Source organism: Armatimonadota bacterium, from assembly GCA_022563855.1.
Classification (GTDB): Bacteria; Armatimonadota; Fimbriimonadia; order Fimbriimonadales; family Fimbriimonadaceae; genus JADFMN01.
Genome location: JADFMN010000008.1, coordinates 1 through 115,343, shown reverse-complemented (window position 1 = coordinate 115,343; position 115,343 = coordinate 1). Strand labels below are relative to the sequence as shown.

The following is a 115,343-nucleotide window of genomic DNA, read 5'->3' as shown; positions in this document are numbered from 1 at the left end:
CAGAGTGCAATGATACCAAATTCAGCCCCGATCTTGAGGTCTGATGGCCGCTTTGCCACGCCGAAACTCCAAGAACACGCTGCCTAGCCCGCGCACACCCCTTCTGTAGGTTCTTTTGAACCTAATCCTGGCCCGGGAACTGTCGCCATGCCTCAGGACGCGCAATCTACAGGCTTTATGAACCGCAACGACACGTCCTGAGGCTGCTACGGCAGGCTCGCGGTGAGAGCCTCAGGACGTAACCCCCTGTAGACCAAGTCGCGTGATCGCCGCGTCCTGAGGCATGGCAAACTCCGGCGTTGGGTGGCATGGTTGTGCCAATGATCGTGTGGCACAGCCATGATTGCCATCTACAGACTATCGTCAATTCTCAAGGGCCGAGCGGCACTGACTGATAATTCGGATTGATGGCACGATTCCGACGTATACTGTCAGTGGAGTCTTGGCTAGGCGGGCAGTAAATGAACCTGGAGGCAAGGAATCAATCAGTCGTTTGGCAGGCAGTAGATCATGGCTGCCCAGCACGTTCATCCGGACAACCATGCCACCCGTCGCCTAGTAGTTGCCTAGTAGTCGCCTTGGGCCAGCTCAGCGGCGACGACCAGGCGACCATCAGGCGACAGCGAAGCGGACGACGGCGAAGCGGGTGACGCCTCCTGAGAGAAGCGGACGACGTCCCTCGCTACTCAGCTTCGGAGACGAATACGAAATCTGCCAGGCCTCGGCTGACGGATCGGGTTTCGGAAGCCGTGATGCAGGTGATGTTCAGCGATTCCGCGCCGGATCTAAGCTTGATCCTGTAGTTGATGCCCCGGTCGTACATCATGTGGCCCGAGCCAGCGACTACAACCATCACGGCGTTCCTGTTGTGCCTTGTGTCCATGTAGTCTATGGCGCTGCGGGCCATCCCCTCGTCCCAGGTGACCATAGCCGCGTATATATTCTCGCCCTGCGTGCCTGTGACCGGGTGGCCGCCCATCATCGAGGCGAAGATCGCCCGGTGGGTCTCGTCTTCCAGGAACAGGTCGGGCACCCATTCGCGCTGCTCGCTGTTCAGCGCTCCCGGCCCCTCTCGGCCGACCGAGCGCACCCATTCGCGGGGGACGTTCAGCGCGACCATCGGCAGACGATGGATCCGGATCGCGTCGAAGATCGGCGCGTACAGCTTGTAGTCGAATCCCCACTGAGTTTCCCAGCCGGACTTCTCGATGAACTGATCTTGCGACCAGTACCCGACGGACCAGGGCGCGAGGTTGCGCTGATTGTCCCGCGTGAACATCTCGAAACCGACGATCACATCCCGGCCACGCTTCAGAAGCGCGTCGATGATGGCGGTCTGTGCCAGATGGTGGGCAAGCTGGTCGTGGCTCTCGCCGACGAACACGTACTGCAGCCCGTCGGCGGCTGCGGCGATGTCATCGGGAGTCGCTGCTTGGCCAGTAGCCGTCCGAGTGTAGCCCGACCGGACTTCCACAGTCCCAGGGGCACCGATGTCGAGGGTGTACGGGTCGTCTTGAAGAACGGCGGCGGCCAGTAGAGCGATCACGATGAGTAGTTTCGACCATTCTTTGAGGGCGTGTCAAGGCGGCCTAGCCGTGTCGCTGCCGAAAATCAGCCATGAACGCGGTCAGCGCATCGACGCCCTCAGGCGGAAACGCGTTGTAGATGCTGGCTCGGCAGCCGCCGACCGAGCGGTGCCCTTTCATCTCGACAAACCCGTGGTCGGCCGCTTCGGCGAGGAATCCATCCGTTAGGTCAGCATCGGTCAGCACAAAAGGAACGTTCATTCGAGAGCGCGACTGCTTGACCGCGTGGCCCCGATAGAAGCCGTCCGAGCCGTCGATCGCCGAGTACAGCACCGACGCCTTCGTTTCATTCCTCTTCTCGACAGCCTCGATCCCCCCGTGGTCGAGCCAGTGGCGGTATACGAGGCCGCAGATGTAGATCGCCCAGCAGGGCGGCGTGTTGTGCATGTATCCGCTTTCGACCTGCTCGCGGTAGCTGAACATAGGCGGCAGGTCGGTGTTCATCCGCTCCAGCAGCTCGTCTTTCAGGATCACGATCGTGACCCCGGCGGGGCCGCAGTTCTTCTGCGCGCCTGCGTAGATGAGGTCGTACTTGGACACGTCCATCTTGCGGCTGATGATGTTCGACGACATGTCGCACACGACGGTCCCTTCGATTTCAGGATCGCTGAGGTAGTCGACCCCCTGAATCGTCTCGTTCAGCGTCAGGTGAAAATACGATTCGTTCGTCGGTCGATCGAGGCTTGCGAGGTCCGGCGTGCGGTCGTACTTGGTCTCCGCGCCGTCGAACGCCGTGCTGACGTCTGCAACCATCTTTGCCGCCGAGACCGCCTTCTTCCCCCACGCGCCCGTCACCGCGTACGTCGCGGTCTCGCCCCCGCGCATCAGGTTCATCGGCACGAGCGAGAACTGTTGGCTCGCTCCCCCCTGCAAGAAGAGGATGCGATAGCCCGCCGGAATCGACATTAGCTCTCGAAGGTCCGACTCTGCCCGCTCGGCGATCCCGCGAAACCACTTTCCCCGGTGGCTCATCTCCATCACGCCCATGCCGGAGCCCTGCCAGTTGAGCATGTCGTCGCGGGCCTGCTCCATCACCTCGACAGGTAAGACACCTGGTCCGGCTGAGAAGTTGAACACACGCTCGTACGACTGTGGCATGAGCCCATTTTAACTTGTGCGGTTCCGAGATTCTCCGAGTACCTAAGCGAATTCAGGCGATCCAGGCCCGCGAACTGCCAAACTCTATCGGTCCGTCTCTTAGGTCAAATGCGATCGACTTTACTAACCGTCGCCGTTGCTTGTCTCGCCCTGGTCGGGTGCGGTTCGTCACGGCCAGCGAGTTCACCCGCCGACGAGGGCGAGGCCGTCGCCTTCGTCGGCTCGTACGACGGCGTGCGCGTTGTCGCCGAGGGCGCCCAGGAGCCGTTACTGCCACCCTCGATTACTGAGGTCGCTGGCCTAGCCAGCTTGTCGTTGGCCGCTGATATGAGCTTTGAGATGAAGCACGGGGGGCTGGCGGTCGAGGGGCGGTGGTCAGTGCGCGACAGGGTAGCCAGGTTGGAGCCAATGCTCGTCATGGGCGAGACGAAGCTACAGATCGAGCAGGACGAGGAACTCAGCGAAGAGGCGATGGCCGGGATGCTCGAAGTGTTTGAAACTGAGTGGAGATTTCAGATCGAGGAAGACGGCACGTTGCGGATGCTGGACTCACAAGGCATCGCTGGGTTCTATGAGTTCAAGCCGCAAGGTCGGCGGTAACTGAAGTTTTCCACACGTTTTCAAGAGAACTGTCGTACCCTGTTACTTGTAACAGGAACGGTGGTCATGGACTCCAGGGGCTTGATTTCGCTGAGCTACGACGGCTCTCTCCCGTGTCACACGGACGTTGTGATGCGGCATTTGAGCAGTCGTGGGCTCCGCGCGACGTTCTACGTCGAGCCGGCGCTGATGCTAGAGTCCATTTCCGACTGGCAGGCGGCGAGCGCCGCAGGGCACGAGGTAGGGAACGGATGCCTGCATTCGATTGCGGCGACCGACGGCTCGATCTCGTCGTGGTTCGTCGGCTCGCTTGCAGAGGAGGTCCAGGAGGCCAAGGAGTTGATCGAAGAGGCTTTTCCTGGGCAAGCCGAGCACAGCTTTGGCTACCCGTGGGGCCAGCCGGTGCCAGGTCACGAAGGTTATGCGCCCGCCATCAGTCGGAGCTACTCGGTCGCGCGATCGGGCGTGGCCGGTTTCAACGAGCCGGGCGCTGTCAATCGGCAGCAGATCAGGTGCATTCCGTGCGACGGCATGAGTGCAGAAGAGATGACGGAGTACGCCATGGCAGCTCGCACCCGCGAATGCTGGGCCGTGTTCTCATTCGAAGGGCTCGGAGTTGGCCGGAGAACGGTGGACGTCGAGCAGCACGCCAGGTTCTGCGACTGGCTCGCTTCGGCGAACGACATCAAGGTTGCGCCGGTCGTCGAGCACGCTGCGTCTCTAGAGCCCAGCATGCCTGGGACCGCGCACTTGCGGTAGCAATCCGTCGCGGCGTACCGTACACTGATCCCTCGTGGAGCCGACTCGCGACGAATTCCTGCACATGCCGTGGCCGTGGGTCAAGCCGCTCTTTTACATTCTGACTTTCGGCAGCTTGGCGATCTGCGTCTACCGGTTCTGGCGCCAGTCCTCGTTTTGGAAGCAAGGAGCAGAGTCGCCAGCCGGCAAGGACTGGCTCGCGAACGTACTGAAGCACGTCATCGGGCAGAAGAAGGTCCAGGGCAGCAGGCCGAAGAGCGGCGCTCCGATGCACCTCTTGATGTTCTGGGGGTTCCTGGCATTGCTTCTCGCGACGACGCTGTTGGCTATCGCAACGTACGCACCTCTTATCGGCGTCGCCAACTTTCACGAAGGGCTGTACTTCTTGATCTTTGAGACGACGTTCGACCTGCTCGGGCTTGCGTTCGTGGTCGGCGTCGTCTGGGCGATTTCGCGGCGGCTCAAAATCTTGAGCAAGGACGGACCGTTGAACAGTGTGCTCAGCTTCGAGCGGCAAGACTGGGAGGGGCTTGTTATCCTATTGATGCTCGGCGTGACCGGCTTCTTGGTGGAAGCCGCTCGCATAGCCACAGCCCCGCAGCCTGCGGACGCCTTTTCGGTCGTGGGGTACGGGCTCTCCTTCCTGATGCCTACGCTGAAACCGATTGGCTATGTGGCGATCTGGTGGTTCCACATGGCCTGGGTTTGGGCGTTCTTTATCCGCCTGCCCGATATGCGATTGCGGCACATGGTCACGGTGACGATGGCGACGGCTCGCATGAGCGACAAAACGCCGGGCCGGCTCGAACCTGTAACGGTGGAACAGGTCGAGGCGACTGGGAAAGTTGGCGCGGCGGTCGCGTCTGACTACTCCCAGTGGCATCTCCTTTCGATCGACGCTTGCATGTCCTGCGGCCGGTGTACGGAGGTGTGTCCAGCTCATGCCGTCGGCAAAATACTGGATCCCAAGCAGGTCGTTGCGGACATTCACAGGGCTGCGGTGAACGGTGAGCCGATCGCGGACGCCGTGTCCGCAGAGGCGCTTTGGGACTGCACGACGTGTTACGCGTGCGAGGAGGTCTGCCCGGCGCACATACCGCACGTCGAGATGATCGTCGATGCTCGGCGTCACTTGGTCGCAGAGGGCGCGCTGGCCGGATCAGCGGGGGTCATGCTGCGTCAGGTCGCGAGCGCAGGCCATGCGTGGGGCCAGGACACCTCGACGCGAGAGGGGTGGATGAAGGGGCTCGACGTGCCGCTTTGCAGGGACGGCAAGCCGTTCGAGTACCTGTTCTGGGTCGGCTGTGCGGGCGCTACCGATCCAGGCGCGATCAAGACGACTCGCGCGGTAGTCGAGTTGCTCCAGCGCGCCGGAGTCAGCTTCGCCTGCCTCGGCAAGGAGGAGTCGTGTACCGGCGATCCGGCCAGGCGCACCGGCGATGAGTTCGTGTTTCAGGAGCAGGTCTCGAAGAACAAGACGTTCTTTGAGAAGTACGCCGTGACGAAGATCGTCACGGCATGCCCACACTGCTTGAACACGCTGCGCAACGAGTACCCGGATTTCATGGCGCGAGTAGAAGTGTTCCATCACTCTGAGATTCTCGCGGAGTTGGTCGAGCGCGGCGATCTTTCGCCTGTGAACTCACCGGACGGTCAGACGACGCTGCACGATCCGTGCTACTTGGCGCGGGTCAACGGCCAAGTAGACGCGCCGCGAGCGATCTTCGGCGACGAGACTCACTTCAACACGGACAAGTCGGCGATCGTGCACGCTCTGGAGAAGCAGTCTGACGGTCCAAGGTCGCTGGTCGAGCCAGAGCACTTCGGCGTCAAGACTAGGTGCTGCGGAGCGGGCGGAGGCCGCATGTGGATGGACGAGGGCCAGGAAAAACGCCCAAGCTCCAAGCGGGTTCGGGAGCTTCTGCAGACCGGCGCTGAGCAGATCGCAGTCGCGTGTCCGTTCTGCCGCATCATGCTGGAGCCAGAGGTTCAACAGCAGACAGACGGGCAGGTGCGAATCGTCGATCTGGCCGTGCTGCTGCAGGAGTCGAATCAAGACTCATGATCAGGGCCGTCGGCGTCGATATAGTCGAAATCGGTCGCATTGAGCGAGCGATGCGCAAGCCACGCTTCGTCGAGCGCATTTTCACCGAGCGGGAGCGGAAGTTCCTGAACTCCCCGAAAGCCGTCGCCGGTCGGTGGGCTTGCAAGGAGGCCGTGGCCAAGTGCCTTCCGAAACGCATCAGGTGGCACGAAGTCGAGGTGCTGACAGGCGAGCGCGGCGAACCGATCGTGCACTTCGCTGGACTGGAAGCGATCGTGTCTGGCGGCAGATTCCACGTCTCGATCTCCCACGAGCGCAGCCACGCCGTGGCCGTCGCGGTTCTTGAGGTCGATTGATTTTGCGTGGGGCCAAAGCTAAGATTCAGGAGACTGGCGAATGAACTCTAGCTTCGACGCGCTCGCACCGCTCTACGATCGCCTGATGTCGAACGTGCCGTACATCTCGTGGCTGAGTTACTACCGACTGCTGCTGGCGAAGCACGAGCTGCAGCCACAGTCGTTCCTTGACGTTTGCTGCGGCACAGGAACGTTGGCGGAGAAGCTGGCCGCAGACGGATTTGCGGTCACCGGGTTCGACGTGAGCGAGCCGATGATCCGCGAAGCCAAACGGAAGATCGCTGCTTCAGGGTTCAACGTTGATTACGTTGTGGCTGATGCGGCGAGTCTAGACCTGGGAAGGAAGTTCGACGCGGCGTACTCGTTCTTCGACAGCCTGAACTACATCACCGAACACGAGCAGCTGCGGCGCGCGATCAAGCGGGTTGCCGAACACCTTGAGCCGGGCGGTTCCTTCATCTTCGACGTCAACACCGCTTACGCGTTTGAGAAGCGCATGTTCGATCAAGAGGATCTCAGAAAGCAGACGGAGCCGAAGTACAGTTGGAAGGGGGCGTACGATCCGGAATCTCGCTTGATCCAAATCCACATGAAGTTCTGGGATGGCGAGGACGCCATCAGCGTGGATCATGTTCAACGCGCGTACTCCGACGACGAGTTGCGCGCGTACTTGAGAGAAGCCGGGTTTTTCGACGTGAGTGTGTTCGACAGTTACACGTTGAACCCAGCTAGAGAAAGGAGCGACCGACTGCACTACGTTGCGACGTTGCAGAGCGGCTAAACTGGCAGAATGACTTTCGCGCTAGTCGCGGTGGCGTTGATCGCGCAGAGCGGAGTTGACCACACGTTCGCCGTGGATACGTTCATCGACCGGCAGCGGCCGGACGGCAACTTCGGTCGAGATCCGACGCTGCTGGCGGGGAATGGACGCGTCATCCTGCTGCGATTTCCAGAGTTGAACGTCTCCGGGCGCTTGGGCGTCGCAAGCGCAACGGTGAGCTTGACGTTCGTTCAGACGGCTGATGTACGGCTCAAACGGGTGTCGATCATCAGGCACCCGTGGGGCGAAGGCGGCGGCTACCAGGTGGACTACCAGCCGAACTCCAAGGCGAAGGAAGGAGAGGCCACGTGGCGGTCGGCGCAAGCCGACCGAGTTCGATGGGACGACGCCGGCGCGGGCTCGCAGACCGACGCGCGTGACATCGAAGGAGCGTTTGCGCAGTCGAACGACAGCCACCTGTTGATCGGCGGGATAGAGGCAGCCGTGCAGGAGATGATCTCCGACCCGGCACACAGCTTCGGTCTACGGATCGAGCTCGACGGTGCCGCGAACTTTTGGAGCTCGGAAACGCGGCGTTTGGCGCCGAAACTGACGGTCGTGTACGGCGATGCACCGGCGGGCGAGGTAGATATCGCCGTCAGTTACGTCGAGCCGCGCGGTTTCGACGGTAAGGCATGGCCTGCGGACGGCGCTGAATTGACGTGGATAGCTCGGGTAGTCAACAACGGAAAAGTCCCGGCCACCGTATCGCCAGCTTGGTACTTCATGGATCAAGAAGTTGGCCGGCAATCGCAGAGCGCGACGATCCAGCCGGGGGAAGCTTCCGATTTTGAAATCCAACTCCGTTGGCAGTCTAATCACGCCGATCACAGTGCGCTGCCGATCAGGTTTGCGGCAAAAACCGACAAGCAGGACTCGAACCCTGTCGACAACTCGCTGGTCGTACACATGAACGCGCTGCCGATCTACGTTATGCCGGAGTCGTCCGTAGCCACTCAGGCCGCAGTCCGCTGGCTGAACGAAGTGGTCTTCCCGCAGAGCAAAGGCGCCGCTGCGCAAACGGGGTGTTTGGAAAGGGTGAGGCTGGTCTCTACTCAGCAAGCGAGTGCCGGCGCGATCGGCCGCGCTGACACGTCAACCCCCGCCGTTGCTAGAGCGATCATTGCGGCGATGACCCAGCTGCCGTCGATGTTTTCTAAGCCGTTCGAGGGCGTACCGTACTCCTTCGCGGGTGAGACCGTTCCGAGCCCGTTTCAGTTGGAGGCATCTGGGGCTGTCTGGGATACGCGCGACGACGGTTACTGGCTGCAAGGCTTTGCATTGCCCGACCCAACCGGCCCGAGCCGGTACGGAGCTAGCGGCGAGTTGCCAGTACGGCAGCTTCTGAGCAAGACCGAAGTCAGAATCTTGAACGCGAATCTCGGCAAGTTGCAAGGCAGGACAGTGCCGACGGACCAGGTTTCGTCGAGCGTGATGATCCGTGTTTACGGCCCGGACGGTATCGTGATTCCGAGCGCGGAGGTCTCCGCTTATCAGACGCGCCGAGGCGTTTTGCAGAACGACCCGACGTTCGTCGGCGCAACGAACGCGACCGGTTCCGTGTTCCTGTCGCCGAAGCCGTCGGAAACGAGAGCCAACCCGTTTGGAGACATAGAGGCGGATGGTTCAAATTCCTGGATGCTGTTGCGGTTTTCTGCGAACGGTGTCACGAAGTCTCGTTGGCTGCCGGTTTGGGCGCTCATCGACGAGTACGCGCGCGGGAATAAGGCCATCGCTCTCATCGAGTACCGCATCCAGCTTCCTTCGGGGGCGCTCGACTACAGCAAGGACCTCGCCTTGAATCGCATTGTCACCGACTCGGCAGGGCGCTTCCCGGCGCAGCTCAATGCGCTCGTCGATGGGAACGCGGCCACGGCACTTGAGCTCGAAGAGCTAGAGGACGGGTATTGGATTGAAATCGACCTCGGGCGGGACCGTCTCTTGGGCGAAATCTCCCTGGTCTTCGACGGTGACCCGTGGGCCGAGTTTCGGATCGAGACGTACAAGACCGCGCAGTCTCCGGGCTCTGCCGCCGTATGGGCCGTAGAGACGAACGGGCTGACGGTAGCCGCAACCTTGCGGCGCGACGAGGGCGGGCGCGTGAGGCTACGGTACACGGCGACCAGCGTCAGGTCGCGCTACGTGCGGGTGATACCGCTCAGCAGGGAGCCTGTCAAACTGGTCGGCGTTCACGTCACGCCCGTTCGCGGATGAGCCTATATCGGCTTCAGCTGCAACCAGTTCGGCCCGCGTTTGGCGTCCACCCTGACCGGAACTGACAGCGGAAGAGCCTCTACCATCGCCGATCGGATCGGTTCGATCATCGAGCCGTCGCCCTTCGGCACCTCGAACACCAGTTCGTCGTGTACCTGCAACAGCATTTGCGTCTCCCCCGACTCCAGCAACGGTCGAATCCTGATCATCGCAAGCTTGATCATGTCCGCCGCCGTGCCCTGAATCGGAGCGTTCATCGCCTGCCGCTCAGAGTAGCTGCGCCGGTTGAAGTTCAGCGAGTGGATCTCGGCGAAGTGGCGCCTTCGTCCGAACAGAGTCGTTGTGAAACCGGTCTTCCGCGCGCCTGCGACGATCGAGTCCGTGAACTCCTTGACCGCTGAAAACCTCTTGCTGTACTGGTCGATGAGCTCGCGCGCATCCCCCCGCGAAAACCCTTTGCCGAGCTGGCGGGCGAGGCCGTGGTCCGTGACGCCGTACAGCACAGCAAAGTTGAGAAGCTTGGCCTGGCCGCGCTGCTCGCGAGTAACATCCTCTGGCTGGACGTGGAACATCAGCGCAGCCGACGTGCGGTGAATGTCCTCGTCGTTCTTGAACGCCTCGACGAGCGCGGAGTCGCCGCACATGTGAGCGAGGATTCGGAGTTCGACCTGCGAGTAATCGAAGGAGAGCAGCTCTCTGCCCTTCGGGGCTACGAACGCTTCGCGTATGCGCCGCCCAAGATCCGTGCGAACCGGGATGTTCTGCAGGTTTGGATCGTTGCTGCTAAGCCGTCCGGTCGCGGCGACGGCTTGATTGAACGTCGTATGCACGCGGCCGTCGTCGCCAATCAGTTTGGACAGCGCGTCCGCGTAGGTGCTCTTGAGCTTGGCCACCTCGCGATAGTTCAGAATCTCACCTGCGATTTCGTGGCTGTCGGCTAGGTCTTCCAGGATCTCTGCGCCTGTCGCCCAGCCGGTCTTGGTCTTCTTTCCGCCAGGAATTTCCATTTTGCCAAAGAGAATCTCACCGATCTGCTTCGGTGAGCCGACGTTGAACTCCTCGCCCGCCAACTCGTAAATCTTGGCCTGGATGCCCTCGACTTTAACGGCAAGCTCCTTCGAGAACTCGCTCAGCACGTCGCTGTCCAGGCAGATGCCCTCTAGCTCCATGTCCGAGAGAATCGGACACAGCGGGAGCTCGATGTCGTTCAGAACCGCAGTCTGACCCTCCTTTTCGAGCTTCGCGCGCATCTCGTCGGCGAGCATGGCGAGGGCAGCTGCCCGAACCTGTGGCTTCGCCGGCGGATCTTCGTCGAGGTATCCGGAGAACAGGTCGGAGAGGTCGTAGCCCGAGCGATCTGACTGAAGCACGTAACCGGCTAGCATCGTGTCGAACTGGGGCGCTTGCAGCGACCGACCGGCCAAGTTGAAGAGCGGCTTCAGGTCGTGGCCGGTGACCTGTCCGGAGTGGTCCGCAAGAATCCGCACCGCATCCCGCCTTGCCGTGCGACGGACCTCCCGGTCGATCTCCAGGTACGCGAACTCGTCGCCGTCCTCCTCGAACATAGACCCCTGATCCGTTTCCTCGTGGTGCAGATAGAGCCCGAAGTTCCGTTTGCCGACCCAGCCTTGCAGCTCCTCGTAGGAGGCTGGAGTCTCATCGAAGCGCACCTCGATCGACTCCTGGACGACCTCAGCCTTCCGCCCTGTGGCATCGCCTTCGATGTACGCCGACAGTACGCCTTCGAAGCGCTTCGCTTGTGTCTTGAACTCGAGCGACAGAAGCATTTTGCGGATGTCTTCGAGGTCTTCGCCGTCGAGCTTGTACGGCTCAAAGTCGTACTCGATCGGAACGTTCCTGTCGATGGTCGCCAGCCACTTGGACAGTTTCATAACCTCCTCGTTCGGCTCGATCTTTCTCCTGTACTTGGGCTCCATCTCCTCTAGGTTCTCCAGGATTTGCTCGATAGAGCCGAACCGCTTGATCAGCAGTGTTGCCGTCTTGTCGCCGACTCCCGGGACTCCCGGGATGTTGTCGCTGCTGTCGCCGGCCATCGCTTTGTAGTCGACGACGTGCTCGGGTCCAAAGCCGTACCGCTCGTGGACGTCTTCAGGCTTGTATGTCCTTGGTGGCTTTCCGAAGCTCTGCGGGGTCAGCACGCTTACGGCGTCGTCGACGAGCTGCAGGGCGTCGAGGTCGCCCGTGACGATGGTCGTTTCGTACCCGTTCTCCTCTGCCAGCTTCGAGATCGTGCCGATGATGTCGTCCGCCTCGTACCCCGTCAGTTCGAGCACCGGCAGCTTGAACGCCGAAATCAGCTCACGGGAAGCTTCGAGCTGCTCGATCAGCTCAGGAGGGGTCTCCCGGCGCGTTCCTTTGTACTCCGGGTATTCCGCGTGCCGAAACGTCTTTCCAGGGGCGTCGAGCGCGACGACGACCGCGTCTGGCTCGATCGACTGGAAGAACGCGAACAGCATGTTGATGAACCCAAATAGGGCGTTCGTCGGCCTGCCAGAGCTGGTGCTGAGGTACCGAGTTCCGTAAAATGCCCGGAACAGCAGGCTGTACCCGTCGATGATCACGAGGCGCTTCTGGGCCATCGGTTCACCTTACCTTTCGGCGGGACGCCGAGCCACCCGTGCGGCCACCCCTAGGTTCGGGTATCATAGGACGGTATTTTGTACTTATTTGGCGGGGTCTGCTGACGGTCAGGCCCAACTTTATGAGGGTAATTATGGTTTATCGACCAATACGCTATGAGCAGATGATGAAAGCCGCCGAGGGCATGGACGTGCGCGCTCGACGTATGTTTGACGGCATGGCGATCTACTCGGGAGAGCGGATGTTCGCCTATCTAGTCGGTGATGACATCGGCCTGAAGCTGTCCCCAACCGATCGCGAGACCGCATTGGGATTCGATGGTGCCGAGCTACTGCGGGCCAGCCCCGATTCAGAGCCGATGAAAGAGTACGTTCGCATGCCGCAGAACATCCTCGACAACTACGAAACGTTCGTCGATTGGGTTCAGAAGAGTGCGGAGTACGCCACCAATCGCGTAGTGAACTAACCGGGCGGTTTGTCGCTTTCGGTCGGTATGATTCAGGCGAGGTTAGAATGGTCTGCGGAGCGCTGTGCGCTTTCTCATGACCGGCCCTGATCCTGCTATGGACCAACAACCCCAACTCGAGCGCATCGCTGTGATCACGAGCGGTGGCGACGCGCCCGGTATGAACGCTGCTGTTCGAGCCGTCGTCCGAACGGCCATCAGCCGAGGAGTCGAGGTCGTCGGATTCCTGAGCGGATACCGGGGTCTGATCGGCAGCGAATCCGTTGAGCTGAATTCGAAATCGGTCGGGGGCATCATCAGCCAAGGCGGGACGATCCTGCGAACTGCCCGGTCCATGGAGTTTCGAGAGCCCGAGGGACGCTCGAAAGCAATGGGCGCTCTTCGGGAAAGCGGCGCGCAGGGGATCGTGATCATCGGCGGCGACGGCTCTATGGTGGGCGCCGGCCATATTTTCGACGAGTTCGATTTCCCGACGATAGGCGTCCCGGCTTCGATCGACAACGACATCGCAGGCACCGATTTTTCAGTCGGCTTTGACACCGCCGTCAACACCGCGCTCGAGGCGATCGACAAGATCCGCGACACCGCTTACTCGCACGAGCGCGTGTTCGTGATCGAGGTGATGGGGCGAGCGAACGGCTTCATCGCCATCGAGGTCGCGCTGGCCAGCGGCGCGGAGGCGTGCTTGATCCCAGAAGTGAGATACTCGCTTGTTGACATATCCGAAAACCTGATGGCGATGCGGAAGAAGGGCAAGCGCAGTTCGATCGTGGTGGTCGCTGAAGGGGCCGCCAAGGCAGCCGACGTCCAGGCGTTCTTTCAGCGTCGGACGGGGTTCGAGGCCCGATACAGTGTGCTCGGACACGTGCAGCGCGGCGGGCGCCCGACGGCGTTCGACCGCGTGCTAGCCTTGCGGCTAGGCTCTTTTGCAGTCGAGAAGCTGTTGGCGGGCGTTACGGGAGAGATGGTCGGCGTCGATGGGAAAAACCTGGTCTCGCACCCGCTGGGCTACGTCGCTGCCATGAAAAAGACGATCGACACTGATAAGCTGAAGCTAGTAGAGGTCATGGCGCAGTGATTCTCACCGTAACGCTCAATCCGTGCGTAGACCAAACGCTGCACGTGGACGGTCTGAAGCCGTTTGACACGAACAGGGTGCTGCGGCTGGAGACCGACGCCGGCGGGAAGGGGACGAACCTCGCCCGGGTGCTGGCCGAGTTGGGGACCCACGCTGTGACGACGGGGTTTATCGGTGGGGCGCCAGGCGCCACGGTTCTTCAGGTGCTCGATGAGCAGGGCGTCGAGCGAGACTTCGTGCACATACGCAAAGACACTCGCACCAACTACAACATCGAGGACGGCAGCGACAGTCCGCCGACTACGTTCAACGCGATGGGCCCGGCGATCGAGCCCGAACAGTGGGAGGAGCTTCTGACCACGATTAGGAGGCAGTGCGAGAAGGCTGCCTGGGTAACGCTGGGCGGTTCGCTTCCGCAGGGCTTGCCGGTCGACGCCCACAAGCTGATCGGCATCATCGCCAAGAGCGCGGGAGCAAAGTTGGCGCTCGACGCAGACGGAGAGGTGATGCGCAGAGGCCTGGAGGCGAAGCCGCACCTGATCAAGCCCAACGCGAAGGAGGCCGGTCGTCTGCTCAACCGAAAGGTCGAGAGCATCGACGACGCGATCTTTGCTGCGGAGCAGTTGATGCAGTACTTGGAGGACGACGGGATTTGCATCGTCTCCTTGGGCGCCGACGGCGCGGTCATGGCCGCCGGTTCAGGGACGTTCATCGGCAAGAAGATCGAAGTCGAGGCGGTCAGCTCGATCGGGAGCGGCGACTCGTTGGTCGCAGGTTTCTTGCACGCGCTGGAACAGGGACTGGACCTGCCAGACGCGCTGCGAACCGGCCTGGCAGCAGGGGCGGCGACCGCGATGACCTCCGGAGTCGAGATCGCCAGGAAGCCGATCGTGGACGATCTCCTGAAGCGCGCGACGGTCGAGCGGGTTCATTAGCACCGCCGGGTCACCTGGTAAAGTCTGGTGGGGGTTGCCGGGGTGGCGGAATGGTAGACGCGGTGGTCTCAAACACCATTGAGGTTAAACTCGTGAGGGTTCGAATCCCTCCCCCGGCACCAGTCCAAAGAAAAGCGAGAGATTCCAGTAATCCCAACTGGCGCAAGGCGTCGAACCAGGTAGGAGCATCAACATCATGCGGTGGTATTTCACTCTAGCAGCGCTGGGCGTCGCGGCAGTCGGTTCAGCTCAGTACGTCAACATCAGCGGCAACGTCAACGGCGACGTCAACATCAGTTTCGGCGTGCAGCAGCAGCGGATTCCGTGGCAGACGGTTTACACAGGCCAGAACTGCAGGATAACTCAGCAGATGACGCGCTTTATCGGTTCTCAGCGCGAGTGGGAGTACTACTGGCGCCAGGCGAACGGGATCCATCCGGCGCGACGCACCCATGTGCCGGGCGGTTTTGACTGGAGGAACGAGTACCTCGTCGCGATCCACATGGGCACTCAGCGATCTGGCGGTTTCGGCGTGTGGGTCGAGTCGGTGTACCAGTCGACGGCTGGCTTTTTCGACATCAACTTTGTGATTCAGCAACCGCGAAGATCGGGCTACAGCTTTGGGTTCAGCTACCAGTCGTGGACCAGCCCGTTCACCATCATCCGCGTTCGAAGAGGGGCGTATCAGCCTCGCTACAACCCGCGCTACTACGCCCCGCACCGCTACACGCCTCCACTGGCGTGCGGCTGCGGTGATTGCCATTCCCACAAGCCCGTTTACATGATGATGCCGGACGGCTCCCTGGCGCAGTACGAGCCTCCGCATTACACGCCGCATAGGTAGACGATCGACAGCAGCGCAGGCCTCTGGGTCACAATCTCGGCATGAACGCCGAGATCGTCGTGGTCGGGACTGAGATCCTCCTCGGGCAGATCGTCGATACGAACAGCGCCGAACTTGGCAAGGTGCTTGCGAAGTTCGGCGTTTTTCATACTCACCGGCAGACGGTGGGCGACAACCTTGGGCGCCTGGCTGATGCGTTGCGGCTCGCGCTGTCGCGATCTGACATCGTGTTCACCATCGGCGGGCTCGGTCCAACTCAGGATGACCTCACCCGCGATGGGATCGTCGAGGCGCTGGGGGACAAGCTGGTTTACGACGATTCGATCGAGCAGGGGATTCGCGAGAGGCTCAGCGCTCGTGGCGTGCAGTTTGTGCCGAGCATGAGGAACCAGGCGTACCGGCCCTCTTCTGCGACAGTTCTTGACAACCCGAACGGCACCGCGCCTGGGCTCCTTTGCCGGGTGGACGGGAAGACCTTGATCGCAATGCCGGGGCCGCGTGCGGAGTTCATGCCGATGCTCGAAGGGCCCGTCTCGGAGTTCTTGCGGAGCGTCAGCGAGGGCGTGATCCACTCCCGCGTGCTGCGCGTCGCGGGTATGGGCGAGAGCATGATCGAGAGCAAGATCTTTGAGCTGATGAAGATGGATAACCCGACGGTTGCGCCGTATGCGAAGGTCGGCGAGGTTCACCTTCGTGTGTCTGCGCGCGCAGCTACGGTCGAAGAGGCGGAGGCGATGATCGCTCCGGTCGAAGAAGAGATCCGCAATCGCTTGGGCGACGCAGTTTTCTCTGTCGATGAGCGCCCCTTGCAGGAGGTCGTACTCGCGATGCTCCGAGAGAGGGGGGAGACTTTGGCTGTCGCAGAGAGCTGCACCGGCGGCGGTCTCGGCGCACAGATCACCTCGGTCGCGGGTTCGTCTGCCGCGTTCCTCGGCGGCGTCATCAGCTACTCGAACGAGACGAAGAGCGAGATGCTCGGTGTGTCTGCTGAGACCCTTGAGACCCACGGAGCTGTGAGTTCGCAGGCCGCTTGCGAAATGGCCGAGGGCGTGCGCGAGCGGACCGGCGCGGACTGGGGCGTGAGCATCACAGGCATCGCAGGTCCGGGCGGTGGGAGCGAAGAGAAGCCGGTGGGCCTCGTGTACATCGGAGTCGCTGAGGCGGGCGGAACAACCGTCGAAAAGAACGTCTTCCCGGGTCAACGCGATGCGATCCGAGCCCGCACGATCCAGCAGGCCTTGGTTGCATTGCGAAAGAGAGTCGCAGCGACTGAAAACTGACCCCGCTTCGGCGGCTCACGGGCTATCGCGCCGTTCGCCCTCCATGGGGAGTCCCGAGGCAGCCATTCTGGTGCGCGTCTCCGAAGTTTCACCGAGTTAGCCCCAGGCCCGTCATCCTGAGCGGATCGACTGAGCACGGAGCCAGCCCCAGGCCCGTCATCCTGAGCGGATCGACTGAGCACGGAGCCAGCCCCAGGCCCGTCATCCTGAGCGGATCGACTGAGCACGGAGCCAGCCCCAGACCCGTCATCCTGAGCGGATCGAAGGAGCGCGGGTCTGGGGCGGTCGCACAGAGGTAGAGTTCCCACCAAGGTGAAGTACCCTGCCGTCTACATCCTAGAGTGCCGAACGGGCAAGTTCTACATCGGAGTCACCTCCGATCTCGAATACAGGCTGTCAGAACACGAGCACGGAGTAATTGAAGGGTTCACGAAGAGGAACGGACCGTGCCAGCTAGTCTGGAGCTCCAACTTCCCAGATATGGACCAGGCGATCAGTTTCGAGAAGAGAGTAAAGGGTTGGCGGCGAGAGAAGAAAATCGCCCTGATCGAAGGGCGGATTGAGGACTTGCCGGGGCTGGCGCTGCCTTACAACGAGCGAGAACGCGAGGACGAGGACAAACCAAGTTCGTCATCTTGAGCGAGCCTGTCCTGGGCTTGACGAAGGCAAAGACGGCGGGTTTGGGACGGTGGCTTGCCAGCGAACTCGTGGAAGAATACGTAATCCCCCACCGCGCTCCTTCGATCCGCTCAGGATGACGGTGGGGGATTACTGACCCTGTTCTGCCAATCCTTCGATCCGCTCAGGATGACGGTGGGGGATTACTGACCCTGTTCTGCCAATCCTTCGATCCGCTCAGGATGACGGACGACGCGTGGCATGGTTGTCCCGATGGCCGTGCGGGGCAGGCATGAGTCTTTAGTGGTGACGGCGGAAGACGTCCCTTCGGTCCTTAATGGCGTTGACGGAGCAACGCCCTCCATCTTGGCCACCAAGTCCGCCACGGTCAGGCCCGGAGGGTTTGTCCGTGTCCGGCTGCAAAGGAGGATCATGCGACTCAAATCCGCTCAACCTTCGGCGCCGTCTTTTCGTCGTCTTCCACGTCGCCTGTGTTCCTGACTCCAGCAGGCTCGAACAGCAGGACCTCGACTTCTGAATTGGCGACGGGGCGGTGCTCGACGCCGCGCGGGACGACGATCATCTGGCCCTCCTTCAATGGAACGACCCGATCCCGAAACTCAACGGACATCGAACCGCGCCAGACGAGGAACATCTCGTCAGCGTCGTCATGCTTGTGCCACACGAACGGTCCCTGGAACTTTGCGAGCTTGACCTCCTGGCCGTTCAGCTCCGCGACCAGCTTCGGCCTCCAATGTTCGGAGAACTTGGCGAACTTCTCGGCCAGGTCGATGACTTCCATCACCCGCGCGGCCCGGTGATCAGCAGCCGCTCGACGAAGAACTCCATCGAGCGGTTGAAGTTGATGCCGGAGTGCCCTCGGTCGGGGCCGACCTGCACCTCGAAGTACTTGCCCGCGCGTTGCAGCGCCTGGATCAGCTCGTAACTGTTCGCCTGGTGGACGTTGTTGTCGCTCGTGCCGTAGAACAGCAGGAGCCAGCCCTTGAGATCCTTGGCGTAGGTCATCGCGGAGCCCGCCTTATATCCTTCCGGGTTCGCTTGCGGCGTTCGCATGTACCGCTCGGTGTAGATCGTGTCGTAGTGGTCCCACTTGGTGACGGAGCTCGAGGCGACCGCCGCGTGGAACAGTTCAGGGTAGCGGAGCAGGCACATGGTCGACGAATACCCGCCGTACGACGTGCCGGTAATGCCGATGCGAGATGCGTCCACATAAGGCAGCTCGCCGATCGCCTTCACCGCCTCCGCGTGGTCGTCGATCTCGGTCACTCCGAGCTTTTGGTACGCCGCGTCCATGAACTTCTTGCCCCGCCCGCTGTTGCCCCGGACGGCGAACCGCGCGACTATGAAGCCGTAGTCGGTCTTGCGGTCGAACGAGGCGAACCGCTCGTTGTGCCCGCTGCTCTCCGGGCCTGCGTAGATGTTCACGATCACTGGGTACTTTCTGCTAGGGTCGAAGTCGGCGGGGAACTGGAGCGTGCCGTAGCAGTGGGTCAAACCGTCGGCCGCTAGGAAGATCACGCGCTCCATCGGTCGGAAGCCTAGCTCGACAGCGCCGCGGATGTCGCTCTTGGAAATCGTGTGGCCGTCTCCTCCGCTGACCATGCGTAGAGTCGTGGTAGGCGGCGTGCCAACCGTCTCCCACGTGTCTACGAACGAACTTCCGTTGGGCGAGAGGCTGACCGAGTGGTGGTAGTTCGGGTTTGTCAGCATTTCATCGAGCGAGCCGTCCAACTGTGCCCGGTGCAGCTGCATCTTGTAAGGGTTGAACGGCCCCGCGGCCATGTAGAACATCTCGCCCTTGACGAGGTCGACGCGCAGGATCGTCGTTGCGTCCAGCTCGTTGTTGGTGATCGCAGTCGTCTCGCCGCTGTCCATGTCCACCAGATAGAAGTTTCGGAAGCCCGTGCGCGAGCTGCGCCAGATCATCTTGCCCCGGTACTGCGTTGCCTTCTCGATGTCGGCGTGCTGGTCGAGGTACTGGCGCTGCGGTCGGTTGTCGGTCCAGCCGTTCGGCCACTCTTCGCGCACGATCACGCGCACTGCGCCGGTTTCGGGGTTTGCGGCGCAGAACTCCATGACGTTCTGCCAACGGTTTGTGCGATGGAACAGCAGCTCCGTCCTGTCTGGAGACCACGTGATAGCGTAGACGTAGTGTCCGACATCCTCGCTGAACTCGCCAGCTCGAACGTCGATCAGCTGACTCCCACCGCCATCGACGTGGTAGATGTAGAGCTCGCACTCCGGGTTGGCGGTGCCCGCCTTCGGGTACGCCTCGGTGTCGAGCGTGGTCTGGATCTTCGTTTGAGCCATGGCGATGTAGTAGTCCTGCACCATGCTGTCGTCGAACCTGTAGTACCACACCATCTTGCCGTCGGGCGACCAGCCCATCGCGTCGCGCTGGCCGAGTTCTTCGCCGTAGACCCAGCTCGCGCTGCCGAACTTGATCCTCTTGCTGAGGTCGCCCTCGGTCGTCACGGCTTTGCGGTTGGTCCCGTCGGCTTTCTCGACGTAGAGGTTGCCGCCCTCGTAGAACGCTCGCATCGAGCCGTCGGGGCTGAACTCTTCGGTGTACTGCCTGCCGCGCGCCGGGCGGCTGCGCTTGCTGTTCGGGTGGTCGCTGCGCTGCGGACGGGTGCGCTCAGGGGCCTCCTCCAGCTTGGTCTTCGCACCGGTTCGTGCATCGACCGAGTACCAATCGCCATCGAGCTGCACCGCCACGGTGGCGCCATCGATCCACCGCGCCTGTGGGCGGACGATCTTCATCGCCTTTTGGATCTCGGACTTCTTGGCCGTCCGGTCCGAGATGTCGATCATCCCGGCGAGCCGGTCTTGGGTCAGGGCGAACGATGCAAGGGCGATTGCGGCGACAGTGAACAGAGGGCGCGCGTGGATCATGCGCCTATTGTGGCGTGATTCCTTGGGGCGTCGCCCTCTTCGCTGTCGCCCGCTGCGCCGTCGCTCGCTGCGCTGTCGCCTAATGGTCGGAAAGTCGACCAGGCGAACGCGCCTAACGGCGGCTCGCGGTACCTCAAGAATCTTCGCGCCTTGTGCTCTCGGGCTTTCGCGCCGTTCGCCTCCTCCGGTGACGGGTGCCACGGTCTGGCCCGAAGGGCAGGCCGTGCGCCAGCGACTGGCGAGAGGCGACACGCGTCACTCGTCGCCCGTAACAGAGCAGCGCGTCTCAGCGCAGCTTGGACGCATCGTCGCTCCCGCTGGCGAAGACGATCCTGCGAGTCGGGAAGGCGAACTCGACGCCCGTCTCTTTCGCGATCACCAATACCTCGCGCAAGATTTCGTCGCGGTACTCGAGCTCCAGCTGCCACGTCTCGGCGATGATGAAGCAGTACAGCATGATGTTGATTGTGCTCTCTCCGAAGTCCTTGACATAGACGTACCGCTTGTCGTTCCAGATGCGATCGTCATCGAGCAGCATCTGTCGGACGCGCTCACAGAACTCGCCTAATTTCTCGGGCGTTGTACTGTACGAGAGCCCGAGCGTCGTCTTGATCCGGCGCCTGCGGCGCATCCCGAAGTTCTCGACGTGCGACGTGATCATGCGGCTGTTCGGGAGCGTGATGAGCGAGTCTTGGAACGTCCTGATCCGGGTGCTTCGCAGGTTGATCGACTCGACGTCGCCGTCGATGTCGCCGATCTTCACCCAGTCGCCCACCCCGAACGGCATCTCCATCAAGATTGTAATGGAGCCGAACAGGTTCTCGACGCTGTCCTTCGCCGCAAGAGCGAACACCAGGCCGCCGATGCCGAGCCCAGCCATCAGCGCGCCGACGTTGTAACCGAGCTGCGAGACGAAGAACACGACGACGCCGATGAAGATGAAGAACCGCCCGAACTTGCTGGCGATCGGAACGATGACTTTCTTAGCCGCCCTCGCCTTTTCGCCCGCACGGCTCGCGACGACTGCCACGAAGATGTCCCAGACGATGTAGAACACCCACAGCCATCCGATAGCGTTGGCGATCTTGAGGGCGAAGAGGATCGGGGTCAGCATGAACGGCGGAAGGTCGAGGAACGGCAGGCCGATCCCGATCAGCGCGACGTTGGCGACCAAGCTGATGCCGCGCCCTAGCGAGCCGATTTTCTTCTTGTCGGCAATGTCCTCTTTGACTTGGAGCGACGAGCGCACGAGCCACCGGGTGATCAACCTGATGATCGCGCCGGCGAGAAAGGCGACAGCGATGAGGATCAGGCCAGAGACGATCTGCCAGAGGCCTGCTCCCAGGATATGCCTCTCCGGCCAGCCAGCCGGGAACTTGTGTTTCAACCACGTCGGCTTGTCGGTCAGAAAGAGGTCGATCTCCGAGAGGCCGTCGATGACGTCCAGATCCTTGACCGATTGCCAGATGTCGTTGATGCTCGCGACCGACGCGGATGTGAACCGCCAGGCGCCGTCCGGCTGCTTCGCAATGACGATCGAGCCGTTTGCACCGAAATCGTGCCAAGTGTATGGGGCCCCGCCTGAGGCGTCGGGGATTGCATCGATGTCGATGAGTTCAGTCTTGTTCATCACCTCCAAGAGCCGGAAGGCGAGTTGCTCGCCCTCTTGGCCGCGTGTGACTCCGAGCCCGCTGAGGTCCATCGTCTCTAGCGCTCGGCTGATATTATCGTCACCCATGGCGACGAGGAACGTCGCCATCGTCGCTTGCGGGTTGGCGAGGTGGTCAGGGGCGCTCTGATCCCGCTCTTCGCCGCCGCCTACGCCGGGCAGTTGCCCGAAGGCCGCCGCCGGTACGATCAACAACACAGAAAGGACGCAAGCAAGACGGCGAAACGCCATGCCGCAGACGTTACCCGACCGTGCATTTCCAACCAGCAAGCCCACTGTAGAGCCGACGAGCGTAATGATCGTGTTTAGGATCGTTGCGCGAAAAAGGCAATCGCCGGGGCACTCAGCGAATGTACGTCAGGCGGAGCCACGATGTAAGCTGGTCGAAATGCATGTCCTTATTGTCTTCCCGGAAGTGCCGAGGGCTGTATTCAACACAGCCCTCGGCTGGTACGGGGCGTGCCGTGACGATCCTGACGTGAGCCGGGTTTTGGCCGCAAACTCTCGCGGCCTATATGGAGTCCTGCAGGACTGCCCGCTGGAGAACGTCGCGTCCATGACTCGGAATCCGGATATCACTTTGGTCATACGGGGCTATCAGATTCATGATCTGCGACTCGGCTCTCATCTGCCAGGCCAAAAGCGTGCGCTTATTTTGACCGATGAGCCATACGAGACCGATCGCACTATCGAGTTCAACACAGGTGCTTTCGAGGACACCTATGATGTGGTAGCCGTCAATGATTCCTCCGTCGTCGATCGCCACTCCCGTGGATTCTATTTGCCATGCGCTTCGGACGAGTTCGTCAAAGTGCCGAGCGTTGACGCCAAATGGGATATATGCTATGTTGGAACGGCGGACAAGCGGAGAGAGCAATGGCTTAGGGAAATTGACAGGGCAAATCGTGGTGCAAGCTGGTGCCTCGTCGGGCCGAAGTGGAAGCCGAAGCGCTGGAACAAGGCCGCGAGCCACTATCAGCGCGTAAAGATGTCGCACACACCTGGCAGCGGGTACCTGAGCCCCGAAGACGTTGCCTGCCTGTACGCATCAAGCAGGCTAGTCCTGAATATTCACAGGCGAGGAGACGCCAACTCGCCCAATCCTCGTACATACGACGGAATCGTCTACGGATTGCCGATCTTGCAAGACGCCAGGCGGGACACGCCGAAGTCGGTTTTGCAGTTCGCAGATCCTGGCAGCATGGCGTCGTTTTCGCGAGGGTATTTGCAGAACGAAGCGGGCTGTGTAGACAAAGTTAAGGCTTCGGTCACTGAGGGGCTGGAAATCCGGGGACAGCACACGTACTCCGCGCGCTGGCGGGAGATCGTGCGCATACTGGCGGACTGACTTGGGATTGGCCATCCCCGTCAAGGCATTCTCAAGAGGCCGATACCATATCCGCGCTGATTCGGATCGTCGATGAATTCGCTGTACTCGAACCGGTGCCTCAAGCTTTCCCAAACCGAAAATACCTGGTTCGTGGCAAGCGGCTGCGACTCGACGATATCGTGAAAAGCCACGAGTCCGCCAGGCCGAACCAAGGGCGAGTAGCTCTCGAAATCCGCCAATGCTCCCTCCCGCGTGTGGTCTCCGTCAATGAACAGGAAATCGACGTGCCGCCCTTCAAGAGTGCCGATGATCCGCTCTCGGAACCGGGCGCTATGCGAGTCGCCTTGCAACAGCGTCACCTTGCAAGCAGAACCGGGCGGGGGCAGTGACCGCAGAAACTCGGCCTGCACATCCTTGCTCTCAAGATCGCAAGATATGACCGTGTCGGAAGCTAGGGCTGCCCAGATCAGCAGTGTGCCGCCGTGGGCCGTACCTATTTCAACAATCGTCGCTGGGCTGATCTCGGCGACCGCTCTGGCCAGCGATGTGATCTCAGACTGCTTCTGCTGGGTCTGAAGTTTGAAGTAGCCGTGCCCTCCGAACTCGATCGCCCACCGGACGGTTTCCTCGGTTGAGCGACCACTTGAGTGGTAATCAGCTAGCCTCTTCATCGCTGCCCTCTTGTTGAGCGGAATTCTAAGCCGCCTGCTCAGTTTCTTAAGTGGGTGCACTGGCATGAGACAGCTGTGATTATACGTGCGAAATCTTTACCGCGAGGCAAGTTCGCCCATCGACTTCATGCTCGGGTTCCTTGCAGCGCGTCAATCGTTTAGCAACTGCCGAAGAACGTACTGCAGGATGCCGCCGTGCTTGAAGTACTCGATCTCCATCGGCGTATCGATACGTGCGGTAGCTTCGAACGTCTTCGTTTCCCCGCGGTCGCCCACCGCGCGAACGGTCAGCGTCTTGCCGTTGGCGAAGTTGTTCGCCAGTGCACGGCCCAGCCCGACGACTGCGAACTCCTCCTGGCCGGTCAACCCGAGCAAGTCTGCGCTCTCGCCGTCCTTGAACTGCAGTGGCAGCACGCCCATGCCGATCAAGTTTGAACGGTGGATGCGCTCGTAACCTTCTGCTATCACGGTCTTGATCCCTAGCAACAGCGTGCCTTTTGCGGCCCAGTCTCGGCTCGATCCCATGCCGTAATCTCCGCCGACCAGAATGCAGAGCGGCGTGCCTTCGGCGGCGTACCGCTGCGCGGCCTCGTACATCGTTGTGACTTCGCCGGTCGGCCAGTGCGTCGTGAATCCCCCCACCGTGCCGGGGGCAAGCTGGTTCCGCAAGCGTATGTTCGCAAACGTGCCCCGGATCATCACTTCGTGGTTGCCGCGCCGCGAGCCGTAGCTGTTGAACAGGTGCTGGCGGACTTCGTGCTCGACCAGGTAGTCGCCGGCTGGCGAGTCGTATTTGATCGCGCCGGCCGGTGAGATGTGGTCGGTTGTGATCGACTGGCCGAGCTTGGCGATGCACTTCATTCCGGTCAGGTCGCTGAACTCCGTTGGAGCCTCGGCGGTCATGCCTTCGAAGAACGGCGCCTCGCGGATGTACGTCGAGTCGTCTGCCCAGTCGTACAGCTTCGAAGTCGTGACCGAGATCGCGTTCCACTTCTCGTCGCCGTCGTAGACCTCTGCGTAGGACTTAGTGTACATCTCCCTCGTGATGTTCGCTTCGATCACTTCCGCGATCTGTTTCTGCGTCGGCCAGAGGTCTTTCAGGAACACGTCGTTTCCGTTCTTGTCCTTGGAGATCGCGTCCTTCGCAATGTCGATATCGAACGTGCCGGCGAGCGCGTACGCGACCACGAGCGGCGGCGACATCAGGTAGTTCGCCTGCACTTCCTGGCTGATGCGCCCTTCGAAGTTCCGGTTTCCGCTGAGCACGCTGACGACGGTGAGGTTCTTGTCCTTCACTACTTTGCCGACCTCTTCGGGCAGCGGACCCGAGTTGCCGATGCACGTCGTGCAGCCGAAGCCGACGACGTTGTAGCCGATCGCGTCGAGCTCGTCCTGCAGGCCGCTCTTTATCAGGTACTTCGCAACGACTTGCGAGCCTGGCGCGAGAGAAGTCTTGACCCACGGCTTTGGCTTGATGCCGAGTTGATTCGCTTTTCTTGCCACCAGCCCTGCGGCGACCATCACGCTCGGGTTGCTGGTGTTCGTGCAGCTAGTGATTGCGGCGATGACGACGCTGGCGTGGGTGAGTCTGTCTGTCGCAGTTCTCTCGGCGATTGCGACACCACCCTCTACGTCTGCCCCCGGCTTGGCGTCTGGGTACGCTTTGAAGAACGAGCCCTTGGCGTCGCTCAGCACGCTCCTGTCCTGAGGTCGTTTTGGTCCTGCGACGCTCGGCTCGACGTCGGCGAGGTCTAGTTCCAGCGTGCTGGAGTACTCGGCCTCGGGCGAATCCGGTGTGTAGAACATCCCTTGGAGCTTCATGTACTCCGCAACCCGCTGGACGTGGTCTTCGTCGCGGCCGGTCGTGCGCAGGTAGCGCAGAGTCTCGTCGTCCACCGGGAAGATGCCGCAGGTCGCGCCGTACTCGGGCGACATGTTGGCGATCGTCGCCCGGTCTGCGAGCGGCATGTTGCTGATCCCGGCGCCGAAGAACTCGACGAACTTGCTGACCACGCCGTGGTTCCGCAGCATTTCGGTCACGGTCAGGACTAAGTCCGTTGCCGTCGTGCCCTCTCTCAACCTCCCGGTTAGGCGAAACCCAACCACTTGGGGGATGAGCATGCTGACTGGTTGGCCGAGCATGGCGGCCTCGGCCTCGATCCCGCCGACGCCCCAGCCCAGGACGCCCAGACCGTTGATCATCGTGGTGTGGCTGTCGGTTCCGACCAGCGTGTCGGGGTACGCCTGATCTCCTTCATCGAAAACGACCCTGGCGAGGTATTCCAGGTTCACTTGGTGGCAGATTCCGGTGTTCGGCGGCACGACCTTGAAGTTCTCAAACGCGCTTTGCCCCCACTTCAGGAACTGGTACCGCTCGTTGTTGCGCTCGAACTCCAGGTCGAGGTTGATCTGCATCGCCGCGTCGCTGCCGTAAGCGTCCACCTGAACCGAATGGTCGATGACCAGCTCGACCGGCTGCAGCGGGTTGATCTTGTTCGGGTCTCCGCCCAGCCGCGCCATCGCGTCGCGCATGCTGGCGAGGTCGACGACGCACGGAACGCCCGTGAAGTCCTGCAGCAGAACTCGCGCAGGCGTGAAACTGATCTCCGTGCTCGGCTCAGCCAGCGGATCCCAGTTCAGCAGCGCCTCGATGTCCTCTTTGGTGACCCCCAGGCCGTCTTCATGCCGCAGCAGGTTTTCGAGCAGCAACTTGAGTACAAACGGCAGCCGGCCCAGCTTGTACCCCTGCACGACCAGTTGGCTGAGGGCGAAAACCTCTAGGTTTCTCCCGCCGAGAGTTGCTTGAGTTCGGGTTTTGAAGCTGTTCATGTTTCGGCACCGCCTATCCGCGAGAGGGCGCGAGTATGGGTGGATAATACCCTTTTTGAACCTAAAACGTCGGGATGGTTCGGCTCGCGTATGATGTACAATGAGCTGTTGAGGGCGTTCTGTGCGCCCCGAAGGATGGAGATGATGTTGGCTATCGCACTTTTGTCCTCAATCTGTCTTCAGGCGCATGCCGAGGTCGCCAAGAAGGTCGATGTGCGCCTCAGAGCAGCGATCGGAGAGGTCATGGTCGAACGTCTCGGGGAGCTGTTCGCAGTTGAAATAAGTGCGCACTCGTCCATCGCGGAAGAGCCGTTTATCTTCAACGTCCTCGGCGTGACGTTTGAGGAGTTCCGCGAACTGTCGGCTAGGGGACTGGATGCCTCTTGGAGAAAGAACAAAAGGGGTTGGGAGCTATTTCGAAGTAGAGAGCAGATTGACGAAGAGTTACAGCGGTTCTACGATTACCGAAAGTTGCTGCTGCGCAAAGAAATGACGAGAAACGTGCCGCCTGATCCTGTCAGCGACGAGCGAATCACTGAGTGGGCGAGGAGCATGTTGGTTGCTGCGTTCGAGGGCGGTGAAGATTCCCAGTTGTATCCTTGGAACAGTACGTTATTTCCTCGTCAGCAGGTTATGCCGCGCATTTGGCACGCCTTGGGGATAGAGCTTCTTTCAGCGATTCCATTAGACGAGCGTTGGGTATTTACAGCTGACGGTGTGCACGGCACGCACAGGCTGCCTGAGCTTGCCCGAGCAAAGCAGATGATTCTAGCGCTTCGGCCAAGGCTCTTGCATGCATTAAAGCGTAACGGTGCTTGGGACATGCGTTCTTCGTTGTCGTTCGGGGTCGGGATCAAGGACTTGCCTTCCACGCCGGTCGATAAGGTATTCCTGGAAGTGACATCCTATTGGGACTACATTACGATGTCGCTTGTCGGCTTTGACGAGTCAGGGAAAAGGGTCGTTAACTTCTATGACGCCAGCAAAGTCTGGCTGCCGACACCAGGTCAGGTACAGAGATCGATCAAGAACGTCACGATTCCTCAGTCAAAGGCTTCGAGAAAAATAGCCGGTGACTTTGCCAAGCTAGGCATTCGTGAGTCTGGGCCAAGCACATACCTTTGGGATTTGCTATCTTCGATGCCAAGAAGCGAGCCTCTTGCGCTTGATGTGAGCGATCTCTTGCTGGCCATGTCGGACGAGTTGAACCTGCCGCTGGTAGCACGTCTCTCGAACGACCTTCTCGATGCCCTAGGTCTCGCGCTTCTTGACAAACCTGACATTGTTACAGAGGGAGTCATCGACCTAAAAAGCGGGATTGACTGGATCGAGACGTTGCTCGACCTTGAAGAAACTGCTGAGGGTCTGATCAAAGGCAGCCCCGCCCGCCCGCCGCAATATCAGCTAGCGTTTCCGCGCAAGGCGATCGCAGATTACGTGCGGAACAATAGAGCGACAAAAGTGCTCGATCTGCAGCGCATCCCTCCGCTAGTCAGGCGGCCAGGATCGGCTTACGACCCATCCATCGTGGACCTTGTGTTCTTCGTCCACGGTCCAGAGCACGTCTCTAGTGCTTCGCTATCAGCATTGTTTGCATGGCAGAGCTTGTCATCCGAAGCCAAACAAATGTCGCTGACGCCTCAAGGAGTGACGGTTCCCTTCAAGAGTTTGGGTAACCCATTTCACGCCAGTGTACGAGGTGTAATACTTTGGAACGCTTGGTGGCACGGTATAGGAAGGTTCGATCCGTTACGTCGACAGGAGAGCTACACGTATCTGGATTTCTTGCCGTTCGATATTACGAAATCGACGCTACTCGACGTGCTAGTGCAAGTTCGAGCCAGCGCTGTCCCATCGGTCCATATGTTTTCTCCGCTAATTGGCGATCAAGAGCTGATTGATCCAGAAACTTGGGCGGAATACTTCTTGACGGCTGAGAAAAGCAATCGCGTGGACGAGGAAAATAAGATCGCTAGCGCGAAGTTTCGGGTTGAAAGAGCGCTTAGAGTAGAGGTGAGTTTCGAGACCCCAGTCGGTACACATACATGGATTTCGACCGTTGAACTCACAGCGGACAATCCTGAAAGACTCAGCCTGGATCAGCTACCAGTATCGTGGCTGGCGAAGTTTCGGCGCGCCCTACAGGCGTTGCGAGATAAAGGAAGACGATCTGACACTGCACGTGTAGAGTCATCGGAACTTCGGAACTGACCTGCAGTCGCCAGTGAGTAGAAACGGTTTAGGGCGAGCGAAGGCGTGGGATTCAATACCGTTTGACCTAAACCATTGGGACAACTAGGAACAAGATCACGCGGCAACCGGCTTCCAGTGCAAGGCGTATAATTGGGAACGGCGATGGACGAGGGCCTGCGAGAAGATCCTGGACAGAGGTTGACGGCCGATGAGGTCGATGAGGTCATCCTGCGATTCCGGGAAGACGAGGAGATGCGCCAGCAGGAGTTGGAGGGGCGCGCCACGTCGCCGACTGTCAAGGATTTGGCAGAGGGCTTGAACGTGCTGCCAGAGCGCATCGAGGGGATTCTCGCCCAGATTCGCAAGGAGCGAGCCCCCGCGCTGCGGCAGGACCAAGGCATGGAGCAGGTGCGGAGCAAGAACCGCAACGTCTACGCCATCGCAATAGCGGCGTTTGTGCTGCTGATGGTGCTCGGGGTTTTTGCAGCGCTCCTTTTTTCGAGCGCCGCGCCTCCGACTCAGGCTCCACAGCCGGTCGAAAGCACTGGCACGATCCCCGGCGAAATGGTCGATCCGGTCGGTGAGACTCTGGAACCGGCCATCGACTAGGGCGTACTTGAAAGTCGCCACCCTGTAGAGACTGGCACCGCTCGTCGGGCTCACCCAGTCGTTGATACTGGACAACTCTGTTAGAATGGTAGGTAGAGACCCGGGAGAACGATGCTTGCCGCGCTTGCCGCCTGCTATGTTATCGCCCAACAGAAGACGTTCGATTTCGACCACCGCGCAGCGCCTGCGCCGGTGATCGTTAAGGCGCTCGGCGAGGGTATCGGCGTCGAGATGCGCGCCGACGGAAACCTCAGGGACGACATCCTGGTCGTCCACCTCGCGGATGCGACGCAAGAGCAGGCGATGGAGTGGATCGCGCACGTCGTCGAGGGTGAGTGGCAGTTGGACAAGGGTGTGTTGCGGCTGACGAGGTCGAAGGCGACCGAGCTTCGCCAAGAGAAGGAGTCCAGCGACAGAAGGCTTGCTGAATGGGCGCAGAAGTACCGATCGACCGAAGTCCCGCCGCCGCTCAACGCTGACGGAGCCGACAGCCTCGCGTTCATGCTTCAGGACGCGTCAGCAGATCAGGCCCGGATTCGGAGATTTAATTACCCGCCGCACGAAATCGCAAAGCTCACGCCAGGGCACAGGATGGCGGTCAGGCTGTTGCGCGAGTTCGACCCGAGCCCGTTCTTCGACATGCCGCAGGGAGTGACCGTCTACTTGCCGTTCGACAACGCGTCGGCCGACCCGCGCTTGCCGCGCCAGACGTCGACTTTCGCCGGGGATTATGAAAGGGAAGACAGGCTGTACGCTGCGGCGATGCAAAGCCGCGGGGTCGATGTCAGCAGAGTCCAGTTGTGGAGGCAGATCGGGCCGGGCGACTGGGATTCAGGTGCCTTCACCGGTGTGCTCACGATACGGCGGCAACCGCAGGGCCTCGTGCCGACGATTCAGATGCGGTGGGGCGAACCGAGGATCGCTCGTACGGTGAGAATCAGCAGTCCGGAGACACCGCCGTATGCGTACAAGCCGAGCACGCACGAAGAGTGGTGGGCGCCTTGCGTTTTGCCTGAACTCACTCTAGGCTTTTTGCCTCTCCGCGCTCCAGGCCGATTGGGGCCGGGCAAGCTGACGCAGGACGTGCCAGAGGTCGTTGCGAAGTTCTTCACTTCCAAGGATTTCGAGCCCCTGCATCTCGGCTCGCACCCGATCACGGTGCAGGCGGGCGAATCGCTCGGCAAGAGCGTGGTCGCGCTGCTGCAGGATAAACACTGGACGAACTTCCGGGCGCTGATACGGAACATGGAGGGGCAGCTGGGCTGGGTGTTCGATCTCGTCATCGGACGGGGTGACAGCCTAATCGAGGAGCGGGACGAGGTGCTGCTGGTCAGACCCGCAGATCCGGCGAAGACGAGAAGGGCTCGCGTTCCGCGCGACCTGTACTCTGCGATGGTCAGGGACGGCCTGAAGCACGGAGACGACTTCGAGGCGTACGCTAGGCTGATCGCAGGGTCGAGCCGGGAGGCGGTTGCCTACGACCGGCGAGATGTATCGTCGCTCGTAACCAGGATCGAGTATTTGCGGCCGTATGCGTCGAACTACCAGGTTCCGGTTCGGCTGTACGGGTCGTTGAGCGATTCTCAGAAATCCAGGGCTCGCGACGGTGGCGTCTTCGTGGACTGGGCGTCGTTGTCTGCGGATTCGCAGCGGGACTGGTACTTCACGTTGATGGACGTTGGCAACGTCGGCCGCCCTGGCGAAATCAGTCTGGAAGTTGGGCCCGGAATGGGGGAGAGGCGCGATAAGATTGTTGCCGTGCGCCGGATGGTCGCGCAGAACAGGCTGCCAGACGGGCTGCTCGTCGAACTGCGCAGAGAGCCGGTGCTCGTCGGCCAATCTATGCAAGGCCAGCGGCAGTATCTGCAGGCAATCTTCAGCAATTCGCTGTTCGCTTTGGTCGCGTCGAAAGAGCTGGGCAACGGTGGTTGGGCTACGATGAATCAGTTCTTGGTCAAGGAGAGGATCGTTCTCGAAATCAAGATCAGAGCTGGCGGCCGCTGGCATCTGGTCTCGAGCTACTGGGAGGTTCCCGTCAAGGAAGGTTATGAGACTTTCGGGTTCGGGGAAGTCCCGCCTTCGATCTACGAGCCGTTCCGTGCTCAGATCGAAGAGATGAAGAAGATGATGCAGGATCCGCCGGGTTTGCCGAGCGATCCGCGCGCTCTTCTAGCTGACGCGGCTATGAAGAACGGCGATGCGTTACGTTCTTCGCTGGCAGATCGTCGTATAAGATCGGTGAGGCAGTAAATCACCATGCTGACTTGCATTCTTCTCTCGCTGGCGGTTCAACAGAAGACGTTTGACTTCGACCACAAGGGCGCGCCGGTTGCGCGGGTCGTTGCGGCGATGGCGGAGGCGTTTGGGGAAGAGCTGAAGGCCGACGGCACGATGTCGCGGGATTACGTCATCGTCGCCTTTCGCCACACGACAGCAGAGAGAGCGAAGGAGCTCCTCGCCGACGCGCTCAATGCCTCTTGGGTCGAGAAAGACGGCGAGCTGATCCTGCACCGCAGCCACGCGCAGGAGCTGGAGGACGGACGCACGGACCTCGAAGTGCTGGCGCGGTTCATCCGGGCCATACAGGAGGAGCTAGAAGTTCCGGACCGGCTGGTCGGAGAGAAGGCGATCCGTTTCTTCAAGACGCTGTACGACTCCACCGGAACCAGAATTTCTGTCAGCGTGCTCGAGACGATGACTGCGAAGCTGCCCGGCAGCCGCGCAGTTGCGCGGCTTGTCAGAGAGTTGGATGCAGAGTTCCTCGCGAAGCTGCCGCTCCGTGTGCCGATTGTGTTCTCTGTGGCAGGCGGTTTCGGCAAGCGCCAACTTCCCAGTTCGGCGCGAGCAGTCCTCGGTGAGTTCATCCAGGATCAAAACGGTTTGGTGGATTTGCTCGAACTGCGAGCCGCGACCGTCGACCCGCTGCTGGACATGGGGCGAGTTTCAACAAACGTGCAAGACGTTCGAGTCACCATCATGCTGACAAGAACTGGACTGAGGGTCAGGCTGACCTCGCCAAAAATCGACGAACGGAGACACGTCGATGTCAGCCTATCTTTCGAGGCCCCCTCAGACCTCTACTACGGTTCGAAGCAGTGGCCAGATGGCCTGGACGGGCTGCTCAATCTCAGCGCGATCGCGATGGAGCGAACTTGGCTTCGTCCTCCTACGACTCCGCTAACAAAGTCTCCCAATCAGCCGTCAAAGGAGTTGCTCGAAGTGTATCTGAACCCGAAGGAGCACGACTTCCTGGAGCTTGCGATTTCTGAAATCGTCAAGCAGGCTGCCGACCAGAGCGGTAAGAGCTTTGTAGCCGTACCGTACGACTGGACCCTTGACATTCGCCTGTCTCGCTATAAGGAAATCTCGCTTGAGGACGCCCTAGACTTGATGTTTCTGATGCTTTATCAGCAAGTCGAATTGGCCGATGCAGTGGTTGTCACGCCGATGACTCCTCTGCTGGCGAGGCAAGGGCACGTCGGTCGGCGGGAGTTTGCGAACTCGCTCAAGGCGTTCCGCAATCGAAGCAGGGACACTCTATCCCCGCTGGCCGACCTTTACGCCAGTTGCAGCAGCATACGGGCCACCAGTATTTTATCGTTCATGACAATGCTCAGCCGGACTATCAGCACGACGGACTACGGGTCGCTCGACCTGTTGGCGTTCTATGCGAAGATGAACGAAGGCGAACGAAGCAGGGCGAGAACTGGTGGCGCAGTTTTCAAACTGGTCGATTTAGACGAAGAGATGTTGGTGCTCGTCGCCTCCGCCTACGGCCACAGGCTCGGCGATGGCCCGGGCAGTGGAGCCGGGGCGTTCACGAGGCGCATTAGCGGCTGGAACGACGGTGCCTACGACCGATCCCGACAGGAGTCTAGGTGGCTGCGCGATCTCGCGTCGAGCGAGATTTCGATTCGAGTGGAGACCGTCCGGATGAGCACTCCGTTCTACGTTCGGCACGACACGAATTTTGGCTTTCTACAGGCCAGCGCGACGTCGATCGGTCGCCTCGCCGGTCGTGGCGCGGCCGCCCAGCGCGCGGGATTGTCGCTGTCAGATGAGCCGTATTTGTATCGGATCGTCGAGGAGCAGGGAATTCTGATGAGCGTGATCTCCGGCGGGAGCGAGGTTCACCTCACGTCGTACTTCGTCCCGGCGATCTACGAGGGTGACGAGATGGTTCCGCTCAATGACTTGCCGAAGTCTTTCCGCGATCAGTATCAGGCCGCGCTAGAAGTCGAACTGCGCAAGCTGCAAGACCCGCCGCCACTGTCTGCCGTGCAATGGGCTCTTCTGGCCGACACCCTTATGAAGAACGATGATGCGTTACGTTTTCCGTCGGCAGATCGTCGTATAAGATTGACTAGGCAGTAGGAAACCATGCTGACTTGCATTGCGTTAGCGCTGGCGGTTCAACAGAAGACGTTCGACTTCGACCACAAGGGCGCGCCGGTCGCTCGCGTCGTCGAGGCGATGGCGGAGGCGTTCGGGGAGGAGATGAAGGCCGACGGCACTATGTCGCGGGACTATGTGATCGTCGCCTTCCGCGACGCGACCGCGGAGAGAGCGAAGCAGCTCCTCGCCGACGCCATGAACGCCTCGTGGATCGAGGACGACGGCAAACTGATCCTGCACCGCAGCCACGCGCAGGAGCTAGAGGACGAGCGCACGGACTTAGCAGTTTACTCACGGTCCATCCGGGGAATCCAGGAGCAGATCGAGATTCCCGACAGACTGGTCGGAGAGCAGGTGGCGCAGTTCATCAAGGTGCTGTTTGAGACCGCAGCGGACGGAAGAACATATAGTGAGGGCGAAGCGATGCGGGCGATGCTGCCGGGCGGACGAGCGCTTGCTCGCCTTGCCAAGGAATCGGACGCGGAATTTCTTGCCAGCCTGCCGCTCGGCGTGCCGGTGACGTTTTCTGTGACCGGCGGCTTTGGAACGCGGCAGCTTCCCAACTCCGCCCGACCTATCCTCGCTGAGTTTATCCAGGATCAGAACGCTCTGATGGAACTGCTCGAACTACGGGCGGCAACCGCCGCCCCGGTCGCGGGCATGGGGCGAGTTTCTCCGAGCTTGCAAGACGTTCGCGTAACGATCATGACGCACGGATTTGATCTGATGGCCACGATCAGGGCTCCAAGGACCGACATACCGGTTGACGTCGAAATCGTTCGGTTCTTCGATGGACCGCTGGAACTCTACGTAACTGACATGCAGTGGCCAGACGGGCTGAACGCGTCGATCGAAGTCAGCGAACTCGCCAAGCAGTCCTGGCGGGTGCGCCCACCTCCAACGAACGGCGCGCTGTCGCCCGATCAACCGTCGGAAGAGCTGCTCGAGATCTACTTGAACCCCAAGGAGCACGACTTTCTGGAGTTGGCGGTCTCTGAGATCGTCATACAGGCCGCAGAGCAGAGCGGCGAGAGCTTTGTGGTCGTGCCGCTGGACTGGATCGGCACCGGGCGCCTGGCGCGATACAACGAGATTTCGATCGACGACGCGCTGGACATCATTTTTCGAGTGTTCTACGAGCAGCGGCGACTGCCCGACGCGACGATCGTCACTGCGATAACCCCCGCGCAGGCTAGGCGAGACCGCGTTGGCCGACAGGAGTTTGCGAACTCGTTCAAGGCGTTCCGCGAGCGCAAGAGGGACACGCTCACTCCGCTTGCTCACGTCGTTAGCAGCAGCAGTACTTTGTTCGTATCTTCCCTCTTGAATCGACTGTCTGCCCTCAGTCGAACCGTGCGGAGTTCGAGGTCGGACTCGACGGATCTGCTGTCGTTCTATTCAAAGATGACCGACGGCGACCGCGGCAGGGCGAGGACTGGCGGCGCAATCTTCAGCCTAGCCGAATTGGACGAGGAGCAGTTGGCGCTTCTCGAATCGATCTTCGGAACTAGAGTGAACATAGACGTTTGGGGCCTGCTGCTGCGCACAGCCGAAGGGCCGATCACCAGTCAGCATATGGCCGAGGAGAAGAGTCGGCTCCGCAATATACGAACAAGCGGCCTAGCCATTCGAGTGCAAACCGTACGGCTGACCACCACGTTTTTCCGTGGGCGCAACCGGGGTCGCGCCACAGTCCCGCTACAGCCGAGGTCGATGGGGGGCCTCGCGTATCTGGGCGCTATGGCAGAACGGGCAGGATTGCCAGTTCCCAATAACGATCGTGTTTTCCGGGTCGTCGAGGAGCAGGGAATTCTCATGAGCGTGATCTCGGGCGGGAGCGAGGTTCACCTCGCGTCGTACTTCGTCCCGGCGATCTACGAGGGCGACGAGATGGTCGAGTTCGACGACTTGTCGCAGTCTTTCCGCGACCAGTACCAGGCCGCGCTCGAAGCCGAGCTGCGCAAGCTGCAAGACCCGCCCCGCTAGTCAACCCAGTCGGCGACGAAGATGTTCGTCTCGCCCTGGACTTTGTTGTACCGGTTGCTGGCCCAGATGAGCTTCTTGCCGTCGCGGCTGAACATCGGGAACCCGTCGAACTCGTCGATAAACGTGATCCGCTCCAGTCCTGTGCCGTCGACGTTGATCGTGTACAGCTCGAACTCGCGCCCGCGCGGGTCGGTGTGGTTCGAGCCGAAGATGATCGTCTCGCCGTCGGGGTGTAGGAACGGCGCGAAGTTAGCTCCGCCGAGGTGGGTGATCTGGCGCTTGTTCGAGCCGTCCGCGTTCATGATCCAGACCTCCATTTCGCCTGGGCGAACCATGTGGTCGGCGAGCAGCCGGGAGTAGTCGCCGCGCTCCTCCGCGGTCATGTCCAGCGGGCTGCGGCGGAAGACGATCGTCTTTCCGTCCCAACTGACGAACGGGCCGCCGTCGTAGCCGAACTCGTCGGTCAGCTTCTTGACTCCAAACCCGTTCAAGTCGGCGCGGTAGATGTCTAGATCGCCTTCGAAATCGCTGGTGAACGTCATGTACTGGCCGCCAGGCGCCAGCGTCGTCTCGGCCAGGTATCCGGGGAGGCTCAAAACCGATTCGAGTTTCCACGTACCGACGTCGCGGCGGTACAGGTCGAACGCCGGGTTGACCATCCAAACGTAGCCGAGGCTGTGGTCGACAGGCGGCTGCTTGCCCTTCATCGTTCGGTGGCTCGAGCTGAAGTACACGTACTGGCCATCCGGCGAAAAGTAGCCGCACGTGCAGCGCCCGAGGCCGGTGCTGACCAGGGTCTTGTTGCTGCCGTCCGCGTCCATGACGAAAATCTGCTCGTCTGGGAATCCCGGCTGGGTGGACTGCCACACGATCTTGGTGCCGTCCAGGTTCCAGTACGCCTCGGCGTTCTGCCCGCCGAACGTCACCTGGCGCACGTTGCGCAGGTGGCTCTCCCTGCTGACTAAAGGAACGGACAGCGAGTCCGGCCACCCGTCAAATACGTCGTCCTGCGCCAAGGCAATGGCGGCGAGAGCTATCAGCATCTCTGGAGATTGTGTCTTCGTCAGCCGTCGGTCCTAAGGCTCGTGCTGACGGACGCTTGACCACGATGACGCCGTGATAACGGCCCGATGCCTCGCGGGAGTTGTTATACTGTCGGGTAGAGGGACGTGAGATGTTATTGATCGCAGCGGTAGCGGTGACGATGGCGGCGCCAGCTAGGCTTGACTTCGTCCATCCGATCGACCGTGCCGAAGTGGTGTTTGCGGAGCTGAGCAAGAGTGTCGGAGTGACCATCCGCCCGAGCGGTGCGCTGCGGGACGACCGAATATTCGTGCGCCTGCGCGATACGGACTGGGAGTCGGCCATGCCGATGCTTGCCGAAGGGCTGCGGTCGGAGTGGCGGCAGAGAGGCGATATTCTGTACCTGCACCGCCCTCCGTTTGAACCAGAAACGAGCGCCAAGGAGCGAATCGCAGGCGAGTTCCGCAAGTGGCAGAGGGCGATCAAGGTCGAGGACGACTACAGCTACGGCACGCTAGTCGAGAGGATGCTCAGGATGCGAGAGGACCGAAGGCAGCCGGGGGGTGAGTACGGATACGGCTCTGACGTTGAAGAATACGTTTTCTTGAGCGATCTGGATGACCCGCTGGGCGAAGTCGATGGAGTGCTCGCCCCCGGCGTTCGTGCCTTGATCCGATTGATGCCGCTGATCGACCCGAACGCGATCGGAGACCTGCTCGATGAGCCTGCTACTTTCGCAAGCGTAGACGCCAAGGCTAGGGACTTGCCTCTGCCCAGATCGGCCGTGCCCGTGTTCAAGCAGTTTTGGAACGAGCGCGAAACGATGCGCAGGGTGAACGAGGTTATCGATCCGGACGGCAATGTATTTCGCGGTTTTGAATCGAGCCGCTTTGATCAGCATTTTTCCGACGACAACCCGATGCTCGTGGTGGTCAAAGTCGATGAGTCGTGGATCGGTCTCAGACTCGTCGTTCAGTTTGAAGGGCAGTTGATCCAAGTCGGCTACGTCCGGATCTGGTTGAATCGCTTTTTCGGCTGGGGAGCCCAGCGTGAGCGCAAGAAATTTCCTCAGCTGAGCGATCCGCTCGAGCTCACAAAGGAGGAGGACGCAGTTGCAAAGCTCATCCAGCAGCATTATTCTCGGAGCGTAGGGAGGGAGCCGTTGCTCGACGAAGAGACGAGCGCTTACGCGCGCAGCCTCTTGGCGGACCCCGTAGCGAACGACCCCCTGCGACTAGTGTGCCAGCCGGTTCTAGAGCAGGCCGCAGACGCCCGCGAGTCGAGCATGGTCGCGCTGTTGACCGACGCCTCAATACTGCACGCTTATTGGGCTGGCGTCGAGAGCGCTACCGTCGGTCAGGCGCTCGCAACGCTTGTCGGCGGCGTCTGGTCAGCGGAGAGCGTCGAAAAGGACGGCTACTGGCTCCTCTATCCCCGCGATCTATCGGTATTGGAGGGCAATCGGCTCAATCGCGAGAGGCTCAAGGCGTTCATCGAAACCTCGATCAGGATCAACGCCTTTACCTTAGAGAGCTTGATCGGCCTATTCAGGGCCGCTGGCTCGAAGTCGGCGCACACCCTTTCGATGAAGTACGCCAACACGGTTTTCGGTGAGGAAGGGTGGAGCTCGAGCGCCAATGCGATCTCGCTTCTTTCCGGGTTTAGCCAAGGCGCGATTCGCGCTATGCGAGGGGATGGGTACGCGGTCTTCGGAACAGAACTGCCGCTGGATTTTCAACGTTGGATACTGACATCCGTGTGCACGACCTACGATACGTTGACCGATCAGCCGTTCGACCCGACGAAGGGCGACTCCTACGGCTCCTCATCCGCTGAATTGATGGAGGCGGGGGATGAACCTGAAGCCAGGAGCACGTTGCTTGCGCTGCGGGATGGAATCCAGAGGGGCGTCAAAGTTCAGCTGAAGCTCAAATATGAAACAACGTTGGCTCCAAAATTTCCCGAGGGGAGCGGGTTTGGTCTTTCACGATTGTTCGAGATGGAAGTCGAACAGTACGCCCGTGTGTTGACTTTCTTCAGGCAGTTCCGCGAACAGGGGCTCTCGGGTTGGATGGAAGGCGCGGACTTCACGAAGGTGAGCATCGGTTTTCAAGAGACCCTGTACGTGATCATCGAGTTTCCTGGCATTGGGTATACGTATGAGGTCATGAAGCTGCCGACGGGGAGGATCAAGAAAGAGTACGTCGACTACGACGACCTCCCGGCGAATATCAAGTCGCAGATTGGGGATTTCACCGGAGGAACCGACGGCGGCGGTCAGCGGCCATGATTGCGGCCATTGCTTTGTTCGCGCTGGCCCAGTTGCAAACCGTCACGTTTACGCACCCGGCTGCTCACTCGTCCGTGGTGCTCGCTGCGCTCGGCGAAGAGCTGGGGATGACGATAAAGCCCAGCGGTTCCGTCAACAAGGACTACTTCCTCGTGCGCTTCGACGACGTGCCGGTGAATGACGCGCTCGACAAGATCGCGGAGACGCTCAACGCGACGTGGAGCGAAAAGAGCGGCGTGCGCTATCTTGGGCGCACCCACGCACAGGAGCTAGAGGACGAAAGGCGAGATGCGGAGCCGTTTCTGAGAGAGCACGGGAAGTACTTCAAGAGCGCGATCGTCCCGCCAGATTTCACGATCGATCTCGCAAGGGCGATGCTGCCAGCCCCGGGCCGCCAAACAGTTGAGCGAGGCGTCACTGTCATCGAGCAGCCGAAGAACGTCCCTCTGCTGCCAGGCAAGCGGGCGCTGGACAAGCTTGTCAGGTCGCTGCAGAAGGGCACTTTGCTCAGCATCAAAGATCAAAGGAGGCACGTCCTGCGGAGCAGGGAGGTGCCCGCTTGGAGGGACGCGTTCAGAGGCTTGACTTTGGAGTGCAACACGCTAGCTTCCCTCGCAAAGGCGACGTACGACCAGGCGGGGCAGACCACTGGGGCGGTCAACGCCTGGTCGAAAAGGACTTCTCCGGTAACGGCGATGGAGCTGCAAGTCTCCCGACAGGGGCCTGGCGCCAGCTACAGCCTTATCTATGGGGGCGAAGGCTGGTCCACGACAGACACCCTGAGAATCCCCAACAACCGGTACTCACGCATGCACGAAGAGCCGGTCTGGGGCGACATGGCCGATCCTTTCGAGTTCGGCGAAGACGGCAAGATGATCCTCGACTATCTGATCGCGAAGAGAGAGTCGGAGGGCAAAGAACCGCTCCATCCTCCCGCACCGCTCGTCGAATACATGCTCGATTTAGAGAGCAACGGGTTGCTAGGCCCGCTGATCGGCGACGCGTGGCTGGAGCTTTTGAGAACAAAGGGCATGAACGGCGTCGTCGTCCTGCCGGACTCTGCGTTAGGCGTCGCGCTGAGGAGGCCAGACCTGCAGACTTCAGTGTCGGTGATACTGGGCTACGGCGCACAAGGCATGGATGTTGTCATTACAGGAAGGACGCTGACCGCCGTACCCTCCGCCCCGAGCGCAGCCCGCGCGAACCGTTTCGACCGCAAAGCGACGCAGCGGTATATCCGCGCTGTACTGCGCAAGAAGAGAGTTCTCGTAGACGATGCTGCGGCGTTCGCTGCCGGACAGGAGAACAGGAGGGCGCTCGTGTCCGCTGACCGCGTCGCGAAGGTCGTCATGCCGATGGACGCCGACCGCTGGTTCAACGCATTCGGCGCGTCGTCCCGAGCGCTGGCCGTTTATGGGCTCCTCGACGCGGCACAGAAAAAGGCCGCGTGGGACGGAGGAGCGACCGTTGAAATCAGGAGCGCTCGGAAAAAGCTGGCTGATCTATTGGGCGAGATATTCCTCAGCGGAGACATGCGGCTCGCGAAGGAGTACAAGCCGGTGGACGACTGGGGTTATCGTGCTCAGACTCCCGGCGGCGCCTACGTCGGGCTGGCCGTGGGCGGTTTGATCCCCAGGGACGCGAGAGTGCGCGTAACCGTCGTGCGCGAGATGAAGCTCAGCCCCATGCAGCCGATTGAGACGCGGACGTTGATCGCGGCGCGGCCGGCCTCGATAGAGGAGTTCGTGATGTGGGCAAAGCGGGGCAAACTACCGGGCTTTCCTAACCTCGACTACACGAAGGCGCTCTGGCACCAGATGGCGAGGGTGGAGGTCAGCCTGCATATGCCAGGGCAAGGGTACGCGACCGTCTCGACGATCGTCGACGAGCGGCTTTTCGACGACAAGCACGTAGAATTGAACAAGCTGCCTGCGGCTGTGCAGCGCGAGCTGGCCGCCGCCGGCATGAAGGTAGGTAAAGAACAACGATGATGACCACGACTATAGCCGCTCTGCTAATCGGAGGACTCAGCTATGCCGAAGTCCCCGAGTCAGTTACTTTCACACACTCGTGCGCGCATTCCAGCGTCGTCCTCGCCGCGCTCGGCGAAGAGCTGGGGATGCAGATCAAGCCCAGCGGCTCGGTGAAGCAAGATTACTTCCTCGTCCGCTTCGACGACGTGCCGGTGAAAGACGCGCTCGACAAGATCGCCGAGACTCTCAACGCGACGTGGACGGTGAAGAGCGGCGTTCGCTACCTCGGCCGGACGCGCGCGCAGGAGATCGCCGACTTCGAGATTGAGATCGACGCGAGAAAGGCCGCGATCGAGAAGGCCGTTGCAAGAATGGAGTTCCCGGATCTCACAAGCGCCCTCGCTAGATCGCTGGCGATCCAGTCGAGGGACTTCGGCCCACTGGCCACCGCCGCAGACAGGGAGAGACACAGGTCCATCTCCCGACAGTTGCCAGGGTATCGCGCGATGGTACGGCTGATCAAGCTCCTCGACCTCGATAAAGTCGTGAAGGCGCTCGGCTATCCGCTCATCTTCTCCGTGATGGGAGACGGCGAGCCCATGCCCCCCGGCGCCGACGCGGTCTTTCGACAGATGAGACAGGAGTGGGAAGTCACGGCCCGCGAGGCCGGCGAAGTCGGGATCGCGTCGGGAGATCGCACGATCGGAGTCTATCTGAAGTTCGCCTCCGACTCTCCGATCTTGACGGAGCGGCTCCAACTCAGCGTGCACGCTTCCGATACGAAGGCGTCCTTCTACCTATCGTTCATCGCGGACAACAAGTGGGAGACAATAGGCTACTACTCGCTTTCGTACTCCGACGAGACCACGATCCCTAGGTGGGTGCTCCAGCTCGATGCGCCTGCAAAAATGGAGGACGTCGTTTTTGCGTCGGTGGCCCCTTCGACCCTCGGTCAAGAGAGCCGCGTCCTGAAAGAAGCGCTCTTGTCTTCCGAAGGCGCCGACGTCGTGCTCTCCGCGCCTGGGGCCGTGCTGCTCCAGGCTGCCGAGGAGATGCACGTGTCCCTCGTGGCCCACCTGCCCGACTCCGCATTTCTTGCTTTGGCGAAAGGGAAGATCGCCCAGGGCTCGTCGCTCGCCCAGCTGCTTTCGGTGATGATCGCCGACCAAGCCGTAACAGTCGAATTGGGCGACGGGTGGCTGATGGCGAGGCCGAAAGCGCCCTACACCGCCAGACGTAAGCGGATGGACCGGCGGGCGTTCAGAGCCATGTTCGGCCACGCCGTTGATAGGGGATCCATACCGATCGAGGTCTTCTCCGACTTCGCCGCGACGACGCTCGAAGACGATCCCGCGTTCGTTGCGAACCACCTTCTGGGCCGGGCGCTCAAGCTCAGGCTAGGACTTCCCACCTACGGCATAGAGAACTTCCGCATCTACGGCCTGCTGACGCCAGAGGAGCGTCGGCTCGCCAAAACGGAGGGCGTGACTCTCACGGGCAGGCCCGACGCCAGCCGGTTCGTCCTGGCTCTGGGGAAGAAAACGTCCCGCTACATGGAGGAGCATGAGTGGGGCGCGATGGCGATGAGGCAGCCGTTCCGTGAATACGAAGAGGCGCTGGCGCTCATCGCAGTCGACGACAAGTGGACGATCAGCGTTAGGGACGAAGGGTTCCTGCAACTGAATCTGTTCGATCGCGACGTATCCTCCTGGCTGACGTTCATGGACGTCCGCAGCTACGCCATGAATATGGTGAGCGCAGAGCGGCGGGGCGGATCGTCGGCAATGGCCGATTACTCGATGATGGCGCCAGTCTACGGTGCGACGGTCTACTTGGGGTATGAAAGGCCGGGGGGAGGCGGTACGAGTTTCGGGCGGTATGCAGACCCCATAGGCGATTCGGTCTTCGGCTCTATCAACGACCTCCCGGACGAGGTGAGGTCGAGGCTGCTCGAAGAGATCGACAAGGCTCGCGGCGGAGGGCGATCATGATTACTTCAATTCTCCTGTGTGCAACGGTTGCGGTTCAGCCGCGGACTGTGACGTTCGTCCATCCATGCGCGCATTCTAGCGTCGTGCTCGCCGCGCTCGGTGAAGAGCTGGGGATGAAGATCGAGCCGAGCGGCAGCGTCAACGACGACTACTTCCTTTTACGTTTTGACGCCGTGCCGGTGAAAGACGCGCTTGACAAGATCGCCGAGACGCTGAACGCGACGTGGACTGAGAAGAGCGGCGTGCGCTATCTTGGGCGCACCCACGCGCAGGAGCTGGCTGAGGAGAAGGAAGCTCTGATGGGCATGGTGCGGGGTGTCGAGAAGTTCCTCGCAGACAACCCGGTAGAGGGCGATTACACGCCCGAGGTTGCTCGAGATCTCATATTGAGATCGATCGAACTACAGTCGGATCGCGGCAACGCTCAGTTCAACGTGCAGCTACGGAGCCTCTCGACGAAGAGCCCCGGTACCAGGTTCTTGATGCGCGTTCTCGCGTCGTTCGATCCAGAAGTGCTCGCCAGCATCGAGGAGGGTTGGGCTGTGCGGTACGCGCCGAATCCGACGGGCGGGCAGCGGCCATTGCCTGCGGGCGGAGTTCGTGCGTATAACCAGTTCCTGCAAGAGACCGCGATCCACCGAGAGGCGATCGAAGCGACCGGCGCGCTTATGCAGCTGCCTACGATTCGTGACTTCTCCTCGCTGACCAGCCCGTATAAGGCGATGCTCGGGTCGCACGATGCGGCATTCGTCGAGTTCCAGCGTGGACGAGAACGCCTGATGGTTCAGCTGCGATTGCCTGGAGGGCTCTACTATTCCGTAATCGCGACCGTTTCGATTTTGGCGAATGAGGTCGCAATCCCGCCCGACCCTGCATTGGCTGCCCTCGAATCGAAGCAGGAGATTTCGCCGCTGTTGCAGAAGGCTTCCGAGCTGATGTTCTCGTGGTTCAGCGGCTCGCCCGACGGACTGCTGGTCAAGGTGCCATCAGAGGTGCAGGAAGTTTTCTCAAAGCCGACGGAGAACGACCCGCTGACCGTTCTCGGATCGGACTGGATTTTGCAGTCGGCCAAGGAGCTGAACCTGAACGTGGTCGCGCTGCTCCCCGATCTCGCCGCGTTCGTGCCGCTGATGGTCATGCAGCAGGGCGCGGAGACCTTGGGGCAGTACTGGTCGCTGACGGCTGTTCCCGATTTCGCGATGAGGTCGTCGGTCTCCGACGGCTGGCTGACGGTCGAGCCGATCTACAGGTCTTTGACGCGAAAGGACAGGCTGAGCCGGGTCGCGATCGAACGGTTCATCGAGTCGTATGAGAAGATCGGCAGCAAGTCGCTCGATCCGGTCGCCGATCTTGTCGGCCAAGCGAACTCGCAGTTGAGCCTGATGTTCTCGCTGGCGCTGGCGGCGATCGGCCTTGGTGAATCGTCCGTCTTGTCCGGCTTGAACGACTACGGTGATCTGGACGCCTTGCGCCTGTACTCGCTGCTCCCTCCGAGCGCGCGCAAAGAGGCCAGGGAGAGTGGGCATAGAATCGCGGTCGATTCCCTGAAGGGCGACGCATCGAAGTTTGCGACGCGCTTGCTGTTCGGCAGGCAGAGCATTGTCGAAGAACTCCGAGCGAATCCATCCGCTACAGATGATATCTTCGGGCGCCCCATGACGGGTGAAGGGATCAATGCTCAAGACGCGCTCGCCGCTGGCGTGCCGCGTGGCAGCGCGATCATCGTTCATGTGTTCACGCACCAGGCGGTGTTTCCGAAGCGGATGCAAGATGGTTCGCAATACCGCGGAAGCGGGCTTACGGCGGGCCAGTTAGCAGGTCAAATCGCGGATGCCGAGTACAACAGCTACGCTGGCCCAGACGCATCGCTCCTTGCCGTCGTTGAAGTAGAGCAGTTGGTGATCGAGTTCATATTCCCGGACATCGGCTATGTGTACGCCGATGCCAAGGTAGACCACGTCGGTCGGGACACGAAGTACGCCTCGCTCCAAGATATGGACCCTGATTGGAAGAAGGAGTATGACGAGAAGTTGAAGCAGAGCCGCAAGATGTACGGCGAAATGGCGAAGGCGCGGGCCGAGCGGAAGAACCCGCCGCCCTCGCGGTGAACTGGGGTACCTTTGAGCCCGCCGAAATCAGAGCCCGGCTCGAAGCATAGATCGAGACGGTTAGCAAGAGGTACGATTAAAGGTTAGGTGAAAGGCAAAAATGTTGACGTCGATTCTCCTGTGTGCAACGGTCGCGGTTCAGCCGCGGACTGTGACGTTCGTCCATCCATGCGCGCATTCTAGCGTCGTGCTCGCTGCGCTCGGCGAAGAGCTGGGGATGAGGATGGAGCCGAGCGGAAGCGTCAACAAGGACTACTTCCTCTTGCGCTTCGACGACGTGCCGGTGCAGGATGCGCTCGAAAAGATCGCCGAGACGCTGAACGCGACATGGAGCGTGAAGAGCGGCGTGCGCTACCTCGGCCGGACGCGCGCACAAGAGCTTGCTGAGGAGCAGGAAGGCTTGGCTGCAATGGTGCGGGGCATCAAGAAGTTCCTCGCAGAAAACACGGTAGAGGGCGAATACACGCCAGAGATCGCACGGCAGCTCATTACAAGATCGGTCGAGATGCAGATGGCTGGCAGCAGCCCCGATAACGTCAGGCAGCTTTGGAGTTTCATGGAGAGCACTAGCCCTGGCGCCAGGTACTTGATGCGGGTGCTGGCCTCGCTCGATCCGGAAACGCTCGCCAGGCTCGATGAGGAGAGGGTTGTGCGGTATTCGCCGAATCCAGAAGGCGGCCAGCGATCGCTGCCAAGCGGTGGGGTACGCGCTTACGAGCAGTTCCTGCAAGAGACCGCGATCCATCGCGAGGCGATAGAGTCCACAGGTGCGTTCGAGCAACTGCCGAAAGCGCACATGTACTCCTCGTTGGTCGATCCGTTTCGCCCGGACGGCGCATCGCACGACGCTGTTTTGGTCGAGTTCCAACGGTACCGAGAACGCCTGGGTGTTCGGATTCGTTTGCCAGGAGACTTCTTTTTGACCCGGATTGCGTTCGTTGTGATTCAGGCTGACGATATCACAACTCCTCCCGATCCTGCCCTGACCGCTCTCGAAGCACAGCATGAAGTTTCACCGCTGGTGCAGAAGGCTTCAGATATCATGCTCTCATGGTTCAGCGGGTCCCCCGACGGTCTGCTGGCCGAGGTGCCGCCAGAGGTGCGGGAGGTCTTCTCAACTCCGACTAAGAACGATCCGCTCGCCGTTCTCGCGTCGGACTGGATACTGCAATCGGCCTTGGAGTTGGACGTCGACGTCGTCGCGCTGCTCCCCGACTCCGCTGCGTTAGTTGAAGTGCGTGCCCTGCAAGAGGGTGCGGTAACCTTGGGCCAGGTCTGGTCGTCGAAAGCGGTTCTCGACTTGGAATTGAGGTCGTCGGTGTCAGACGATTGGTTGACCGTTGCGCCCACATACCGGTTTTTGACGAGAAAGGAAAGGGTGAGCCGGGCCGCGATCGAACGGTTCATCGAATCGTATGAGAAGATCGGCAGAAAGTCGCTCGATGCGGTAGCCGATCTTGTTGGATCGACGGAGTCAGAACCGCCCCTGCAGCTCTCACTGACCCTCTCGGCCATCGGCCTCGGCGAGCCATCGATCTTGGCCGGCTTCCTTGGTTTTCTGGACGCCTTGCGCCTGTACTCTCGACTTTCCCCGAGCGAGCGTAAAGCGGCCAGAGAAGGAGGGCATCGCATTCCGATAGATTCGCTGAAGGGCGACTCAGCCAAGTATGCGACGCGCATGATGTTCGGCAGGATGGGGTTCATCGAGGAAAGCAGGGCTGAAATCTCCCCAACGACAGAGTTCGCCTGGCGGCGCGCGCCTGTCGGAGCGACCTATGCCCAAGATGTTCTTGCTGGCGGCGTGCCTCCTGGCAGCTTGATCAACGTGTACGTCGTCTCGCACCAGGCGGTGTTCCCGAAGCAGATGGCTGCCGGTTCGGCGTACCAGCAGCAGGGACTCACAACGGCCATGCTGGCCAACCAAATTGCGGGCTCCGAGTACATCGGATGGCCCGCTCCCGACCCATCGCTGCTAGCGCAGGTCGAAGTAGAGCAGGTGGTGATGGAGTTCGTGTTTCCCGGCCACGGCTACTCGTACACCTGGGCATCGGTAGATCATCTCGGTCGGGACACCAAGTACGTCCCGCTGTCCGAGATGGATCCTGCATGGAGCCAGGATTTTGAGGAAAAGCTGTTGCAGTACCGGAAGATGTACAGCGAAAGAGCTGCGGTTCCCGGCCAGCGGAAGAACCCGCCGCCCTCGCGGTGAACTGGGGTACCGTTGAGCCCGCAGCGCCTCCGTAGCTCAGTGGATAGAGCGCCTCCGTCCTAAGGAGGGCGTCGTGGGTTCGATTCCTACCGGGGGCGCCAATGCCTCTACTAGAAGCCTTGGGACATTCCAACGACGAAGGAGACGACAACGAACAGCACTACTGCGAGATTGAGGCCTAGCAGAATCCAAGCGATAATGAGTGGGGCCTGCGCGTTCGGGTTGTTCATCCTCTTCGCCCGATTCGCTTGGTAGATCGCGAACGGATACAGGATAAGTGGGGCGCAGAGGAACCCCACTATGATCAGAATCCATGCGTTCTTGATCATGGCTGGCGTACCGTCGTCTAGGTGCGACACGCCCTGTCTCGGATAGGAGCTTCCCGGTGCCGGCGGGTTTTGGTACGGGTTCTGTGGCTGGCCCTGATAGGGGTTCTGAGGCGAAGCGCCGGGAGAGTCCATCAACGTCGGACGAGACGCAGGCACTGGGTCTTTGATAATCGACGCGCCCGGCCCGGTCGCGGTCGGTCCGAACACCAGTCCGGCAACCGTGCCAGCCTTGACGATCTGCTTGGTGTCAGCGTTCTCCAAGTCCGTTTCGGGCGTGATGCGCTTCTCGGTGATCCACTTGTTCAGAGTAGGGATGTCAGCTGGACCGAACTTCTGTCCACCCGTTGACAAGACGAAAAACTTCATTGCTTGATTCCGCTCAGATCGCGTTGCGGCCCAAGCCAGTCCAATGTACCGCGTGCGCGGGGGGCGAGGCAATAGCAGAGCGTCTCACAACACGAAAGACGTCAGCACGGAGAATACGACGATGACGGCGAGAATCCCCCCGAGACCCCAGTAAGCCCACCTTTGCTGCATCCGCAGACACTCTTCGACGGTCGCATACTTGCCGCTCTCCCAAGCCATCGCGTTGCCGTTTACGGCCAAGTACAGCGAAATCCCGACCAAGCCGACCATGCCGATGATGCCGATTCTTGTAAGGCTGAGAAGCGCCATCGCGCCGGCAAAGTAGCCGAGCTTGACGCCGTGCTTCAGCGCCCAGACCGGCGCAATCAACAAAGCCCCGAGGTTGAAGCCCCCTTGAACGGCGGCGGGAACCAACGTGCCGTCGTCGATCATGTCGGGCGCCGGTTCGTTCAAGTACGCCACTACCTGCGCGAACCTCAACGCCGGCAGCTGGTTTGCCGCGCATCTCACGCCGGACGGCACCTCCTCAAGAATCGTGGTCGTATGCACGCGCCCCTCGACGATCCACTGGTTCAGAGTTGACGTGTCCGCCGGTCCGAACTTGCTTCCATCCGGCAAGATCACGAAATACTGCGCCAATTGCAATTCCTCCTCTGTGCGCTAGGCCCGGACAACGTAAACTGGTTGCTAGCCGTCCTTCATATCATAGCCGACCGTGCGGATTCGCCGTTCAAAAGGCAATATAGGAAATAGAGATGCGCAGTACGTGGAACCAATTCCGACCAAAGAAGCTGCAGGTAACCGGCGCGCTGGGCCTGGTGATCGCGCTGCTCGTTGCGTTCGTGCTCAACTGGCTGCCCGGTATCGGGGAGACTTTCCGCGCGGCGTTCATGTTTGACCCGACCCTGGGCAAACCGTGGACGATATTCACGTATCCGCTGGCGTTCCCGGGAGCGCAGTTCTTCTTCTTTCTCATCATGTGCTGGTGGCTGTACCAGGTCGGAAGGATGCTGGAGCCGTCGATGGGAATGTGGACGTACGTCGCCTCGTTCGCAGTTTTTAGTCTGCTAGGCGGGATCGGGGTTGCGATCGGCGACGCTGTTTTCAGCGGTAAGGCGATTGCAGGCATCGGTCTGCCCGTTGCCGCAATGACCGTGCTGTGGGGGGCGAGGTACCAATCCGAGGTCGTAAGACTGATGCTTCTCATCCCGATCAAAGGCGTTTGGCTTGCCGCGATAACCGCAGCCCTGGTCTTTTTTGGGTACGGGGACGGCAATCCTCTAATCGGCGCCTTCGCACTGCTGCCGCTCGTCGCCGCTTGGTTCTACGGCACCGACAAAATCCCGTTCATGAGATTCGGTCAGGTCCCGTCGGTGGCGGACGCGCGCGTCAAGAAGAAGGACACCGCCGAGTTCCACACGTACATCGACAAGGTGAGAGAGCGCGAGACCGAGCGCAAAGAGCGCGAGCGGCTCAGGGCTCTGTTCGAGGACTCGCTCGAAGACGACGACAAGTCTGACGACTAGTCGTCGACGCGCTTCGACTCGAAGCCGAGCTCGTTGAGCTTCGCCAGGATTGCTTCCTCCGACACGACGGTGTCGTGAAACTCAACCTTCACTTGCTTGGTATCGGGGTTCCCGCTAACGGAGGCGATGCCAGCCAGCTTCGAAAGAGCCTCCTCTATCGAAGATGTGCACCCATCGCACGCGATGTCCGCGCTGTAATACGTTGCTTTAGTCATCTGATGTACTCCAAATTATGAGCCGAGTGCTTTTTCAATCTTCGCGACGAACTTGCCGTCCTCCGGCTTCGTTGTCGGATGGAATCGCTCGAGCACCTTTCCATCGCGGCCGACGATGAACTTCGCGAAGTTCCACTCGATCGGCGCCTTGTTGCCGGTCGCCTGCACCAGCCAGGTGTAGAGCGGGTGAATCCCATCGCCTTTCACGACGATTTTGCTGAACATCGGAAACGTCACGTCGTACTTCTCGCTGCAGAACTTCTTGATCTCGGCGTCGGTGCCCGGCTCCTGCCCTCCGAACTGGTTGGCCGGGAAGCCCACGACGACCAGGCCGCGATCCTTGTACTTGCGATACATGGCTTCCAGCCCTTTGTAGTGCGGGGTCAGGCCGCATTGGCTGGCGACGTTGACCACGAGCAGGACCTTGCCTTCGTACTTCTTCAGCTCGACCTTCTTCCCGTCGATGTCGGTCATCGTGAAGTCGTAGATCGTCGCTGGCCCGGTACTGGCGGCGAAGGCGAGCGCGAGTGCGGATACTGCAATCATGCCTTTATAGTACACGATGTTGTCCGGAGCGTGTACCTCGCTGGTTCGTTGGGTCTGAATCTACTCTTCCAAGGCGCCTGCGTCAATCCACTCCTTCAATTCCTCGATCTCTTCGTTCGTAAGCGGAGTGCCCTGCAGCGGCATCAGGGTGAATCCATCGGCGGCAGTGACACGCTTGACGATGAGGCTGCCATCCGCATCGCCCGCCGAAACCGGCGATCCGCTGACTCCGCCTTTCATCAAGCTGTCATACGACTCCAGGACTAGGCTGGCTGTCGCGTTTTGAGCCGAATGGCAAGGCATGCACTTGCCAAAGATCGGCAGTATTGTGCTCTTGAAGGTCGAATCGGTACTGTTCGTCGAAGCGTTATTGCTGGATTCACCCCCGCCGTTGCACCCGACGGTCAACAGCCAGGGAGCGAACGCCAAAGTCGCGAAAATCCAGACACATCGGTGACGCATCAACTGTAATTAATGCATATCACCGGATCTAGGTGCCCTCCGAACGACAAATAAGATTAATCTTCTGCTTCGACCGGGCGGAAAGATGGTGCGCGGTACAGGATTTGAACCTGTGACCCCTACAGTGTCATTGTAGTGCTCTACCGCTGAGCTAACCGCGCACGACGGGAGCCCGATTATGCGGTCGCGCGCGGTTGCAAGTCAAGTTATGCCTAGCCGGTCTCGATGTCCGGGGCTGGCCGTCTGCGGCCGGTTGTTCCGGTCGGGCCTGTCGTTGGCGGTTCCGGCGTTTTTTCAGGCGGACTAGCGGTCTTTTCTGCCGGTTCGGGAGTGGCGGGCTTCGGTTCTGCAGCTGTCTTCTTCGCGGTGGTCGTCTTTTTCGGCGCGGCCTTTGGCTTTGTCGTGGGCTTCTTTTTCGCAGCGGGTTTGCGAGCGGCGGCTTTCGGCTTTGCAGCTGCCTTTTTCTTCGCTGGCGCTTTCGGCTTCGTTGCGGCTTTCGGCTTAGTGGCGGCTTTTGAGGCTGCCTTCGGCGCCGCTTCTGCCTCGCGCTCTCCCTTGGCTTTCGTCTCGTCGACGTCTTTGGACGCTGTGTCGATCGCATCGCCGAATTTGCGGAAGCCTGCTGCGACCTTCTTGGCGACCGGCTTGCAAATCGCGATGATGACCGGCACGGCGAGAGCGGCCAGCAGTACCCAGCCGGAACCAATTGGCGGAATTCGTCGCATGATGTCTTCAATACACCCGAGAGGCTCGGCAAGTTGCAAGCGCGCCGAACGGCCCTATTCTGACCGATAACCCGCGAGTCGCTATTGGGAATCGTCGCTGGGAGGGGTTTCGGCAGAGCTGGCACCCGGTGCTTTTACTGGGCGCTTTGTGAAGATCTCCGCAAGAATGCGGTACGTCATCAAGACCCCTGCGACTGTGATGCAGGCGTCCGCGACGTTGAATACCGGAAAGTTGATCGCCCTGATCCAGAACATGTCGGTGACCTTTCCCAGCGCGAGCCGGTCGATGAGGTTGCCGATCGCGCCGGCGGCCAGTAGAGCCATCGTAATGTGTGCGACGCGCGGCTCGTTCGGGTTCTTGAGGCTGAAGTAGCCCGCCCAGCCAGCGATGATCAGCGCGATCGGCGCGAGCCAGAGGCCGATCCCCTGCAACATGCCGAACGCGATCCCCTCGTTGTACACCAGCTTCAGCTCGAACACCTCCGGCCACAGCACTGCGACGCTTCGGCCAGCGGTCTCGTCTGCCGCCACCCTGACCCAGAACTTCAGGAATTGGTCGAGCGCCAGCATCGTGAGCGACAGTCCGAAGAACAACCTTGGCATCAGGCGAGCCCCAACACCTTGCGATCGCGCGCTGAGAGCGGGACAGTCTCGCCGTTCCACTCGGTCGGCTCGACGTCCGCGCGGCGAACGCGGCTGCGCTCGCACTTTTGGTACTTGCTGACGAAGAACTCGGCGCGCAGCTCGCCCTCTGACACCTCGACCGATGCGACGCGGTAGTAGTTCGCCAGGTCGCCCTTGAACGATCGCAGGGCTTCGGCGTCTTTGGCAGGAGCGCGCAAAAGGACGCCGACATCCTGGCTGTCCTTTATACTGTTCTCCGTCTTCCACGTTTCCAGTTCTGCGGACACGAACTCTCTGGCCTTCAGCATCTTCGCGACCCGCGCGTGCAACTCTGAATCGACAGCGTCGTTCGGTTTCAGAGTCTCCATGTGAACAGACGGGAGGCGATCGATGACCGGGATCCGTTCGTAGATCTCTTCGGCGGTGTGCGGCAGTATCGGCGCGATCAACTTCGTCAGTTGCACGAGCATTGCGTGGCAGGCCTTTTGTGCCGCCCTGCGCGAAGGCCAGTCCTTTCCATCGCAGTACATGCTGTCCTTCAAGGCGTCGAGATAAAACGCCGAAAGCTCGTTGACGCAGAACTCATGAATGCGGCGAAGAACCTTGTTGAAGTCGTACGACGCGTACAGCTTGAGACAGTCGGCGACGACGACCTCCGTCTGCTCGACGGCCCAACGATCGATGTCCTCAAGCTCCCCATCGTATCCGCTGTAGTCGTACAGATTCGACAGCAGGTATCGCAGAGTGTTGCGAATCCGCCGGTAGCTTTCGCCCGCGACTTTCAGCAGTTCGACCGAACACGCCATGTCATTCGTGTAGTCGACGCTTGCGGTCCACAGCCGCAAGATGTCCGCGCCATACTCGTCGCAGACCTTGACCGGATCGACTACGTTGCCGAGGCTCTTCGACATCTTTCTGCCCTTGTCGTCCAGCACCCAGCCGTGCGTCAAGACTTCCGCGTACGGTGCCCTGCCGTTGCACGCGGTGCCGAGTATCAGCGACAAGTTGAACCAGCCTCGGTGCTGGTCCGAGCCTTCGAGGTAAAGGTCGCACGGCCACTTGTCCTTCCAGCGCGGCTCAATGTTTCCCTCGAGTACGCACATCGAGGTCGAGCCGCTGTCGAACCACACGTCGAAAACGTCTATCTCCTTGCGGAACTCGGTTTCGCCGGTTTCCGGATGCTTGTAACCGCTCGGCAAGATCGCTGACGGCTCTTCGGAGTACCAGGCGTCGGAACCTTTCCCCTCTATCAAAGTCGCGACCGCCTCTATCGCGACCGGATCGAGCACCGGCTTGCCGGATTCTGCTCCGTAGAAAACCGGGATGCCGACCCCCCACGGGCGCTGGCGGCTGATGCACCAGTCCGGGCGGCCTTCGATCATCGCCCGCATCCGCTTGTGGCCGCTTTCCGGGATCCACTTCACGCGCTCAACCTCCTCCAGCATCTTTTGCCGGAGCGTTTTCGACGGGTCGAGATGGAACGGAAGGTCGATGCCGACGAACCACTGCTCGGTTGCGCGGAAGATGACCGGCTTGCCGTCGCGCTCTGCGTGCGGGTAGGAGTGCTGGAAGTCCTCGACATGCAGCAAGTTGCCTTCCTCTCGCAGCCGATCGACGACGACGAGGTCGCAATCCTTGTACTTGACGCCCTCGAACTCTCCTGCCTCATCGGTCAGCACACCGTACTTGTTCACCGGGCACAGAATCGGAAGGCCGTACTTCTTGCCAGTGAAGAAGTCGTCGCGTCCGTGGCCTGGCGCAGTGTGGACGACGCCGGTGCCTTCGTCCGTCGTAACGTAATCGGCCAGCACCGCGACGGACTCTCGGTCGAAGATCGGGTGCTTGAACTTCGCTCCCTCGATCTCTATTCCCTTGTACGTCTTGACCGTTTCGTAACCTTCGATCTCGCACTTCTGCATCGTCATCTCGACCAGTTCAGTGGCGATCAGGTAGTGGCTCTCGCTAGCCTTGACGAGCGAGTACTCGAACTCTGGATGGAACGCGACTGCGAGGTTAGCCGGGATCGTCCACGGGGTCGTCGTCCAGATGATCGTGTACAGGTTTCCGAATCCCTCGAACAGGTTGTTCTTGTCTTCGAGCAAAGGGAAGCGCACGAAGATCGACTTGCTCGTGACGTCTTTGTAGACGACCTCCGTGTCGGCGAGGGCGGTCTGGGCGGTCGGGCTCCAGAGCGTTGGCCGCAGTCCGCGGTAGACGTAGCCGTTCTCGACCACGCGCTTGAAGACTCTTACGATCTCGGCCTCGAACTTGTAGTCCATCGAGGTGTAAGGCCGGTCCCACATTCCGAACACGCCGAGCCGCTTGAACTGCTCGGTCTGGACTTCGGTGTACTCGGCGGCGTGTTCGCGGCACGCTTTCCTCAGCTCGACCACGCTGGGACGCTCTTTCCTTTTGGCGAATTTTTTCTGCACCGTCAGCTCGATCGGCAGGCCGTGGTTGTCGTAGCCGGGCACGTACGGCGCGCGCTTGCCCATCAGCGTCTGGCTCTTGACGACGAAGTCCTTCAGAATCTTGTTCATCGCCGTTCCGATGTGGATCGGGCCGTTCGTGTACGGAGGGCCGTCGTGCAGGACGAACGGCTCGGCGTCCTTTCGCGCCTCTTGGATCGCCTCGTATATGCCGATCTCGTCCCAGCGCGCCTGCATCTCCGGCTCGCGCTGGGCAAGGTTCGCCCGCATAGGAATCGTGAACTCCTTGTCCGGCAGATTGAGGGTCTCTTTCAGGCTCATTTCGAGCCTGGAAGTGTACCTGCGGGGCCGCAACGCATCTCAGTCCTTTTCGGAGTGCGCGGAGGTCTCCGCGCTTTTCACAGCATCGAGCGTATGACCTTCGTCAGAAACTGATAGTAGTTTCAGAACTGCGACTCCTCCAATGTCGCACTACCATGAAGGCCAACACCTACTGTGCATCGCTAGTGGAGGAGCCGTCGCGGCGGGCATCGGTCGTCCGGTACCATTGGGTCGCGAGCGTCGCTATGAAGGAGAAGCTCAGCCGATTTTCGGACCGCGCGGGTGCTGGGGCTGCCGTCCGACGAGTACAGCCGCTGCTCAATGCAGATGTCTTGAGAGGACACGGCCATGCCTAGTCCGGCAGGCTCCGGCAGGGTGTGGACGATGGCCGTGATCACGGCGGTCGTGGTCAGTTTGTTCGGCGCGGGGGTTATCGCCAACGCACCTGCGATCACAAAAGAAGAGTATCACTTGCTCGGAATTGATCGCGTGCCGAACGATCGGAGCGTGTACTTAGGTGGTGAAGGACAGTGGATGGACGTGCCGAAGCGCTACGAATACGTCGTGTGGCTCAACGGATCCTTGCAATGGAGCAATCGGTATTACGAGGTGCGGCCTCGACTGCCGCACGTATGGATAGAAGACGAGCACGGAAAGCGCGTCCGCCGCATCCGCACTCGGCGCGTTGGAGGTTGGGAGCCACATGAGACCGGTGGGATGATCGGGGTCGCTATCAGGAGTGATGACTGGTCGGCCGCATCAAGTGGGGAAATCGTTGTCGCGCGGGGCAAGACTGTCATCGCCCGAATCCCGTTGAAGAACTCAGCGCTGGCAGTCGACTTCCCGCTACGGTCTAGCGTCCGGGTTGCGGACAAGTCCGTCGTCTTCAGCCTAGAACAATTGTCTGGCAATCTTCGGATGAAGCTAGCAACCTATGGTATTGAAACACAATTGCGGGGAGAGGACAAAGAGGGAGAGCTCCTCCTGGTCGTTGGACAAGCGTCGATACTGGCGAAGGGCCTCGAGGACACTGTCAGATTTCAATTGATGCTGATGCCCGGCGGAAATAACGGGAAAGTCAACTTTGACAGTGCGACGGCATATCCTTCGCCGATGGCGCTCGAGGTAACGGGGCGGATCGTGCGTGGGACGTGGGAAAGGACGACCTTGCATGTCGATGTGTCCTCCATTGAAATACTCCCAACACTAGTTCCGGAGGAGGAGTTATCTGTTCCAAGGCAGTCGCTGACCTTCCCGGGAGGATCGATCGAATTACAGGGCACGTCGCGCCGAGAAGTCAAAGATAGCTACAGCCAGGACGACCACCAAATTGGCTTCTCACTCAACCTCAGGAGTTCATTTACCGACGATTGGAGCGCGTTCGCTCATGAGAGCGAGCAATCGCTCGTCCTACTCGCCCCTGGCGTCAAGATATCCACATATTGGGGTCGGGGAATCGCCTACTATCTTCCGGGCGAATCTGTCTTGCACATATACGATGCGAACCAACTCATCGAGGAGTGTACACACGATAGACTGGGATTCGATATCGACGTCTACACGGTTCGATCGCGGGAAGTGGAGGACTTCAGTCTGCGGTTGAAGCCCAGAGTCTGGGGCTACTAACGCTTCCCACGCTACAGGTACAGTGTCCTCAGGGGCCATGTTAGCAAACGTCGTCATCAATCCGAAAAAGGGACGCAAGGTGTGTGTGATCCGTAACTGGAACCAGCGATCGAGTTTCGACTTGACCAGCGAGGAATTACTTGCGCAGTCCCCAAGAGGCAACCGCGATGTCTAGCGCCTCGGGCTCCGGCAGGATGTGGACGATGGTCGTGATCACAGCGGCCGTGGCCGGTCTGCTGGGCATAGGTTTTCAACTCAACTCGCCCGACATCACGACCGAGAACTACGAACTGGTTGGAATCGACCGCGTTCCGGAGTCTCGATTTCTGGCACGAGTCGGCTATTTCGGATTCGCAAGGTGGGAGGACGTGCCAGCCGAGGACTCGTATGTCATTTGGCTGAACGGAGAATTGGAGTGGAGCAACCGCTTTTACGACACCGACGTCAAACTTCCCAAGATTTGGCTTGAAGATGAAGACCGGAAGAGAGTTGGGCGCGTCTTTGTTAAGCGTACGGGAGACGAAGAGTCAGAGGCCGCGAATCTCGGGATTGGTATCACAGCGGAAGACCTGAACTCGGCTGCGAGCGGGCACCTCGTAATCGCGCGCAACAGGAAGGAGATCGCGCGCCTCCCCCTGGCCAACTTGGTGGAGATGGTTGACCTCCCTGAGCGACCAGTAGTCGAGTTCTTGGCGGGATCGGTTGTGATCAAATGCACTGCATACCAGTCCTGGGCGAGAATGACGTTGACGACCGATGCATTTAGCTCTGAGCCGACTGGTGGCGCAGCAGGCGAGTACGTCTTCCTCCGGGGGCAGGCGTCGTTCCTGCCGACAGGCGACGAGCACACGAACGAGGTCTGGTCGCTGCTGATGCGTGATCATGAGATCGCTGGGGTTAGGCTCGATAACGTTCCGCCAGTCGCCGAGCCGATGGCGATTGGACTTTCCGGACGACTCGTACACGGGACGTGGGCGAGGGAGACGATCCACATCGATGCCACGTTAGTGCCAGCACGTGCCAGCGGCCAGGAGGAGACACTGACCGTGCCGCGCCAGTCGCATTCGTTTGTCGGTGCGTCGATCAGCCTGGCCGGAACTTCAATTCGAGCTACTGAGTACCCACTTGCTTGGGATTCGGAACGTAGCGACCATCAAATCGAGTTCTCGCTAGAATTTTCACCTTTGTTCACGAACGATGTTGAAGAGTTTGGCGCCGGATACGAAAAGACGCTCATTCTCGTTTCGCCGTACGGCAGCATGTACTACGGCCCAGGAGTGACGTATGTATCCGGCGAATCCGTCCTAGAGTTGTCCAGCGTCCGGGGTCTGATAGATGCCTGCTCTCACGCCGCAAACGGCTTCGACATCGATGTTTACACGATCACCCCGATCAAGTCGTCGGATTTCAGCGTGAAACTGAAGCCATCTTTCTAGACCCCACGAGTCGGGCCGAACCGCAGGTAGAGTGCCACAGTGTCAGAACTGGCAACCATCATACTCAAACCCAAAAAAGAGCGCAAGGTGCGCAACTTCTACCCGTGGATACAGCGGGGCGAGGTCGTGCGCGTGGAGGGGGATGTCGAGGACGGGGATTTGGCGCGGCTGGTTTCTAGCACGGGCGAGTTTCTGGCGGTTGGCACTTACAACTCGCAGAGCCGGTTCCGCTTTCGCGTGCTGTCGTTGGAAGAAGAGCTGATCGACGAGGCGTTTTTTGAAAGGCGGTTTCGTTCGGCTGTCACCGCGCGCGATCTGTTGGTCGCGGGGACGAACGCGCGGCGCATCGTCTACTCCGAGGCCGATCGGCTTCCTGGCCTGATCATCGACGAGTACGACGGTCACTTGGTCGTGCAGGTGCGATCAAAAGGCATGGAGAAACTGAAGTCCGTCTGGCTGCCCGCGCTGGTTGCGGCGACCGGCGCAAAGTCGGTGTACGAAAAGAGCGAGATGGCCGGACGCAAGGAAGAAGGGCTCGAGCCGACGAGCGGCCAACTGATCGGAGAGACGCCGGACGAGATCGAGATCGAAGAGGACGGACTGCGGATGACTGCGCTGATCAAGAACGGATTGAAGACCGGCTTTTACCTCGACCAGCGCAACACGCGGCGGCTGTTCGCGCAGCGCCTTTTGGAGGGAGACCGGGTGCTCGACGGCTTCTGCTACACCGGCGCATTCTCCATGCACGCCGCACGTGCCGGGGCTTCTGTGGTCGGCATCGACCTGCACGAAAAGGCGCTCGCAACCGCGCGCAAGGACTTTGAAGCGAACGGTTTAAGTGGAGAGTTTATCGAGGCAAATTTATTCGAATGGCTCGAAGGGAACGAGGGCGAGAAGTTCGACTGGATCGTGCTCGATCCCCCGGCGATCAGCAAGACGAGCAAGACGCGCGACGCGCTGAAGTGGGCCGTGTGGAAGCTCGTGCACAACGCTCTACCGCATTTGAATCCGGGCGGTCGCATCATCGCCTGCTCGTGCTCGTATCAGTTGATCCAGAAAGAACTCATCGAAATCTGCCGCCTCGCCGCCAGCGACCGGCACGTTCGGCTGTTCCTCGAGGACATGACGTACCAAGACCTCGACCACCCCGCACCCATCCAGTTCCCCGAGGCGCTGTATCTCAAATGCGCCTGGCTGCGGTTGGGTTAGCCGGGGAGGGCGAGCACGTCATCCTGAGCAAGCCTGTCCTGAGCGTGTCGAAGGAAAGGACCCCGCGAGCCGTGCTGGCGGACTGAATGTCCGCGGACCGGGGTGCGGGCCAAACGCCCGCGCTCCGAATCCCTCCCCAGGCCCTCGGGCTGTCGACGGTTGCAAACTTTCGTGGCCGGGGGAGGTTAGGAGGGGGCGGTACAGAATCGGGTCGAGCGCACGGTATCGCAGGAGTGCCACCCTCCAAAGCAGAGTTTCGACCGTCCCCTCTCCCCTTGAGGGAGAGGTTAGGGTGAGGGGTTCGACAGCAGCAGTCCCATCCGCTCAAGGAACTGTCGGCAGCACCGAAGAGCGGTGTCGCAGGAGTGCCACCCTCCGTCGTCCACGAAACGTCGCGCAGACGGCGCGGTGTCGCAGGAGCGCCACCCTCCGATCACAGCTTGCAAGGCAATCGATCACCGAGCGATTAGATACATGATCGCAGCGCCGATTCCACCGCCGGCGACTGCGGATAGTGCGATCATGAGAATCAGCGCGCGCGCGTTGAACTTGCTCGGAGATCTCTCTTTCCGAATGCGGACCTTGTGCAATGGCACGGTGTACTCCTCGCCCCAAGCGCTGACCGTCACGGTCTGAGCTGCGCTGTTGAACTGCACGCACCGGCCCCTGATGAACATCCCGTAGTCCTTAGAGAGAAAGTCGAGTGAACTGCCCGGGGTGAAGGACGCTTTGCGCAGGTCGTGCAGTCCGACCGCCGCCTCGCTGCCGTTCAAGAACTTAACGTGCGCGCCTGAATCGACGACCTTGTCGATCCGCGCAACGTAGTGATGTCCGTCGCCGGATTTCGCAAAGACAAAATCCCCCTCGTTCAGCGTTTCTTCCAAAAAAGCGAACCGTTCGTTCAACGCCTGCATCATCGCATCGCGCGGAACACCCATCTCTTCCGCAACTTTCACATACTGCTCGTACTGTGATTCGGAGGTGTCCAGTCGATCCTCGAGCGAGTGAATCTCGTGAGCTCGCTGCACGACTGCTGCGACCTCTTCATCCGATAAATCAAGCCTTGCGGTCATGCGTTACACCCTGATTACGAGCACGTTCCACGGCTCGCTTCCGACCATGTGCATCGAAGTCGAACCGACAAGGAGACGCTTAATGAAGCCGTGCCCGTGCGCGCCCAAGATGAGCAGGTCGGCGCGGGCGTCCTCCATGACCGAGTTGATGACGTCGTTCACATGCCCGCGCAGCACTACCGACGAGACCTCGTCGCAGATCGGCTGCAACTTTTCGCACACCTCGTCGTTCTTTTCCAACATGAAGTCGTTCATCGAAATGGTCTCGTTGCTCTCCTGACTGGCCAATTGCAGCAGGTCGTGCAGATTCGCGTCCACCGTGTTGGCAGAGACAACGGTGATCTTTCCGAACCTGCCGGGCGCCAACTCGATCAACTTTGCAAGGCACTTCTGTGAGTATTCAGAGTGGTCGGTGGCGAAAACCGCGTCGATCTTGTCACCGTCAACACCGCGCTTTCCGACGAGGAAACTCCGCTGGGCGTCGACGACCAGCGCGCGCGTTACGGACCCCATGAAAAAGCTCTCGAGCTTGCCCTTCTTGCTCGATCCTGAGATGATCAGGTCGGCGGTTTCCTCACGCGCAACCTCAGTGATTTCGTGCGCGGGATTGCCGAACCTCGTCACCGACCGCGAAGGTATCCCGAGCTTTTGTAGCTCTGCAGCCACCTCGGCCATCCGGTTTTCGCCGTCCCGCTGCCGCTGAGTCTGGATCTCGGTGATCGGGTTGATCGCCGCCGTTGGCATGAACCCGCCGTCAGGCAAGACCGGCTCGACGGCGTGCACGAGAACCGCCTCTGATTTGGGGAAGCGGAGTCGGGCAAAGATATCTACTCCAGCGAGGCACTGCTTCATATATCCGACGCCGACGATGGCCTTCATTGTGTACCTGTCTACAGGCTACTTGATTAGTCGATGTGGGTCTGGGCAGGATCAGTCAAACAGCATCTGCCAGTCGTTCGAATCGAGCTGCCATCTCAGCATCCCCCGCACGGCGATAGGCGAACGACGCCAAGACGATTAGTCTGTAATCAACAAACGGCTGATGCTTGACCGCAAGTGCGTAACAGTCACCAGCCGCTTGATGAAGGCCAGCTTTCGAGAATATTTCCGCCGACTTCTCAAGCGCCAGCGGGCGCTGATACTGCGAGTTCACGGCATCGAACAGATTCACGGCATCGACAGACTGGTCCATGGCCAAATAGACCAGTCCTTTGTCGAACTCGGAGACGAATCGTCGATGATCGATCGCTTTAACCGTCTCGCTCGCCTTGTCGAATTGGGACTGCCTTGCCAAGGCGAGAGCCTGGAGGAACTCAAATCTCGGTCGCATGAATTTCGATGGCTTCGGAACCTGCAGGGCGAAGTCATATTCGCCTTCAATAATATGGAGAAGCGATCGCCAGTACGCGACCTCATCGGTTGAGACGTCGCCAGTCTCGTGCATCGCGTCCAAGTGCATCTTCAGTTGTTCGTACTCTCTAGCCAAGCGGCACGCGCCTAGTATTGCTGTCGTGTTTCATCCGCCAGCCGCAGAGCAAGTCGCACGATCCTGTAGAAACTCACCCTTGTTGGGCTTCGATTTAACGATCGACTCCAAGCGCCAAGGTCGGATCAAAAGAGAGATCGCATCGACCAAGACGCTCAAAGCCAAAAGCAGAATAGACCCAATGAATCCGGCGGCAGCGCAGCCGATGTGTCCGAATAACCAGACGATGCTTCTTAACCGAGCCTTCTTCCAGTTGCGCAAGAAGCCGTTAACGCATTCTGAGAGAACGACTAGAGCGAACGCATAGGGGAGCAAGCCAAGTATGAGGGGAATTACTGATACTGCGTAGAAGGCCGACCCAACGATAATCGGCGTCGCTTCCTCGTTCCCTACCATGTTTCGCAAGTCAGAGACTAGGAAGAACAAAAGCGTCAGCGTTGCAACTATGGCCGCGGCTCCCCAGATCATCGTGAGTGGAGCTAAGGCGGTCGACCAAGCCGCAATGTCCTGAAGGAACCACGCTATCAGCGCAACGCGAGGAAGGGAGTAGACAATCAGCCCAGGAACGTTAGCTTCACGTAGCTGGTGCCGCCGTTTTAATTTGCGCCAAGGCGTTAGGCACTGCTTGATATCAAGACTCAGATCAATCTCCATTTGCCTTACTCTACGGTACGGGCGTTGGATTCGCCAGGTTGAGGCTTCTTCCTTCTACCGGCCACGATCCCGGCAATCGCTGCGAGCCCGCAGAGGTATAGGAACCAATCTCCGAACCTTCGGTAGATGGTGTTGCGGCTGTCCGGCGTGATCGTTCCGATCAGCACCTCCTTTGTTCCGGAGCCGGCCTCGGCGACGATCACTCCGCGCGCGTCGACGATCATCGAGTACGCGGTTATGTCGGCTCTGATGATCGGGATGCCGAGCTCCGCCGCGCGGAAAGGCGTGTAGGCCGCGTGGATGGCCTGCATCGTTCCAAAAGGCGCGATGGGGTCGAGCGTCGGCAGAAGGATGACCTCCACGTCGTCCAGAGACGCAGTGTCTCGCATGACCGACGGGAAGCACGAATCGAAGCAGATGTTAAGACCGTATGTGACGCCGCCGACCGTCGCCGCAGCCGGTTCAGATCCTGCCGTAACCTTGTTTCGCTCGCCGCCGAACGGCTTGCGCTTGTTGTACCGAACCAGCTCGCCATCTTTGCTGAACAGCGCCGCGACGTTGTGTGGTTTGGGAGAAGCGGCATCTTTGAACGTCGTGATGAACGGCGCCTGATCGTCTTGTTGCGCAATCTCGACGAGGCGTTCTGTTTCGCCACGCGGGGCTGCGGTCGTAGCGCTCAGTTCCGGCCAGACGACTATAGTCGCGCCGCGATCGGTCGCTTCTCGATTCCACTCTGCCAGATCATCGAGAAACATCGTGTCGTCTTGCACCGCGGCAACGGTCATCTCTCCAAGTCTAGGATTCCCCAGCATCGCGCCCATTCCGAGATACAGGCCTAACACAACACCGCAAACTGCGAGGGTCGTGTTCTTCTTCTTCTGCACCGCGATCATGAGCTGCAGGTTGATCACCCACACGAAGTACGACACCCCCCAAATCCCGAAGATCGACGCGAGCTTCATGGCAGGGAACACGCGGTACTGGGTCAGCCCAAGATGTGCAGGAAGGTAGACGAGCAGGCACGCTTCGAACAGCACGGCCCACGCGGCGATCAGCCAAGGCGTCCATTTGTCGACGCGCTTGCACTCGCCGACCAAGGCGCACGTCATCCCCACCGCGATGCCGAACAGCGCAAACCCGAGGTGGTTCCACGCGGGGTCGCCGTCTACCAGGCTCTTCTCATAGAACCAGCCCCACCGCGTGATGAAAGACCCCAGCACCAGCACGCCCATGCCGGAGGCAAAGCCGACCGCGAAACCACGGCCGCGAACGGCCAAGAACACCGGGATCAGCGCGATGAAACCTAGGTAGTAAACATCTGCGGGAGGCAAGGCGAGCACAAGCAGGATCGCGGAAGCCACGACCGAACCCACTGTCCACGCAATCCTCTGCATGGAAGTCATTGTACGTCTGGTTTGGTTCTCCGACAAGCAGAAATGCGGCGCAGGGCAGTCACGCCTGTTCGATTGCGTGATGCAAGATCTCGATTTCGGGGCACTCGTCAAACGACTCGAGCACCGATTCCAACACCTGGTGGGCGTGTAGGGCGTCGTTGGACACTGCGGCGGCGCCCACCGTAGAGGCGTTCCAGATATCGAGGTCGCCGACCTCGCAGATCGTGACGCCGAAGCTCCTTTTGGCGCGTTCGATCAGCGGCTTGATCACGTGTCGCTTCTCCTTCAGCGACCTGCACCCCGGCAGCCGTATGTGCATCTCCAAACTCTTGACGATCATCTGAAACGACCTGCTAAATCAAATGGAGTGAAGGTAAAGCCCGAGAATCGCCACGCCGAAGTAAGTCGCGAGCACGTGCGCGCCGACGTAGTCCTTAGCAAACCGCTGGCCGGTGAACAGCATCAGCAAGGCCAGGCAAGCCAGCCCGATTCCAAGCCCGGCAATCTTTTCCCAGCCCTCGATGAACATCCCGACCACTCCCACAGCGCACACCAACCCGGCGCCTACCTCGATTACGGTGATTTTGAACAGCAGCAGCGGAACGAACTTCGCGAACGGCGTCTTGGCGAAGTGCCCTTGAATCCAGTCGAGGTTCCCCTTCCAGTCGAAGATCTTATCGAACCCTGACTGAATGAAGCACGCGGCGAAGAACGCGCAGACCAGGACCTGTGCGATGAACAGCGGCTCCAGCCATTTGAACATACAACCGAACAGACGGCGCGAGCGCCGGGAACGACGCGCTACCCTTCTGTCGGTATGCGCTCTGCCTTCGGTCCGATCCAGCCGAACAGCCTGCCGAGCGAATACAGAGCGCAGAGAATCGCGGCAACCGCCGCAATGGACGAAATGCCGCCGTCGATGTAGGCGTACGCCGCAGCCAGGAAGGCGAGCGGAACAGCACAGATCATCGCGAACCTGCTGCCACGGAACAGCCCGGCTGCGGCCACCAGATGCACGATGGCGAGCGTGGTCAGGATCAGCAAGACTCCACGATAGTCCGGTGTGAATTGCCCTGCCTCGTTGAAGTTGTACGCGCCCGGATACGGAATAGCTCTGTTCGAGATGAAGTCCGGGTTTTGGTACGCGCGACTCTGATCTGCTTCCAGCGCCTTGATGCTCCAGAACGCCCAACCGTAACCGGCGATCGCGCCGCCGCCCTGTACGACCCCAAAAACCCGATCCCCAAACCAGGTCGTGCGGACTTCGATCAGCTCGCCACTCGGTGAGAACCGCTCAAATTCCATATCAGCTTGCTAACCTCCCGACGCGAACCGCCGACGGATTGATCGCGTTGCGGTGGATTCTTACCGTGCTCTTGACGTAGTCGCTGGCTTTGGCTTTGAAGATATCGACGAAGGTCTGCGGGTTCATCGCGGCGAGCGGGAACCACGACGACTGCACCTGCACCATGATCTTGTGCCCTTTCTTGAACGTGTGGAACACGCCCGGCAGCTCGTAGCTGACCAGCTCCACTTCTCCCACCGGCATCGGCTTCGGGTTTTGGAAGCTGTACCGGTACCTGGCAGGGAATATCTCGGCGCGCACCAGCATCTGGTAGTTCGCCAGCGTGTCGCCAGCATCCGGCGGGAAGACGTCGATCAACTTGACGACGAAGTCTGCATCGGTCGTGGACAGCTCAATAAACAGATCGGCGAACACCGGACCGGCAAGCGTCACGTCTTCTTCGAGAGTTTCGGTCTGGTAGACCAGGACGTCGGGTCGGCCAGCCGCGAACCGCTGGTCGTTGATCATGTACGTGGCCGTGCGGCGGGCTAGCACTCCGCCCTCGCTCGGCACCGGCCGAGCAGGATCGCTGACGTACTGGTCGAAGCCCTGCGCTGTTTTCGGCGCGTCGTCGATCGTCAACGACTTGCCGCGGCGGAAGAACAGTTTGGTCTCCGTCGCAGCCGCCGGTGGCCACTCGTCGAACTTCGACCACTTCTTAGCGCCGCTGTCGAACATATAAGCCTCCGGCAAGTCCGGATTGCCGTCACCGCGCAAGAACGCGTCGAAGAACGGGAACTCGATCTCCTCGCGGAAGAACGTGCTCGTGTCTGACCCCCAGTCCATGTCTCCGAAGGTCCGTCCGGTTGAGCGCCCCCACATGCCGTGCGACCAGGGGCCTAGCACGACTGTGTTATAGATGCCGGGGTTGAGCCTTTCCGTGCCTCGGTAAATGGCCTGCGCGCCGTACGCGTCCTCCGCGTCGAACCACCCACCCACCGTCATGACGGCGCACTTGACGCCGGTCATGCGATTGGGGAGACTCCGCGCTTGCCACCACTCGTCGAAGTTCGGGTGCGACTGGAAGTCGGTCCAGAACTTGACGTTGCCTTTGTAGTACAGCTTGTCGATGTTGCTCAGCGGGCCCAAGTCGAGGAAGAACTTGTACCAGTCTCCGCCAGTCTCGTAGCTCGGACCGCGCGTGCCGTTCGGGCTCGGCTCCGGCCTTGGCTGGCCGAAGTTGATCATGAACTTGAACAGATCCCAAATGAAAGGGGCGCCGTTGTGGTTGAAGTCGTCGCCCATGAACCACTCGCTCACCGGTGCCTGCGGGCTGACGGCCTTCAAAGCAGGATGCGAATTCACCGCGCCGATCGCTGTGTAAAAGCCGGGGTAGGAGGTTCCGACCATGCCGACGCGACCGTTGTTGTCCGGCACCTTGTTGACCAGCCACTCGATCGTGTCCCACGTGTCGGTCGATTCGTCCACGTCGTACTTGCTCAGGTAGAAGAGGTTGTTCGGGCGGATGTCGACGAACTCACCCTCGGACATGTACTTTCCCCTCACGTCCTGGTAGGCGAAGATGTATCCGGCATCGACGAACTTCTGTGAGCCTCCGTGGCCGCTCCTCATCGCCTCTCCGTACGGACGGCAGCTGTACGGCGTCCTTGTCAGTCGGATCGGGTGCAGCCCCGGTTTGTCGGTCGGCACGTACACGGCCGTGTGGAGCTTGACCCCGTCGCGCATCGGGATCATGTACTCGTACTTCGTGTACTGCGCCTGTGCGACGGCGACGACAAAAAGGGCCAGCAGAGCGAGCGACCAACGGAGCCTAATGCGCTTCATGCCCCATTATGTTTGTTCTGTCTCGGAATGTTCAAATAGAAACGCCTCGATCCGTCGCGCGTTCGTTCAGTGGGAGTTGGGATTGCGCTGGAAACCACATCATAGGTTCGTGTCGTCGCCGTGGACGCCGTTTTTGGTGTTCCTCGGGCTTTTTGGGTCGTACTACGGCTACCGCCAGCTGCGTGTCGTAGTCGGTGCGGACGAAACCTACGAGCTTCGCGGAGACCTCTTGGTACGCGGCAACCCGAATCTGCGCGAGGTCGCTCTTACTTTCGACGACGGGCCGTACGGGGAATCGACCGAGCAGATTCTCGACGCCCTGGCGCAGCACGGCGCCCAGGCGACGTTCTTCGTCATCGGAAAACACGTCGAAGACCGACCCGAGCTGATCCGGCGCATGCTGCTCGACGGACACGAGGTCGGCAACCACACGTATTCGCACCCTCGCCTTCCAACGCTCACTCTGGCACAGGCTCGCGACGAGCTGGAAAAGTGCGAGCAGGCGTTCGTCGCGGCGACCGGATCGCACATGAACCTGATGCGGCCGCCCGGGATGCGTTACAACGACGACGTCCTCCGGCTTGCGCAGGACCTCGGCTACGCGACGATCCACTGGAACGTGGCTGCCGGCGACTACGTTCCGATGGAACCAGAGGCGATCGTCGCGCGGATCATGCGAGAGGTTAACAACGGCAGCGTGATTCTGCTGCACGATTCGCCGGACACTGCCGCAGCGCTGCCGGAGATTTTGAGGCGGTTGACAGAGCAGGGGTACCGTTTCGTGACGACCACGCAGATGCTTTCGCGCCTCCCCCGTCCGGTCGTGCTGGCCAGCAACGCGGGCACGGGCCTGATCGTCGAAAGCGCCGAGCCGATCGTCGAACCTGTCGCTGCGACTCCGCGAAAAAGACGCAGGACGGAACGGGTTTTCAGCGAGCCGATCACGCCGAAGATGCCGTCTGACGCATCGACTTGGGATGGCGAAACCCCGCCAGAAGTAGAGAAGCGCGAGGGCGGCACCGCCTCGGTGGTCTAGCGCTTCTTCTCTTTGAAATTAAGCGACTCGCCGTTGATGCAGTACCGCAAGCCGGTCTCATCCTTGGGGCCGTCGGTGAACAGGTGGCCGAGGTGGCCGTCACAGCGCGAGCACAAGATCTCCAAGCGGGTCATTCCGAAACTGCGATCCATTTTCAGCCACAGGTTTTTGCGTTCGACCGGCTGGAAGAACGCCGGCCATCCGGTGCCGCTGGCGAACTTTGCGTCGGTCGCGAACAGCGGCAGGTCGCACCCCGCGCACCGGTAGACGCCGATCTTGTGGTTGTCGAGGAACGGACTGCAGAACGCGGCTTCGGTGCCCTTCCTTCGCAGAATTTTGTACTGAGCCGTCGTCAGCTTCTCCTTCCACTCTTCGTCGCTGAGCACTACCTTGTCCTTTCGCTCGGGGCTCTTGTTCTCGACGGCGATTCCGTTGTACGTGATGTTTTCCTGGTTTCGACGGCTCTGCGCGAACGCGAGCAGTGCGAGTCCGAGGACGACCACGACGGCGATGACGGTTCGGTTCATACCGCTTCTATAGTACGCCAAAACTGGAGATTTCCGTACGGAATCCTAGTCCTCAGGCGGCCACGGGTACAGAATCTCACGGTCTGCGGGGCGTTCCAACAGCTCGTCCAGGTCGTACACCGTCGTCGACTCGGGCTCCGGCAGCACGCCCTCCGAATCGGCGATGGCGTGGGCCGTGTACGTCGCAATCGCGACCTTTCCGTCGCCGCGATGCGCCACTGATCCGATGTTCTCTCTGAACACGCGGCCCCGGTCTGGATCGGCGATCGCCACCGTCGGCGCGCCCAGGCCGCCGTCGGTCATCTCGACGATCAACACAGTGCGACCGCTGGCAGTCAATTCCTCTAAGACGTCCAGGATCATCACGTCGTCGTCGAAGACCAGATCGCTTCTCTTGCTCGCGACGTCGTATCGCATCAATCCCTCGCCTTCGGCCTCGTACCCCGACCTGCCGTGCCGGTAGCTGTAGTAGATGGTTTCGCGATTCTCCGAAGTCCACCAGCTCAAGGCGTTGTCTGCGATCAGGTTTTCTTCGCCGCCGACTTCCACCCAGAGCGATCCGGTTCCGTCCCAGTTCTCTCCCTCTAGCCACACGCCGAACGACGAGTACGACGGCTCATCGTCTGTGGCGATCGGTTCGAGGTCAGCGGCCCTGCCGCACCCAGCGCAGAGCGCGACAAGGAACAGCGCGTAAAACGGAAACCGCCGACGGTGCATAACTGATAGTGTAGCGCACGGTCGAAACGGAGCCGCAGCGATTTTGGAGCGCGGCGATTTATCACCGCTTTAACGGGCTCACGCATTGACACAGGCAGGCGCTTTAGCGCCGCGTGAAATCACGACGCGCCGGAACGTGATGGATACTCTGCGTCCGCGCGACTTGCGTCCACCGCCCGAAACCGGATCGCTCTTCCGCTTTGCGATTCCGTGCCGCCAAGACCAACGGCATTCGCCCGCCATCACGCAGAGGCTTCGCTGTGCCAGCCACACGGTGCAAGACTCGTCGGTCGATGGGCGGCTGAACTCCATCGGGTAGGAGTCCAGCAGCGAAAGCGTCGCGCTCTCTTCCCCGAAGCAAGGTGCGCAGTCGATATGAGCGGCGATCCCCTGCCCTGGGAGGTACTCGTTTACGATAGCTTGGTCGGGTTGCTCACCCAGAAACCCTCGCGCGACAAACCCATCCGCTAGCTCCTTCAACGGGTGGGGAAGCGGGCCGAGATGGGCATCCGACGTGATCCCGCGCGCCCGATAGTCATACCGCCAACCGTAGTGCTGCACACGCCGCGACAAGTCTTCTATCCAAGGCTGCTCATCGATCCATTTCGCCAGCCTCGCCTCCGTCGCTTCGTCAATCGCCCCTTCGTAATGCCGAAGCCCCGCGGGTGCGAACCGATCCCCAAAGAGCCCGCTCCAGCCCGTTTCAGAGCCGCCAGATTTCAGCAGCGCACTCGCCATTGCGATGGACTCTCCGCTTGAGGTTCGCCTTTGCCTCATAGGCATATGATATCTGGTTTATCGGTGGGTCGTGGGCGGTTGCGACGAGGTGCCTAACGTCGTGTCGGTCCAGAATAGAAAGCAGATCTTTGAAGTCGGAGTTCATCACGGTCTAGCCCCTTCACGTGCCACGCGGCCTCGACCAGCTCCCTGCTCTTCGGCTGCACGGGAACGGATTTCGCCGATCCGGCGGCTGATCGCTTTAAGAATTGAACGATTCTGCCGGGTGGAGACATCAAGGAGCTAGAAACAATGATTACGATCCTGCAGTTCTTGCTCTTCGCTACGATCGGCGACCAAGAGCCCGCGACGCCCGATCTGCGCACCATGCAAATGGCTCAGTACATAGCGGGTTCAGCGGCGGGGGACTTAGAAGCTGCGGGCGGATTTGGAACGTCCGAGAACGTTCCCGTCGTTCTTCCGAGCGGTGAGCTTCCTGACATCGGTGTGCGGGCACTCTTGAAGAAAACCAAGACCGGCTTGTCCTTCACCCTCGCGAACGGAGGTAATACGGCAGCTTGGTTTTACGCTGGCGACAGTCGCATTCTCGCATGGCTGGAGGCAAAGGACGCTAAGGGCGAGTGGAAACCGATCGAGTACTTGCCATGGTATACGTGTGGCAACAGCTACCACCGTGTCCAGCTTCCTCCCGGGCACGGTTGGAAGTGGAATGTGACCATTCCCCAAGGCTCGGTCAAGACCTGGGTGCGATGGCATTACAAGTTCGGAAAAGACGAAGTCGTTTCGAACGAGGTGCGGACCTCGATCCCGTCCCAGAGGTTTCGACTCGACGCGAAGCTGCGCGAAAAAAACGAGATCAGAACGGACTGGGGAAGTCCGACCCTGATGCCAAAGAAGTTCGGACGGTAGCCGACACTGCAAGCGTGCTTCGCTCTTTACGCGCGGCGGACCGCCTCGTCTACGGCGACAACGAGTCTAGCCGACGCTTCCTTCCAGACTGATCGCCAACAAAGCCTGCGCCTCCACAGCAAATTCCATCGGAAGGATCTGGAACACGTCCTTGCAGAAGCCCGACACGATCATGTTCACGGCGTCCTCTTCGGAAATCCCACGCTGAGCGAAGTAGAACATCTGATCCTCGCCGATCTTGGAGGTTGTCGCTTCGTGCTCCATTTTGGCGGTGTTGTTCTTGACCTCGATATAAGGGAAAGTGTGCGCGCCGCAGCGGTCGCCCATCAGCATCGAGTCGCAGACCGAGTAGTTCCGCGCGTTGTCCGCGCCGGCGTTGATCTTGACCAGCCCGCGGTAGGTGTTCTGTCCGAACCCGGCGGCAATACCCTTTGACACGATAGTCGATTTGGTGCGCTTGCCGATGTGGATCATCTTGGTGCCGGTGTCGGCCTGCTGGTGGTTCGCAGTCAAGGCGACGGAGTAAAACTCGCCGATCGAGTCGTCGCCTTTCAAGATGCAAGACGGGTACTTCCAGGTGATCGCCGACCCGGTCTCGACCTGCGTCCAGGTGATCTTAGAGCGGTCGCCCTTGCAGATTCCGCGCTTGGTGACGAAGTTGAAGATGCCGCCCTTGCCGGTTTTCGGGTCGCCGGGGTACCAGTTTTGCACGGTCGAATACTTGATCGTCGCGTCCGTCAAGGCCACAAGCTCCACCACCGCGGCGTGCAGCTGGTTCTCGTCGCGCATCGGCGCGGTGCACCCTTCGAGATACGAGACGTAAGCGCCTTCATCGCAGATGATCAGCGTGCGCTCGAACTGACCGGTGTTCATCGCGTTGATCCGGAAGTACGTGGACAGCTCCATCGGACAACGAACGCCCTTCGGCACATAGACGAACGAGCCGTCCGAGAACACGGCGGTGTTCAGGGTTGCGAAGTAGTTGTCGCTATAAGGAACGACCGAGCCGAGATACTTTTGGACAAGCTCAGGGTGCTCGCGGATCGCCTCGCTGATCGGGCAGAAGATGATGCCGTCCTCCGCAAGCTTGTCTTTGAAGGTGGTGGCCACGGACACAGAGTCGAACACCGCGTCCACAGCGACGCCCGCCAGCATCTTCTGCTCCTGGAGGGGGATTCCGAGCTTCTCAAACGTGCGGATGAGCTCTGGATCAGCGTCGTCGAGCGAATCGAGCGTCGGCTTCTGCTTCGGCTCCGAGTAGAAGCTGATCTTCTGAAGGTCCGGTAGCTTGTAGGTGATGTTCGGCCACTTGGGCAGGGACATGGTCTGGAACTTCGCGAACGCCTTCAGCCGGAAATCGAGCATCCACTGCGGCTCCTCCTTCTTGGCGGAGATGAACCGGACGGTGTCTTCGTTGAGGCCGGGAGGGAGGGTGTCAGACTCCACGTCCGACACGAAGCCCCACTTGTACTCGCCCTCTGCTACGCTTTCAAGTAGTTCGTCGTCGGATTCGTATGCGGGAGATTCTTTCACAGCTAACTCAGCCACCGGATATCGATGGCTGACCTCATTATACTGGAATACTTTGTCAAGTATTAGGTCGCTGGGCGATGCGGCGCGCTTTTTGCGGGTTTGCGGCCGAACCGTCGACCTTGTGCTTGGGTTATCTGGTCAGGTTAGCTTGGTGCGTCCACAAAATGGGTACCTTTAGAGCCAAAGGCGTATGGACTACGGAGTTAAATTGTCATCAGGCGTCATACACGGTCCTTACTCGCGCCGGGAAGCGCTCCGCGTGGCGAAATCGCTGGACGAGCCGAGCGAGGTAATCGTTCTTGTCGATGGCGTAGAAGATCAACTTCGCACACGTTGGCTGCAGCGGAGGCGTTTCTTGTGGACGCCGATTGCCTTGGCATTCCAATTCCTGATTATCTCCGTGTATTTCGGCCAAGGGCCAGGTGTTATGGCAACGCTGATCGTGAGTCCCAACGCATACGCCAACATTCCGAGGGCAGCCGACCTGCCCCAGTCATCCGACGAAGCCACGGTGCTGCAATGCAAATTCCGTGAGGATTGGAAGACCGTGGCGAAGGTCACATACTGGATCGCTGGCGTCATTGGAGTGGTTTTTTTCGCGGCGAGCGTCGGCATGGGAGTACGGGCATATCGCCAGGCAGGCTCGCGATGGACTCCCGCCTGCATCGTCCTGACCGGCATATGGGTCATTGTGCTAGTTGCGACTTTTCAGGACGCCCCGAACGGCACGGTAGTGTCCAAGGGGTTTGCAGGAATGAACCTTTTTGCAAGGTAATTATGAAATCATCAAGCGATTCGATTATCACGGCGATACGAAAATGAAATCCCGCGCGTTGTTAGTAGTTTGCATCATCACTTGCTTCTGCATGGTTGGCTGTCGAAGCACGACGGATGCGGACGTTGAAGGGGTGTGGGTCGGCAATGCGCAAGTTTCAGATCTTGCGATGGAGGAGGCGACCAAGGGGCTGAGCGATCGCGAAAAACGGATCGTCGAAGGGCTGGCAAAGCTGATGGAGTTGGACGAGAAGCGCAAACCGCGCCTATACTTGAATCCGGACCATACGTTTCGATTGATGAATGTGCTAGAGGGCACATGGGAGTTGCACGAGAACCAGGTGACCCTGACGCCCGTCGAGCCCGAGCAGCCGAACGGTGATTCTTCCAGTCCGGAAGGGGTGCTTCAGGAGCCTATAGTTCTTTCTGTTTCTAAGGACAGGAAGACTTTGGAGAGCGTCGATACATCAGACAACCCCGTGAAGAACCTCGTCTTTACAAAGGATGAAAATTGAGCGCCGAACGGCATCGGCAAGGATCGGCGGGGCTGCCGGACGTCGTCATGGAGTCCGACGGTAGTGAGCCATGTCTATTCAGTGCAAGAATTGTGGAAGCAGTTCTTTTCGCCAGCTGACGCCAAGAGAACTGCTTTTGAAGTTCGGTCTGACCGTTCTCGTGCTGTGCGTGACAGGCCCCTTTATCATCGTTGTTTACTTCCTTCTCAGGGACTGCAGGTCATGCCTGCAGTGCGGCTACACGAGTTGGGTCATCTTTGGTCGCGTCGTACGATGCGAACCCGGCCCGCCAAGTCTTCTCTGACTTCTGTCGTAGTCTTAACGCGCTAGCCGCAATTTAGGCAGCCGATGATACGCAAGTTTCTACAGAAGTCTGCTCGCAGTCTCGTCTCACGACCGTCGCCCTGGTCGCACTTGCCAGCGCGTAACCCAGCGATCTGCTGGGTGCTACCGCCGGGACAACCTGCACGAACGGGCTCAAATCGGGTAAATCTCGGTTCGCTGGCCTTACTTGCGGGACCAGTGGGAATCTTATGGCAGCCGTTGCATCTACACAGACCGTTCGCATCAAGGTCGACGACATCGAAATCGAGGTTCCCAAGGGCGAGTTGATCGTCGAATCGGCGAAGCGGCTAGGCATCGAAATCCCCATTTTTTGCTACCACGAGAGGCTCAAACCTGTCGGTATGTGCCGGATGTGCTTCGTCGACGTCGGATTCACGCAGGACGACGGCAGCGTGCGACCGATGCCCAAGCCTCAAGCCGCGTGCACTCTCCCAGCGAGCGAGGGAATGGTCGTCACGACCGACTCCGAAGCGGTGCGAACCGACCGCAAGGGCGTTCTGGAGCTGCTTCTGATCAACCACCCGCTGGACTGCCCCGTGTGCGACCGAGGCGGCGAGTGCCCTTTGCAGAACAACACGCTCGAGTACGGCCCGTCGGTCAGCCGCTACCACGAGGTCAAGCGGCACCTGCCCAAGGCGTTCCCGCTGAGCAAATACGTGACGCTCGATCTGGAGCGGTGCATCCAGTGCGGCCGGTGCGTGCGGTTCACCGAGGAGATATCGGGCGACGGTCAGCTCGCGTTCCGGTTCCGCGGCGCGCTCATGCAGCCGTCGACATTCAAGCTGACCGACTTCGACTCGAAGTTCAGCGGCAACGTCATCGAGATCTGCCCGGTCGGGGCGCTCACGAACGCGAAGTACAGGTTTAGAGCGAGGCCGTGGGACCTGGAGACGACGGCTGCGATCTGCACAATGTGCTCGAACGGGTGCAACGTTTGGTTCGACCACCGGTCAGGCAAGCTCTCGCGCATCAACGCGCGGACGAACGAGGCGGTCAATGAAGAGTGGACCTGCGACAAAGGGAAGTTCGGACACGCTTGGTACAACGACGAACGGCCGGACAAGGTCTTGGTGCGCGACGGCGAAGAGCTAAAGCCTGCGTCATGGTCCGATGCATATTCGCAGATCGAAGGCGCGTTCTCAGGCGGCGACGTCGCCGGGCTCGTGATGCCGGACATCAGCAACGAATCGCTATACTTGTTCAAGAAGCTGTTCAATGACGGCCTCGGTTCTCCGAACATCGACCACCGCTGGGGAGGCGAGAAGATCGACGATCAGACCGTTTCCACGGCGATCGCCGACTTCGAGCAGATGAAGGGCGTGCTAGTCTTCGGCTCATCTCTTGCGGACGAGCTGCCGATCGTTTTCCTCCGAGTTCGCAAAGCGTGGCTCAACAACGGCACGAAGGTGATCGTTGCGAGCGAGTCTCCGACCGATGTAGACGGATTTGCGGACGTCGTGCTGCGCTATCCTGCTGGCGAGGCGGCCAGCTTTGCAAAGCGAATCGCAAATCTGATCAGCGGAAAGAAGGACGTGGAAAAGTTCGCGACCGATTGTGGAGTTGACCCGGATGAATTGAAAGAGGCAGTTGCGGCTCTCAAACAGGCAGGGTCGATCATAACGACCGAATCGCTGGAAAACGCGAAGGCCGTTTCCACCCTCGCCAAACTTGCCGGGGTCGATTTCAACTACTACGCGCTGCACGCAAACGGCCAAGGTGCGCGGGAGATCGGCATAACGCCCGGCGACGGGGGAATGGCAACGGGAGAAATCCTCAAGGCCGCAGCAGATGGAAAGTTGAAGGCGCTCTGGCTGGTCAACTGCGATCCGACGCGCGACTATCCCGACAAAGACCTGGCGACCCGCGCTCTTGAAAACGTCGAGTTCCTGGTCTACCAGGGCGACAGGATGTGCGAGGCGGTGCACTACGCGAGCGTGGTCCTGCCGATGGCCGCGCCGGCAGAGCAGGACGGCACATACACGAGCTGCGAGCGCAGAGTCCAGAGGATGCAGCGAGCGATCCGACCAATCGGCGACGCCAAGCCTGGATGGCGGATCTTCTCGGAGTTCGCGCTCCGGCAAGAGGCCGCGACGCCGCACTTCAGCGCGAAAGAGGTACTGCAGGAACTGGCGGCCAAGAACCCGAATTTCGCAACTGTCAATGACGCTCGATTGCAGGGAGAAGGCTTGTTGCTCGGCGACGGCAAGGCCACGAAAGCAACCGCCAACGGGCAGGGGTAAAGTAGGAGCCGCCGCATGCAGGAAATGATTCAGGACTGGAGCCCGCTCGCACAGGCGGGGCTGCGCGTTCTGATCCTGGTCGGCACCGTGCTGTCTCTCGTGCCGGCATTGATCTGGTGGGAGAGACGGCTTCTCAGCTGGATGCAAGATCGGTTTGGCCCGAACCGCGCCGGCACGATCACCTGGAAGTCCGGCAAGAAGACGACGCTGCTCTGGGGTCTGATCCAGCCGATCCTAGACGGCATCAAGCTGTTCGTGAAGGAGGACATCACCCCGGCCAAGATCGACCGCAAGATTTACTTCGTCGCTCCGGCGATCGCGCTGTTTCCCGCGTTTGCGCTCGGCGGGACGATGCCGTTCGGTCCCAAGGAAGGGCTGTGGGGTTTGCTCACCCCTGTCGCCGATCTTGAAGTCGGGCTGTTGTACGTCTTAGCTATATCGTCGTTGGGGGTTTACGGCGTTGTGCTGGCGGGTTATTCGAGCAACAACAAGTACTCGATGCTCGGCGGGCTGCGCGCGGCGGCACAGTTGATCAGCTATGAGATTGCGATGGGAGTGTCGCTCCTTTGCATCGTTTTCGTTGCGGGATCGCTCAAGATGACGACGCTCGTGACCCAACAGCAAGAGCCGCTCTGGGGCGTTGTCCCGGCGCTCCAGAACTGGTTTTTGTTCACGCCCTACGGACTGGTCGCGGGCGTGATATTCCTCATCTGCATGATCGCGGAAACGAACCGCGCGCCGCTCGATCTGCCTGAGGCGGAGAACGAACTGGTCGCCGGTTACCACACGGAGTACAGCTCGATGAAGTTCGCCGTGTTCTTCATGGGCGAATACGCGGCGATGTTCGTGTTCAGCGGCATCTTCGCCTGCGTATTTCTTGGCGGCTACAATATCGTGCCCGTGAATTGGGATTATCTGGCCAGCACCGGCACGGCGATGACCGGTTTCTATTCGTTCATGGCCAGTGCGAACTACTGGCTGGCTCCGTTGGTGTTCTTCGCCAAGTGTTGGGGCGGCCTCACGTTCTTTATATGGCTTCGGGCGACGCTGCCGAGGCTGCGGTACGATCAACTAATGTCGCTCGGATGGAAGACGCTGCTGCCCGTCGCAGTCGCCAACTTCATCGTCGTCGGCATTTGGCTGATCGCGTCCGACGCGTACGGTGTGACTGGCGGATGGGCAGCGTTCGGAGCGTCGGTGGCCATTCTGGGAGTTCTGTATTTCAACCTGCTGCACTGGAGGAAGCAGGGGCTTGCCGGCACTGAGAAACGGTCCGTCGTTCTCGTCGATCCCGCGAAGCCCAACTGATAATCAATACTATGATGAATGCGATTCTAAGTGCCGTAGGTCAGTCAATGCCTCCCAACCAAGCGTTGTTCATTGTGCTTGCCGCTATCGCTGTCGGGTCGGCGCTGGGCGTCGTCCTGTTTCCCAGCCCGGTGCGCTCGGCCCTTGCGCTGGTCCTGACTTTGTTTGCGCTCGCGATGATTTACTTTACGTTAGGCGCGGAGTTCTTGGGCATCACGCAGATCATGGTGTACGCGGGCGCGATCATGGTTCTTTTCCTTTTCGTCATCATGATCTTGAGGACGAAGCCGCAAGAAGGCGAAATCCGCAAATTGGAGACGAGGCAAGGCCTAGGGTTCCTTTTAGCCGCAGTGATATTTGCAGCCATCGGAACTCAGATCTTTGAACCGCTTCGAGCCGCCTTCACGGACAAGGTCGACGACGCTTACGGCTCTCCGCAGGCGATCGGTACGGAGCTGTTCACGACGTACGCGGTGCCGTTTGTAGTTGCCAGCGTCCTGCTGCTGGTCGGGGTGGTCGGCTCCGTGATGCTCGCCAAGAAGAGGTTCTGACCATGGCTGCCCAATACATTCCCGTCCAGTTGATAGCGCAAGTCACAGAGCTGGCCGACGTCCCCCTCTTCTACTATCTGGTCCTCGGATTGGTGTTGTTCGCGATCGGCGCTTCCGGAGTGATCTATCGTCGAAATCCGGTCACGGTCTTCATGTGCATCGAGCTGATGCTGAACGCCGTCAACCTGACGTTTCTGGCGTTCGCACGGTACCAGCCAGACCACTGGATCGAAAAGTCGAGCGCGATGGACATAGCGATATCAGGCGAGATGATGGTGATATTCGTGATGGCGGTTGCCGCTGCCGAGGTCGCCGTCGGGCTCGGCATCATCGTGGCGATTTTCAGACTGCGCAGCGAGGTGGACGTCGATGACATGGCGTCTCTGAAAGACTAGAGCATGGAGTCGGCACAAACTTACCTGCCGTGGATCGTCGGCCTGCCGCTGATCGGGTTCCTTGTACAGGCCCTGATCGGTGGAGCCGTCGTCAAGAGCCTTGGCACTAAGCTCGGGCGCGAGATCATGGGGTGGGCGGCCGTGCTGCCGATCGTTGCCGGTTTCGTGCTCGCTGCTCTCATTGCGCGGTCGCTCGCGATGCAGCCAGAGGATGGGCGGCTCGCCATCGTCACGATGTTCGACTGGGTGAAGCTGCACAGCCTCAACCTTCCGTTTGAGCTGCGCGCCGACACGCTCTCGATCACGATGGCGCTGATCGTTACCGGCGTCGGCGCGCTGATTCACCTGTACGCCACGGCGTACATGGCCGACGACAAAGATTACACGCGGTTCTTCACCTACCTCAATCTGTTCATCGCGTTCATGCTGCTGTTGGTCCTGGGCAACAACCTCGTCATGCTCTTCATCGGATGGGAGGGAGTGGGCGTGTGCTCCTATCTGCTGATCGGCTTTTGGTACAAGGACCACGCGAACGCAAAGGCGGCGAACAAGGCGTTTATCGTCAACCGAATCGGCGACGTCGGCTTGACCCTCGGCATGTTCCTGCTGGTCGTCTTGCTGGCGGCCAACCGAGACGTCCTGGGCGTTGGCGAGGGCGCCCGTTGGCTGAGCTACGACGTTTTCCTGACGAACGCTGGCGACGTGTTCGCATCTCACCCGACGATGACGGCTTGGATCTGCGGTCTGTTCTTCATCGGCGCGATGGGCAAGTCCGCGCAGTTCCCGCTCTACGTTTGGCTCCCGGACGCGATGGCCGGCCCGACGCCGGTCTCCGCGCTCATCCATGCGGCGACGATGGTGACTGCGGGCGTGTTTCTGCTGGCCCGGATGGGCCCGGTGTTCGACTACGCGCCGGTGGTCGGCGCGATAGTCGCGGGGGTTGGCGCTCTCACCGCCCTCGTCGGTGCGGCTATCGCGTTCGGCCAGACAGATATCAAGAAGGTCTTGGCGTTTTCGACCGTCTCGCAGCTCGGATACATGTTCGTCGCGTGCGGCGTCGGCGCGTATTGGGTCGGAATATTCCACCTTGCGACCCACGCCTTCTTCAAGGCTCTGCTCTTCCTCGGCTCCGGCGCGGTGATACACGCCATGGCCCACAACAAGGACATGCGGAACTACGGGAACCTGCGGAAGTACATCCCGATCACGTTTGCGACGATGGCGGTCGGCTGGGCGGCGATTGCCGGATTCCCGTTCTTCGCCGGGGCGGTTTCCAAAGAGGAGATCTTGCTGCTGTCGATCAATTCGCACGGCTACAACCTTTGGGGTCTCTCGATCGGACAGATCGCCGGATGGGTCGGAGTTGCGGTTGCGGTGCTTACGGCGGCGTACATGACCCGCCTGTTGCTCTTGACTTTCTTCTCCGGTGAAGAGCGCTGGAGAACCGTTCCAGCCGAGAAGGTTGTTGAGCAGCTCGAAATCGCGGCCGCTCCGGCCCCCGCCGTTGACGAGTACGGGTTCTTCTTCTCCGACGACGAGCTACAGACCGAGCACGAGCACGCGCACGGGCTGACTCCCGATCACAATCCGCACGAAGTGCATTGGAAAATGTGGCTTCCACTCGTCGTTTTGGCCGTGCTGTCGGTGATCGGCGGCATTGGCCTGTTCAACTATGTCTCGATTCGAGAATGGCTCGGCGGCGAGGAACACGCGGCTGGGGCCGTCTCGACGAATCTGATGCTCATGATCGCGATCGGCGCCTTCCTGGTCGGCGCGGTCTGGGCGTGGATGCGCTACGGCAAGAAACTGCCGGAGGACGAGGGTCACGACGAAAGCAAGTGGCACCCGATCTGCACCGCGGCCAGCAAACAGTTCGGGATCGACCGGCTATTCTCGGACGGCTTGGTCAAGTTAGGCGGCGTCTTTGGCCGGGCGTGCACTTGGATCGACACGTGGATCATCGACGGTATCGTGAACGGCGTCGGGATCGTAACACGTGGATTGGCGGGCACGGGGAAGTGGGTCCAAAGCGGAAACCTGCGTAGCTACGCGCTGACGATGGAGTTCGGATTCGTGCTGATGATCGGTTACATTCTATACAAGATATTTACGGGAGAAGGCGACTAGATGGAAATCGGCATCCTGACGCAGGTCGTCTTCCTTCCGTTGGTGGGCGCGCTGATCCTGCTGATGATTCCAAACGAGTTCTCCAAGGCGATCAAGATCATCGGCCTCCTGGTCGCCCTAGCGACGTTCGCGCTGTCGCTGGTCGTGATCGGACGGTTTCAGAGCGGCACCTACCACTTCCAGATGATGGAGTCCATTCCGTGGATTCCACAGTTCGGAATCACCTACAAGCTGGGTGTCGATGGAATATCCGTCTGGCTCATCGTGCTCAGCGCGCTGCTCATGGTGATCTCCGCGTGGTTCAGCATGTACGTCAAGAACCGCGTCAAGCTGTACTTCGTCTGCCTGATGGTGCTCGAAACGGCGATGCTCGGCGTGTTCACGTCGCTGGATCTGATTCTGTTCTACACGTTCTTCGAGGCAGCGCTGATTCCGATGGCGCTGCTGATCGCCGCGTGGGGAGGCAGCAACAGACAGTACGCCGCTATCAAGTTCTTCCTCTACACGTTTTCCGCGTCGATCTTCATGCTGGTCGGCATCATCGTGATGGCGGGGCTGTACAAAAAGGCGACGGGCTCCATCTCGTTCGATCTGATCGCGATCCAGTCCGCCGTCGCGAACGGCTCGCTTTGGCAGGGCGCGCTGCAACTGCAGGCGCTGATCTTCTGGTCGTTCGCGATCGCGTTCATGGTGAAGTGCCCGATGTTCCCGTTCCACACGTGGCTGCCGGACGCGCACACAGAGGCGCCGACCGCAGGCTCGATCATCCTGGCAGGCGTTCTGCTGAAGATGGGAACGTACGGATTCTTGCGATTCTGCCTGCCGCTTTTCCCCGACGTCGTCGCAGCTCAGGCGCCGATTCTGATGTGGCTGGCGGTCGCCGGAATCATCTACGGCGCGGTGGTCGCGGCGATGCAGACGGATCTCAAGCGACTGGTGGCGTACTCGTCGGTCGCGCACATGGGGTTCGTGACGCTTGGCATATTCAGCCTCACCCACACCGGCATGATGGGCGGGTCGTATCAGCAGTTGAGCCACGGGATCAGCACGGGCGCGCTGTTCCTGCTGGTCGGGCTGCTCTACGAGCGGATTCACACACGGATGTTCAAGGACATGGGCGGGCTGAAGACGCGCATGCCGATCTTTGCGGCGCTGTTCCTGCTCATCATGCTGAGCAGCGTCGGCCTGCCTGGCTTGAACGGCTTCGTCGGCGAGTTCTTGGCGCTGCTGGGGGCGTTCGAGGCCGGAATGTCAGGGGTGTTCGGCTACGGCATCGTTCTGCCGATCATCGCGGCGACGGGAGTCGTGCTTGCCGCCGTCTACTTGCTCTGGATGTTCCAGAAGGTGTTCTACGGGCGCGTGACGAACCCTGTCGTGCAGCGGCTCAAGGATCTCAAGAAATGGGAGATCGCCATGGTGGGCGTGCTCGTCTTCTTCGCGTTCTGGGGCGGCCTGTACCCCGGCACGTTCCTGAAGCCGATGGAGAAGTCCATCGCGGCGACGAGGCACATGGCGCTGAACCCGGTCGGCGAGCGTCCGAATTGGGAGGACACTTCGCTGGAAATCGACGAGAGCGGCAACTTCGTCAAGGTCGCACCTCGATCGAGCAAGGTTTCGTTGGAGGATTACGCAGTCATTCGAGTCATCGCACCAGCCGGCAACCACTTTGATCTGCCAGATGGGTTCGAAGTTGCGAATCTATCGGATGAGGAGGCCATCCGTTGAGCGGCATCGACAACATACGCGCCGCGACCATCAGCGGCGAAGCGCATAAAAGGCCCGTCATTATTGACGGCCCCGAGCGCGACGAACGCGCGGACGGGGTGATCGTCGATGAAAAGGATCTCGGGTCCGCGACACGGCAGGCGGTCTTCTGTCGAGTGCAGAACCCCTTCGGTCGGTCGGCGAGAACAGGACTTGACCTGAACGCGCTGCTGAAAGAGAGCCCCAGCGAAGGTGAGCAAGCAATACAGCAACTCGCGGCCGAGGTTCGCACCGAAATCGACCGCGTTCTCAACTCTGGCGCAGACGGTATTTGCTACATGCTGTCCGGCGCCTGCGCCGCTGAGTGCAGCCCGATGCAGTACGGCGGTCACTTCCTAGAAGTCGATCGAGAGATTCTCGCTGGCACCCCTGAGGGCAGCTTCAATATTCTCTACGTCTGCGGCGAGCGCGAGCTTTACATTGACATCGTGTCGGACTTGCCAGCACAGGCGATCGCCTGGAACAGCTCCGCTGGCGTGCAGGTCTCCGAGGTGCGCGAGATGTGGCCCAGGGCGGTTGCGGCTGCGGACCAAGACGCGGACATTTACATGGTCGAACGGTATGAGTCTGCTCTCCAGTGGATTCAAGCGACGGAGGCAACAAGATCGTAATGGACTTCACACTGCCAACTATTGACTGGCCAACCTTGACACCCGTTATCGCGGTGGTCGTTACCGGCGTCATTGCGCTGCTGATCGAGATCATCTTTCCCAAGCGCAACAACGCGTTGATCGTCGGGATTTCGCTCGTGGGTTTGGCGTACGCTGCCTATAGCCTGGTGCCGCTGTTCGCGACTGATTCGGGCTACACCGCCGCGCACATGGTGGTCAGAGACCATACCGGACTCGCGCTTCAATTCGTTTTGATCGGGATATGCTTCTTGTCGTTCATATTCAGCGATCGATACTTGCGCGAAAAGGGGATCGCCTTCGGCGAGTTCTACCCTCTCGCGCTTTGGACGACGGCCGGGGGAATGATCATGGTCAGCACGACCAACCTGCTCATGATGTTCCTGGGGCTCGAGGTCCTGAGCATCTCGCTTTACTGCCTGGTCGGCATGAGCCGAACCGAGAAACGGTCGGAAGAAGCGGCGCTCAAGTACTTTTTGCTCGGGGCTTTCGCCAGCGCGTTCTTCCTTTACGGCGTGGCGCTGATCTACGGCGCGTCCGGCATGATCGATCTGCGCGGAATACCGCTCGCCTTCAAGACGGAGTACAGCGAGTGGCTCAACCTGTCCGTACTGGGCATGTTCTTCATTCTAGTCGGACTGCTGTTCAAGGCCGCTCTGGCCCCGTTCCAACAGTGGGCGCCGGACGTCTATCAAGGTGCGCCGACAAACGTGACGGCGTTCATGTCCGCGGCATCGAAGGTCGCAGCTTTCGGCGCGCTGTACCGTGTGCTGTTCGCCGCCTCCGCGACGCAGTCGTACTGGATGGAGGTCATGTTCTGGGTCGCGATCTTAACGATGGTTCTCGGAAACGTCTTCGCGATAGCACAGAGAGATGTGAAGCGCATCTTGGCGTACTCGTCGATCGCGCACGCGGGCTACATCCTGGTCGGTCTGCTCTCGCACGTGCGAGCGCCGGACAAGGTCGGCCTCGAGCCGGTGCTGTACTACCTAATCGGATACAGCGTCATGACGATCGCGGCGTTTGCAGTGCTCACCCTGGTGGCGACCAAGGGCAAAGATCACACAAGGCTTCAGGATCTGAACGGAATGTGGAAAAAGTCGCCTCTAGCGGCGGGCACGCTCGTCGTTTGCATGATTTCGATGGTAGGGATTCCGCCGACCGTCGGCTTCTTCGGGAAGCTTGGGTTTTTCCAGAGCGCGCTGGATGCGCGGCTTGCTCCGCTTGCGATCGTTCTCGCTATCACGTCCGCGATCTCCGTCTTCTACTACTGGGCCATCATCCGTGCTTCGCTGGTCGACGACGAGTCGGCGACCGGCCTCAGGACGTCGCGGATGTCGCCGGGGCTGGCGGCGACCTGCGTTCTCGGGATCATCGGCGTGATCGGAATCGGAATCATGACCAACCCGGTGATCAAGGCGCTCAAGAAACCAGCATCCGATACGTTAATGGAGGAGCTGGTAGAGCAGCCCCCAGAAGACGTCGTTCAAAGCGCGGGCTAGCAGGCAACAAATGAAACTAGGCGTCAGCATGTACTCGTACGTCGGCGCTGTGCAGGCCGGCCGGCTCGACATCGTTTCCTTCACTCACGAGGCAAAGCGCATCGGCGCAGACGGCGTGGAGCTGCTCGACTTCTTTTATAAAGACATAGAAGCGGAGCGCGAACTCGCCATGGCGGCGCTGCGCGAAACAGGTCTTGTCTGTGGCGTGTTCTCCGTCGCGCAGAACTTCGCGAAGAAGCTTCCTGCTGAGCGGCAAGTAGAGGCCGCCAAGGTGATGTTTGGCGTCGATGAGGCGGTCCGGTACGGAGCGAAGGTTGTGCGCGTTTTTGCCGGAGACGTTTCAGAGGGGATCGAGTTCGACGAGGCTCGTGCGTGGATCGTCTCCGGGCTTATCGAAGTCTCTAACTACGCTCGCGATCACGGCGTCAAGTTGGCGCTCGAAAACCACGGTCGGCTCGCGGGCCGCTCTGACCAGATCATCGGGATCGTCGACGAGGTGCGCGACAAGTGTGGCCACGACGCGCTGGGCGCAAACCCCGACACAGGCAACTTTCTTTTGGTCGGAGAGTCTGGCAGCGACGGAGTAAAGGCCCTCGCCGAGTACGCCTACATGGTCCACTTCAAAGACCTGAGAAAGACACCCGAAGGATATGAAGGAAACAGCCACAAGGCACTGGATGGCACTGAGTATCTCGGCACCGTGATCGGCGAGGGCGAGGTCGATCTCGACGCGTGCGTCTCGGCTCTGAACCGGGTCGGCTTCGACGGCTGGCTCAACCTCGAGTACGAGGGCGAGGGCGACCCGATCGTGGACGTCGAGAAGTCGTTCCGCAACACCGAGAGCTTCGCACGCTAATGTTTCGGGTGGCCGTGGGCGCGGTACTTGCGCCAGGCATGGACGCAGAGAACGCTGAGCGTGATCGCCGTCAGCGGAATCGCGTACCAACTGAGCACATGGCTGAACATCGGCAGCTTCTCGTGGTGCTGCGTCAACAGCACGAGATAGAGCGTGTAAGCGATGTAGTAGCAGAGGAACAGCACGCCCTCCCACCGCATGATCTTGAAGCCGGTGAAGAAGATCGGCACGCACGCGACCGCGACCACGATCATGACCGGGATGTCGAAAGCGAGCGCTGAGGCCGGGACGGGGATCGGATTGGGAGCGATGCTCGACGCAACGCCGAGCACCAACAGAATGTTGAAGATGTTGCTGCCGATGACGCCGCCGATCGCCATCTCCCTCTGGCCTTTGATCGCCGCAGTAACCGTCGTCGCGATCTCTGGCGCGGACGTGCCGATGGCGATGACCGTCAGGCCAATGATCAGTTCATCGACGTTGAGCGCATGAGCGATGTTCATCGCGCCCGTGACGAGGAGCTTGGATCCGAGGATCAGCATCGCTAGGCCGGCGAGGATGAGCAGCACGTCGCGCCAGGTGCGAATCGGCCCCGTCTTCTCCACCGGCACCTCCTCTTGTTGTGGCTGTCTCCTTGAATGTCGTATCAGGAAAGTCGTATAGACGATCGCGATCACGAACAGGGTGATCCCCTCCCACCTTGCGATCGAGCCGTCGCTCGCCATCGCGTACATGAGCAGGCTGAGGACGATCATAAACGGAACGTCGAGACGGATCAGCCGCTTCGTGACGATCAGCGGCGCGATCACCGCCGCGAGCCCGAGGATCAGCAGCACGTTGGCGATGTTGCTGCCGACGACGTTCCCGATCGCAAGCGCGCCGTTCCCGGACATCGCCGCAGAGGTGGCGATGGCCAACTCCGGTGACGAAGTGCCGAACGCGACGATGGTCAGCCCGACGACGAGCGGCGAGATGCCGAGCGCCTTCGCCAAGTGCGACGCGCCGCGCACGAGCGCGTTCGCGCCGGCCAGCAGCAGCGCGAGCCCGCCGAGCAGCATGAATACGTCAAGCGCGTTCAATCGGCAGCCTCCATCAGCACTGGGACGATGTTACTCTGTCGCTGATTTCGGCTTTCGTACCATGGGAGGGCGAGCGTCCTCGCGAGCCACGCAGGGCTAGAAGTTGGCAGTTAGAAGTTGGCGGTTTGCAGTTCTCGAAACTCGTGACTTGCTGGCGATCGAGAAATCCCTCCCCCGGTCTACCAAGCTCTTACCGACATCAGTTTCTCGTGGCCGGGGGAGGTTAGGAGGGGGTTACTGATCGACTGACACCATCGACAGTTCTTCGACCATCGCCTGTAGCTCTTCCAACTGAACATCAAAAGGGATGTGCTCGAACTTTGGCACGTGCAGGAAGCCGATGCGCTTGTCCGGAAACCGTTGCAGCGCGCGATAGAGCACGTAGTTGCAGAGGTATCCGCCGGGGTCGGTGCTGGGCTTGCGGACGTCGTTTTCACCAAGCAGCTCTGGCGACCAAAGAGTCGAGGCGAGCATTGCGTGGCCGGCCGGATCGATCTTCCCTGGCCCGTGAATCTCTCCTCGTGCGTCGGGCGTCTTGCCGATCCGGTTGTGTCCCACTGTCTCGACCAGCATCGTCTCGCCCTTGCCGACGACGCCGATCGCTAGCCACAAGTCGAAACTCGAAGGGTCAAGAGACTCCAAGAACTCATCGACGGCGCGGAACGAGACCTCCAAGATTTCAAACCGGCAACCGCAAGACTCGGCGAGCCGCTGCGATGGGTTCTCGTCGTGGCCAGGGTACGGGCCGAACCCAGTGACCAACAATCCGTTCGAGCGCATAGGGCAAATACTACACCCCCAAGGGAGGAATCTCGGCTAGAATGTCATCAATCCGGCTTGGCCGGAGACGGAGTGAGAGATATGAGACTGAGAACGATCCTATCGGTCGTGATCGCGCTTTCCTGCGGCTACGCGCTCGCCAGCGATATGCCTTGGGCCAAAGACTACGACTCTGCAAAGAGGATGGCGAAGTCCGGCAGCAAGCTGATCATGCTCGACTTTTATGCAGACTGGTGCTCCTATTGTAAGAAGCTCGACCAGATCACGTTCACAGACGACGACGTGGTCAAGCTTGCGAAACAGGTAGTACCGATAAGGTTGAACTCAGAAAAGGGAGGCAGCGTGCTAGCTGAGGCTCACAGCGTCAAGGCCCTGCCTACGATAGTTTTCGTCGACGCAGATGGCGAAGTTTGGGGCGAAATCATTGGCTATATGCCGCCGAAGCCTTACATGAAAAGGATGAGCGGCATTATCGATGTCTACAAGACTTACTCTGACGCGATGAAGACGCTTGCGAGGAAGCCGAACGACGGCAGGGCGAACGCGCAAATCGCCCGAGTCCAAGCCGCGCGCGGCAAATTGAATGAGGCCACGGCCGCCATCAATAAGATGGAGGCAGCAAAGTACAAGGCCAAGGACGCAGCCAAAACGTTTAACGCGGTCGGCGACGGCTACAAGTCGGCCAATAAGTTTGACGAGGCGATCAAATACTTCATCAAGGCCAACGAGGCTGGCAAGGCGGACGACAACGTCAAAGAGAGGTCGTACGCTCTATCCTCGATCATCAGTTACTTCAGGAGCAAGGGCGACACGAAGAACGCCAAGAAGTACGGCAAGGAACTGAACGGGCTGAAGGACGGTACGAAAGAGTACGTCGATATGGCCAAGCGGGTCGTCGTCGGCTAGTCCGCTGCGGCCTAGTTCAGACAGTCCCTCTCCCGCTCTGCTTGATGTCGCTTGTTCTTTGCTTTCGTGAGTGGGAGAGGTTAGGTGAGGGCATCGCGCGGATGTGGCCCTCACCCAGCCTCTCCCGGCCATGGAGACCAGCGGCGAAGGAATCCTCGCAGGCCGGGAGAGGGGTTGACCGGTGCCGGTCTGCACGCGCCGACGCCGGGTGCGATCCTTCGATCCTTCGACTGGCTCAGGACAGGCTCTGCTCAGGGGAATGCTCGCGCTCCAATCTGCACTCGGTATTCGACACTCAGCATTCAGCACTCGGCACTCGGCACTCGGCACTGTTTGGGGGATGGTGCCCAGGGTGGGAATCGAACCCACATGGCCTAAAGGGCCAGCGGATTTTAAGTCCGCCGCGTCTACCGTTCCGCCACCCGGGCACAGGAGCCCGCTGATTATACTTTGGGGGCGTCGCCCGCTTCCTTGTGGGGGCGTCCCCCGCTTCGCTGTCGCCAAGTAGTCACCAGGTAGTCGCCAAGTCGATCAGGCGACAACTAGGCGACAACTAGGCGACGCCCGGCACTCATATGCGGCCTTGCGTCATAATTGCGGCTTGGTGCCCGCAATGCGGGGCCAGGAGGCGAAGTCGTGGCGAAGAAAGGCGAAAAGCGCGAAATCATCAGGCTGGTGTGTACCGAGGACGGCAAGCACTACGTCTCGACCTCCAAGAACAGGCAGAACACGCCCGACAAGCTCGAGCTGATGAAGTTCAACCCGAACCTGCGCAAGATGACCTTGCACAAGGAGAAGAGGTAGAGGATCATGGGACTGCCAAAGAGAAAGATTTCGAAGCAGCGCAGAAACAAGCGCCGCACGCACTGGACGACGGACATGCCCGAGATCACGCCGACGAAGAACGTGGGCGGCGAGCAGTACAACCTCCGCCACAGCGCCTCGCCAGATGGCTACTACAAGGGCAGGCGGCTACCCGGCTACAAGGACAAGACCTAGCAGAATCCTAGTGGGGAGCCTATACCGTGTCGGCAGGGGCTCTTCTTTTATCTGCTTGGTCGGACGTACGTGTAGCTCGAATACTCGATCTCGAAAGTGCGGGTCTCGCCAGGGGCAAGCTCGAACTCCCATTTCAGCGAATAGTCGAAGTTGAGCGTGTCCGACGTCGAGGTCTTAGACTCGACGACCCCGCGCGACACGCGGTTGACCTTGCCGCGCAGAGCGTGCGCAAGAACGACTTCGACCGACCGTGAGCTGAGGTTCGTGATTTCGACCGTATCTTTGCGCACGTGCTCGTCGAAAATCCGACCGTCCCTCAGCTTGACGCTCGCAAGGTTTATCTTCACCGTCTCGGTCTTGATGTCGCCGATGAGGTACGGCGCTCCTCCGAGCGACAGCTCGACCTCGTCGCCCATGTACGTGTAGGGCACGGACGTCTTGCCGATCAGCTCGCCCCCGCGCGTGATCATCGCCGAGGCGCGGGTCAGCGGAACGTCAAGCTCGTTGTCAAACGTAACGAACCGCTCGGCGCTGAAGGCAGCGGTATCGCTTCTGCTGCGAACCTGGTGCACCAGGCGGTACTCGATGTCTCCCTGGTCGATCACCATGTATCTGCGCTCTGCGGTCTTCAGCTCGAACTCGGGGATCGCGTAGATGAAGAAGTTCTCCGTCTCCACGCTGCGCAGGTCCTTGTCTAGCTCACTGAACTCCCTTTTCATTCCTCGAGTCATGAAGCTGTTCGAAGACGGGTCGTATGAGACTCGCTCGATACCGGCCGGGACGAGCCCTTCGCCCGATTTAAGGGCAGGTACGCCACCGAAGCCCCCGCCGCCGCCAAACCCCCCGCCTCCGGCCCCTCCATACGACTGTCGACCCTGCACAATGGCGAGCCGCTGCTTGTCCTCAGTTGCAGTGAGAATCGCACTGAGCGCGCTCGTCAGAGGATCGACGGTGTTGATCTGGTCGATCTTCGGGAAGCCGCTCATGAGGCCGACGTCGATCTTGTCGAAGTCTCCGATGGAGTTCATCACCGTCGCCTTCATGGTAAGCGCCAGCACTCCGTCGTTCTTCAGCTCGAGGTTGTATGCCGGCAGCCAGCTCACGCCCTGGACGAGGCTGATCATGTAGATCGATCCGCCGGTGCCGGGCTCCGAAGCGACCCTGAGGGTAGGGATCTTCACCTCGGTCTCGGCGGTCGTGTTAAAGTCTCCGAACTCGCCCTTCAAGCTTCCGATGCGACTGTAGTCGATCGCTCTTATCGAGTCGGCGGTCTGAAGGAGCACTTGGGAACGGGTGGCGCTGATGATCTTGCCCGTGACGAGCAGCTCCTCCTCCCGGCTGTAGTCGTAGACGGAAATCGTAACCGATTTCCCAACGTTTAGCGCCAGAATCTCCGGGATCGTGGTCGCCGTCTCGCTGATTGCTTCGTCGTCGACCCAGGTTACTGTTACGTCGTTAATCTTGGCGTACTTGCCGGGCGTGAACCAGAGCGTGCCTTCGACGGCCTGCGGCAGCGCACGGATATAGGTCGTGCCCGACATGTTGAGCCAGGTCTCGGTCACAACGAAGCCGTATCCGTTCCGGAAGATCGTCGCGCCAGTGATGTTCGTTTCTGCGAAGTCGATTGCGCCGGGCGCGATGACTGCGGCGGCGAGCAAGGTTGTTAACATCTCTTTCTCCAATGACTATGTGTCAAACGAAGAGGATACTGCCCAGTTTCCAATCTCGTTCGCTAAGGCGTCGGCACGTAGACCTTGAACTCGTACTTGAGCTCGACCCTTTCGCCAGGTTTCAGCTCCAGCGTCCACCTGATCTCCGAGTTCGGGTTCAAGCTTCGCAGCCCGGCCCTGTTCTTGATCGTCGTGCCGTCGCGGTCGGCCATGCTGACCTCGCCGACGAGCCACTTGGTCACTTTGACCGTCACCGTCTCCGACTTGTAGTTGACGACCTCGATCGTGCCCTTCGCGCTGACCAAGTCGTGCGCGCGCGTGTAGCTCGTCCTTTTGATCGCGGCTATCTCGCGGTCGACCTCCTGCTCGTCGAGGTCGGTCTGGATGTCGAGGGCCTTGGTGATCTTGAGGTGCGCCTTGCCCTTCGGGGCGACGTAGCTGAGCATGTCCTGGCCGATGATCTCGCCGTTCTTGAACGTCGTGGCCGCGGCCGTCGTCAGCGGGAAGCTGGTCGGGTTCTCAAACTCCAGCGTGTGCCAGACGTCGAACTTCTGCGCGATCGGCGCCGACACGTTGACGTTCGCGTTCTGCCACCAGCCGGTCTCCGGCAGGTCGAGCGTGTACACGTGCTCGTACTCCGCTTCCTCTTGGAACAGCACGTAGTATCCGCGCTCGCCGCGTTTCAGCGAAACGCCTTCTTGCGTGTAGAAGAACAGGTCTTCCAGTTGCATTCCTTCGAGCTGACCGACGTCGAACGGCTGGAAGCCGCCAGCATCCGCTCGCTGTTCTGCCATCCGGGCGCCTGCAAACACCGCGTTCTGCGTCAGAGCGCCGCCGCTTCCGGGGGCGCGAAGGCCCATCGACATCATTGCATTTAGAAACTGATCGATCGAATTGCCGCTCGACAGCGGGTCGAGAATGTTGATGAACCGCACGTGCGGGAAGCCGGTGATCAGGCGCACGTCCACGTCGTCGAGGTCTTGCGTGTCGTTCAAGATCGTCGCCTTCGAAGTTATCTTGAGCTTCTTCTCGTCGGTGATATCGACGTGGTACCCCGGCGCCCAAGTGAGCCCGCGTTCCAAAGAGATCGTGTACAAACTTCCGGCTCCCGTGGCACGGATGCGGAGGGCGTTCTTGCTGGTCTTGGTCGACTTTTGGAAGACAAGCTCGCCATCGCGCGACGTTATTCTTCGGACGGTGTTCTTGTGTACGCCGATGCGAGAGCCGTCTGCGAGCTGCAAGACCAGCAACGAGCCGTTGGCCGAGAGAATCGTCCCGGTGAGCGTGCGATTGAGCTCGCCGCTGCCCATTTCGAGCAGCAGCGTCCGCCCGACGTTCGCAGTCAGGAGTTCATCCAGCGAACTCAGGTCGGCCTGTCCGTCGGTTACGATCTTCGTCGAGACGACCGATTGGATCTTGATGCCGGATGACGCGGTCACCCACAGCGTGCCCAGGGTCGCGCCGCTCGGCTGCGCGATGAGTACTTCACCGGCTATGGGCAGCGGCGTCTCGCGCGTGATCACGGCGTAGCCGTTCTTGAACAGCGACGCGCCGACGATCTTGGATTCAACGACGTCCGGGTTGGGGGTAGAAATGGTGGTTGCAAGTAGCAGTGCTGTGATGTTCATGCTCGGGAGCCTCTAGTTCTCAATCTGTGTCGTCTCGCGGCCAGAAGTTCAAATCTCATTTCGTGATTGGGCCTATCCGAGGAACTCACGCGCATTTGCCAGTGCCTTTTCGCCGACCTCCTCTCCCGCGAGCAGGCGCGCGACCTCGCGGACGCGGCCATCGTCGCCCAGCCGCGTCAGCGTTGCGACGGCGCGCTGGTCAGATTCATCCTTTGTCAGCAAGAAGTGGTCGTCGGCAAGACCAGCGATCTGCGGCAGGTGGCTGATCACGATAACCTGGCAATCGGATGAGAGCTGTTTCAGTTTCTTGGCCGTTAGCGCAGCAGCCCTGCCGGAGAGCCCCGTGTCGAGCTCGTCGAAAATCAGCGTCGGCACGCCGGCCCGGCCCGCCGACGCTACCTTGACGGCCAGCATCAGCCGCGAAATCTCGCCGCCGCTCGCTATCTTGGCTAGCGGGCGCCGCTCTTCTCCGAGGCTGGCCGTAAAGAAGAACTCGACAGCGTCCGCCCCGGTTGCGTCCACTTCCTTTTCGGACATCCGAACTTCGAACTCGGCGTTCGGCATTGCCAGCTCGCGCGCGCCGTCTGTCACGAGCCTGCCAAATTCGGACGCCTTTTCCGAGCGAATCTTCGAGAGCTTCGCGGCTGATTTACTGAGAGCGCCTTCTGCTTCTCGCACGCGCTGAACAAGCGCCTCTTCCGATGCGTCGGCGTTGACAAGGCCTCCCAACTCTGCCTCCGCATCGGCAAGATGCTGCAGAACTCCCTCTTCGCTGTCGCCGTACTTTCGCCGCAGCGTCCTCAGCGCGTCGATTCTCCCTGCCGCAGCCTCCAAGCCGCCGGAATCCATGTCGAGCGCCGCAACGTATTTGCGCAGGTCCGTAGCGGCTTCCTCAAGCGAGAACAGAGAGTTCCTGATCGGCACGAGAATCGGCTCGACCTCCGGATCGAGCTGTGCGCTGGCTTCAAGACGGCGAATGTTCTCGCTCAGCAACTCTTGCGCAGATCGCTCGCCCTCGAACAAGCTCTGAAGCGCCTCGTTCGTCGACTGCGAAAGAGCCTCGGAGTGCTGCAGTCGGTTGAGCTGCGCTTCCAGCAGCTCCATCTCGCCAACGACAGGACGCAAGGACTCGATCTCCTCGATCTGGAACTTGAGCATATCGATGCGCTGTGCGGCGTCGCGCTGGCCTGTGCGCACCGTTTCGAGCTGTCGGCGCAATTCTTGCAGGCACGAAAAACCTTCGCTGACTGTGCGTCGAACCTCGGCTGCGGTCTCTCCGATCCAATCGTCCAGGAATTCGATCTGACGGTCAACGTCAAGCAAGGCCTGGTGGGCGTGCTGCCCGTGCAGGTCGACGAGCGTTGCACCAATGCTGCGAAGAGCGCCGATCGTCGCCAGTCGTCCGTTCAGCCGCACGGTTGAGCGACCGGCGGCGCTCACCTCGCGGTGGATAATCAGCGTCCCTTGGTCTAGTTCGACTCCGTGCGCCTCGCATGCGGAACGCCCTCGATCGTTGCCGCTCAGGTCGATAGAGAGGTTGACGATCGCTCGATCTGCGCCCGCTCGAACCAGCGACGCGTCCGCTCTGCCGCCCATCGCGAGGTCCAGTGCGTCGACGAGTAGCGACTTCCCGGCCCCCGTCTCACCGGTCAAGACCGTCAGGCCAGCCTCAAACGACACCTCGCAAGTGTCGATGATGCCGAGATCCTGAACGCTCAGCTCTCTGACCATAGTCGCATTGCAACGATACCCGCGTCCGCAGCGGTGTCAAAATACAAATAACCGTGGATCACGACAACGGCTCAAGGATCGCCCGTCGGGCTGTTGCGATTGCGCTCGGTTCGACGATAGTCGTCGTCGTTTTCAAGCTAGTCGCTGCGGCGGTGAGCGGGTCGATCAGCGTACTGGCAGAGGGCTTGCAGTCTCTGCTGGACGTGTTCATGTCGTTGCTGGCGCTCTGGGCGTTGCGGATCGCGGCTGCGCCGCCCGACCGGGACCACCCGTACGGGCACGGCAAGGCCGAGCTTCTCACAAGCGCGTTTCAGATGATTCTGGTCATCGTCACCGCCGGCATCATCATTTGGCAGGCTGCGATCAGGCTGAACGAGCCCAGGGACATCGACGTAGGCTGGGGCCTGTACGCGCTCGGGTACGCGGCGTTAGCCAACACCGCAGTGATGCTGTATCTGCGTCGGGTGCTGAAAAAGGCCAACTCGCCGGTGCTGGCTGGGGAGATCGAGCACCTTCGAGCCGACACCTTGGCGTCTGCCGGGATTTTCGCTGGACTCATCGCGTATTCGATCTTCGATTGGCAGCCCCTCGACGCTCTCATCGCGATCGGTTTCACCTTCATCGGTGGGTTTTTCGCGGTGCGGCAGTTGCGCCGGGTCATCCACCCGCTGATGGACGGTTCGCTGCCGCCCGGCGAGTTGAGGAAGATCGAGGAGGTCCTCGCAGCCCACCCGCGAGTGCTCGGTTTCCACAACGTGCAGACTCGCGAGGTCGGCAACAACCGCGTGGTCACGCTGCACACGCTACTGGACGATGACCTCAGTTTTGTCGACGCGCACGAAATTGCAGAGCAGATCGAGGACGAACTGAGCGTCAAACTAGGAGGCGCGTTCGTCACTTTACATTACGAGCCGTACAGAGCAGAGATAGAGCACAGGGAGCAGGAGCACGGCGCGAACGGCGATGGACGGAGCAAGCAATGACAGGTGAACTGAGAGCCCAGGGGATCGCGCTCTTTATCGCGCGGCTGGTTCTCGGCTCGCTCATGCTCTACTACGGGTTGCACAACGTATTCGGTCTGATGGATGGGCCTGGGATCGCATCTGCCGCCACAAAGTTCTCCGAGAACTTTGACGTCCATTCGTCGATCGGGTACGTCGCGTTCTACGGCCAACTCGCGGCGGGAGTTCTTTTGCTAGTCGGTTTTATGACGCGCATCGCTGGAATCTTCGTCGGCACGTTGATGACGATCGCCGCCGTCAAGGGAATTCGCGCAACTGAGACTCTGGTCATGACGACAAGCGAAGACGCTGTAGCGGCTGTCGGCTATCCGACAGCGCTGCTCGCGCTTTCGCTCATGTTGATCTTTCTCGGGGCGGGCATCTGGGCGGTCGATACGTTTCTTGTCGAGAACAGTAGGACCGGTCGCCGCGTCCGCCGGTCGCGAGAAGCATAATACGGAGCATGGCTACCACGGTCGGAGACGTCGCGGCGAAAGGCGTCTGCTGGGACTTAAGCGATCTTTTCAGCGGGGTTGACGATCCTCGGATCGAAGGGGCTTGGTCTGACCTGAACTCCCGCGCTGACGAGTTTGCGTCGAAGTACCGAGGCAAGGTCGCAAGCGGTGAGATGTCCGCCACCGAGCTTGCCGGCGCGATCAAAGAGCTTGAGACGATCTCGCAGGACGTCAGCAAGCCGATCACTTTCGGGCACCTGCTGTTCGCCGCAGATACCAGCGACCCGGCGTTCGGCGCTTTCATGCAGTCGCAGATGGAGAAGGGCTCGGAGCTTCAGATCAAGCTGATTTTCTTCGAACTCGAGCTTCAGAAAGCGGACCAGGCGTACATCGACGGGTGTCTGGCGGACGATGCGATGGCGAACTACGTCCATTTTGTGAACGTTGCCCGAACCTACACGCCACATATGCTGAGCGAGCCGGAGGAGGTGATCCTCGAAGAGACGGCGAACACCGGCTGTCGTGCCTGGGTGCGGCTGCACGACGAGCTGACCGCGAACCTAAAGTGCCCTTATCTTGACCCTGTGACAAAAGAGAGCAGGGATTTGAGCATTGAGGAGATCGGCAACCTGTTGCGAGAGGGCGACAGAGACGTGCGGCAGGCGGCGGCGGACGCTCTGACTGAAGGGATGCACAGCATCGAGAAGGTCATCGTCTACACCTATAACACTCTGCTCGCGGACAAGAAAGTCGGCGACCGCTTGCGCAAGCACGAGTACGCCGAGCACTCGCGCCACATGGCGAACGAACTCGACAAGGAGACGGTCGACCTCGTCATGCAACTGTGCCGCGAACGGTCGGACCTCGTCGAGCGGTATTACAACGTCAAGCGCGAGATCCTCGGCCTAAAGGAGTTGACGCACGTCGACCGGTACGCGCCCTTATTCGAAACCAAAGAGAAGGTCGCCTGGGACGCGGCAAGGAAGATCGTGCTCGACTCGTTCGGCGAGTTCAGCGCACCGATGGCAGAGAGAGGCAAGGAGTTCTTCGACAACAGTTGGATCGAAGCGGAGCCGCGCGACGGCAAGACGGGCGGCGCGTTCTGCAGCTACATCACCGCCGACCTTCACCCGGTCATCCTGATGACGTATCTCGGGAAGCTCGGCGACGTGATGACGCTCGCGCACGAGTTGGGGCACGGGGTCCACGCTTCGTTCAGCCGCGACCAGACGGAGTTCAACTATCACGGCACTCTGCCGTTGGCCGAACTGGCTTCTATCTTCGGCGAGATGCTCGTTTTCGAGAACATCATCAAGGGTGCGAGTACGAAAGACAAGCTCGCGCTCTACGCCGAGAAGATCGAGGGGGTCTTTGCGAGCGTACACAGGCAGGCGGCGATGTTCCGGTTCGAGCAACGGTGCCATACGTTGCGCCGCGAGGAAGGCGAGCTGAGCAGCGAGCAGTTCCGCGAGATCTGGCAGGACGAGATGCAGTCGATGTTCGGCAGCGCCGTGAAGCTCGGCGGCCAGCACGAGTGCTGGTGGCTGTACGTCGGCCACTTCTTCTTCGCGCCGTTCTACGTCTATGCGTACTCTTTCGGCGAACTGCTGACCCTCTCGATCTATCAGATGGCGAAAAAGGAAGGGCCGGAGTTCGCCGCCAAGTACGAGCAAGTCCTGCGGCTCGGCGGCTCGAAGACTCCGCCCGAGCTGATGTCGATCCTCGGCGTCGACCTGCACAGCCGCGACTTCTGGGTCGGCGGTTTCCAGGCGATCGAAGCGATGGTCGGCGAGGCTGAAAAGCTGTGGGGCGAGGTCGGTTCGGATTAGTTCGGGTTCGTTCGGATTGGTACGGATTAGCTCGGAACTCAAGACTCGGGACTCGGGACTAGAGACTCGGGCCTGACCGCGGCACGCCTTCGACCCGCTCCGAATCCCTCCCCAGGCCTACCAGCCAACGTCTGTCTCGCACTTTCGTGGCCGGGGGAGGTTAGGTGGGGGCTTGGTCGTGTTTGGACTGAGAGTCCAAAGGCCGGGATGCGGACTGGAGAGTCCGCGCTCCTTGGGTCGCGCCGACAGACCCTGTCGGGCCTGACGGTGGCAGGCGCTCAGGGGGTAAAAGACAGGGAGTTTCCACTCTGGAGAGAAATATGAGCACCGGTACTACCACGAGTTTCAGAGAACTGACCAAGACGCGCCTGCAAGGCTCGCTGGACCGATACAGGAAGGACATCAAGCACTTCACCGACGAGCAGTTCGCCTCCTGCCCCGGCGGAGAAGCGCGCTCGCCGCTCGCCATCACCGCCGAGGTCGGCTTGTTCAACCATGCCTGCGCCAAGATCATTTCTGGCGAAGATATGCCCGAAATGACCGAACAAGCGATTGGCGAGGTGATGGCTTCTATCGACACGCGCGAAAAAGCGACTGAGAAACTGATCAGCGGCACAGCAGCGCTCGAAACGGCGATCGTGGCCGCGTCCGACGACGACTACCAGAACGAGGTCAAGGCGCCTTGGGGACAGACCGTCACCAAGCAGTACATGGCAGAGGCGTGCTGCATGCATATGGACTACCACGACGGCCAGCTCAACATCATCCAGTGCATGAACGGCGACACGACCGTACACTGGATGGAAGAGTAGCCGCGCCGAGACGGGCGGCGAATCCGTCCGCAAGTACAGAAGAACGGAATCTTCGCCATGAACCGCCGCACCAAGATCGTCTGCACTCTAGGCCCTGCCGTGAACTCGCGGCAGGGCGTCGCATCTCTGATTGAGGCAGGCATGAACGTCGCCCGCTTCAACTGCAGCCACGGCGACTGGGACACCAAGGGGCGATGGGCGACTTGGATTCGAGAGTGCGAGCCGACGTTGGCCCCCATCGCCATAATGGTCGATCTGCAGGGGCCGAAGTTCCGAATCGGGCCAATGCCGAACGGCTCGTTGGAGGTTCACGCCGGCGAACTGCTCACGATTGGAAGGTCGGAGGAATCTACGCTTCAGATTGAGCGCGACGACGTGTGGGAGGCGATGGAGCCTGGGGACAGTCTCTTGCTCGGCGATGGCGAGGTCCAGATACAGATCGACGACCGCGATGGCGAGCATTTCAACTGTACGGCGCAGTGCGACGGCACGGTCCGCTCGAGGCAGGGTCTCACGGTCGTCGGCAAGGTGTTCGACACTCCGGCGCTGACAGAGCAAGACCGGAAGGACGTCGAATCAGCGCTCAACGTCGATGCTGACTTCATAGCGTTGAGCTATGTCCGGCGGGCCTCCGACTTGCGCGACCTGCGACTGCTCGTAGACAAGCGCGACACCACGGTGCGGCTGGTCGCGAAAATCGAGACCAAAGAGGCGCTCGACGACCTGGACGAAATCCTCAAGATCGCGGACGTCGTCATGGTCGCTCGCGGAGACTTGGGCCTCCAGATGGAGCTTGAAGAGGTGCCGGTCGCGCAGAAGAAGATCATCAGAATGTGCAACGCGTGCGGAGTGCCGGTGATCACTGCCACTCAAATGCTCGAAAGCATGATGCACTCCCCGCGCCCGACAAGGGCCGAGGCGAGCGACGTTGCCAACGCGATCCTGGACGGAACGGACGCCGTGATGCTGAGCGCCGAGACGGCTACGGGCGAGCACGCGATCGAAGCGACTAAGACGATGGGCGAAATCGCAACGCGCGGAGAGTCGCTGCTAGACCACGCTCGTCTGATGTCGCGCGGCTCCGAAAGCATGGCGAACAAGGATACGGACTCCGTCGCCAACGCCGCCGTGCATATCGCGGCGTCGCTGAGCGTTCAAGCGATCGTGACGACCTCCAGCAGCGGCATGACACCCGTGCTGGTCAGTCGATACCGCCCAGCGGTACCGATCTGGTGCGTCACGTGGAACGTGCGCACTCAGCGTCAAATGGCGATGGTGTGGGGCGTAGAAGCGGTTTTGGTCGAACTCCCGACAGGCACGGATGAGTCTATCGAACGGGCGATCGAGGCCCTTTTGGACCTAGGATTGCTCAAGGTCAAGGACAAAATCGTCGTGACAGCTGGGGTGCCAGTCGGCGCACCGGGGCACACGAACCTGATTTTGGTCAGGAACGTTTGATACAATAGGCAGATAGAGGCAGCCATGGATGGCAAAAGCGAAAACCTGCGCAAGTTCGGATTCGGAGTGCTCATGGTTCTCGTTGCTTCCGCAGTAGGCTTCTATCTGAGTCGCGAGCCGTGGGCGGCGTTTGCGGAAGAGCGGGTCAAAGAGCGAGAGACTGTGGATTCGATGCGAGAGATTGAAGAGAGACGGGCCGACCTGGTGCGCCAGCGGGCGAAGTACAACAGCAGCTCGGGAAAGGAGGAGCTTGCGCGCAGTCGGGGCTTTCAGCGCGTGGGCGAAGAGCCCGTCGAGGTTGCGCCGTGATCGCCACCGTCATAGCCCTCGCCGCCATCCAGCACACCTTGCGAATTGAGTTCGTGGTTGGGGCGACGCACAAGTACGAGCAGCGGCTGAGGTACGTCTCGGAGGACGCGACCGAGATGCTCGAGTTCGTCACCGACCTGACTTACGAAGTTGCCGAAATCGACCCGACCGGTATGGCCAAGATTCGAGTTGGCCGCTTGCTGACCGAGACGATCGTAGACGGTGAGTCGTTCCCTCAGAAAGACCCAAAAGCTGTGAATTGGACCGAGGAGCGGCGCAGTCCTCGCGGAGACGTATACGACCGTACCTTGACCGGATCCGACGGCCTTCTCAGGGCAAGGATCGAGAGGCTGTCAGACATTCAGTTCGACGCGGAGTCGATCGAGATAGGCGGGACGTGGACGTTTGAGTGGCCCGACGACGATCCGAACGGTCTGCCTGGCGCGGTCTGGAGCTACAGGCTGGAGAGCGTCATCGAAGGCGTCGCTGAGATCTTCGTCGGCTACTCGGAACTCGGCGTTCTGCCCCCGATCACGGCGCGCGGCCTCGTCAAGGTGGACGCTGAAACCGGCTGGATCATCAGCTACGAACTGGACGCCAAACACCTGATCGTGCCAGGTGACGACGAGCGGATGCCGATGATCCTTAGGATGACCTTGATCCGCAAGGACGCCGATTCGAGCTAGATTGGTATCCTAGGGCCGCATGAGGCGGCACACCTCGCATTCACCGCAGAAGGGTTGGGCCCAACTATGATCGCTCAGGCCCGCGCGGCAACGCTCTCCGGGATCGACGCCCTGCCGGTAGACGTCGAAGTCGACATCCAGGGCTACCCGGTCAAGTTCGTCTTGGTCGGACTGCCGGACAAGGCCGTCCAAGAGAGCGCAGAGCGCGTATACACGGCGATCCGCAACAGCGAACTGGTGTTCCCCTCGAACCGCGTAGTCTGCAACCTCGCCCCCGGTGACATCCGGAAGGAAGGGCCTGCGCTCGACCTGCCGATCGCGGTCGCCGTGCTTGCGGCGAGTGGTCAGATCCCTTCGGGCAGCTTCGACGACACCGTCTTCATGGGCGAGTTGGGGCTCGACGGAGCGTTGCGACATGTGGACGGCTCTGTTAATGTGTCGCTGATGTGTCGCAATATGGGCGTCAGCCGACTGATCGTTCCACAGAAGAACGCGGCGGAGGCGGCGATCTCCGACGGCGTCGAAGTGTTCGGCATGAAGAGCCTGCTGGACGTCGTCGAGCTGTTGAACGGTTCGACCGATTTCAAGCCGTTCGAGCACGCGCTGGCAGCTTCTATAAAGCGACCGGAGTACGACGTCGACTACGCGGACGTGAAAGGGCAGAAGCACGGGATTCGCGTTCTGGAAATCGCTGCTGCGGGCGGCCACAACGTCTTGATGGTCGGCCCGCCGGGCAGCGGCAAGACGATGCTCGCGCGGCGTCTGCCGACGATCCTCCCGCTGCTGGAGCTGGACGAGAGCATCGAGGTCACGCGCATCTACTCCGCTGCCGGCGAGAAGAGCGGGCGCGAGGGCTTGATTTGGGAAAGGCCGTTCCAGTCGCCGCACCACACCTCCAGCTACGCCGCGATCGTAGGCGGAGGCAAACACCCGAAGCCGGGTCAGATTAGCCTCGCACACAACGGCGTTCTGTTCCTGGACGAGATGCCGGAGTTCAACCGCGAAGTTTTGGAGGCGCTGCGCCAACCGCTGGAGGACGGCGTCATCACGGTCGCGCGAGTCGAGGCTTCCATGACCTTCCCGGCAGACACCATCCTCATCGGCGCGATGAACCCTTGCCCGTGCGGCTACAAGGGGTACCCGGAGGAGAAGTGCGTCGGCGCTGCAGCCTGCGAGCGGTACGCGGGCAAGATCAGCGGGCCGCTGCTCGACCGGATCGACCTGCACATTTCTGTCCCGCGCTTGAAGCCCGAAGAGCTGACTGACAAGCCGACCGGCGAAGCGAGCGAGGTGATCCGCGAGCGGGTTTCTGCGGCTCGGCAGCGGCAGTACAAGCGCCTCGGCGGCCAGCGCATCAACGCCAAAATGACGCCCTCCGAGACCCGCGAGATCATCGCCATGGACGACGAGTGCATGGAGTTCATGAAGCTCGTGTCGGCAAAGATGGCGCTCTCGGCCCGAGTTTTCGACCGAATGCTGAAAGTCGCCCGCACGATCGCCGATCTAGCTGGCGACGAGCAGGTGCGCAAAGACCACCTGAGCGAAGCCGTGCAGTATCGCGTGACTGGTTAGCTCGGAGGTTCGGGGGTTCGGATAACTGCCAACTGCCAACTGCCAACTGCCAACTGCCAACGATCCCTCGACCCTGGCCCCCGGAACGTGGCCCCGCAGTTCCCTCTCCCTTGGGGGAGGGCTAGGGAGGGGGTGCGAACAGTAAAAGTCCTTTCCGAATAGAAATACGGCGGCGGAACGCAAGCGCGTTGTCGCGGGCGGGGGCGTTCGGATTTGTTCGGGATCGACCCTTGACCCTCAATCCGCCCATGCCGGCGAAGATCGTCGTATAATAACAGGCGAAGGAGACAAGAGATGCTAATAGGAGCGTTGTTCGTACTCGTTGCGCAGCAACAGGATGAGGTCTGGATCGGGACGGTGTACCCCGAGACGCACCCGCCTATCGTGCGCGACCGCGTCGAGTTCACGAAGAAGTTCGACCAGATCGAAAAGGGGCTGACGATGCGACAGGTGCGTTCGATCCTCGGCCCGCCGGATGACGTGCTGGAAGAGGACGAGTGGAATTGGGGCATGTATCCCACTGCGACTGTTTGGAAGTACGGATCGACCGGCAAGCATATGCTTGGCACTTATGGGAGAGTCGTATTCGAGAAAAACGCCGTTGACTCGTTCACGGAGGGGGTCGCGAAAAGAAATTTGGAAGATGAGGCGGCTCTTATCCAGGCGATGCAGTCGATGTGGCTCTACGGATTCTACAGCAATCCGTTCCGGCAGTTGAACGCCGGCCTGGACCGTCTTCGCGCTGCAAACGCATTGATAGAGCTTGGCGAAGATGGCGCCCGGATAGCGCTACAGGAGTATTCGCGAGAAGCTTCCTATCGGTATGGCGATGGGATACCACTGTTGATAGAGATGCTGTTTCTTCCAGATGGGATACAGGAAGCCGCTGCTCCCGAAGGATTGCGTCAGAAGTGGATAGTAGCGGGCGGCGTGCCTTTCCTGATGGCGGGTGGAATGTTTCGCGGGAACGGTTACAACGCAGTCTCTCACTATGACAGCTTGCTCAAGGCCAACAGATTTCGTCAAAGCCGGTTTCGACCTGATGACGACCTAAGCGAAATCGGGGAACTGGCAGGAGCCGTTCTCGCGAAGGGTGAAGATCGCGCGATCGCGTTGCTTGGAGTGCAGTTGATCGACCTCTTGTCTTCCGTATTTGAGCCTCCTGCCGGGATGGATATTGACGTCGTGTCAGGAAAAGCCAGCGCTCGGCTGCCAGAGCTCGTCGCTGACATGCGCGCTGTCAAAGTGAAGTGGGATGTCGAGCGCCAGGCCTTCCGGCCGGCGAACGGTCGCATGCTGGAACGTGGCAGGCCGCTGTACAAGGTGTTTCGCTGGATTCCGGACCCGATTCGCGATTCAGGCGTCGAGATTCAGGTAGTTCGAGAGAGCGAGTCGATCATTGAGATTCGATTGACTCGTGTCGTCCCAGCGAGCACTAGAAGACCGTCCGTTCCGTCGCTGACGTTGCTGGTCGAAGAATCCGAAGGTGACCATAAGCTCTTGGGATACGCAAAGACGTTTGAGGGTAGGCAGCCCTTGATCGACAAACTTTCGGAGGGAAGAGAGTTCAAGCAGAAGGTATGGGACAAGGGTGTTGGCGAATACGTGGCCGACAACCTCTACGACAAGACCCGCTGGAGCTACTGGACAGGGGTTCGTCCTCGATTCGGCGCCGGGTCGTCCGGATCAAGCCGGCTTGAGGAGAATCCGCGACTATTCGAAAAGAGTTCAATGTCGTTGGAGCTGGGTGCCCAACCGTTCCGGCTGAGGGTAATCGTGGATGGACAAATGTTCGTCAGCCCGATCTTGCGACCGTAGCGTTCGCTCTCCGCTACAATGTAGCCAGCATGAACAGGGGCGTAGCGGTCTTGCTCATCTTGTTCTCCTGCGGGCTTGCCTCGGCGCAGGTTCCCGAGCCCGCGACGTTCGATGGCGCGACCTGGGCGGGGGTCACTCTCGGTGTCACGCGGGACGCCGACGTCAAGCGGATGCTCCCGGCTGGCAAGGGTGCGATCTGGCCGGAGGCGCTCAAGATCCGGACCGACGACCCCGACCTGTTGATCGACGTCCTGCTCGATGGACGTGGCGCGGACGCCATCGCGCAGGCAGTGCTTTTCAGATACGAAATCGCTGGCCCTAAGATCGAAACGCTGGAAGAGCAATTCGGGGAAAGGCCCGTGCTCTGGTACCACAACGTGCGGCGCGAGGCTTGGCACCTCGCGGTGTTCGCCAAGCGGGGGGTCGTGCTCGTGATGAAGGGCGAAGACGACAACCCGCGAACGCGCGCAGTAGTTCTTTGCCTGCGCGAGCGGCTTCCGCTCATGCTGGCCGGATTTTCGACGAAGCCGACAAAGATCATCGAGGACGACCCCGGCAAGAACTGGAATCGCGTCATCTCGGTCGGTCGGTTCACATGGTCGTTCAATCCATCCAGGGCGTTCGACTGGGAGTCCGTCCGGCCAGATATTGAGCGAGAGATCGCGTTCAAGAGCACCGGCCCGCGCGTCGTCTTCATTCGGTCGGGGCCAAACGTCTATGAAGTCTCGGGCAGCTCGACTGAGGGTGACTCCGGCCTGCTGGTCGAGGTCGCGGTCAAGCTCGAAGCACAGACGCCGTACGGTTTGGTCTCTGCGACGGCTACGGCGACCGAGATGACGAAAAGGCTGACCGCCCCGGTTCTCATCGGCCTAGTAGGCGCCGCAGTCTCAGCGGTCAACAGCAACATGGCGCGACAGGTCAATGCCCTTCGGTTCGGCGAGCCGGAGGTCCACACGCGTGCGGCGATGGAGCGGCTGTTGCTGATGTCCTCGCTTCCGGACGGGCCATCATAGCCGCCAACCAATTCCTCCCCAGGCCCACGGGGATCACGCTCGAACAAAACCGTCGTGGCCGGGGGAGGCTAGGAGGGGGCAGCAGAGATCGCGTCGCTCGTAAACCCTCACCCTAGCCCTCTCCCTAGGCTTAGGGAGAGGGGACTTTCCGTGCCGGTTCGTCAGCGTTCGCACGGCCCGATGAACCATTTGCCAACGACTGAACACCTAAAGACAGGCAACCGGAAATGGCTCAAGAACTGTTCGACGTCAACACGCTGAAGATCGCAAAGCCGTGTACCGCCCGCTGGTCGGAGATGGAAGGCGACGAGCGCGCCAGATTTTGCGGCCAGTGCAAGAAGAGCGTCTACAACGTCGCGGGCATGACGCGGCTAGAGGTGAGCGAACTCATACAGTCTAGCCGGACGATGCCGTGCATGCGCCTTCGGCGGCGTGCAGACGGCACAGTGATGACGGGCGACTGCCCGGTCGGCCAACGAACGATTTGGAAGCGTGTATTCGTCGTCAGCCTTGTTGCCGCAGGCGTGTTTTTATCGTCTGTCGGGCTAACGAAGCGATTGGAGTCAATGCGCGCCGCGAACGGAGCGGAACCAGAAAACCTGGTTGACGTAGCGCGTCACGTGCCCATTTTAGGCGGAGCCATAAACGTGCTTTGGCCAGTCTCTCCGCCCCCGCCGGTCACCTTGCCAGTAGCCGTGCCGACTCACGAGACGGTACTGATGGGCGTTATCGAATTGCCCTAGCAGCGCGACAAAGTCGAACAGGCTACGGTGCTCGTCTTGAGTGCGCAGAGGTATCGTTAAGCATATGCCGCTGACACGGTGGCTTTCTCTCTTCGCCTTGGTCTTGATATCCGTTTCGGGGTTCGCTCAGAACCTACCGGAGCGCGTCCTGCTTGTGCCTATCGACGACCGGCCAGCGACCACGCAGTTCGCCCAGATGATCGGCGAGATGGCGGGCGTCGAGATCGTGCTGCCGCCCAAGAGCATCCTCGGCAAGTTCAAACAGCCGGGCTGGCCGGAGGAGATCATCGCGTGGATGGGCCGCGAGGACATCTCGCAGTACGAAGCGGTGATCATCAGCGCCGATATGCTGGCCTACGGCGGCTTGATCGCGAGCCGCACCGATCGCAGCAGCTACAGGCTGGCGATCAAGCGCCTGCGGCTGTTCTGGAAGCTCAGAAAGACCGCCCCGCACACCAAGTTCTACGCGTTCTCCGCCGTCATGAGGCTAGCGCCGACCGCGACGAACGAGACGACCGACTGGATGCTCGACATGGCGCGATACTCCGTCGAGACGGAGAAGTACCGCACCTCGAAGACCTCGGCTCGCAGGCGCACGCTCGCCAACCTGCGAAGACGAATACCGAGGGGCGAGATAGCTCGGTACGAGAAAGTCCGCGCGAGGAACCACAAGGTTCAAGAGGAGCTGGTGCGCATGACGGCGTTCGGCGTGTTCGACTACCTGATCTTCGGGCAGGACGACGCCCAGGCCCAAGGGCCGCACGTCCGAGAGACCAAACGGCTGAAGCAGATGTCCCGCAACCTGAAAATCGAGCACCGCGTGTACTTCGCCGAGGGGATCGACCAGCACTCGAACATCCTGGTCAGCAGGGCGCTGCTTCAGCACTCGGGCTGGTCGCCGAGGGTGCGGATCGTGTTCGCGGACGACGACGCCACCGGGCGCATCGCCGCCTATGAGAGCGAGTCGATCGTTGCGAGCCTGCGCGGCCAGCTAGTCGTCTCCGGCGCGACTCCGGTCGAGGCCAGCGATCCGTTCGACTACTCGCTCTACGTCAACACGCCGGACTCCGACGACTTGCGGCTGCAGGTGTTCCTCGATTCGCTCAAGAGTGAGATGGATCAGGGGTTTCCGGTCGCGGTAGCCGACATCAACCTTGGCAAGACCGGCACCGGCGATCCCGCGCTCTTCAACGTCGTGACCGAGGAGGGAAGAGCGACGCGCCTCCTCGCCTACGCGGGCTGGAACACCGCCGGAAACACGATGGGCACCGCGATTCCTGCAGCAAACGTGTATCTGCTCGCTCGCAAGGAGCAGGTCGATCCGCTCATCCGCGAGGTCGGCATGCGGAAGTTCGTCCTCCACCGTCTGGTCAACGACTTCGAGTACCACAACTTTGTGCGTCCCGAGGCGTATCGGATGGTCAAGGAGATGCCTGGGGCGACAAAGGCAGAGGCGTACGGCGACGACTTCGACAAGCTGAACGAATACGTCTCCGCCGGCATGCGCGAGAGGCTGCTCGAGCAGTTCAGCCAGCAGCTTTTGGGCACGCGCTTCTTCGTCGGAAGCCGCCAGTTTGAGATCGTCGGTCTCAAGGACGTCAACGTTTATCTCCCATGGCCACGCGCCTACGAGGTGCGGCTCGAATTCGACGTTGAAACCCGCGAGATCGTTCCTGATCCGTCGGGCGGCAGCGGCGGTGGCTCAGTTCAAACAAGTAGACATAAGGTAACCTGTTCAGCATGATCGCGCGGCTCCGTGGTGAGGTTATCGAAGTGAGCGGCGATCGGGTCGTCATCGAAGCTGGAGGCGTCGGGTACGAGGTGTTCGCGCCGCAGCCCGTGTTGCTGATGAACTCGACGATCGGCGCTCCTGCGACCCTGTACATTCGCCAGGTGTTCCGCGATGACGGCCAGTACCTGTACGGCTTTCAGAACCCGGACCAACGGGCGCTTTTCGACCTCGTGACCGACGTTAGGGGGTGCGGGCCTAAGCTGGGGCTGTCCCTTCTGAGCGAGCTTGGCGAGCACGGCCTTGCCAACGCTGTGGTGTCGCAGGACGCGAAGATGCTCGTGCGGGCATCGGGGGTCGGCCCACGGCTCGCCGAGCGGATCAACGTCGACCTGAAGGACAAGATTCAGGAGTTCGTCGTCATGCAGAAGGCGGTCGTAGCAATGGGCGGCTCGCAGGAGGATGAGGTTGTCGACGCACTGGTCGCGCTCGGTTACCGACGCCAAGAGGCAGAGTACGCCGCATCGGACGCTCGGCGCGACGCCGAAGACGTGGAAGGGCAGCTGAGAGCCGCTCTCAGGAGCCTTCAGCGATGAGCCGAGTCGAAGAGCTCGACCCGCGCCGCAAGCAGGAGGACGTCGTCGCCGAGGTCAGTCTCCGACCGAGGACGCTTGCCGAGTTCATCGGGCAAGAGAAGATGAAGTCCAACCTGAACGTGTTCTTGACCGCAGCGCAGCAGCGCTCCGAGCCGATCGATCACATGCTGTTGTATGGGCCGCCCGGACTCGGCAAAACAACGCTCGCGCACATCGTCGCCATCGAGATGGGCGCCGAACTCCACGTTACCAGTGGGCCTGCGGTCGAACGCCCGGGCGATCTGGTCGGCATTCTCACGAACCTCGAACCCGGCGCGGTGCTGTTCATCGACGAGATTCATCGGCTCTCCCGCCCGGTCGAGGAGATTCTGTACCCTGCGATGGAAGACCGGAAGGTCGACATCATGATCGGCAAGGGGCCTGCGGCGCGATCGATCCGCTTGGACGTTCCGCCTCTCACGGTGATCGGCGCGACTACACGGCAGGGGCTGCTCACTGGACCGTTGCGGGCACGGTTCGGCATCGTTTTCAACTTCGGTTTCTACGAACCGCACGAGCTGCTCGAAATAGTCAAGCGCTCATCGTCGCTGCTTAAGTTTTCGGTTGATGGGCCGGGTGGAGAAGAGATCGCGCGGCGAGCGCGCGGAACTCCGCGCATCGCCAACCGCTTGCTCCGGCGCGTTCGAGATTTCGCGCAGGTCGATGGGCTGGAAACGATCGGAGTGCAGATCGCCGACAAGGCTCTTTCGGCTCTTGAGGTAGACGGTTTTGGGTTGGACCGAGTTGACCGCACGCTGCTGCGCGTGATCATCGAGAAGTACTCCGGCGGTCCGGTCGGGCTTGATACGCTGGCGGCTTCGACCGGCGAGGACGCCCAGACGATCGAGGACGTCTACGAGCCGTTCCTGCTGCAACAAGGCTTCATCGCCCGCACTCCGCGCGGTCGCACAGCGACCAAGTCCGCGTACGAGCACCTTGGGATCAAAGTGCCGAAGAAGGGGTTCGGGGACTCAGCCCTCTTCGACTAGCTCGCCGACTTCAAACGAGTCCAAGTCTTCGCCGAAAACGATCGGGCCGTCGTACCATCGCTCGATTTCGTCGACCAAGTCTCCCTCGCTGACACCCCACATCAGCTGATGGGTCAGCACGAGCAACCGAGGGCGCACTTGCGCAGCGATCTCGCCAAGTTCCGATGCCGACGTGTGGACGGCTTCGTGGTACGTTCTCCAATCAGCCGGACGCGATTTCAGGCCAGCAGAGGAGTACACCTCGTGAACCAAGATAGCTGCACCCGCGTAGTTCTCCTCGATCCCGTCATACGGAGCTGTATCGCCTGAGACAACAACGGTGCCCGCCGCCGTCTCAACTCGGTACCCGTAAGCTGGCCAGCTGCCGTGCGCGGAAGCGAAGCAGGTCACCTCGATTTCGCCGATCTGGGCAGAATCTCCCGGCTCCATTTCAGTGGAGTCCATGCCAAACCCAGCGACGGCCGTAGGCTCCAAACCGTCGCTCCGCTCACGGAGGTCGGCCTGATACGCGGTCCACAACCCGTCACCCAACGCCGCAACACCTGGAGGGCCGAACAGGCGAAGCTCGCCAGTGCGACCCAGCACGGGCGGCGTCAGCCACAGGTCTGCAAGCCCCGCAGTGTGGTCGGAGTGCAGGTGCGTCAAAAACACTGTATCAAGCTGCTGAGCGGCGAACCCGGCCTGCAAAGCCCGTCTCACCACACCTGGACCTGCGTCGATGAGAACGAGATCATCGCCATTCGATATCGCGAGCGCGGAACCCATTCGGTCAGGTTCAGCGTTCGGAGTGCCGGTACCGAGCAGCGTCAGCCGCATGGCCCACTGTACTCAATCACAGAGTGAACCAAACGAAGGAACTGGCGTCTTCCTTGGCAGGGCGCACCGCCCACTACGGAGATTTAATGATGAAGAGCAATTTACGAGGAACGATCCTCAGCATCGCAGGCATAGCTGCGCTGTCAGTGGCGATCACGATGGGCGTAGCCAATGCGCAAGGCCAGGTTTCAGACCGAGCTGGCCAGAACCAGCTCCAGCGCGGCCAACAGCGCGGGATGCCGCCGCAGATGATGGGCGGAGGCGGACAGGCCGTGATGCTTCAGGATGGCCAAAACCTGTACATCCTGCAGGGCAACCGGATCTACAAACTGAGCAAGTCCGACCTTGACGTCGTCGCTCTGGGCAACCTGCCGATGGGAATGCGCGGCCAGCGAGATGCAGGCCCGCGGGATCGGGTCCGACCGCCGGAGCCTCTTGAGCCGCCAGCGAGCATCGATCCACCTCTGGAATAATCAATGGCGTGAGCCAGATTCCCGCTCGACGGGCTATCGTAATCGTTCTGGACGGCTGTGGGGCGGGGGCCGCTCCCGACGCAGCCGAGTTCGGCGACCACGATAGCCCGTCGACTGTTCTGCACGTTTGGGAGCACGTCGGCGGTTTCCATGCGCCAAACCTAGAGAGGGTTGGGTTTCTCGCCGCGTGCGGGATAGGCGACGCCCCGTCGGGGCGGTACGGAAGGCTCCGCGAACTCAGTCAAGGGAAGGACTCGGTCACCGGGCACTGGGAGATGATGGGGGTCGTCACCGAGACGCCGTTCCCGACCTACCCTTCCGGCTTTCCGCAAGAACTGATCCGGGAGTTTGAAGAAAAGATCGGCAAAAAGACGCTCGGCAACTATCCCGCGAGCGGCACTGTGATCATCCAAGATCTCGGCGCGAAGCACGCTCGGACTGGCCAGCCGATCGTCTACACGAGCGCAGACAGCGTGTTCCAGATCGCGTGCCACGAATCAGTTATCCCCATTGACCGGCTGTATGAAATGTGCAGGATTGCCAGGAAACTGTGTAAAGAACCGTACAATCTTCAGCGTATCATCGCCCGCCCGTTCGTCGGCTCTGTTGATGACGGATTCACGCGAACGGGGAACAGAAAGGACTTCCCCCTTCCGCCGCCGCCAAACCTAGTCGATGAGATCGGGGACGTCTACGGCCTCGGCGTTGTGCCGGATCTGTTCGGTGGCCGCGGCTTCCGCGATGTCCCGCGCACGCAGAACAACAGGGAGCACGAAACGGCGCTGTGGCAGGCGCTCGACTCCGACGCGCGGTTTATCTTCGCCAACTTCGAGGACTTCGACATGCTGTACGGCCACCGCAACGACCCTGACGGGTTTGCGCGATGCCTCGAGGAGTTCGACGTCACGCTCGGCAAGATCATCTCGCTGCTAACCGATGGCGACCTCCTCATCCTGACCGCCGACCACGGCAACGACCCAACCGACGCTTCGACCGACCACTCACGCGAGTACGTCCCGGTAGCGCTGGTTGGCGAAGGCATCGAACCCAAGAACCTCGGCGACACAGACGGCATGACCGCCATCGGCGCCACCGTCGCAGCGCACCTCGGCCTCGACTGGCCAGCCGGACAGCGACTCTTCTGAGCAATACTCGTCAGAACCCTGTACTTGGGACTGTCAGAAGGGAGGGCGAGCGTCCCCGCGAGCCGCGCCTGTAACTCACGGGCTATCGCGCCGTTCGTCTTTTGAAGTGCGAGGGATCACGGTCTAGGGTCTAGGGTCAAGAGGCGAATCCGAACAAACCCGAACAAACCGAATAAATCCGAACCAGTCCGAACCAATCCGAACTCCCGAGCCAAAAGGAAACTGGTCGGGGCGGCGAGATTTGAACTCGCGGCCTCTACACCCCCAGTGTAGCGCTCTACCAAGCTGAGCCACGCCCCGACGCGGGCAGTCAGGATACCTGTCCCGACTACCACACGCGAAAGACGCTACGAGCCGGAGCTCGGAGGCACGATGAGCGGCGTGCGCCCGTGCCTGAAGAAATAGTCCCATGCGCGGTTCAACGTCGGCACCGTCGCGCCAGCGAGGTACGCCGGATCGGCGGCACCCGCTTTCTCCATCTGTGCCACGCCTTCGAACGATTGACCGGTAAGGGAGAGCGCGAGTGCCAGGGTGTTATGCGCCGCACCGTATTCGGGACCGGCTTGGACGGCCGCCTGCGCGAAGCGGAGCGCGTCGTCGAGCTCGTCCCTGTACAGGTAAATCAGCGCCTGTGCGGTCAACGCCTCAAACGACTCTGGCCTCGCGATGAGCGCCGCCTGGGTGAACGCTTCGGCAAAGCGAAGCTGATACGCCTTCTCCTTGCCAGTCAGAGCGTTGGCGACGAGGAACGAGAGCGCTTGGTTTGCGCGCTCGATGTACATGTCGTACATCGCGGGATCGGCGAGTAGAGCGGCTTGAAACGCTTTCTCGCTGAGTTGGAACTGGTTCTGCCTGTAGTACATCGCCGCCAAGTAGTAGTTTGTGATCGGGCTTTGCCCTTCGGATGTCGCGAGTGAGCGAGTGATCTGCTGCAGCGCCCCGCCACGGCCTCGCCTCAAAGCCAGATAGGCTTGCGTCGTCCTCACGCCGAGGCTGCCCGCGTCCTCAAGAATCGCCTCGCGCTCAGCGTCGAGCGCCGCCTGATCCTCACCCAGATGTTCCATGAGGATCGCTTTGAGCGAGTACCCGTAAGCGTCGGGATACCCTTCGCGCTCATGCTCTCTAAGCGATCGCAGCGCGGCCTGGGTCCTGCCCGCCCTGATCTGCGCATAAATGATCCGATTTGCGATGGCGTTGTCGTCTGGATTCTTCAGCATCGGCGAACTAAGCTCTCCGATCGCGGTCGAGTAACGACCTGTTGAGATGAGCGTGTCGACGTAGGCGAACCACTCCGGCCCGCCGTCCTTGCCAGCCGCAGCCTGAGCAGCGGTTTCGATTTGTGCTTCGAGCACTTCCATCCGCGCCTCGGTCGCCATCTTCATCGCCGAGGCGAGCGTATCCAGTGCTTGATCGCGATCCATGCCCGACTCGACTGCGCTGAACGCCTGCCGCAGTCCGATGCCGGAGAGCAGCGACTTAGCCGGCGTGTTGCCCGGATCGTCCGCGAGAATGTCCTCAGCGAACTTCTGTGCCATGTCGTAAACGCCCTTGCCAAAATATGCGCGCGCGATCGCCATTCTGGCGTCGTTGTTCGACGAGTCGATCTTGAGCGCGATGCGGCAGATTTGAATCGCCTCGTCCCAATTCTGGTTGACTACCGCCTCGTTGGCTCTATCGATGTGGTACTCGATCCCTTTGCCCAGGGCGTTGTCGATCGTGAGCTTGACGTCTAGCTTCGCAGACTCTCCGTCGCGGTTGTACGCGGAGATCGTGAGCATGACCTCACCCTCGTCATACATGAGCGTATCCATCACGAACTCGTACGGCGTGCTTTCATCTGTCGCCACGAGGTCGCCGTTTACGTAAAACTCGACCTGTGTCACGAGCGACTGCGACTGCACCAGCGCCGTGAAACGATGCTCACCGAACAGCGATGCTCCAGGCTGCGTGTCCAGAGTGATGACGATCTGCCCCGCCGCCGGTGCGGAGACGACGAGAGATGCGAGAAAGAGTCCAACGAAACGACCAAACATAGAGTTCAAACCTCACCTAGCATTATGACGCTTTTCAGCTGGGATGGTCACACCGTATCGCTGCCGCGCTCCTCGGTTCGAATCCGAATCGAGTCCTCGACCGGCTCAACGAAGATTTTGCCGTCGCCGGGCTCGCCTGTTCGGGCTCCGGCAACTATCGCCTCGATAAGCGGCTCAAGCAGCTCGTCTTTTGCAACGACCTCCAACCTGCTGCGGATAGGCAGAGCGATCGTCATCTCGCTGCCGGCAAACCGGACTGGCCGCTCCTCGGAGTTTCCCGAACCGCGAACGTCGCTGACGCTCAGACCGCTGATTTCGAGCCTGCTGAGCGCCGTCCGAACCTCTTCCAGACGGTGTGGACGAATGAAGCACGTCACGCGGATCATGAGCTCTAAATGAACCTGAACTTGCGCCAGTGCAGCACGATCCGCACCGTATACGTGATGAAATTGAACTGGTCGCGGTACAGATCGGCCACCGCCGCTGACTGCTCGCCGGCCCTTCTCCTGCGCATCATGGCCGCGAGGTCGTAGACGAAGTAGAAGTTGAAGCCAGCCGCCAGCACCGAGCCGTTCAGGACCGTCAGCCAACCAATACGTCCCATCGCGGCCAGCACGACCACCGTCAAGATCGTTGCGCCGAGAGCCAGCACGTACTGGCCGACGAAGCTGAAGTCCCTGCCGCAGAGGCAGGCGTACAGGACTAGGTACAGGTAGCCAATTGCCAGCACAAATACCGGAGTTCCTGCCGCAGACACGGATTGAGCGACGAGCGACAGCGCGCCGAGCGTCGGAATCAGCAAAACCAACGAGCCGACGTTGTCCAGCCATCCGCCGTTCGTGAACCGGCGAAGCAGCGTCAGCGCCAGCAGCCCGAATGCGAACGCGGCCGCCGACGCACTCAGATCGAGAAACCCAGGCAGCCAGAAATACCCGGCGATGACGGCAGCGACGGACGCGGCGTGCCCGGCGATCACAGTTCGTGTGAAGCGAAGGGTCTCCTTGTAAGACCTCGACGCTATGTTCTCCGAGACCTCTATCGGCTCGGGAAAGTACGGCTGGATGTGCACTGGCTTGATTCTGACAGAAGTCCGCAGGCCCGTCCTGTGAGTTGGGCCTGGCCACGCGCGAAGGTAGAATCTCGAATCCAGTCGGGATGTGGCTCAGCTTGGTAGAGCGCCTCGTTCGGGACGAGGAGGTCGCAGGTTCAAATCCTGTCATCCCGACCAGGTTAGTTTGCAGTTTGCCGTTGGCAGTTGGCTGTTGGCCGTGGGAGGGGCGACCTCATGTCGATTGGAGGATTTAGGGTCAAGGGTCGATACGCGTACCCGAACAGACCAAGTTCCCCAGGCCCGAAGGGTCGAGCTGCGAAAGCCCGGGGCGTAGCCCTGGGTGAGGAATACACGGTCGATGCGCCCTGAAGGGGCGCGATGACGGCCACGCAGTCTCAAACGGCTCGCTCATCACATATGTCATATGGGTCAGATATGTCGTATCGCAAGAGCGACGCCCGCCGCGCGGCGCCCC

At 60.4% G+C, this 115,343-nt stretch carries 98 protein-coding genes and 6 tRNA genes; 62 read left to right on the top strand and 42 right to left on the bottom strand.

Features of this window, described 5'->3' with window-relative positions; translation table 11 throughout:
• Window positions 1-682 precede the first annotated feature (682 nt).
• Entirely contained in the window at window positions 683-1,546 is an 864-nt protein-coding gene (locus IH944_10845; protein MCH7905046.1) for a ChaN family lipoprotein, read from the bottom strand.
• 43 nt (window positions 1,547-1,589) lie between these two features.
• Entirely contained in the window at window positions 1,590-2,684 is a 1,095-nt protein-coding gene (gene serC, locus IH944_10840; GenBank protein MCH7905045.1) for a 3-phosphoserine/phosphohydroxythreonine transaminase, read from the bottom strand.
• 108 nt (window positions 2,685-2,792) lie between these two features.
• On the opposite strand from serC, the gene IH944_10835 reads away from it, so the two are divergent.
• The 6 genes from IH944_10835 to IH944_10810 all read left to right on the top strand — a co-directional run bounded on the left by IH944_10835 (window position 2,793) and on the right by IH944_10810 (window position 9,477).
• Window positions 2,793-3,284, top strand: coding sequence for a hypothetical protein (locus tag IH944_10835; GenBank protein ID MCH7905044.1), 492 nt, complete (start codon window positions 2,793-2,795; stop codon window positions 3,282-3,284).
• A gap of 66 nt (window positions 3,285-3,350) precedes the next feature.
• On the top strand, window positions 3,351-4,043 hold the full coding sequence (locus IH944_10830) for a hypothetical protein (protein MCH7905043.1): 693 nt from the start codon (window positions 3,351-3,353) through the stop codon (window positions 4,041-4,043).
• Window positions 4,044-4,077: 34 nt separating this feature from the next.
• A complete protein-coding gene (locus tag IH944_10825; GenBank protein ID MCH7905042.1) occupies window positions 4,078-6,108 on the top strand; it encodes a (Fe-S)-binding protein in 2,031 nt (676 codons plus the stop codon).
• The gene (acpS, locus tag IH944_10820) at window positions 6,105-6,443 is read left to right on the top strand and encodes a holo-ACP synthase (GenBank protein MCH7905041.1); all 339 of its coding nucleotides are present in this window, start codon (window positions 6,105-6,107) and stop codon (window positions 6,441-6,443) included. The genes IH944_10825 and acpS overlap by 4 nt, the downstream gene beginning before the upstream one ends.
• Window positions 6,444-6,483: 40 nt before the next feature.
• Entirely contained in the window at window positions 6,484-7,224 is a 741-nt protein-coding gene (locus tag IH944_10815) for a methyltransferase domain-containing protein (protein ID MCH7905040.1), read from the top strand.
• Window positions 7,225-7,233: 9 nt separating this feature from the next.
• Window positions 7,234-9,477 carry a hypothetical protein gene (locus IH944_10810; GenBank protein MCH7905039.1) on the top strand — a complete coding sequence of 748 codons (2,244 nt, stop codon included), beginning with the start codon at window positions 7,234-7,236 and terminating at the stop codon, window positions 9,475-9,477.
• A gap of 2 nt (window positions 9,478-9,479) precedes the next feature.
• Here IH944_10810 and polA read toward each other — a convergent pair whose 3' ends face one another.
• Entirely contained in the window at window positions 9,480-12,077 is a 2,598-nt protein-coding gene (gene polA / locus IH944_10805; protein ID MCH7905038.1) for a DNA polymerase I, read from the bottom strand.
• Window positions 12,078-12,241: 164 nt separating this feature from the next.
• On the opposite strand from polA, the gene IH944_10800 reads away from it, so the two are divergent.
• The 7 genes from IH944_10800 to IH944_10770 all read left to right on the top strand — a co-directional run bounded on the left by IH944_10800 (window position 12,242) and on the right by IH944_10770 (window position 17,320).
• Window positions 12,242-12,544: a TfoX/Sxy family protein gene (locus IH944_10800; GenBank protein MCH7905037.1), complete on the top strand. Its 303-nt coding sequence runs from the start codon at window positions 12,242-12,244 to the stop codon at window positions 12,542-12,544.
• 97 nt (window positions 12,545-12,641) lie between these two features.
• Window positions 12,642-13,622, top strand: a complete 981-nt coding sequence (gene pfkA, locus IH944_10795; GenBank protein ID MCH7905036.1) for a 6-phosphofructokinase — start codon at window positions 12,642-12,644, stop codon at window positions 13,620-13,622.
• Entirely contained in the window at window positions 13,619-14,557 is a 939-nt protein-coding gene (gene pfkB, locus IH944_10790; GenBank protein MCH7905035.1) for a 1-phosphofructokinase, read from the top strand. The genes pfkA and pfkB overlap by 4 nt, the downstream gene beginning before the upstream one ends.
• 36 nt (window positions 14,558-14,593) lie before the next feature.
• Window positions 14,594-14,679 (top strand) — tRNA-Leu (locus IH944_10785).
• Between the two features lie 74 nt (window positions 14,680-14,753).
• On the top strand, window positions 14,754-15,401 hold the full coding sequence (locus IH944_10780) for a hypothetical protein (protein ID MCH7905034.1): 648 nt from the start codon (window positions 14,754-14,756) through the stop codon (window positions 15,399-15,401).
• Window positions 15,402-15,442: 41 nt separating this feature from the next.
• Window positions 15,443-16,681: a competence/damage-inducible protein A gene (locus IH944_10775; GenBank protein ID MCH7905033.1), complete on the top strand. Its 1,239-nt coding sequence runs from the start codon at window positions 15,443-15,445 to the stop codon at window positions 16,679-16,681.
• Window positions 16,682-16,993: 312 nt separating this feature from the next.
• Window positions 16,994-17,320, top strand: coding sequence for a GIY-YIG nuclease family protein (locus IH944_10770; GenBank protein MCH7905032.1), 327 nt, complete (start codon window positions 16,994-16,996; stop codon window positions 17,318-17,320).
• A 418-nt stretch (window positions 17,321-17,738) separates the two neighbouring features.
• Here the strand turns inward: IH944_10770 and IH944_10765 are convergent, their stop codons facing one another.
• The 3 genes from IH944_10765 to IH944_10755 form a co-directional block, all read right to left on the bottom strand.
• The gene (locus tag IH944_10765) at window positions 17,739-18,101 is read right to left on the bottom strand and encodes a cupin domain-containing protein (protein MCH7905031.1); all 363 of its coding nucleotides are present in this window, start codon (window positions 18,099-18,101) and stop codon (window positions 17,739-17,741) included.
• A complete protein-coding gene (locus tag IH944_10760; protein ID MCH7905030.1) occupies window positions 18,101-20,215 on the bottom strand; it encodes a DPP IV N-terminal domain-containing protein in 2,115 nt (704 codons plus the stop codon). The genes IH944_10765 and IH944_10760 overlap by 1 nt, the downstream gene beginning before the upstream one ends.
• Before the next feature lie 286 nt (window positions 20,216-20,501).
• Window positions 20,502-22,115, bottom strand: a complete 1,614-nt coding sequence (locus IH944_10755; GenBank protein ID MCH7905029.1) for a mechanosensitive ion channel — start codon at window positions 22,113-22,115, stop codon at window positions 20,502-20,504.
• Between the two features lie 157 nt (window positions 22,116-22,272).
• Between IH944_10755 and IH944_10750 the strand changes: the two genes are divergently transcribed.
• Window positions 22,273-23,232 carry a glycosyltransferase family 1 protein gene (locus IH944_10750; GenBank protein MCH7905028.1) on the top strand — a complete coding sequence of 320 codons (960 nt, stop codon included), beginning with the start codon at window positions 22,273-22,275 and terminating at the stop codon, window positions 23,230-23,232.
• Window positions 23,233-23,252: 20 nt separating this feature from the next.
• Here IH944_10750 and IH944_10745 read toward each other — a convergent pair whose 3' ends face one another.
• Window positions 23,253-23,951 carry a class I SAM-dependent methyltransferase gene (locus tag IH944_10745; protein MCH7905027.1) on the bottom strand — a complete coding sequence of 233 codons (699 nt, stop codon included), beginning with the start codon at window positions 23,949-23,951 and terminating at the stop codon, window positions 23,253-23,255.
• 84 nt (window positions 23,952-24,035) lie between these two features.
• Window positions 24,036-26,714 carry an aconitate hydratase AcnA gene (acnA, locus tag IH944_10740; GenBank protein MCH7905026.1) on the bottom strand — a complete coding sequence of 893 codons (2,679 nt, stop codon included), beginning with the start codon at window positions 26,712-26,714 and terminating at the stop codon, window positions 24,036-24,038.
• On the opposite strand from acnA, the gene IH944_10735 reads away from it, so the two are divergent.
• The 5 genes from IH944_10735 to IH944_10715 all read left to right on the top strand — a co-directional run bounded on the left by IH944_10735 (window position 26,688) and on the right by IH944_10715 (window position 35,897).
• Window positions 26,688-28,925, top strand: a complete 2,238-nt coding sequence (locus IH944_10735; GenBank protein MCH7905025.1) for a hypothetical protein — start codon at window positions 26,688-26,690, stop codon at window positions 28,923-28,925. The two genes, acnA and IH944_10735, sit on opposite strands and share 27 nt — an antisense overlap.
• Before the next feature lie 144 nt (window positions 28,926-29,069).
• Window positions 29,070-29,516: a hypothetical protein gene (locus IH944_10730; GenBank protein MCH7905024.1), complete on the top strand. Its 447-nt coding sequence runs from the start codon at window positions 29,070-29,072 to the stop codon at window positions 29,514-29,516.
• 111 nt (window positions 29,517-29,627) lie between these two features.
• Window positions 29,628-31,766: a hypothetical protein gene (locus tag IH944_10725; GenBank protein MCH7905023.1), complete on the top strand. Its 2,139-nt coding sequence runs from the start codon at window positions 29,628-29,630 to the stop codon at window positions 31,764-31,766.
• A 6-nt stretch (window positions 31,767-31,772) separates the two neighbouring features.
• On the top strand, window positions 31,773-33,890 hold the full coding sequence (locus IH944_10720; GenBank protein ID MCH7905022.1) for a hypothetical protein: 2,118 nt from the start codon (window positions 31,773-31,775) through the stop codon (window positions 33,888-33,890).
• Window positions 33,891-33,896: 6 nt separating this feature from the next.
• Window positions 33,897-35,897, top strand: coding sequence for a hypothetical protein (locus IH944_10715; GenBank protein MCH7905021.1), 2,001 nt, complete (start codon window positions 33,897-33,899; stop codon window positions 35,895-35,897).
• Here IH944_10715 and IH944_10710 read toward each other — a convergent pair.
• Window positions 35,894-36,940 carry a PD40 domain-containing protein gene (locus tag IH944_10710; GenBank protein MCH7905020.1) on the bottom strand — a complete coding sequence of 349 codons (1,047 nt, stop codon included), beginning with the start codon at window positions 36,938-36,940 and terminating at the stop codon, window positions 35,894-35,896. The genes IH944_10715 and IH944_10710 overlap by 4 nt on opposite strands.
• 131 nt (window positions 36,941-37,071) lie before the next feature.
• On the opposite strand from IH944_10710, the gene IH944_10705 reads away from it, so the two are divergent.
• The 6 genes from IH944_10705 to IH944_10680 all read left to right on the top strand — a co-directional run bounded on the left by IH944_10705 (window position 37,072) and on the right by IH944_10680 (window position 47,592).
• Window positions 37,072-39,210, top strand: coding sequence for a hypothetical protein (locus tag IH944_10705; protein MCH7905019.1), 2,139 nt, complete (start codon window positions 37,072-37,074; stop codon window positions 39,208-39,210).
• Window positions 39,207-41,201, top strand: coding sequence for a hypothetical protein (locus IH944_10700; protein ID MCH7905018.1), 1,995 nt, complete (start codon window positions 39,207-39,209; stop codon window positions 41,199-41,201). Before IH944_10705 ends, IH944_10700 begins: the two co-directional genes overlap by 4 nt.
• Window positions 41,198-43,174: a hypothetical protein gene (locus IH944_10695; GenBank protein MCH7905017.1), complete on the top strand. Its 1,977-nt coding sequence runs from the start codon at window positions 41,198-41,200 to the stop codon at window positions 43,172-43,174. The genes IH944_10700 and IH944_10695 overlap by 4 nt, the downstream gene beginning before the upstream one ends.
• Complete coding sequence (locus IH944_10690) at window positions 43,171-45,282, top strand: hypothetical protein (protein ID MCH7905016.1); 2,112 nt, start codon at window positions 43,171-43,173, stop codon at window positions 45,280-45,282. The genes IH944_10695 and IH944_10690 overlap by 4 nt, the downstream gene beginning before the upstream one ends.
• A 100-nt stretch (window positions 45,283-45,382) precedes the next feature.
• The gene (locus IH944_10685) at window positions 45,383-47,491 is read left to right on the top strand and encodes a hypothetical protein (protein ID MCH7905015.1); all 2,109 of its coding nucleotides are present in this window, start codon (window positions 45,383-45,385) and stop codon (window positions 47,489-47,491) included.
• A 25-nt stretch (window positions 47,492-47,516) separates the two neighbouring features.
• Window positions 47,517-47,592: transfer RNA gene (locus IH944_10680), tRNA-Arg, on the top strand.
• A 9-nt stretch (window positions 47,593-47,601) separates the two neighbouring features.
• Here the strand turns inward: IH944_10680 and IH944_10675 are convergent.
• On the bottom strand, window positions 47,602-48,186 hold the full coding sequence (locus IH944_10675; protein MCH7905014.1) for a hypothetical protein: 585 nt from the start codon (window positions 48,184-48,186) through the stop codon (window positions 47,602-47,604).
• 84 nt (window positions 48,187-48,270) lie between these two features.
• Entirely contained in the window at window positions 48,271-48,825 is a 555-nt protein-coding gene (locus IH944_10670; protein ID MCH7905013.1) for a hypothetical protein, read from the bottom strand.
• Between the two features lie 116 nt (window positions 48,826-48,941).
• Here IH944_10670 and IH944_10665 point away from each other — a divergent pair, with 116 nt between their 5' ends.
• Window positions 48,942-49,712, top strand: coding sequence for a hypothetical protein (locus IH944_10665; protein MCH7905012.1), 771 nt, complete (start codon window positions 48,942-48,944; stop codon window positions 49,710-49,712).
• On the opposite strand, the gene IH944_10660 is transcribed toward IH944_10665, so the two are convergent.
• The 7 genes from IH944_10660 to ileS all read right to left on the bottom strand — a co-directional run bounded on the left by IH944_10660 (window position 49,709) and on the right by ileS (window position 55,034).
• Window positions 49,709-49,927 carry a heavy-metal-associated domain-containing protein gene (locus tag IH944_10660; protein MCH7905011.1) on the bottom strand — a complete coding sequence of 73 codons (219 nt, stop codon included), beginning with the start codon at window positions 49,925-49,927 and terminating at the stop codon, window positions 49,709-49,711. The two genes, IH944_10665 and IH944_10660, sit on opposite strands and share 4 nt — an antisense overlap.
• A gap of 15 nt (window positions 49,928-49,942) precedes the next feature.
• Complete coding sequence (locus IH944_10655) at window positions 49,943-50,473, bottom strand: glutathione peroxidase (GenBank protein MCH7905010.1); 531 nt, start codon at window positions 50,471-50,473, stop codon at window positions 49,943-49,945.
• A 60-nt stretch (window positions 50,474-50,533) separates the two neighbouring features.
• Window positions 50,534-50,935, bottom strand: a complete 402-nt coding sequence (locus IH944_10650) for a hypothetical protein (protein ID MCH7905009.1) — start codon at window positions 50,933-50,935, stop codon at window positions 50,534-50,536.
• An 86-nt stretch (window positions 50,936-51,021) separates the two neighbouring features.
• A tRNA-Val gene (locus IH944_10645) sits at window positions 51,022-51,096 on the bottom strand.
• Between the two features lie 51 nt (window positions 51,097-51,147).
• On the bottom strand, window positions 51,148-51,660 hold the full coding sequence (locus IH944_10640) for a hypothetical protein (GenBank protein ID MCH7905008.1): 513 nt from the start codon (window positions 51,658-51,660) through the stop codon (window positions 51,148-51,150).
• An 81-nt stretch (window positions 51,661-51,741) separates the two neighbouring features.
• Window positions 51,742-52,263 carry a signal peptidase II gene (gene lspA, locus IH944_10635; protein ID MCH7905007.1) on the bottom strand — a complete coding sequence of 174 codons (522 nt, stop codon included), beginning with the start codon at window positions 52,261-52,263 and terminating at the stop codon, window positions 51,742-51,744.
• Window positions 52,263-55,034, bottom strand: coding sequence for an isoleucine--tRNA ligase (ileS, locus tag IH944_10630; GenBank protein ID MCH7905006.1), 2,772 nt, complete (start codon window positions 55,032-55,034; stop codon window positions 52,263-52,265). Before ileS ends, lspA begins: the two co-directional genes overlap by 1 nt.
• A 348-nt stretch (window positions 55,035-55,382) precedes the next feature.
• Between ileS and IH944_10625 the strand changes: the two genes are divergently transcribed.
• From IH944_10625 to IH944_10615, 3 genes are all read left to right on the top strand, one after another.
• Window positions 55,383-56,660 carry a hypothetical protein gene (locus IH944_10625; protein ID MCH7905005.1) on the top strand — a complete coding sequence of 426 codons (1,278 nt, stop codon included), beginning with the start codon at window positions 55,383-55,385 and terminating at the stop codon, window positions 56,658-56,660.
• Window positions 56,661-56,827: 167 nt separating this feature from the next.
• Window positions 56,828-58,096: a hypothetical protein gene (locus IH944_10620; protein MCH7905004.1), complete on the top strand. Its 1,269-nt coding sequence runs from the start codon at window positions 56,828-56,830 to the stop codon at window positions 58,094-58,096.
• 39 nt (window positions 58,097-58,135) lie between these two features.
• On the top strand, window positions 58,136-59,305 hold the full coding sequence (locus IH944_10615) for a class I SAM-dependent rRNA methyltransferase (protein MCH7905003.1): 1,170 nt from the start codon (window positions 58,136-58,138) through the stop codon (window positions 59,303-59,305).
• Between the two features lie 455 nt (window positions 59,306-59,760).
• On the opposite strand, the gene IH944_10610 is transcribed toward IH944_10615, so the two are convergent.
• Genes IH944_10610 through IH944_10570 form a run of 9 tightly spaced genes read right to left on the bottom strand, consistent with a single transcriptional unit; the run spans window position 59,761 to window position 67,042 of the window.
• On the bottom strand, window positions 59,761-60,378 hold the full coding sequence (locus IH944_10610; protein ID MCH7905002.1) for a hypothetical protein: 618 nt from the start codon (window positions 60,376-60,378) through the stop codon (window positions 59,761-59,763).
• A gap of 3 nt (window positions 60,379-60,381) precedes the next feature.
• Complete coding sequence (locus IH944_10605; GenBank protein ID MCH7905001.1) at window positions 60,382-61,257, bottom strand: universal stress protein; 876 nt, start codon at window positions 61,255-61,257, stop codon at window positions 60,382-60,384.
• Window positions 61,258-61,312: 55 nt separating this feature from the next.
• The gene (locus tag IH944_10600) at window positions 61,313-61,864 is read right to left on the bottom strand and encodes a hypothetical protein (GenBank protein MCH7905000.1); all 552 of its coding nucleotides are present in this window, start codon (window positions 61,862-61,864) and stop codon (window positions 61,313-61,315) included.
• A 30-nt stretch (window positions 61,865-61,894) separates the two neighbouring features.
• Window positions 61,895-62,518: a hypothetical protein gene (locus IH944_10595; GenBank protein ID MCH7904999.1), complete on the bottom strand. Its 624-nt coding sequence runs from the start codon at window positions 62,516-62,518 to the stop codon at window positions 61,895-61,897.
• A 5-nt stretch (window positions 62,519-62,523) separates the two neighbouring features.
• Window positions 62,524-63,912: a hypothetical protein gene (locus tag IH944_10590; GenBank protein MCH7904998.1), complete on the bottom strand. Its 1,389-nt coding sequence runs from the start codon at window positions 63,910-63,912 to the stop codon at window positions 62,524-62,526.
• 58 nt (window positions 63,913-63,970) lie between these two features.
• Complete coding sequence (locus IH944_10585) at window positions 63,971-64,252, bottom strand: DUF503 domain-containing protein (GenBank protein MCH7904997.1); 282 nt, start codon at window positions 64,250-64,252, stop codon at window positions 63,971-63,973.
• An 18-nt stretch (window positions 64,253-64,270) separates the two neighbouring features.
• On the bottom strand, window positions 64,271-64,675 hold the full coding sequence (locus tag IH944_10580; protein MCH7904996.1) for a DoxX family protein: 405 nt from the start codon (window positions 64,673-64,675) through the stop codon (window positions 64,271-64,273).
• A gap of 38 nt (window positions 64,676-64,713) precedes the next feature.
• Complete coding sequence (locus tag IH944_10575; GenBank protein MCH7904995.1) at window positions 64,714-65,217, bottom strand: hypothetical protein; 504 nt, start codon at window positions 65,215-65,217, stop codon at window positions 64,714-64,716.
• Between the two features lies 1 nt (window position 65,218).
• Window positions 65,219-67,042, bottom strand: coding sequence for a CocE/NonD family hydrolase (locus tag IH944_10570; protein ID MCH7904994.1), 1,824 nt, complete (start codon window positions 67,040-67,042; stop codon window positions 65,219-65,221).
• Window positions 67,043-67,151: 109 nt separating this feature from the next.
• Between IH944_10570 and IH944_10565 the strand changes: the two genes are divergently transcribed.
• Window positions 67,152-68,078 (top strand): polysaccharide deacetylase family protein, encoded by a 927-nt coding sequence (locus tag IH944_10565; protein ID MCH7904993.1) that lies wholly within the window; start codon window positions 67,152-67,154, stop codon window positions 68,076-68,078.
• Here IH944_10565 and msrB read toward each other — a convergent pair.
• The 3 genes from msrB to IH944_10550 all read right to left on the bottom strand — a co-directional run bounded on the left by msrB (window position 68,075) and on the right by IH944_10550 (window position 70,099).
• Window positions 68,075-68,605 carry a peptide-methionine (R)-S-oxide reductase MsrB gene (msrB, locus tag IH944_10560; protein ID MCH7904992.1) on the bottom strand — a complete coding sequence of 177 codons (531 nt, stop codon included), beginning with the start codon at window positions 68,603-68,605 and terminating at the stop codon, window positions 68,075-68,077. The genes IH944_10565 and msrB overlap by 4 nt on opposite strands.
• A gap of 45 nt (window positions 68,606-68,650) precedes the next feature.
• Complete coding sequence (locus IH944_10555; protein MCH7904991.1) at window positions 68,651-69,322, bottom strand: hypothetical protein; 672 nt, start codon at window positions 69,320-69,322, stop codon at window positions 68,651-68,653.
• A 78-nt stretch (window positions 69,323-69,400) separates the two neighbouring features.
• Window positions 69,401-70,099 (bottom strand): alpha-ketoglutarate-dependent dioxygenase AlkB, encoded by a 699-nt coding sequence (locus IH944_10550; GenBank protein ID MCH7904990.1) that lies wholly within the window; start codon window positions 70,097-70,099, stop codon window positions 69,401-69,403.
• Window positions 70,100-70,351: 252 nt separating this feature from the next.
• On the opposite strand from IH944_10550, the gene IH944_10545 reads away from it, so the two are divergent.
• A complete protein-coding gene (locus IH944_10545; protein ID MCH7904989.1) occupies window positions 70,352-70,969 on the top strand; it encodes a hypothetical protein in 618 nt (205 codons plus the stop codon).
• Window positions 70,970-71,035: 66 nt separating this feature from the next.
• On the opposite strand, the gene sufB is transcribed toward IH944_10545, so the two are convergent.
• On the bottom strand, window positions 71,036-72,502 hold the full coding sequence (sufB, locus tag IH944_10540) for a Fe-S cluster assembly protein SufB (GenBank protein ID MCH7904988.1): 1,467 nt from the start codon (window positions 72,500-72,502) through the stop codon (window positions 71,036-71,038).
• Window positions 72,503-72,761: 259 nt separating this feature from the next.
• Between sufB and IH944_10535 the strand changes: the two genes are divergently transcribed.
• The 11 genes from IH944_10535 (at window position 72,762) to IH944_10485 (ending at window position 85,508) form a co-directional block, all read left to right on the top strand.
• Window positions 72,762-73,277: a hypothetical protein gene (locus IH944_10535; GenBank protein MCH7904987.1), complete on the top strand. Its 516-nt coding sequence runs from the start codon at window positions 72,762-72,764 to the stop codon at window positions 73,275-73,277.
• A gap of 91 nt (window positions 73,278-73,368) precedes the next feature.
• On the top strand, window positions 73,369-73,791 hold the full coding sequence (locus IH944_10530; protein MCH7904986.1) for a hypothetical protein: 423 nt from the start codon (window positions 73,369-73,371) through the stop codon (window positions 73,789-73,791).
• 533 nt (window positions 73,792-74,324) lie between these two features.
• Window positions 74,325-76,376 carry an NADH-quinone oxidoreductase subunit NuoG gene (gene nuoG, locus IH944_10525; protein MCH7904985.1) on the top strand — a complete coding sequence of 684 codons (2,052 nt, stop codon included), beginning with the start codon at window positions 74,325-74,327 and terminating at the stop codon, window positions 76,374-76,376.
• A 24-nt stretch (window positions 76,377-76,400) separates the two neighbouring features.
• Window positions 76,401-77,684, top strand: a complete 1,284-nt coding sequence (locus tag IH944_10520; GenBank protein MCH7904984.1) for an NADH-quinone oxidoreductase subunit H — start codon at window positions 76,401-76,403, stop codon at window positions 77,682-77,684.
• Between the two features lie 47 nt (window positions 77,685-77,731).
• Window positions 77,732-78,235 carry an NADH-quinone oxidoreductase subunit J gene (locus IH944_10515; GenBank protein MCH7904983.1) on the top strand — a complete coding sequence of 168 codons (504 nt, stop codon included), beginning with the start codon at window positions 77,732-77,734 and terminating at the stop codon, window positions 78,233-78,235.
• Between the two features lie 2 nt (window positions 78,236-78,237).
• Window positions 78,238-78,630, top strand: a complete 393-nt coding sequence (nuoK, locus tag IH944_10510) for an NADH-quinone oxidoreductase subunit NuoK (protein ID MCH7904982.1) — start codon at window positions 78,238-78,240, stop codon at window positions 78,628-78,630.
• Between the two features lie 3 nt (window positions 78,631-78,633).
• Window positions 78,634-80,757 carry an NADH-quinone oxidoreductase subunit L gene (gene nuoL, locus IH944_10505; protein MCH7904981.1) on the top strand — a complete coding sequence of 708 codons (2,124 nt, stop codon included), beginning with the start codon at window positions 78,634-78,636 and terminating at the stop codon, window positions 80,755-80,757.
• Window positions 80,758-82,482: an NADH-quinone oxidoreductase subunit M gene (locus IH944_10500; GenBank protein ID MCH7904980.1), complete on the top strand. Its 1,725-nt coding sequence runs from the start codon at window positions 80,758-80,760 to the stop codon at window positions 82,480-82,482.
• A complete protein-coding gene (locus IH944_10495) occupies window positions 82,479-83,132 on the top strand; it encodes a hypothetical protein (protein MCH7904979.1) in 654 nt (217 codons plus the stop codon). Before IH944_10500 ends, IH944_10495 begins: the two co-directional genes overlap by 4 nt.
• Window positions 83,132-84,652: an NADH-quinone oxidoreductase subunit N gene (locus tag IH944_10490; protein ID MCH7904978.1), complete on the top strand. Its 1,521-nt coding sequence runs from the start codon at window positions 83,132-83,134 to the stop codon at window positions 84,650-84,652. The genes IH944_10495 and IH944_10490 overlap by 1 nt, the downstream gene beginning before the upstream one ends.
• A 10-nt stretch (window positions 84,653-84,662) precedes the next feature.
• A complete protein-coding gene (locus IH944_10485; GenBank protein ID MCH7904977.1) occupies window positions 84,663-85,508 on the top strand; it encodes a sugar phosphate isomerase/epimerase in 846 nt (281 codons plus the stop codon).
• Here IH944_10485 and IH944_10480 read toward each other — a convergent pair.
• Together IH944_10480 and IH944_10475 are read right to left on the bottom strand one after the other, a co-directional pair.
• A complete protein-coding gene (locus IH944_10480) occupies window positions 85,505-86,566 on the bottom strand; it encodes a calcium/sodium antiporter (GenBank protein ID MCH7904976.1) in 1,062 nt (353 codons plus the stop codon). The two genes, IH944_10485 and IH944_10480, sit on opposite strands and share 4 nt — an antisense overlap.
• Window positions 86,567-86,821: 255 nt before the next feature.
• Window positions 86,822-87,367 (bottom strand): hypothetical protein, encoded by a 546-nt coding sequence (locus IH944_10475; protein ID MCH7904975.1) that lies wholly within the window; start codon window positions 87,365-87,367, stop codon window positions 86,822-86,824.
• A gap of 81 nt (window positions 87,368-87,448) precedes the next feature.
• Between IH944_10475 and IH944_10470 the strand changes: the two genes are divergently transcribed.
• Window positions 87,449-88,273 (top strand): thioredoxin family protein, encoded by an 825-nt coding sequence (locus tag IH944_10470; GenBank protein MCH7904974.1) that lies wholly within the window; start codon window positions 87,449-87,451, stop codon window positions 88,271-88,273.
• Window positions 88,274-88,614: 341 nt separating this feature from the next.
• Here IH944_10470 and IH944_10465 read toward each other — a convergent pair.
• Window positions 88,615-88,701, bottom strand: a tRNA-Leu gene (locus IH944_10465).
• A gap of 208 nt (window positions 88,702-88,909) precedes the next feature.
• On the opposite strand from IH944_10465, the gene rpmG reads away from it, so the two are divergent.
• Complete coding sequence (rpmG, locus tag IH944_10460; protein MCH7904973.1) at window positions 88,910-89,077, top strand: 50S ribosomal protein L33; 168 nt, start codon at window positions 88,910-88,912, stop codon at window positions 89,075-89,077.
• A gap of 6 nt (window positions 89,078-89,083) precedes the next feature.
• On the top strand, window positions 89,084-89,272 hold the full coding sequence (gene rpmF / locus IH944_10455; GenBank protein ID MCH7904972.1) for a 50S ribosomal protein L32: 189 nt from the start codon (window positions 89,084-89,086) through the stop codon (window positions 89,270-89,272).
• Between the two features lie 47 nt (window positions 89,273-89,319).
• Here the strand turns inward: rpmF and IH944_10450 are convergent, their stop codons facing one another.
• From IH944_10450 to recN, 3 genes are all read right to left on the bottom strand, one after another.
• Window positions 89,320-90,942 (bottom strand): DUF4139 domain-containing protein, encoded by a 1,623-nt coding sequence (locus IH944_10450; protein ID MCH7904971.1) that lies wholly within the window; start codon window positions 90,940-90,942, stop codon window positions 89,320-89,322.
• A gap of 62 nt (window positions 90,943-91,004) precedes the next feature.
• On the bottom strand, window positions 91,005-92,570 hold the full coding sequence (locus IH944_10445) for a hypothetical protein (GenBank protein MCH7904970.1): 1,566 nt from the start codon (window positions 92,568-92,570) through the stop codon (window positions 91,005-91,007).
• Window positions 92,571-92,642: 72 nt separating this feature from the next.
• Window positions 92,643-94,301, bottom strand: a complete 1,659-nt coding sequence (recN, locus tag IH944_10440; GenBank protein ID MCH7904969.1) for a DNA repair protein RecN — start codon at window positions 94,299-94,301, stop codon at window positions 92,643-92,645.
• A gap of 53 nt (window positions 94,302-94,354) precedes the next feature.
• Between recN and IH944_10435 the strand changes: the two genes are divergently transcribed.
• The 14 genes from IH944_10435 (at window position 94,355) to ruvB (ending at window position 109,350) form a co-directional block, all read left to right on the top strand.
• Window positions 94,355-95,284: a cation transporter gene (locus tag IH944_10435; GenBank protein MCH7904968.1), complete on the top strand. Its 930-nt coding sequence runs from the start codon at window positions 94,355-94,357 to the stop codon at window positions 95,282-95,284.
• Entirely contained in the window at window positions 95,281-95,757 is a 477-nt protein-coding gene (locus IH944_10430) for a DoxX family protein (protein MCH7904967.1), read from the top strand. The genes IH944_10435 and IH944_10430 overlap by 4 nt, the downstream gene beginning before the upstream one ends.
• Window positions 95,758-95,765: 8 nt before the next feature.
• On the top strand, window positions 95,766-97,586 hold the full coding sequence (locus IH944_10425; protein MCH7904966.1) for a M3 family oligoendopeptidase: 1,821 nt from the start codon (window positions 95,766-95,768) through the stop codon (window positions 97,584-97,586).
• 320 nt (window positions 97,587-97,906) lie between these two features.
• On the top strand, window positions 97,907-98,398 hold the full coding sequence (locus IH944_10420) for a hypothetical protein (GenBank protein ID MCH7904965.1): 492 nt from the start codon (window positions 97,907-97,909) through the stop codon (window positions 98,396-98,398).
• Window positions 98,399-98,455: 57 nt separating this feature from the next.
• Window positions 98,456-99,856 (top strand): pyruvate kinase, encoded by a 1,401-nt coding sequence (gene pyk, locus IH944_10415; GenBank protein MCH7904964.1) that lies wholly within the window; start codon window positions 98,456-98,458, stop codon window positions 99,854-99,856.
• 24 nt (window positions 99,857-99,880) lie between these two features.
• Window positions 99,881-100,165: a hypothetical protein gene (locus tag IH944_10410; GenBank protein ID MCH7904963.1), complete on the top strand. Its 285-nt coding sequence runs from the start codon at window positions 99,881-99,883 to the stop codon at window positions 100,163-100,165.
• Complete coding sequence (locus IH944_10405; GenBank protein ID MCH7904962.1) at window positions 100,162-100,851, top strand: hypothetical protein; 690 nt, start codon at window positions 100,162-100,164, stop codon at window positions 100,849-100,851. The genes IH944_10410 and IH944_10405 overlap by 4 nt, the downstream gene beginning before the upstream one ends.
• A gap of 66 nt (window positions 100,852-100,917) precedes the next feature.
• Entirely contained in the window at window positions 100,918-102,423 is a 1,506-nt protein-coding gene (locus IH944_10400; GenBank protein ID MCH7904961.1) for a YifB family Mg chelatase-like AAA ATPase, read from the top strand.
• Between the two features lie 294 nt (window positions 102,424-102,717).
• A complete protein-coding gene (locus IH944_10395) occupies window positions 102,718-104,241 on the top strand; it encodes a hypothetical protein (GenBank protein MCH7904960.1) in 1,524 nt (507 codons plus the stop codon).
• Between the two features lie 29 nt (window positions 104,242-104,270).
• The gene (locus IH944_10390; GenBank protein MCH7904959.1) at window positions 104,271-105,254 is read left to right on the top strand and encodes a hypothetical protein; all 984 of its coding nucleotides are present in this window, start codon (window positions 104,271-104,273) and stop codon (window positions 105,252-105,254) included.
• Window positions 105,255-105,481: 227 nt separating this feature from the next.
• On the top strand, window positions 105,482-105,997 hold the full coding sequence (locus IH944_10385) for a hypothetical protein (GenBank protein MCH7904958.1): 516 nt from the start codon (window positions 105,482-105,484) through the stop codon (window positions 105,995-105,997).
• A 64-nt stretch (window positions 105,998-106,061) separates the two neighbouring features.
• The gene (locus IH944_10380; GenBank protein MCH7904957.1) at window positions 106,062-107,741 is read left to right on the top strand and encodes a DUF4127 family protein; all 1,680 of its coding nucleotides are present in this window, start codon (window positions 106,062-106,064) and stop codon (window positions 107,739-107,741) included.
• On the top strand, window positions 107,738-108,322 hold the full coding sequence (gene ruvA / locus IH944_10375; protein ID MCH7904956.1) for a Holliday junction branch migration protein RuvA: 585 nt from the start codon (window positions 107,738-107,740) through the stop codon (window positions 108,320-108,322). Before IH944_10380 ends, ruvA begins: the two co-directional genes overlap by 4 nt.
• A complete protein-coding gene (gene ruvB, locus IH944_10370; protein MCH7904955.1) occupies window positions 108,319-109,350 on the top strand; it encodes a Holliday junction branch migration DNA helicase RuvB in 1,032 nt (343 codons plus the stop codon). Before ruvA ends, ruvB begins: the two co-directional genes overlap by 4 nt.
• Here the strand turns inward: ruvB and IH944_10365 are convergent.
• Window positions 109,333-110,166 (bottom strand): MBL fold metallo-hydrolase, encoded by an 834-nt coding sequence (locus IH944_10365; GenBank protein ID MCH7904954.1) that lies wholly within the window; start codon window positions 110,164-110,166, stop codon window positions 109,333-109,335. The two genes, ruvB and IH944_10365, sit on opposite strands and share 18 nt — an antisense overlap.
• Window positions 110,167-110,189: 23 nt before the next feature.
• On the opposite strand from IH944_10365, the gene IH944_10360 reads away from it, so the two are divergent.
• Together IH944_10360 and IH944_10355 are read left to right on the top strand one after the other, a co-directional pair.
• Window positions 110,190-110,639 (top strand): hypothetical protein, encoded by a 450-nt coding sequence (locus tag IH944_10360; protein MCH7904953.1) that lies wholly within the window; start codon window positions 110,190-110,192, stop codon window positions 110,637-110,639.
• Between the two features lie 17 nt (window positions 110,640-110,656).
• Entirely contained in the window at window positions 110,657-111,784 is a 1,128-nt protein-coding gene (locus IH944_10355; GenBank protein ID MCH7904952.1) for a phosphopentomutase, read from the top strand.
• Window positions 111,785-112,007: 223 nt separating this feature from the next.
• On the opposite strand, the gene IH944_10350 is transcribed toward IH944_10355, so the two are convergent.
• The 4 genes from IH944_10350 to IH944_10335 all read right to left on the bottom strand — a co-directional run bounded on the left by IH944_10350 (window position 112,008) and on the right by IH944_10335 (window position 114,886).
• Window positions 112,008-112,084: transfer RNA gene (locus IH944_10350), tRNA-Pro, on the bottom strand.
• A gap of 47 nt (window positions 112,085-112,131) precedes the next feature.
• A complete protein-coding gene (locus IH944_10345) occupies window positions 112,132-113,817 on the bottom strand; it encodes a hypothetical protein (protein MCH7904951.1) in 1,686 nt (561 codons plus the stop codon).
• A 47-nt stretch (window positions 113,818-113,864) separates the two neighbouring features.
• On the bottom strand, window positions 113,865-114,203 hold the full coding sequence (locus IH944_10340; GenBank protein MCH7904950.1) for a P-II family nitrogen regulator: 339 nt from the start codon (window positions 114,201-114,203) through the stop codon (window positions 113,865-113,867).
• 5 nt (window positions 114,204-114,208) lie between these two features.
• Window positions 114,209-114,886, bottom strand: a complete 678-nt coding sequence (locus IH944_10335) for a hypothetical protein (GenBank protein ID MCH7904949.1) — start codon at window positions 114,884-114,886, stop codon at window positions 114,209-114,211.
• Window positions 114,887-114,968: 82 nt separating this feature from the next.
• Here IH944_10335 and IH944_10330 point away from each other — a divergent pair.
• Window positions 114,969-115,045 (top strand) — tRNA-Pro (locus IH944_10330).
• Window positions 115,046-115,343 lie beyond the last annotated feature (298 nt).

Coding starts and splice junctions, on each gene's coding strand:
- serC (MCH7905045.1), bottom strand. CDS start 2,684: ATGCCACAGTCGTACGAGCGTGTGTTCAACTTCTCAGCCGGACCAGGT.
- IH944_10835 (MCH7905044.1), top strand. CDS start 2,793: ATGCGATCGACTTTACTAACCGTCGCCGTTGCTTGTCTCGCCCTGGTC.
- IH944_10830 (MCH7905043.1), top strand. CDS start 3,351: ATGGACTCCAGGGGCTTGATTTCGCTGAGCTACGACGGCTCTCTCCCG.
- acpS (MCH7905041.1), top strand. CDS start 6,105: ATGATCAGGGCCGTCGGCGTCGATATAGTCGAAATCGGTCGCATTGAG.
- IH944_10815 (MCH7905040.1), top strand. CDS start 6,484: ATGAACTCTAGCTTCGACGCGCTCGCACCGCTCTACGATCGCCTGATG.
- IH944_10810 (MCH7905039.1), top strand. CDS start 7,234: ATGACTTTCGCGCTAGTCGCGGTGGCGTTGATCGCGCAGAGCGGAGTT.
- polA (MCH7905038.1), bottom strand. CDS start 12,077: ATGGCCCAGAAGCGCCTCGTGATCATCGACGGGTACAGCCTGCTGTTC.
- IH944_10800 (MCH7905037.1), top strand. CDS start 12,242: ATGATGAAAGCCGCCGAGGGCATGGACGTGCGCGCTCGACGTATGTTT.
- pfkA (MCH7905036.1), top strand. CDS start 12,642: ATGGACCAACAACCCCAACTCGAGCGCATCGCTGTGATCACGAGCGGT.
- IH944_10780 (MCH7905034.1), top strand. CDS start 14,754: ATGCGGTGGTATTTCACTCTAGCAGCGCTGGGCGTCGCGGCAGTCGGT.
- IH944_10775 (MCH7905033.1), top strand. CDS start 15,443: ATGAACGCCGAGATCGTCGTGGTCGGGACTGAGATCCTCCTCGGGCAG.
- IH944_10765 (MCH7905031.1), bottom strand. CDS start 18,101: ATGGAAGTCATCGACCTGGCCGAGAAGTTCGCCAAGTTCTCCGAACAT.
- IH944_10760 (MCH7905030.1), bottom strand. CDS start 20,215: ATGATCCACGCGCGCCCTCTGTTCACTGTCGCCGCAATCGCCCTTGCA.
- IH944_10755 (MCH7905029.1), bottom strand. CDS start 22,115: ATGGCGTTTCGCCGTCTTGCTTGCGTCCTTTCTGTGTTGTTGATCGTA.
- IH944_10750 (MCH7905028.1), top strand. CDS start 22,273: ATGCATGTCCTTATTGTCTTCCCGGAAGTGCCGAGGGCTGTATTCAAC.
- IH944_10745 (MCH7905027.1), bottom strand. CDS start 23,951: ATGCCAGTGCACCCACTTAAGAAACTGAGCAGGCGGCTTAGAATTCCG.
- acnA (MCH7905026.1), bottom strand. CDS start 26,714: ATGAACAGCTTCAAAACCCGAACTCAAGCAACTCTCGGCGGGAGAAAC.
- IH944_10730 (MCH7905024.1), top strand. CDS start 29,070: ATGGACGAGGGCCTGCGAGAAGATCCTGGACAGAGGTTGACGGCCGAT.
- IH944_10725 (MCH7905023.1), top strand. CDS start 29,628: ATGCTTGCCGCGCTTGCCGCCTGCTATGTTATCGCCCAACAGAAGACG.
- IH944_10720 (MCH7905022.1), top strand. CDS start 31,773: ATGCTGACTTGCATTCTTCTCTCGCTGGCGGTTCAACAGAAGACGTTT.
- IH944_10715 (MCH7905021.1), top strand. CDS start 33,897: ATGCTGACTTGCATTGCGTTAGCGCTGGCGGTTCAACAGAAGACGTTC.
- IH944_10710 (MCH7905020.1), bottom strand. CDS start 36,940: ATGCTGATAGCTCTCGCCGCCATTGCCTTGGCGCAGGACGACGTATTT.
- IH944_10705 (MCH7905019.1), top strand. CDS start 37,072: ATGTTATTGATCGCAGCGGTAGCGGTGACGATGGCGGCGCCAGCTAGG.
- IH944_10700 (MCH7905018.1), top strand. CDS start 39,207: ATGATTGCGGCCATTGCTTTGTTCGCGCTGGCCCAGTTGCAAACCGTC.
- IH944_10695 (MCH7905017.1), top strand. CDS start 41,198: ATGATGACCACGACTATAGCCGCTCTGCTAATCGGAGGACTCAGCTAT.
- IH944_10690 (MCH7905016.1), top strand. CDS start 43,171: ATGATTACTTCAATTCTCCTGTGTGCAACGGTTGCGGTTCAGCCGCGG.
- IH944_10685 (MCH7905015.1), top strand. CDS start 45,383: ATGTTGACGTCGATTCTCCTGTGTGCAACGGTCGCGGTTCAGCCGCGG.
- IH944_10675 (MCH7905014.1), bottom strand. CDS start 48,186: ATGAAGTTTTTCGTCTTGTCAACGGGTGGACAGAAGTTCGGTCCAGCT.
- IH944_10665 (MCH7905012.1), top strand. CDS start 48,942: ATGCGCAGTACGTGGAACCAATTCCGACCAAAGAAGCTGCAGGTAACC.
- IH944_10660 (MCH7905011.1), bottom strand. CDS start 49,927: ATGACTAAAGCAACGTATTACAGCGCGGACATCGCGTGCGATGGGTGC.
- IH944_10655 (MCH7905010.1), bottom strand. CDS start 50,473: ATGATTGCAGTATCCGCACTCGCGCTCGCCTTCGCCGCCAGTACCGGG.
- IH944_10650 (MCH7905009.1), bottom strand. CDS start 50,935: ATGCGTCACCGATGTGTCTGGATTTTCGCGACTTTGGCGTTCGCTCCC.
- IH944_10640 (MCH7905008.1), bottom strand. CDS start 51,660: ATGCGACGAATTCCGCCAATTGGTTCCGGCTGGGTACTGCTGGCCGCT.
- lspA (MCH7905007.1), bottom strand. CDS start 52,263: ATGCCAAGGTTGTTCTTCGGACTGTCGCTCACGATGCTGGCGCTCGAC.
- ileS (MCH7905006.1), bottom strand. CDS start 55,034: ATGAGCCTGAAAGAGACCCTCAATCTGCCGGACAAGGAGTTCACGATT.
- IH944_10625 (MCH7905005.1), top strand. CDS start 55,383: ATGCCTAGTCCGGCAGGCTCCGGCAGGGTGTGGACGATGGCCGTGATC.
- IH944_10620 (MCH7905004.1), top strand. CDS start 56,828: ATGTCTAGCGCCTCGGGCTCCGGCAGGATGTGGACGATGGTCGTGATC.
- IH944_10610 (MCH7905002.1), bottom strand. CDS start 60,378: ATGACCGCAAGGCTTGATTTATCGGATGAAGAGGTCGCAGCAGTCGTG.
- IH944_10605 (MCH7905001.1), bottom strand. CDS start 61,257: ATGAAGGCCATCGTCGGCGTCGGATATATGAAGCAGTGCCTCGCTGGA.
- IH944_10595 (MCH7904999.1), bottom strand. CDS start 62,518: ATGGAGATTGATCTGAGTCTTGATATCAAGCAGTGCCTAACGCCTTGG.
- IH944_10590 (MCH7904998.1), bottom strand. CDS start 63,912: ATGCAGAGGATTGCGTGGACAGTGGGTTCGGTCGTGGCTTCCGCGATC.
- IH944_10585 (MCH7904997.1), bottom strand. CDS start 64,252: ATGATCGTCAAGAGTTTGGAGATGCACATACGGCTGCCGGGGTGCAGG.
- IH944_10580 (MCH7904996.1), bottom strand. CDS start 64,675: ATGTTCAAATGGCTGGAGCCGCTGTTCATCGCACAGGTCCTGGTCTGC.
- IH944_10575 (MCH7904995.1), bottom strand. CDS start 65,217: ATGGAATTTGAGCGGTTCTCACCGAGTGGCGAGCTGATCGAAGTCCGC.
- IH944_10570 (MCH7904994.1), bottom strand. CDS start 67,042: ATGAAGCGCATTAGGCTCCGTTGGTCGCTCGCTCTGCTGGCCCTTTTT.
- msrB (MCH7904992.1), bottom strand. CDS start 68,605: ATGAACCGAACCGTCATCGCCGTCGTGGTCGTCCTCGGACTCGCACTG.
- IH944_10555 (MCH7904991.1), bottom strand. CDS start 69,322: ATGCACCGTCGGCGGTTTCCGTTTTACGCGCTGTTCCTTGTCGCGCTC.
- IH944_10550 (MCH7904990.1), bottom strand. CDS start 70,099: ATGAGGCAAAGGCGAACCTCAAGCGGAGAGTCCATCGCAATGGCGAGT.
- IH944_10545 (MCH7904989.1), top strand. CDS start 70,352: ATGATTACGATCCTGCAGTTCTTGCTCTTCGCTACGATCGGCGACCAA.
- IH944_10530 (MCH7904986.1), top strand. CDS start 73,369: ATGGTTGGCTGTCGAAGCACGACGGATGCGGACGTTGAAGGGGTGTGG.
- nuoG (MCH7904985.1), top strand. CDS start 74,325: ATGGCAGCCGTTGCATCTACACAGACCGTTCGCATCAAGGTCGACGAC.
- IH944_10520 (MCH7904984.1), top strand. CDS start 76,401: ATGATTCAGGACTGGAGCCCGCTCGCACAGGCGGGGCTGCGCGTTCTG.
- IH944_10515 (MCH7904983.1), top strand. CDS start 77,732: ATGCCTCCCAACCAAGCGTTGTTCATTGTGCTTGCCGCTATCGCTGTC.
- nuoK (MCH7904982.1), top strand. CDS start 78,238: ATGGCTGCCCAATACATTCCCGTCCAGTTGATAGCGCAAGTCACAGAG.
- nuoL (MCH7904981.1), top strand. CDS start 78,634: ATGGAGTCGGCACAAACTTACCTGCCGTGGATCGTCGGCCTGCCGCTG.
- IH944_10500 (MCH7904980.1), top strand. CDS start 80,758: ATGGAAATCGGCATCCTGACGCAGGTCGTCTTCCTTCCGTTGGTGGGC.
- IH944_10490 (MCH7904978.1), top strand. CDS start 83,132: ATGGACTTCACACTGCCAACTATTGACTGGCCAACCTTGACACCCGTT.
- IH944_10485 (MCH7904977.1), top strand. CDS start 84,663: ATGAAACTAGGCGTCAGCATGTACTCGTACGTCGGCGCTGTGCAGGCC.
- IH944_10480 (MCH7904976.1), bottom strand. CDS start 86,566: ATGCTGCTCGGCGGGCTCGCGCTGCTGCTGGCCGGCGCGAACGCGCTC.
- IH944_10475 (MCH7904975.1), bottom strand. CDS start 87,367: ATGCGCTCGAACGGATTGTTGGTCACTGGGTTCGGCCCGTACCCTGGC.
- IH944_10470 (MCH7904974.1), top strand. CDS start 87,449: ATGAGACTGAGAACGATCCTATCGGTCGTGATCGCGCTTTCCTGCGGC.
- rpmF (MCH7904972.1), top strand. CDS start 89,084: ATGGGACTGCCAAAGAGAAAGATTTCGAAGCAGCGCAGAAACAAGCGC.
- IH944_10450 (MCH7904971.1), bottom strand. CDS start 90,942: ATGTTAACAACCTTGCTCGCCGCCGCAGTCATCGCGCCCGGCGCAATC.
- IH944_10445 (MCH7904970.1), bottom strand. CDS start 92,570: ATGAACATCACAGCACTGCTACTTGCAACCACCATTTCTACCCCCAAC.
- recN (MCH7904969.1), bottom strand. CDS start 94,301: ATGGTCAGAGAGCTGAGCGTTCAGGATCTCGGCATCATCGACACTTGC.
- IH944_10430 (MCH7904967.1), top strand. CDS start 95,281: ATGACAGGTGAACTGAGAGCCCAGGGGATCGCGCTCTTTATCGCGCGG.
- IH944_10425 (MCH7904966.1), top strand. CDS start 95,766: ATGGCTACCACGGTCGGAGACGTCGCGGCGAAAGGCGTCTGCTGGGAC.
- IH944_10420 (MCH7904965.1), top strand. CDS start 97,907: ATGAGCACCGGTACTACCACGAGTTTCAGAGAACTGACCAAGACGCGC.
- pyk (MCH7904964.1), top strand. CDS start 98,456: ATGAACCGCCGCACCAAGATCGTCTGCACTCTAGGCCCTGCCGTGAAC.
- IH944_10410 (MCH7904963.1), top strand. CDS start 99,881: ATGGATGGCAAAAGCGAAAACCTGCGCAAGTTCGGATTCGGAGTGCTC.
- IH944_10400 (MCH7904961.1), top strand. CDS start 100,918: ATGATCGCTCAGGCCCGCGCGGCAACGCTCTCCGGGATCGACGCCCTG.
- IH944_10395 (MCH7904960.1), top strand. CDS start 102,718: ATGCTAATAGGAGCGTTGTTCGTACTCGTTGCGCAGCAACAGGATGAG.
- IH944_10390 (MCH7904959.1), top strand. CDS start 104,271: ATGAACAGGGGCGTAGCGGTCTTGCTCATCTTGTTCTCCTGCGGGCTT.
- IH944_10385 (MCH7904958.1), top strand. CDS start 105,482: ATGGCTCAAGAACTGTTCGACGTCAACACGCTGAAGATCGCAAAGCCG.
- IH944_10380 (MCH7904957.1), top strand. CDS start 106,062: ATGCCGCTGACACGGTGGCTTTCTCTCTTCGCCTTGGTCTTGATATCC.
- ruvA (MCH7904956.1), top strand. CDS start 107,738: ATGATCGCGCGGCTCCGTGGTGAGGTTATCGAAGTGAGCGGCGATCGG.
- ruvB (MCH7904955.1), top strand. CDS start 108,319: ATGAGCCGAGTCGAAGAGCTCGACCCGCGCCGCAAGCAGGAGGACGTC.
- IH944_10365 (MCH7904954.1), bottom strand. CDS start 110,166: ATGCGGCTGACGCTGCTCGGTACCGGCACTCCGAACGCTGAACCTGAC.
- IH944_10345 (MCH7904951.1), bottom strand. CDS start 113,817: ATGTTTGGTCGTTTCGTTGGACTCTTTCTCGCATCTCTCGTCGTCTCC.
- IH944_10340 (MCH7904950.1), bottom strand. CDS start 114,203: ATGATCCGCGTGACGTGCTTCATTCGTCCACACCGTCTGGAAGAGGTT.